General features: G+C 41.6%; 95 protein-coding genes and 1 pseudogene (2 of these 96 running past the window's edge). 60 read left to right on the top strand and 36 right to left on the bottom strand.

All coding sequences use genetic code 11. The features are described from left to right. The 6 genes from H1A14_RS08095 to H1A14_RS08070 all read left to right on the top strand — a co-directional run. Positions 1-827: the 3' portion of an AAA family ATPase gene (locus H1A14_RS08095; RefSeq protein WP_194775732.1), read on the top strand. The gene continues 163 nt to the left of window position 1, outside the view; the window shows 827 of its 990 coding nt (coding positions 164-990); its start codon lies beyond the left edge, outside the window; the stop codon is at positions 825-827. After that, entirely contained in the window at positions 824-1,699 is an 876-nt protein-coding gene (locus tag H1A14_RS08090) for a DUF58 domain-containing protein (protein ID WP_194775731.1), read from the top strand. Before H1A14_RS08095 ends, H1A14_RS08090 begins: the two co-directional genes overlap by 4 nt. Next, entirely contained in the window at positions 1,696-2,868 is a 1,173-nt protein-coding gene (locus tag H1A14_RS08085; RefSeq protein ID WP_194775730.1) for a BatA domain-containing protein, read from the top strand. Before H1A14_RS08090 ends, H1A14_RS08085 begins: the two co-directional genes overlap by 4 nt. After that, on the top strand, positions 2,865-5,036 hold the full coding sequence (locus H1A14_RS08080) for a hypothetical protein (RefSeq protein WP_194775729.1): 2,172 nt from the start codon (positions 2,865-2,867) through the stop codon (positions 5,034-5,036). The genes H1A14_RS08085 and H1A14_RS08080 overlap by 4 nt, the downstream gene beginning before the upstream one ends. After that, entirely contained in the window at positions 5,036-6,646 is a 1,611-nt protein-coding gene (locus H1A14_RS08075) for a hypothetical protein (protein WP_194775728.1), read from the top strand. Before H1A14_RS08080 ends, H1A14_RS08075 begins: the two co-directional genes overlap by 1 nt. A 129-nt stretch (positions 6,647-6,775) precedes the next feature. Next, positions 6,776-8,293 (top strand): DUF4301 family protein, encoded by a 1,518-nt coding sequence (locus tag H1A14_RS08070; RefSeq protein WP_194775727.1) that lies wholly within the window; start codon positions 6,776-6,778, stop codon positions 8,291-8,293. 37 nt (positions 8,294-8,330) lie between these two features. Here the strand turns inward: H1A14_RS08070 and H1A14_RS08065 are convergent, their stop codons facing one another. Beyond that, a complete protein-coding gene (locus H1A14_RS08065; protein WP_194775726.1) occupies positions 8,331-9,239 on the bottom strand; it encodes a helix-turn-helix transcriptional regulator in 909 nt (302 codons plus the stop codon). Positions 9,240-10,150: 911 nt separating this feature from the next. Between H1A14_RS08065 and H1A14_RS08060 the strand changes: the two genes are divergently transcribed. Then, on the top strand, positions 10,151-12,589 hold the full coding sequence (locus H1A14_RS08060) for a TonB-dependent receptor plug domain-containing protein (RefSeq protein ID WP_194775725.1): 2,439 nt from the start codon (positions 10,151-10,153) through the stop codon (positions 12,587-12,589). 116 nt (positions 12,590-12,705) lie between these two features. Here H1A14_RS08060 and H1A14_RS08055 read toward each other — a convergent pair whose 3' ends face one another. Next, positions 12,706-13,038 carry a hypothetical protein gene (locus tag H1A14_RS08055; RefSeq protein WP_194775979.1) on the bottom strand — a complete coding sequence of 111 codons (333 nt, stop codon included), beginning with the start codon at positions 13,036-13,038 and terminating at the stop codon, positions 12,706-12,708. 417 nt (positions 13,039-13,455) lie between these two features. Between H1A14_RS08055 and H1A14_RS08050 the strand changes: the two genes are divergently transcribed. The 11 genes from H1A14_RS08050 (at position 13,456) to H1A14_RS08000 (ending at position 22,570) form a co-directional block, all read left to right on the top strand. Then, complete coding sequence (locus H1A14_RS08050; protein ID WP_194775724.1) at positions 13,456-15,819, top strand: ABC transporter permease; 2,364 nt, start codon at positions 13,456-13,458, stop codon at positions 15,817-15,819. A gap of 374 nt (positions 15,820-16,193) precedes the next feature. Beyond that, positions 16,194-16,949, top strand: coding sequence for a hypothetical protein (locus H1A14_RS08045; RefSeq protein ID WP_194775723.1), 756 nt, complete (start codon positions 16,194-16,196; stop codon positions 16,947-16,949). Further along, positions 16,949-17,416: a hypothetical protein gene (locus H1A14_RS08040; RefSeq protein WP_194775722.1), complete on the top strand. Its 468-nt coding sequence runs from the start codon at positions 16,949-16,951 to the stop codon at positions 17,414-17,416. The genes H1A14_RS08045 and H1A14_RS08040 overlap by 1 nt, the downstream gene beginning before the upstream one ends. A gap of 1 nt (position 17,417) precedes the next feature. Continuing rightward, positions 17,418-18,452: a sensor histidine kinase gene (locus H1A14_RS08035; protein WP_194775721.1), complete on the top strand. Its 1,035-nt coding sequence runs from the start codon at positions 17,418-17,420 to the stop codon at positions 18,450-18,452. Between the two features lie 2 nt (positions 18,453-18,454). After that, positions 18,455-19,144: a LytR/AlgR family response regulator transcription factor gene (locus H1A14_RS08030; RefSeq protein ID WP_228527679.1), complete on the top strand. Its 690-nt coding sequence runs from the start codon at positions 18,455-18,457 to the stop codon at positions 19,142-19,144. Positions 19,145-19,313: 169 nt separating this feature from the next. Further along, positions 19,314-19,550: a hypothetical protein gene (locus H1A14_RS08025; RefSeq protein ID WP_194775720.1), complete on the top strand. Its 237-nt coding sequence runs from the start codon at positions 19,314-19,316 to the stop codon at positions 19,548-19,550. Positions 19,551-19,615: 65 nt separating this feature from the next. Then, positions 19,616-20,065, top strand: coding sequence for a DUF302 domain-containing protein (locus H1A14_RS08020; protein ID WP_194775719.1), 450 nt, complete (start codon positions 19,616-19,618; stop codon positions 20,063-20,065). A gap of 345 nt (positions 20,066-20,410) precedes the next feature. Beyond that, positions 20,411-20,896 (top strand): hypothetical protein, encoded by a 486-nt coding sequence (locus tag H1A14_RS08015; protein ID WP_194775718.1) that lies wholly within the window; start codon positions 20,411-20,413, stop codon positions 20,894-20,896. Between the two features lie 300 nt (positions 20,897-21,196). After that, complete coding sequence (locus H1A14_RS08010) at positions 21,197-21,742, top strand: dihydrofolate reductase family protein (RefSeq protein ID WP_194775717.1); 546 nt, start codon at positions 21,197-21,199, stop codon at positions 21,740-21,742. A 247-nt stretch (positions 21,743-21,989) separates the two neighbouring features. After that, positions 21,990-22,205, top strand: coding sequence for a hypothetical protein (locus tag H1A14_RS08005; protein WP_194775716.1), 216 nt, complete (start codon positions 21,990-21,992; stop codon positions 22,203-22,205). Then, the gene (locus H1A14_RS08000) at positions 22,202-22,570 is read left to right on the top strand and encodes a type II toxin-antitoxin system VapC family toxin (RefSeq protein WP_194775715.1); all 369 of its coding nucleotides are present in this window, start codon (positions 22,202-22,204) and stop codon (positions 22,568-22,570) included. Before H1A14_RS08005 ends, H1A14_RS08000 begins: the two co-directional genes overlap by 4 nt. Positions 22,571-22,611: 41 nt before the next feature. Here the strand turns inward: H1A14_RS08000 and H1A14_RS07995 are convergent, their stop codons facing one another. Together H1A14_RS07995 and H1A14_RS07990 are read right to left on the bottom strand one after the other, a co-directional pair. After that, complete coding sequence (locus H1A14_RS07995; RefSeq protein ID WP_194775714.1) at positions 22,612-23,052, bottom strand: DUF2214 family protein; 441 nt, start codon at positions 23,050-23,052, stop codon at positions 22,612-22,614. A gap of 269 nt (positions 23,053-23,321) precedes the next feature. After that, a complete protein-coding gene (locus H1A14_RS07990; protein WP_194775713.1) occupies positions 23,322-23,570 on the bottom strand; it encodes a PAAR domain-containing protein in 249 nt (82 codons plus the stop codon). A gap of 188 nt (positions 23,571-23,758) precedes the next feature. Here H1A14_RS07990 and H1A14_RS07985 point away from each other — a divergent pair, with 188 nt between their 5' ends. From H1A14_RS07985 to H1A14_RS07975, 3 genes are all read left to right on the top strand, one after another. Continuing rightward, positions 23,759-24,343, top strand: a complete 585-nt coding sequence (locus H1A14_RS07985; protein ID WP_194775712.1) for a hypothetical protein — start codon at positions 23,759-23,761, stop codon at positions 24,341-24,343. Positions 24,344-24,646: 303 nt separating this feature from the next. Continuing rightward, positions 24,647-26,527 (top strand): CocE/NonD family hydrolase, encoded by a 1,881-nt coding sequence (locus tag H1A14_RS07980; protein WP_194775711.1) that lies wholly within the window; start codon positions 24,647-24,649, stop codon positions 26,525-26,527. 20 nt (positions 26,528-26,547) lie between these two features. After that, positions 26,548-27,006: a hypothetical protein gene (locus H1A14_RS07975; protein ID WP_194775710.1), complete on the top strand. Its 459-nt coding sequence runs from the start codon at positions 26,548-26,550 to the stop codon at positions 27,004-27,006. 495 nt (positions 27,007-27,501) lie between these two features. Here H1A14_RS07975 and H1A14_RS07970 read toward each other — a convergent pair whose 3' ends face one another. Together H1A14_RS07970 and H1A14_RS07965 are read right to left on the bottom strand one after the other, a co-directional pair. Beyond that, positions 27,502-28,122: a hypothetical protein gene (locus H1A14_RS07970; protein ID WP_194775709.1), complete on the bottom strand. Its 621-nt coding sequence runs from the start codon at positions 28,120-28,122 to the stop codon at positions 27,502-27,504. Beyond that, entirely contained in the window at positions 28,107-28,433 is a 327-nt protein-coding gene (locus H1A14_RS07965) for a hypothetical protein (protein ID WP_194775708.1), read from the bottom strand. The genes H1A14_RS07970 and H1A14_RS07965 overlap by 16 nt, the downstream gene beginning before the upstream one ends. Before the next feature lie 277 nt (positions 28,434-28,710). Here H1A14_RS07965 and H1A14_RS07960 point away from each other — a divergent pair. Continuing rightward, positions 28,711-29,619: pseudogene (locus H1A14_RS07960) on the top strand (IS1595 family transposase). A 270-nt stretch (positions 29,620-29,889) separates the two neighbouring features. Here the strand turns inward: H1A14_RS07960 and H1A14_RS07955 are convergent. The 3 genes from H1A14_RS07955 to H1A14_RS07945 all read right to left on the bottom strand — a co-directional run bounded on the left by H1A14_RS07955 (position 29,890) and on the right by H1A14_RS07945 (position 33,103). After that, a complete protein-coding gene (locus H1A14_RS07955) occupies positions 29,890-31,368 on the bottom strand; it encodes a PQQ-binding-like beta-propeller repeat protein (protein WP_194775707.1) in 1,479 nt (492 codons plus the stop codon). Positions 31,369-31,811: 443 nt separating this feature from the next. Continuing rightward, complete coding sequence (locus H1A14_RS07950; RefSeq protein WP_194775706.1) at positions 31,812-32,639, bottom strand: hypothetical protein; 828 nt, start codon at positions 32,637-32,639, stop codon at positions 31,812-31,814. 179 nt (positions 32,640-32,818) lie between these two features. Next, positions 32,819-33,103, bottom strand: a complete 285-nt coding sequence (locus H1A14_RS07945; protein ID WP_194775705.1) for a hypothetical protein — start codon at positions 33,101-33,103, stop codon at positions 32,819-32,821. Between the two features lie 212 nt (positions 33,104-33,315). On the opposite strand from H1A14_RS07945, the gene H1A14_RS07940 reads away from it, so the two are divergent. From H1A14_RS07940 to H1A14_RS07930, 3 genes are all read left to right on the top strand, one after another. After that, positions 33,316-35,760: an ABC transporter permease gene (locus H1A14_RS07940; protein WP_194775704.1), complete on the top strand. Its 2,445-nt coding sequence runs from the start codon at positions 33,316-33,318 to the stop codon at positions 35,758-35,760. 70 nt (positions 35,761-35,830) lie between these two features. Beyond that, positions 35,831-37,186 carry a serine hydrolase domain-containing protein gene (locus H1A14_RS07935; RefSeq protein WP_194775703.1) on the top strand — a complete coding sequence of 452 codons (1,356 nt, stop codon included), beginning with the start codon at positions 35,831-35,833 and terminating at the stop codon, positions 37,184-37,186. Between the two features lie 670 nt (positions 37,187-37,856). After that, the gene (locus tag H1A14_RS07930) at positions 37,857-38,486 is read left to right on the top strand and encodes a response regulator (RefSeq protein WP_194775702.1); all 630 of its coding nucleotides are present in this window, start codon (positions 37,857-37,859) and stop codon (positions 38,484-38,486) included. A gap of 2 nt (positions 38,487-38,488) precedes the next feature. On the opposite strand, the gene H1A14_RS07925 is transcribed toward H1A14_RS07930, so the two are convergent. After that, positions 38,489-41,896: a sensor histidine kinase gene (locus H1A14_RS07925; RefSeq protein WP_194775701.1), complete on the bottom strand. Its 3,408-nt coding sequence runs from the start codon at positions 41,894-41,896 to the stop codon at positions 38,489-38,491. A gap of 370 nt (positions 41,897-42,266) precedes the next feature. Between H1A14_RS07925 and H1A14_RS07920 the strand changes: the two genes are divergently transcribed. The 4 genes from H1A14_RS07920 (at position 42,267) to H1A14_RS07905 (ending at position 48,789) form a co-directional block, all read left to right on the top strand. Then, positions 42,267-42,620 (top strand): hypothetical protein, encoded by a 354-nt coding sequence (locus H1A14_RS07920; RefSeq protein WP_194775700.1) that lies wholly within the window; start codon positions 42,267-42,269, stop codon positions 42,618-42,620. A 348-nt stretch (positions 42,621-42,968) separates the two neighbouring features. Further along, on the top strand, positions 42,969-43,562 hold the full coding sequence (locus H1A14_RS07915; protein ID WP_194775699.1) for an ABC transporter permease: 594 nt from the start codon (positions 42,969-42,971) through the stop codon (positions 43,560-43,562). 593 nt (positions 43,563-44,155) lie between these two features. Beyond that, complete coding sequence (locus H1A14_RS07910) at positions 44,156-47,326, top strand: SusC/RagA family TonB-linked outer membrane protein (RefSeq protein WP_194775698.1); 3,171 nt, start codon at positions 44,156-44,158, stop codon at positions 47,324-47,326. Between the two features lie 11 nt (positions 47,327-47,337). Further along, entirely contained in the window at positions 47,338-48,789 is a 1,452-nt protein-coding gene (locus tag H1A14_RS07905; RefSeq protein WP_194775697.1) for a RagB/SusD family nutrient uptake outer membrane protein, read from the top strand. Between the two features lie 190 nt (positions 48,790-48,979). Here the strand turns inward: H1A14_RS07905 and H1A14_RS07900 are convergent, their stop codons facing one another. The 4 genes from H1A14_RS07900 to H1A14_RS07885 all read right to left on the bottom strand — a co-directional run bounded on the left by H1A14_RS07900 (position 48,980) and on the right by H1A14_RS07885 (position 55,624). Then, positions 48,980-50,665 carry a CocE/NonD family hydrolase gene (locus H1A14_RS07900; protein WP_194775696.1) on the bottom strand — a complete coding sequence of 562 codons (1,686 nt, stop codon included), beginning with the start codon at positions 50,663-50,665 and terminating at the stop codon, positions 48,980-48,982. Positions 50,666-50,808: 143 nt separating this feature from the next. Then, positions 50,809-51,732: a LytR/AlgR family response regulator transcription factor gene (locus H1A14_RS07895; RefSeq protein ID WP_194775695.1), complete on the bottom strand. Its 924-nt coding sequence runs from the start codon at positions 51,730-51,732 to the stop codon at positions 50,809-50,811. Between the two features lie 146 nt (positions 51,733-51,878). After that, positions 51,879-53,069: a Kelch repeat-containing protein gene (locus tag H1A14_RS07890; RefSeq protein WP_194775694.1), complete on the bottom strand. Its 1,191-nt coding sequence runs from the start codon at positions 53,067-53,069 to the stop codon at positions 51,879-51,881. Positions 53,070-53,266: 197 nt separating this feature from the next. After that, entirely contained in the window at positions 53,267-55,624 is a 2,358-nt protein-coding gene (locus H1A14_RS07885) for an ABC transporter permease (RefSeq protein ID WP_194775693.1), read from the bottom strand. 390 nt (positions 55,625-56,014) lie between these two features. Here H1A14_RS07885 and H1A14_RS07880 point away from each other — a divergent pair, with 390 nt between their 5' ends. The 8 genes from H1A14_RS07880 to H1A14_RS07845 all read left to right on the top strand — a co-directional run bounded on the left by H1A14_RS07880 (position 56,015) and on the right by H1A14_RS07845 (position 65,952). Then, the gene (locus H1A14_RS07880; protein ID WP_194775692.1) at positions 56,015-56,851 is read left to right on the top strand and encodes a helix-turn-helix domain-containing protein; all 837 of its coding nucleotides are present in this window, start codon (positions 56,015-56,017) and stop codon (positions 56,849-56,851) included. Positions 56,852-57,019: 168 nt separating this feature from the next. Then, positions 57,020-57,481: an SgcJ/EcaC family oxidoreductase gene (locus tag H1A14_RS07875; RefSeq protein WP_194775691.1), complete on the top strand. Its 462-nt coding sequence runs from the start codon at positions 57,020-57,022 to the stop codon at positions 57,479-57,481. Positions 57,482-57,694: 213 nt separating this feature from the next. Then, a complete protein-coding gene (locus H1A14_RS07870; RefSeq protein WP_194775690.1) occupies positions 57,695-58,828 on the top strand; it encodes a BspA family leucine-rich repeat surface protein in 1,134 nt (377 codons plus the stop codon). Positions 58,829-59,051: 223 nt separating this feature from the next. Beyond that, positions 59,052-63,314, top strand: a complete 4,263-nt coding sequence (locus H1A14_RS07865) for a hybrid sensor histidine kinase/response regulator transcription factor (protein WP_194775689.1) — start codon at positions 59,052-59,054, stop codon at positions 63,312-63,314. Positions 63,315-63,635: 321 nt separating this feature from the next. Next, the gene (locus tag H1A14_RS07860; protein ID WP_194775688.1) at positions 63,636-64,571 is read left to right on the top strand and encodes an aspartyl protease family protein; all 936 of its coding nucleotides are present in this window, start codon (positions 63,636-63,638) and stop codon (positions 64,569-64,571) included. A gap of 165 nt (positions 64,572-64,736) precedes the next feature. Then, positions 64,737-64,904, top strand: a complete 168-nt coding sequence (locus H1A14_RS07855) for a hypothetical protein (protein WP_194775687.1) — start codon at positions 64,737-64,739, stop codon at positions 64,902-64,904. Further along, positions 64,901-65,368, top strand: a complete 468-nt coding sequence (locus tag H1A14_RS07850) for a hypothetical protein (protein WP_194775686.1) — start codon at positions 64,901-64,903, stop codon at positions 65,366-65,368. The genes H1A14_RS07855 and H1A14_RS07850 overlap by 4 nt, the downstream gene beginning before the upstream one ends. Positions 65,369-65,490: 122 nt before the next feature. Next, positions 65,491-65,952: a GNAT family N-acetyltransferase gene (locus H1A14_RS07845; RefSeq protein WP_194775685.1), complete on the top strand. Its 462-nt coding sequence runs from the start codon at positions 65,491-65,493 to the stop codon at positions 65,950-65,952. 62 nt (positions 65,953-66,014) lie between these two features. Here H1A14_RS07845 and H1A14_RS07840 read toward each other — a convergent pair whose 3' ends face one another. The 4 genes from H1A14_RS07840 to H1A14_RS07825 all read right to left on the bottom strand — a co-directional run bounded on the left by H1A14_RS07840 (position 66,015) and on the right by H1A14_RS07825 (position 68,974). After that, complete coding sequence (locus H1A14_RS07840) at positions 66,015-66,881, bottom strand: DUF5777 family beta-barrel protein (RefSeq protein ID WP_194775684.1); 867 nt, start codon at positions 66,879-66,881, stop codon at positions 66,015-66,017. A 12-nt stretch (positions 66,882-66,893) separates the two neighbouring features. Next, positions 66,894-67,445, bottom strand: coding sequence for a YceI family protein (locus tag H1A14_RS07835; protein WP_317174861.1), 552 nt, complete (start codon positions 67,443-67,445; stop codon positions 66,894-66,896). 8 nt (positions 67,446-67,453) lie between these two features. Continuing rightward, complete coding sequence (locus H1A14_RS07830; RefSeq protein WP_194775682.1) at positions 67,454-67,960, bottom strand: QcrA and Rieske domain-containing protein; 507 nt, start codon at positions 67,958-67,960, stop codon at positions 67,454-67,456. A gap of 444 nt (positions 67,961-68,404) precedes the next feature. Further along, positions 68,405-68,974 carry a hypothetical protein gene (locus H1A14_RS07825; protein WP_194775681.1) on the bottom strand — a complete coding sequence of 190 codons (570 nt, stop codon included), beginning with the start codon at positions 68,972-68,974 and terminating at the stop codon, positions 68,405-68,407. 93 nt (positions 68,975-69,067) lie between these two features. Between H1A14_RS07825 and H1A14_RS07820 the strand changes: the two genes are divergently transcribed. Next, positions 69,068-69,343 (top strand): sll1863 family stress response protein, encoded by a 276-nt coding sequence (locus tag H1A14_RS07820; RefSeq protein ID WP_194775680.1) that lies wholly within the window; start codon positions 69,068-69,070, stop codon positions 69,341-69,343. A 63-nt stretch (positions 69,344-69,406) separates the two neighbouring features. Then, complete coding sequence (gene smc / locus H1A14_RS07815) at positions 69,407-72,946, top strand: chromosome segregation protein SMC (protein WP_194775679.1); 3,540 nt, start codon at positions 69,407-69,409, stop codon at positions 72,944-72,946. A gap of 451 nt (positions 72,947-73,397) precedes the next feature. Here smc and H1A14_RS07810 read toward each other — a convergent pair whose 3' ends face one another. From H1A14_RS07810 to H1A14_RS07800, 3 genes are all read right to left on the bottom strand, one after another. Further along, positions 73,398-73,913 carry a hypothetical protein gene (locus H1A14_RS07810; protein WP_194775678.1) on the bottom strand — a complete coding sequence of 172 codons (516 nt, stop codon included), beginning with the start codon at positions 73,911-73,913 and terminating at the stop codon, positions 73,398-73,400. Between the two features lie 163 nt (positions 73,914-74,076). Then, entirely contained in the window at positions 74,077-75,732 is a 1,656-nt protein-coding gene (locus H1A14_RS07805) for an RHS repeat domain-containing protein (protein ID WP_194775677.1), read from the bottom strand. 17 nt (positions 75,733-75,749) lie between these two features. Continuing rightward, positions 75,750-76,298, bottom strand: a complete 549-nt coding sequence (locus H1A14_RS07800; RefSeq protein ID WP_194775676.1) for a hypothetical protein — start codon at positions 76,296-76,298, stop codon at positions 75,750-75,752. A gap of 605 nt (positions 76,299-76,903) precedes the next feature. On the opposite strand from H1A14_RS07800, the gene H1A14_RS07795 reads away from it, so the two are divergent. Further along, on the top strand, positions 76,904-77,818 hold the full coding sequence (locus tag H1A14_RS07795) for a bile acid:sodium symporter family protein (RefSeq protein ID WP_194775675.1): 915 nt from the start codon (positions 76,904-76,906) through the stop codon (positions 77,816-77,818). Next, positions 77,802-78,803, top strand: coding sequence for a 1-acyl-sn-glycerol-3-phosphate acyltransferase (locus H1A14_RS07790; RefSeq protein ID WP_194775674.1), 1,002 nt, complete (start codon positions 77,802-77,804; stop codon positions 78,801-78,803). The genes H1A14_RS07795 and H1A14_RS07790 overlap by 17 nt, the downstream gene beginning before the upstream one ends. Positions 78,804-78,864: 61 nt before the next feature. Here H1A14_RS07790 and H1A14_RS07785 read toward each other — a convergent pair whose 3' ends face one another. Continuing rightward, the gene (locus H1A14_RS07785) at positions 78,865-80,025 is read right to left on the bottom strand and encodes a THUMP domain-containing class I SAM-dependent RNA methyltransferase (protein ID WP_194775673.1); all 1,161 of its coding nucleotides are present in this window, start codon (positions 80,023-80,025) and stop codon (positions 78,865-78,867) included. A 148-nt stretch (positions 80,026-80,173) separates the two neighbouring features. Between H1A14_RS07785 and H1A14_RS07780 the strand changes: the two genes are divergently transcribed. Further along, positions 80,174-80,476 carry a hypothetical protein gene (locus tag H1A14_RS07780; RefSeq protein WP_194775672.1) on the top strand — a complete coding sequence of 101 codons (303 nt, stop codon included), beginning with the start codon at positions 80,174-80,176 and terminating at the stop codon, positions 80,474-80,476. A 48-nt stretch (positions 80,477-80,524) separates the two neighbouring features. Here H1A14_RS07780 and H1A14_RS07775 read toward each other — a convergent pair whose 3' ends face one another. Continuing rightward, entirely contained in the window at positions 80,525-80,980 is a 456-nt protein-coding gene (locus H1A14_RS07775; RefSeq protein ID WP_194775671.1) for a DinB family protein, read from the bottom strand. 956 nt (positions 80,981-81,936) lie between these two features. Here H1A14_RS07775 and mnmA point away from each other — a divergent pair. Together mnmA and H1A14_RS07765 are read left to right on the top strand one after the other, a co-directional pair. Further along, positions 81,937-83,148, top strand: coding sequence for a tRNA 2-thiouridine(34) synthase MnmA (gene mnmA, locus H1A14_RS07770; RefSeq protein ID WP_194775670.1), 1,212 nt, complete (start codon positions 81,937-81,939; stop codon positions 83,146-83,148). A gap of 158 nt (positions 83,149-83,306) precedes the next feature. Further along, the gene (locus tag H1A14_RS07765; RefSeq protein ID WP_194775669.1) at positions 83,307-84,014 is read left to right on the top strand and encodes a pseudouridine synthase; all 708 of its coding nucleotides are present in this window, start codon (positions 83,307-83,309) and stop codon (positions 84,012-84,014) included. A 4-nt stretch (positions 84,015-84,018) separates the two neighbouring features. On the opposite strand, the gene H1A14_RS07760 is transcribed toward H1A14_RS07765, so the two are convergent. Together H1A14_RS07760 and H1A14_RS07755 are read right to left on the bottom strand one after the other, a co-directional pair. Continuing rightward, positions 84,019-85,386, bottom strand: coding sequence for a DEAD/DEAH box helicase (locus H1A14_RS07760; protein ID WP_194775668.1), 1,368 nt, complete (start codon positions 85,384-85,386; stop codon positions 84,019-84,021). 11 nt (positions 85,387-85,397) lie between these two features. Continuing rightward, positions 85,398-85,718, bottom strand: coding sequence for a DoxX family protein (locus tag H1A14_RS07755; RefSeq protein WP_317174860.1), 321 nt, complete (start codon positions 85,716-85,718; stop codon positions 85,398-85,400). Between the two features lie 257 nt (positions 85,719-85,975). Here H1A14_RS07755 and H1A14_RS07750 point away from each other — a divergent pair, with 257 nt between their 5' ends. Further along, entirely contained in the window at positions 85,976-87,727 is a 1,752-nt protein-coding gene (locus H1A14_RS07750) for a gamma-glutamyltransferase family protein (protein WP_194775961.1), read from the top strand. 9 nt (positions 87,728-87,736) lie between these two features. On the opposite strand, the gene H1A14_RS07745 is transcribed toward H1A14_RS07750, so the two are convergent. From H1A14_RS07745 to H1A14_RS07730, 4 genes are all read right to left on the bottom strand, one after another. Beyond that, positions 87,737-88,276, bottom strand: coding sequence for a hypothetical protein (locus H1A14_RS07745; protein WP_194775666.1), 540 nt, complete (start codon positions 88,274-88,276; stop codon positions 87,737-87,739). A 53-nt stretch (positions 88,277-88,329) separates the two neighbouring features. Next, the gene (locus H1A14_RS07740; protein ID WP_194775665.1) at positions 88,330-89,619 is read right to left on the bottom strand and encodes a hypothetical protein; all 1,290 of its coding nucleotides are present in this window, start codon (positions 89,617-89,619) and stop codon (positions 88,330-88,332) included. Between the two features lie 12 nt (positions 89,620-89,631). Then, positions 89,632-90,198 carry a YceI family protein gene (locus H1A14_RS07735; RefSeq protein WP_194775664.1) on the bottom strand — a complete coding sequence of 189 codons (567 nt, stop codon included), beginning with the start codon at positions 90,196-90,198 and terminating at the stop codon, positions 89,632-89,634. Positions 90,199-90,876: 678 nt separating this feature from the next. Then, entirely contained in the window at positions 90,877-92,544 is a 1,668-nt protein-coding gene (locus H1A14_RS07730) for a DUF6909 family protein (protein WP_194775663.1), read from the bottom strand. A 494-nt stretch (positions 92,545-93,038) separates the two neighbouring features. Here H1A14_RS07730 and H1A14_RS07725 point away from each other — a divergent pair, with 494 nt between their 5' ends. The 3 genes from H1A14_RS07725 to H1A14_RS07715 are packed head-to-tail and all read left to right on the top strand — an operon-like array spanning position 93,039 to position 94,944. Continuing rightward, positions 93,039-93,467: a hypothetical protein gene (locus tag H1A14_RS07725; RefSeq protein ID WP_194775662.1), complete on the top strand. Its 429-nt coding sequence runs from the start codon at positions 93,039-93,041 to the stop codon at positions 93,465-93,467. Beyond that, positions 93,467-94,222: a YoaK family protein gene (locus tag H1A14_RS07720; protein WP_194775661.1), complete on the top strand. Its 756-nt coding sequence runs from the start codon at positions 93,467-93,469 to the stop codon at positions 94,220-94,222. The genes H1A14_RS07725 and H1A14_RS07720 overlap by 1 nt, the downstream gene beginning before the upstream one ends. 26 nt (positions 94,223-94,248) lie before the next feature. After that, positions 94,249-94,944, top strand: coding sequence for a TetR/AcrR family transcriptional regulator (locus H1A14_RS07715; RefSeq protein WP_194775660.1), 696 nt, complete (start codon positions 94,249-94,251; stop codon positions 94,942-94,944). 1 nt (position 94,945) lies between these two features. On the opposite strand, the gene msrA is transcribed toward H1A14_RS07715, so the two are convergent. The 3 genes from msrA to H1A14_RS07700 form a co-directional block, all read right to left on the bottom strand. After that, positions 94,946-95,521, bottom strand: a complete 576-nt coding sequence (gene msrA / locus H1A14_RS07710) for a peptide-methionine (S)-S-oxide reductase MsrA (protein WP_194775659.1) — start codon at positions 95,519-95,521, stop codon at positions 94,946-94,948. Between the two features lie 141 nt (positions 95,522-95,662). Then, complete coding sequence (locus H1A14_RS07705; RefSeq protein ID WP_317174858.1) at positions 95,663-95,902, bottom strand: DUF3253 domain-containing protein; 240 nt, start codon at positions 95,900-95,902, stop codon at positions 95,663-95,665. Between the two features lie 21 nt (positions 95,903-95,923). After that, complete coding sequence (locus H1A14_RS07700) at positions 95,924-96,475, bottom strand: class I SAM-dependent methyltransferase (RefSeq protein ID WP_194775658.1); 552 nt, start codon at positions 96,473-96,475, stop codon at positions 95,924-95,926. 208 nt (positions 96,476-96,683) lie between these two features. Here H1A14_RS07700 and H1A14_RS07695 point away from each other — a divergent pair, with 208 nt between their 5' ends. The 5 genes from H1A14_RS07695 to H1A14_RS07675 all read left to right on the top strand — a co-directional run bounded on the left by H1A14_RS07695 (position 96,684) and on the right by H1A14_RS07675 (position 104,511). Continuing rightward, positions 96,684-98,381 (top strand): amidohydrolase family protein, encoded by a 1,698-nt coding sequence (locus tag H1A14_RS07695; RefSeq protein WP_194775657.1) that lies wholly within the window; start codon positions 96,684-96,686, stop codon positions 98,379-98,381. Between the two features lie 5 nt (positions 98,382-98,386). Next, positions 98,387-99,772 (top strand): amidohydrolase, encoded by a 1,386-nt coding sequence (locus H1A14_RS07690; RefSeq protein ID WP_194775656.1) that lies wholly within the window; start codon positions 98,387-98,389, stop codon positions 99,770-99,772. A gap of 37 nt (positions 99,773-99,809) precedes the next feature. Then, positions 99,810-101,108: an amidohydrolase family protein gene (locus tag H1A14_RS07685; protein WP_194775655.1), complete on the top strand. Its 1,299-nt coding sequence runs from the start codon at positions 99,810-99,812 to the stop codon at positions 101,106-101,108. A gap of 127 nt (positions 101,109-101,235) precedes the next feature. After that, complete coding sequence (locus H1A14_RS07680) at positions 101,236-102,408, top strand: NlpC/P60 family protein (protein ID WP_194775654.1); 1,173 nt, start codon at positions 101,236-101,238, stop codon at positions 102,406-102,408. A gap of 6 nt (positions 102,409-102,414) precedes the next feature. Beyond that, positions 102,415-104,511, top strand: a complete 2,097-nt coding sequence (locus H1A14_RS07675) for a M28 family peptidase (RefSeq protein WP_194775653.1) — start codon at positions 102,415-102,417, stop codon at positions 104,509-104,511. A gap of 51 nt (positions 104,512-104,562) precedes the next feature. Here the strand turns inward: H1A14_RS07675 and H1A14_RS07670 are convergent, their stop codons facing one another. Beyond that, the gene (locus H1A14_RS07670) at positions 104,563-105,906 is read right to left on the bottom strand and encodes a fasciclin domain-containing protein (protein ID WP_194775652.1); all 1,344 of its coding nucleotides are present in this window, start codon (positions 105,904-105,906) and stop codon (positions 104,563-104,565) included. 377 nt (positions 105,907-106,283) lie between these two features. Between H1A14_RS07670 and H1A14_RS07665 the strand changes: the two genes are divergently transcribed. Genes H1A14_RS07665 through H1A14_RS07655 form a run of 3 tightly spaced genes read left to right on the top strand, consistent with a single transcriptional unit; the run spans position 106,284 to position 109,131 of the window. Then, positions 106,284-107,408 carry an NAD(P) transhydrogenase subunit alpha gene (locus H1A14_RS07665; protein ID WP_194775651.1) on the top strand — a complete coding sequence of 375 codons (1,125 nt, stop codon included), beginning with the start codon at positions 106,284-106,286 and terminating at the stop codon, positions 107,406-107,408. A gap of 2 nt (positions 107,409-107,410) precedes the next feature. Beyond that, positions 107,411-107,728, top strand: coding sequence for an NAD(P) transhydrogenase subunit alpha (locus H1A14_RS07660; RefSeq protein ID WP_194775650.1), 318 nt, complete (start codon positions 107,411-107,413; stop codon positions 107,726-107,728). Then, complete coding sequence (locus H1A14_RS07655) at positions 107,728-109,131, top strand: NAD(P)(+) transhydrogenase (Re/Si-specific) subunit beta (protein WP_194775959.1); 1,404 nt, start codon at positions 107,728-107,730, stop codon at positions 109,129-109,131. The genes H1A14_RS07660 and H1A14_RS07655 overlap by 1 nt, the downstream gene beginning before the upstream one ends. A 101-nt stretch (positions 109,132-109,232) precedes the next feature. Here the strand turns inward: H1A14_RS07655 and H1A14_RS07650 are convergent, their stop codons facing one another. Further along, the gene (locus tag H1A14_RS07650) at positions 109,233-109,982 is read right to left on the bottom strand and encodes a peptidase associated/transthyretin-like domain-containing protein (RefSeq protein WP_194775649.1); all 750 of its coding nucleotides are present in this window, start codon (positions 109,980-109,982) and stop codon (positions 109,233-109,235) included. A gap of 59 nt (positions 109,983-110,041) precedes the next feature. Beyond that, the gene (locus tag H1A14_RS07645; protein WP_194775648.1) at positions 110,042-110,782 is read right to left on the bottom strand and encodes an NYN domain-containing protein; all 741 of its coding nucleotides are present in this window, start codon (positions 110,780-110,782) and stop codon (positions 110,042-110,044) included. 227 nt (positions 110,783-111,009) lie between these two features. Between H1A14_RS07645 and H1A14_RS07640 the strand changes: the two genes are divergently transcribed. Both H1A14_RS07640 and H1A14_RS07635 read left to right on the top strand, forming a co-directional pair. Beyond that, on the top strand, positions 111,010-111,672 hold the full coding sequence (locus tag H1A14_RS07640) for a spheroidene monooxygenase (RefSeq protein WP_194775647.1): 663 nt from the start codon (positions 111,010-111,012) through the stop codon (positions 111,670-111,672). A gap of 37 nt (positions 111,673-111,709) precedes the next feature. Next, the gene (locus tag H1A14_RS07635; protein WP_194775646.1) at positions 111,710-112,612 is read left to right on the top strand and encodes a glutamate--tRNA ligase family protein; all 903 of its coding nucleotides are present in this window, start codon (positions 111,710-111,712) and stop codon (positions 112,610-112,612) included. A 12-nt stretch (positions 112,613-112,624) separates the two neighbouring features. Here H1A14_RS07635 and H1A14_RS07630 read toward each other — a convergent pair whose 3' ends face one another. Continuing rightward, complete coding sequence (locus tag H1A14_RS07630; protein ID WP_194775645.1) at positions 112,625-113,458, bottom strand: 1,4-dihydroxy-2-naphthoyl-CoA synthase; 834 nt, start codon at positions 113,456-113,458, stop codon at positions 112,625-112,627. A 303-nt stretch (positions 113,459-113,761) separates the two neighbouring features. Between H1A14_RS07630 and H1A14_RS07625 the strand changes: the two genes are divergently transcribed. Further along, complete coding sequence (locus tag H1A14_RS07625; protein ID WP_194775644.1) at positions 113,762-115,015, top strand: DEAD/DEAH box helicase; 1,254 nt, start codon at positions 113,762-113,764, stop codon at positions 115,013-115,015. A gap of 58 nt (positions 115,016-115,073) precedes the next feature. After that, positions 115,074-115,343, top strand: partial view of an AMP-binding protein gene (locus H1A14_RS07620; RefSeq protein ID WP_194775643.1) — the beginning only. 822 nt of this gene lie beyond the right edge of the window; only the first 270 of its 1,092 coding nucleotides appear in the window; the start codon lies at positions 115,074-115,076; its stop codon lies beyond the right edge, outside the window.

Raw genomic sequence — 115,343 nt, 5'->3', positions numbered from 1 at the left:
TGGCCAAAACCCTCATGGTCAAAACCATCTCTGATGCCCTGGACATGAAATTCAAAAGGATTCAGTTTACCCCGGACCTGATGCCGGGAGACATCATCGGGACTGAAATCTTGGAAGAAGACCATGAAACTGGCAAAAAGTTCTTCCAGTTCAATAAGGGTCCGATTTTCGCCCACCTTGTATTGGCAGATGAGATCAACCGAACGCCTCCCAAAACCCAGGCTGCCTTGTTGGAAGCCATGCAGGAGAAAGCCGTGACTTATGCCGGTAATGTTCATCTTCTACCCAGGCCATTTATGATCATCGCAACGCAAAACCCCATCGAGCAGTCAGGAACCTATCCCCTTCCGGAAGCCCAACTTGACCGCTTTCTGATGTATGTCAAGCTTGGCTATCCCTCTCTGGAGGAAGAGCTAGAAGTACTGACCAAAACCACAGGGGTCGAACTTCAGGACCGACAGTCCATTCTTTCTGATCTTGACATCATCTCTCTACAGCACCTCACACGGGAAGTCCACATCAGTCCAGAACTCATTGCTTATGTCAATCAGCTGGTGAGGGCATCAAGGCCAACTGATAGTTCCATTGAACTGGTGAAAAAATATGTGGAATGGGGTGCTGGCCCAAGGGCCGGACAAGCCCTGATTTTGACCGCAAAAGGTAGGGCAGTCTTGAAAGGCCGCTATGCTGTGGTTCCTGAAGATATCCATCATTTGGCTTATCCTGTGATGAGGCACCGGTTGGCACTACATTACAAGGCAGAAGCTGAACAGGTCAACTCCGATGATATCATACAGGCGTTGTTGAAAAACTATCCCAAGCCATGACCCATCAAGCCCTTGAATTGATCCGATTGAACAACCTTCAGCTTGTAGCTAAGATTGTATCTGACGCCATGTGGACCGGATTGCATTGGGGGAAACGGATCGGAAGCGGGACGGAATTTGAACAATACAAGCATTACGAACCCGGGGATGATCCCAAAATGATTGACTGGAAGCTCTTTGCGCGGTCAAACAGGTATCAAGTTCGGGAATCCAACATAGAAAGTCACCTCAACATCCGTTTTCTGGTGGATGGCTCGGGATCCATGAATTACAAAGAAGATGGGGTCAGCAGGCTGGATTATGTCAAAATACTGGCGGCATCCCTGGCCTATCTGGGACATCAACAAAATGACAAAATGAGTCTATTTGTGCTTCAAAATGGACAGATGGAAATGAAGGTGCCTGCCAAAGGCCATAGTTTTCAAAGAATCCTTGTGCAGCTGGAAAGCCTGAAAGCCGAGGGAAAATGGGGAAATATGGATCCTGATCTGCCCGAACTGAATTCCAGACAGAAAGAACTTATTTTCTTTTTTTCTGACCTTTTCCAAATCGATGAGGAATGGATCCGACTGATCCAAAGCATGGTATCCAATAAACGAGAAATCATCATCTTTCAAATTCTAGGAGATCATGAGCTGGACTTTAGTCTAAAAAAAGGCATGTACCGATTCGAAGATCTGGAATCAAACAGAACCGTAGAATTGCAAACCAAGCAGGTAGCAACCGCTTACAGAAAATCCATCAGTCATTTTCTGACTGACCTCGATAGGGAGCTCAATCTGCCCCGGGTAAGATTGTTTCGCTGTAGACTGAGTGACCCAGTAGAAAATATCCTGCTCGCCTACCTTACCTCCAAACAGAAAAAGTCATGAGTCTCGCCCATCCCTTATGGCTTTTGGGGACGCTTGCTGTGCTCATCCCTTTACTGATCCATCTTTGGAGTCAGAAGAGAGGGAAACAGGTGGCATGGGCAGCCATGAAATTCTTACCCCAAGTGGACCACCTGCGCAGCAGAGGCTGGCGATTGAACCATATTTTGTTGCTCTTGGTCCGGTGTGCCATGATCATGTTGCTTTCCTTGATTCTGACAGGTTTATTTTTGAAAAACCCACCGTTTTCAACCGATAAAAAAATCATCCACCTGGTAGAGACCGATTCCCAGCTATTGGCCAATTTTGCCTTTGAACTCGAACAAGCCAAAACTGCAGGCGAATGTGTGTATGGTATAGGTCAGAAAGATAATTCCTTTGAAGCGATAGCGGATTTTGATAAAATCATTTCCGCTCCCCATTGGATTTCAGCTTTGCATGAATTGGAAGCTGATGAAGTCCACCTTTACCTGAGCAGCACTTCCTTCCTGTTACCGAAACAACCCATTGACCTCCCCTATCCCATTATCTTCCATGTCTATGACAAGCTGGATCAGGATTTTGTAGTCCAGAAAAAGCTACAGCTTCCCAATAACCAAAGCCTTTTTATATCCCAGTCAGGTGAACTGACCCTAGATGAGAGCAATTCGGTAAATGCGATTAAAAATATTCCAATTTCAAAATTGTACTACGCACATGATTTTACCATTCAGGAAGAAATAAATACAATTCACTCCATGATCCGTTCAATTGAGGAGGTATATGACTTGGAGTTGGAAGAAGCTGGTGAGGGGCTCAATTCAACAAGGATCAAGCTGTTTTTTACCGATCAACAGCCGGAGAAAGTGGAAACAGAAGTGTTGTATTTTGTGTTTGGGCATGTTGGTCATCCATCTCACCCTCAAATCATTCAGCTTGCCGAGCGGCCACATCCCAGTTCAAAATGGGTCAAGGACGGAACGCTTCCCGAACGGATTTTGGATGGCCTTTTGCAGCATTTGGGATTGGAAAAACAATCCTCCCAACTTTCCATGGCTCAAATAAAAGCCCATTTTAACACCCCTTCAGAAACCAAAGCATCAAACAGCTTTCCCTTAAAAACCTTTCTATTCGTTTTGTTGATCATCTTCACAGGCATCGAAAGAAGCATGGCCATACCGAGGCAGTTATGAAACATTTGAACCGGACCATATCGCATACCGTTTTGCAGCTTCAGGTCAATGCCTTGCTGAAAACCCTGCTATCTGCCGCAGTAGTCCTGTTCATAGGTTTGACCCTGGCTTTTCCATTGAAATTGGCCTTTCTATTTTCGCTGCTTTCGCTGATTCTCGGCATGATCCATTTTCAGGTGTGGAAAATCAATGGTCCCATGGCCACCCGAAAGCTTCACCGGGACTTGCCAGGTTTGGAATACAGTTTGGATTTGTTGTACAAAAAAGAAAGGAATCCACTGGAACAGCTTCAACTTCTACGGGTAGACGAGAAAGCCCAAGGATTGAAAGTACCTATCTATTGGCATCAAGGGTTAAAAAGAATCGCTTTGCTGACTTTGTCCATGGCTTTGGTTTGGGCAATTGTTGGCAGTCTTGTTGATTTTTCCGGCAAGCCCATTGATTCCCATCGAGAACGTGCGAAAGGCACAGTTATCTCTGAGGGAAAAGAAGAAGTGTCTATCCAAGACATTCAAGTCAAGGTCAAGCCCCCTGCCTACACTGGCTTAAAAGAAAGTCAAAGCAAAACCCTGGATATCCGTGCCATGCGAGGCAGTGAAATCACATGGGAGCTGGAGTTGCAGGAGTCTGATTCCTTGGAGGTGTTCTTGGTGGACCAAAGCGACAAAGCGTTGGCCTTTACCCCTACTGCATCCGGTTATCAACTGAAAGACCGATTGCTGAATTCCGGCATTTATGCCATTAGGGTGATGAATGGGGAGGAAACCCTGCTGACCACAGACTTCCATCCCATCGAGGCCCAACTGGATCAAAAACCGGTCATTATGCCAGCGACCAAAGAAACGTACCGCACCTTTAGGAAAACCTCTGATCCCAAAATCAAATTGGAAGCCAAGGTATCCGATGATTTTTTGGTCAATGAAGTGTATGTCGTGGCTACCTTGGCTCGGGGTAGCGGAGAGAACGTCAAATTTAGGGAAAACAAAATCCCTTTTTCCAAAAACAGGTTTAAAGAAGCCCATCTTTCCACGACACTGGACTTGGAAGCACTCTCCTTTTCGCCGGGTGATGAGCTGTATTATTATTGGGTTGCGGTAGACAATCAGCAGCCACAACCCAATGTCAGCAGATCAGAAACTTTTTTTATCCAATACCAGGACCTGGAAAACCTAAGTGATGCCGAGCTGACCAAGATGGCCGTGGACATCATGCCCGAATATTTCAGAAGCCAAAGGCAGATCATCATAGATACCAAAAAACTGATTGCCGAAAAGTCCAAACTAGAAACCCAACAATTCAAGTACAATTCGAACGAAATCGGCTTTGACCAAAAGGTACTTCGCCTGCGATATGGACAGTTTCTCGGGGAGGAATTTGAAAGCACAGCCGGTGGGGACAACTTGTCCCCCGAAAGCGAGGGTGGTGATCTGCTGGAAGGATATATCCATGACCACGACCATGAAGAAGAAGGCCATGACCATGATCACGGGCATTCCCACGGAGATCATGATCATTCCGACGAAGAAGATCCCATGGCTGCCTTATTGGAACAATACCTCCATATCCATGATACCGAGGACGAAAACACCTTTTATGATCAATCCACGAGAAGCCTGCTCAAAGCTGCTTTGGAACAGATGTGGCAATCTGAATTGTACCTGAGGCTGTATGAACCCGAAAAAGCCATTCCCTATCAGGAAAAAGCGCTGGAATTGCTCAAAACAGTTCAACAGAAATCAAGGGCCTTTGTCAAGCGGACCGGTTTTGAACCCGCACCGATCAAGATAGCTGAAAAGCGACTGACTGGAGAGCTGAAAGACATTACCCCGCCTTCCAAAGAAGAAAGGGACCTGGAAGCCCAGCAGTTTGACATGCTGCTTGCTAAAAGCTTGGGCCTTCTGGAAAAATCGGGCTTAAACCAAGAAGAAAAGGCACTTGTCCAGGAATTGGGAGATCAGTGGGCAGGCAGGTTGTTATCGGAAGGGTTTGGGGACTGGGAAGCTTTGATTCTTCTGCAAAAATGGCTGGCTGATGGCCAATTGGCAGATAAAGAAGTGGCCTTGTTAAAAACCAGGATGTCGGCAATGCTACCTAAAATGGCCAGTCAAGATCCCAAAAAACCAGCCAATTCCTCCTTGTCCAATGCTTTTTGGAAAAACCTTCGATAATGGTAAAGCCCATACTTTTGTTTTTTTCACTTCAAAATCTGAGTTGGTTCCTGTTGGTGGTCTTGGTTTTTTTGGTGGCTTGGCTGCTGTGGTTGTACTGGCGAAAAACCGATAACCCCAGAAAAATCAAAATTCTGCTCAATGGAATGTTGTTGCTTTGGTTGGCCGCCTATCTTTGGGATCCTACCTGGGAGGTTTCCGAACAGCCACAAAAGCTGCTTCTTTTGGGGAATGAGCTTTCTCAAAGCCAAGGAGATTCTCTTAGATCACATTATAGGCTGCCAGCTTTTACCCAAGCCAAGTACAATAATAAAAATGACAGCCTGATCCTGATGGGCAGAGATTTTGACCCTGCAATGCTGTATGCATCAAGTCCTGTCCATACCCGATGGATTCCCATTCCTCAGGAAGATTCTCTTGATTTTATCACTTGGAAATCCGTATTGGCTCCAGATGAAAAACAGGTGTTGGATTTAAAATTGAACGTAGGTCAAGAAAGTTGGCTTTACCTGACTTGGGAGGATGAAAATTTGGATAGAGTTTCTTTATCAGTTGGTTACCAAGAGGTGCGTTTTGAATTTGCTCCCAAAGCCAAGGGCAGAAACCGTTTTGAAGTGAAGCGAGAAGGAAATACGCTGGCCGATATCCGGTTCTATGTGCAGCCAAGCCAACCTTTTTCCATTCAGTTTCTTTTGCCCTATCCGGATTTTGAGAGCAGGCAATTGGCCACTTGGCTGGTTCAGCAGGGGCTCAAGGTTCAATTTGAAAGTCAGGTTTCGGAAAATGTGGGCATCAGGACCGACATCAATCAGCCTGACAACCCTACGCTGCTCATTACTAATCCCACATTTGCCAATAGCAACTTGGTAAAAGCACTGCTGGAACAGGGTCATTCGGTTTTTTTCTACGGTTTCCAGAATCCCAACCAAGCCATTCAATCGATCAATACCGCTTTGGATCTGCAATGGGAGCTTTCAGTGGTTGATGATGAATCCTCATCGGGCGAATCAGTCAGCACCGGGCCCTTTCGCCTTAAAGACAAACCTTACCAATGGTCCATTCATGGGGATAAAGTGGCTTTTCAAAGAAGTGGCAGTGGGAAAGTTGGCCTGAGCCTATACCAAGAAACTTTTCCCTGGAAAATCGAGGGGGATTCTCTCCGTTATGATGCCTTTTGGTCGGAGGTGTTGATTCAGCTTAGAAAGCCTCCCTCCCATCAGGTGGCACTTCAGGCACCTGTTTTTCCCAAAACCAAAATTGAGCTGGAAATTTATTCTGATAGTTTGGCTGCCGAAGCCTTATCCATAGGAAATGATACGGTGTATTTTAGCCCTGACTGGCTCAATCCCCACAAACAGGCTAGCACCTGGATTCCCGATCAAAGCGGTTGGGTGAAAGTAGCTGAAGAGATGGAAATCTATGTGGAGGAATCCGAAGCTTACGCTTCCCATCAACAATCCAGTATTTTGGCACATACCCTTCAGGAGATTTCCATCCACCAAACAGCCGAAACCAAGACGCTTACCCGACGCCTACCGGATGCCTTTTGGTGGATCAGCTTTTTGGTGGTGCTCAGCCTTTTGTGGCTGGAACCTAAAATTCGTCCATAAATTCCCGCCAAGCCCGGAATATTTACCAATAAATCCTTAAATTAAGGCTTTGGCCTATTTGCCCAAGAAAGGGCAAATTGTCTTCCGGCCAAACCGAAACTGATTTTTACATAAACCAAAATTACCGACATGATCACAGCAACCATCAAAGAAAAAATCGCCCGGCAGGGCATGTCAGAAACCCAAGTGGCCGAACAGATCAAAAATTTCCAGGAAGGGTTTCCATTTCTGAAAATTGAAGCAGCAGCTACCATAGGCAATGGGGTCAAGTCGTTGTCAGAAGAGGAAGTACAAAAGATGGTCACTGATTATCCACTACAGAGTAAAACCCGGAAAATCGTCAAATTTGTCCCTGCAAGCGGAGCGGCAAGCCGGATGTTCAAGGATCTTTTTGGTTTTCTTGAAGGAGACCACGAGGATTTGGGTAAAAATGCTTTCGTCAAAAAATTCATGGACAACATCAAGTCCTTTGCCTTCTATCAGGATCTTGACAACAACATGAAAGCTTCAGGCAGCAGCATTGAAAAGGCTTTGGCGGACAAGCAATACAAACTGATCCTAACCCATCTTTTGGATGACTCCGGGCTCGGATATGGCAATCTGCCCAAAGGGCTTCTCCGCTTTCACCGCTATCCCAATGAAAACCGGACCCCGGCCCATGAGCATTTCGTGGAGGGATTACAATATGGTGTGGGTGAAGGCAATGTGGTCAGGTTACATTTTACGGTTTCTCCAGAACACTTGGACCGGTTCAAGCTGGAAGTGGCGGCCATACAGCCTTCGCTGGAGACAAAATACGGGGTGAAATTTGACGTCAGTTATTCCCAGCAAAAAGCTTCTACCAATACCATTGCGGTCAATATGGACAACACCCCATTTGAAGAGGAAGACGGCGAATTGCTCTTCAGACCCGCCGGACACGGGGCCTTGTTGGAAAACCTCAACGACATCGATGCAGACCTTATTTTTATCAAAAACATCGATAATGTGGTGCCTGACCGACTGAAAGAACCCACCAAAAATTACAAGATGGTCCTCGGCGGACTTTTGATAGATATCCAGGAAAAAATCTTTGCCGCCCTGAAAAAACTGGAAAATGTCAATACTGACGCTGACCTGGCCTTGGCTAAATTTGTGTTTACCAAAGAACTTGGCCTACCATTGCCGGAAGGGTTTGAGCAAAAAACCGAAAAAGACCAGGCCGAATACCTGCTAAACAAGCTCGACAGACCCTTGCGGGTCTGTGGAATGGTAAAAAATACCGGAGAGCCCGGCGGAGGTCCTTTTTGGGTCAAGGAAAGTGACGGAACCAGTTCCTTACAGATAGCAGAAACGGCCCAGATCAATTTGGAAGACAAAAGACAAAAGGAAATTTTTCAGGGTGCGACCCATTTCAATCCGGTCGATTTGGCCTGTGGGACCAAGGATCATAAAGGAAATAAATTTGATCTGCTCAAGTTCAGGGACCCAAAAACAGGATTTATCACTGAAAAATCAAAAAGTGGCAGAGAACTCAAAGCCCTGGAATTACCTGGACTTTGGAACGGGGCCATGGCAGGCTGGAACACCGTTTTTGTGGAAGTCCCCTTGATCACCTTTAACCCTGTGAAAACGGTCAATGACCTACTCCGGGACGAGCACCAATAAAGCACTTGCCTCCTGATTTTTTAATCAGGAGGCTTTTTTATCCTGCTCTTTCCCGTTGGGACTGCAGATACCGGACCAACTCCTCCCCTTCCAGCACCTGTATTTCTCCGGGAAGCCCAAGTACAAAACGGGCGATGCCGGGCAGCTGTGGCACGGCGGTTTCAAAAAAATACTGGTTTCGGTTTGAAATGTAAGTGAAAGGTTTGGCTGCGGGATGTTCCTCGATCAGCAACTGATAGGCCTTTTTGCTCAGCTTCAACTTGACCGGAAACCTGGCCTCCCCCGAGTAGCCAAACAGCCCTTCCTGAGGCAAGCGGTGCAGCTTGCTATGCTGATGGGTTTGGGTGCTTAAGGCCACTTCTCCGATCCGGTCCAGTTTGAATGTTTTCATTTCTCCGCTTTGGACTTCAAATGCAAAGATAGAATCATAATCCTTGGTAAAAGCCACGGGTTCTACCAGTCGGTCACTGACCGAGTCGCTGCTGATGGCATAATAGTCGATCAGGGTGGTCTGCAGGTTGTTTTTGATCGCAAGGGCCAACTTATCCACGAGTATCCCAAGGTGCGCATCAAACAATTGTTCCACCCCACGCTGAAAATCCGATCGGATATGGATTTTCTGCATGATGGTTTCGCGGAGTTTGTTTTTCCTGCTGCCCTTGCCCAGCAGCCGCGCAAGGTACTGGGTTTCCTCTTCGGTAAAGGTGCCGTCAAAAGAATTTGTAGGGATTTCGACCCGGTCTTCAATCTTGAATTTGCCGTGTTCCTTGACCACCTGAAAGCCCAGGGCCTCCAACAGCTTAAAGTACCTGTAAACGGTCCGCTCATCGGTTTCAAGCAGTTCGGATAGCTTCCGCACGGTTTTACCCATATTGCCGCGCAAGAGATTAATCAGCTTAAATACCCGAAGGATTTTTTGTTGTTCGATGGAGGAGTTGGGGGGCATAGTGTTGGATGTTGGATGTTGGATGACGGATGTTGGATGACGGATGTTGGATGTTGGATGTTGGATGTTGGATGTTGGGTGACGGATGTTGGTTGGAATTGGATATTTGTTATTTGAATATGCGGTGAAATCTACCTTAAGATGGCTTCTTTGTTACTTTTTTTAATGGAAGATAAATTAACACATTATATTTAATTTTGAAATTTTTGACTTAAACTGTCTGGGATAATTGCGATTTACGATTTACGATTTGGGAATTTTGAATAAATTGGAATATTTTCAGTTATGGGTGGAGCATACCAGATCAAAGACCAAGAATGCCTTATTTTTTGAAATTCCATAGTGTGAGTTGGGCTGATGTCTTTTTAAGAAATTTTTACCAGAGATTGATAGCGGTAGATAATCGGTGATGGATCTTTAAATAACGCCGCGGAATCCGGTCGAAAGGTGTTGATAGTAGGGTTTAGTTGCAAACCTCACCCATGTGTGGTAGCAAACTACACCCAGAAGCCGGAAGTCTTGTGCCTTATGAATAAATAGTAAAACAAAACTCTCAATGTGGCAGCTGAAACGAAGTTCTATAAGATTAAGTAAAAAGTTTAAATGACTTTAATTTGGCAAAAAAAAATGTTATTTGCTTTTTAGTTATTAAACTAATACATGTTTTTAACGTTATGTTTTTTAAACTAAAAATCTGGCATAGTAAAAATTCCTACTGAATTTGCATTTGAAGTGTTTTTCTACTTTCATAAACAAAAGAAGGAAAATCATTCGATCAGGGGGAATGATCCAACTTGCGACCATCTGTTCATCGCAATAGTTAAAAGCAGACATCTAACATGGGTTGGACATTTTTCTTTCTTACTTCATCAATTTTAGGAATTGTATTCTTTTAAATTTCCAATCTTTTTATGCTCAACAAGAATCCAAAAATAAGTTGCTATTATCTGTTGTTTGCTCCGGTTATTTTTTACCTGTTTTCATTTTCTCTGTTGGAAGATCCATTGGCTAGAATAATTGCCGGTTTTGAAAAATACCTGAAAGAACGTCCTCAAGAGAAAATATACATCCATTTTGACAGGCAGTATTACGCCACTGGTGAAACAATTTGGTTCAAAACCTATCTCACAGCGGGTGCTTTTCACGAGCCTTCGCCATTAAGCCAGGCAATTTATGTAGAGTTGGTAAATGGAAACAAGCAACTTGTTCAGCATATAAAGCTTTTCTCATTAGATGGTTCAGCTGCGGGTTTCATCCATATACCTGATTCTTTGGAATCCGGTAACTACCTTGTTCGTGCTTACACAAATTGGATGAAGAACAGTGGTGAAGATTATTTCTTTCATAGAAATATTAAAATTTGGAATAGTGAATCATCCCACCAAAATAGCATTCCTGAAAACCTTTTAGATATTCAATTTTTTCCGGAAGGAGGTGATCTTGTTTATGGAAATTTTAGCAAAGTGGCAGTCAAAGCTACTGGATCCGATGGCCTGGGAAGACGTATCACCGGTAAAATTCTTGAAGGAGACCATGTGATTGGAAAATTTACTAGTAATGACTTGGGAATGGGTGCATTTTTCATCACTCCTCAAAAAGGAAAACAATACATAGTGATCATTGATGATCATGAACAAGAAGTAACCCTTCCAAGGATAAAAGAATCTGGATTGACCCTTTCAGTCAATAACTCGTCAAAATCAGATAGTGTCTTGGTAAAGATCCTGACTACTGATTATAGAAGTACCAAAACAATTTACATTCTAGCGCAAACTCGAGGAATTGTTTGTTATTCGGGTCGGGCAGACCTCTCTACCAATATGGCAATAGCCAAAATTCCAAAATCAGAATTTCAATCCGGAATTGCACAGATCACAGTGACGGACAGCAATGGAATTCCCCTTGCTGAAAGGTTGATTTATATTGATCAAAAAGATCAATTAACCCTTCAAATCACCACTGATAAGGATACCTATGGGCCAAGAGAACAAGTGACACTGCATATCCAAGCCAATGACATGAATGAAATGCCTGTAGTCGCTAACCTGTCTTTGGCCGTATATGATCAACAACAGATTCCTACTGAAGATAACAGAGAAACAATTTCAAGTTATCTGTTGCTATCATCGGATCTCAGAGGATACATAGAGTCTCCAGGCTATTATTTTAATCCCAAGAACGAAGACCGGGAAGAAGCTTTGGACTATCTGTTGCTTACACAAGGATGGAGAAGGTTTACGATAAAGGACGCATTGAGCCATAATTTGGGTGACACACTTTACAGAGTTGAGAAAGGGTTAACCATTAAAGGAAAAATAGTGGAAGAATTTAACAGTAAGCCTGTTGTTGATGGAAAAGTCTCTTTATTGTCCTTCTATCCCATACCCGAAACCAAAACTGTCAGCAGCAATGCTCAAGGAGAGTTTGAGATAAATAACGTTATCTATTTTGAGCCTTCAGATGTGATGTTACAGGGAGAAACAAAAAAGGGAAAAAAATCAGTTACGATCATAACTGAAAACCCACAAGATTTCCCTATTGTTCAATTTCCCATATTACCGTTTGAAGGTACACAAACGGAAATGGAAAGTACTTTTGTAATTAAGAGTGAGGAACGCAAGGCAATTGACAAAGCGTACGATCCCAATGAAGAGATGATTACATTGGAAGAGGTGGAAGTACGTGGAAAAAGGGAAGACTTCCAAAGTTCGCCTTCTAAGATTTTTGGGAAAGGGTCTGTCAATATGAAAGTTTCAGGAATTACTAGTCTGGAAAACCAACTTCATCCACTTCAACTTGTACAGGGCCGAGTGGCCGGAGTTCAGGTCAGAGGATCTGGAATAGACTGGACAGTACGGATACAGGGGGTAAGCTCTATTAATTACAATACTGAACCGTTAATATTGATAGATGACGTCACTGCTGATATTGGGGAGCTACATTCTTTACCAGTTATGGATATTGAAAGTTTTACTGTCTGGAAAGGGCCTGATGCTGGTATCTTTGGGGCTAGAGGAGCAAATGGCGTTATAGGTTTCTATACCAAAAGAGGTACCGAACAACTTAATCCATCCAAAGGTAATCCGAACGAATTCAATGAAACTGGATTTCAAATTGAACGGGAATTTTACTCCCCCAAATACGACATACAAGAACCGGAACACATTAAACCTGACAAACGGGTAACACTTTTCTGGGCTCCTTATATTCTTACAGACTCATCTGGAGGTGCAACGGTATCTTTCTATAACCATGATGTCGAAACCAGTGTAATTAGCATCATAGAAGGTATGAGTATAACCGGAAGTCCAGGTGCTTCTAGTATGGAATACCAAATCATCAAAGAGTAGTTTAAAAGAGTTATGAAAAAATTGGATGAGCCTATTTTTGTAATACCTTAGACTGAAATTTTAGCTATTTGATTTGGGTTTTCAGAATGTAGATACCATAAAAAATGTTCACTCCCCTACCCCCTTTCAAGATCCTCGTTGTCGTCGCTGCCCAGGCTATAATGGTTGTTTTCTTCGTCTTCGCTGCCTCTTCGCTCCTGCGCATCATCCAATTCACTACCGGGGATATCAAGGTCCTTCCCTGCAAAATCGACCTTTCGTTTCCTTCTCAGTAATTCCTCATCTTCTCCACCATCCATGCTTAGGCCAATAGGTCCCAGTGCCCTTTCGTCTTCGGGCGTAATCTCAAATTCTTTATCTGGATTTTTTTCCTGCAAGCGGTCTATGCTTTCTTTCGCAGCGTCTTTTTGTTCTGGAGTTGGTTTGGTATCCTTGTTTTGATTGCTCATGGTATGTTGATTTTTTGATTGATCAATTGATTATTTTACTCCCTGACTAAGGGGAATCATCCCCTCATCAAATTCTAATTTATTTAAGCTGTTTTTGCAATATTTAGTTCAATTAATTAGTCAAATTAAATTTTAATAACATAAAATATAAAATTATAGCTAATCACCTAAATAAAATGAAACAAGAAGTCAAGCTTCTACTGTGAATGACCTGAATCAATCATGTGTAAAAAATCACTTATTAATGATTGAAAGTCCCAACAGAAATGAGGCGTATTGTTTACCTAATCATTCCACCTACGAACAAAAATTGTCCGCATAAGAACAATATTTTTGACAAGTCTCCTGAAACTTGGCTGAATAGCGGTTTATATTTGGCATAACGCTTGAATTCACTTTGCAAATGAATTTTCTCCTATGATGGTATTCCATACACTAAGGGCAGCTTTTAGAAATCTTCACCGTCACAAAACCAACGCTGTAGTCAATATCCTCAGCCTTACCATTGGCCTGACTTCGGGTATTTTTATCTTTTTGTGGGTGTTGGATGAATATGGTTTTGATAAATTCCATACTGATGACAAGCACCTGTATCAGGTGATGATCAACCACACCTTTCCGGACGGGCAGATCCATACTTATGGAGCCACCCCTACGAAATTGAAGGAAGCCATTCGCACTGAAATCCCGGAAGTCAATCAGATCACCCAAACCAATATGTCCTCCACCCTATTGGTTCAACATGAGGAAGTTTCTTTTCAGGAAGAGGGGATTTATTCAGATAGCGGATTTTTTAAAATCTTTCATTTTCCACTGGTTCATGGTGATCCGTCCAATCCTCTGCCGGATCACAATTCCATCGCCCTATCCCAAAAACTCGCAAATAAATTATTTGGGAATTCAGACCCGATCGGTAAAACCGTTCAGGTGGAACAGACACAGGAATTTATGGTCTCTGCTGTTTTTGCCGATGTTCCGGCAAATTCAAGAATTCAGTTTGAGTTTGTAGCACCTTTTGAAGTCTATTACCAAGAAAACCCATGGATGCAGGGATGGCAGACAGGAGGAACAAATACTTTTTTGAAATTGGACCCCCAGGCTTCTCTGCCCAGCGTCAATCAAAAACTGGAAACCCTGATCAAAAGAAATTGCAGTGAATGTACCACAAGTCCGTTTCTGTATGGCTTCAGCAAACTGTACCTCTATGGCAGGTTTGAAGGCGGCAAAAATGTAGGGGGAAGAATCGAGCAGGTCATTTTGTTCTCCATAGTAGCGGGAATTATCCTGCTGATGGCCTGTATCAATTTTATGAACCTGGCAACGGCAAGTGCCGCAAGCAGAAACAAAGAAGTCAGTGTCAAAAAAATCATCGGAGCAAACAGGCCAGGCTTAGTGCTTCATTTTATGTTGGAATCGTTGATCATTGCATTTTTGGGCTTGTTGTTGGCCATATTTCTGGTGCATTCCTTACTCCCCTTCTTCAATACCATTACCTCCAAATCCATTCAATTGGATATGTTCGATCCATGGTTTTTGGGAGGGGCTGTTGTGATTACCTTGGTTTGCGGTTTGTTGGCTGGAATTTATCCTGCCATTTTTCTTTCTTCTTTCAAACCCCTGGCAATTTTTCATGGAAATGCAGGAAGCCTGCTGACTGGAAATGGTTTGAGAAAAACATTGGTGGTCATCCAGTTTGCCTCTGCAGTGGTATTGGTGGTGGGAAGTATCATCATTTACCAACAAATCAAGTATATCAGCAACAAAGACCTTGGATTTGACAGGAGTCAGGTTTTGGTCATTGACCAGAACAGGGATTTGATTGCCCATACTGCCCCCTTCAAAAACGCCATGAAGCAATTGGCCAATGTGGAAAACATAGGCTTCGGGGGAAACAATATATTTGTCATCCCGATTACCACTACCGAAATTGATTGGCAGGGGAAAGCCAAGGATGCCTCTATCCATTTCAAGCTGTTCAGGTCCGATGAGGGTTTTATACCGACCATGGGCATTGCCATGTTCCAAGGGAGAAATTTTATTGGAGAAAGCCAGGATTCCCTCAGTTACATCATCAACCGCAGCGCGATGGAAGTCATGGGAATTTCAGAGCATGAAGTGATCGGTTCAGAATTGGGTGTTTGGGGTAACAAGGGAAAGATTGTAGGCGTGACAGAAGATTTTCACAACGACAACCTGAAGATGGGAATAGAGCCTTTGGTCTTCCTTTATTCGGAGAATCTTGGTGCACATTATTTTGTGAAAATCAATCCATCTGCATCGGTGGCAGAATCCCTGGCCGGAATTGAAAAAGTCTTCAAAGCGCATAGTCCAGACTATCCCTTTGAATTCACCTTTTTGGACGAACAGTTTGAGCAACAATACAGATCAGATTTGGTCTTAGGTAAGCTCTCCATGAGTTTTATGGTCATTTCAATTTTGATCTCATGTTTGGGGCTGTTTGGTTTGGCAACATTCACTGCGGCAAAGAGGACAAAAGAACTTGGTATCAGAAAAGTAATGGGAGCGACATCGTTTAATTTGGTGCTGATGCTTTGCGGGGATTTTACTAAGTTGGTATTGATCAGCATTCTGATTGGAAGCCCAATAGCATGGTTCCTTGCAAAAGAATACCTATCCGGATTTGCTTTTCATGTGGGCATCAGTGGTAGTACATTTTTACTTGCCGCTTTGGGATTGGTGACCTTGGCACTTATCACCGTAGGGTTCCAGTCTTTAAAAGCAGCGCTGACGAATCCTGCTGATTCGCTGAAAAGTGAGTGAGAATTTTGAATGATGAATTTTGAATTTTTTAAAAATAGGGTTTTTTTATCACAGGCTAGGGATAATTTACTTATAGGTCAGTGGATTTCAAAAGGCCAATATCTAAATTTTAGGGTATTGCAAACTGCGCCATGCGAGGTTTGATGACCTTAGTTTATTCTTTAAAACTTAACCGGTTTTTAGACCCTTGTTCTTGCCAAGTGATTGTTTCAGATGAGACCGTGCCATTGAAGACGAATTCATGGAAAACAATATAGGCCACAAATCAAACCTAAGCACCTATATCACTTCTTTTTGGACCGACATCCCATTTAGTTGAAAATTCCGATTTGTTTTTTTTGATTTGAAGCCTAAACCTTTAACACACTTTAGTCATGAAAACCCCTCTTTTCTTATTTGTACTTTTCTTAACAATGGGATGTTCTTCGGTATTTGGACAAGTGATTGACCTGGATGTGGAACCTGAGGAAGAATTGCTTGAAACCTTCGAAAAAAGCACCATGTTTTATTTAAGCCCTGTCCCCTCTCTTTCCTATAATTTTGGCTACAATAATATGAACCAAAAACTGAACGCAGAATTTGATCTGAATCAAAGAAGGTTTATTGAATTTATTGCGGCGGGAATAGCTTGGAGGAAAAAGGATATGTTTTACTCTATTTTTGGGGCTTTCCCTATTTTTCCTACAACTGCTAGCGTTCAAAATAGGCCTGTTAGAACTTTTGTTGATACCCGTGATGTTTTTTTTGATTTTAAGATAGGGAAAGCTGTCGTAGCCAATGACAGGTATTATTTGATTCTGCATGCCGGAGCTGGATTTCAAGCCCGGTCACTGTACCTTAGACAGGTAGATAGTAGAAGCTTTGATTTAAACGACTTGCCAAACAACCCACCTAATTTTGCTTGGCCAAAGTTGGATCATTTCTCGGGAACTTATGATGTTGCAATAGAATATTTACCAAGGGCATATAGACCGATTTCCGTTATGCAAAGTGTGCAATTGGGCTATAGAGGTGGAATTGGCACACCGATGTGGAGGTCTTCAGAAGTGAACATTCAAAACTCATTTTCAGATAGGGTTTCTGCCCTTTACTTGAGGGTCTTGGTCGTCATATCCAGGGAAAAACAATAATGGCAGTGTTGATTCACATAAGATTCCTCTTGGCATTTTGCTTTTTCTTCTTTTTGAACGAACATTCAAAATCCTATATTCCACAAAAAGAAGAAGAGGCTACTTTGGTTATTTACCGAAAATCAAGCATCATCTTTACAACCGGATTTGAACTGGAATTGAATGAAATCCCAGTTTTAAAAGAGATTCGATCAAATAACTATTATGAGATAAAAGTGAATCCAGGCAAAGTTTGGTTGACAACTCAAGGAAGTGTCCTTAAAAATTTGACTGATAAAAAAGAATATAGCCTTACCTTGGAAGCGGGTAAAACCTATTATTTAGAGGCCTTACAGGAATATCAGATGATGATGACTACTTTACACTTGGTAAGAAGGCAAGAGGGCACTGCTAAACAAGCCATCAAAAAAATGAAGGGAAGCACTATTTATGTGACGGTTTCAGACATTGATGAAAATTACTTTTAGTATGAAAGAAAAAAGAACCCACATCATTTTTTCTGTTCTCATTTTTCTGCTCGTTTTGGGTTATTGGCTATTCCGATTTCAGGAAATAGTGACTTTTGAAATTTTGGAAACCGAGGAGAATTACCTTGGTAGTATAGCAGTTTACCTTTTGAGTTGGTCTTTTGTTTTTCTACTTATCAATTTGGTAGCTTGGTTAAATTTCCGTTATGTTTTTTTAAAATGGAAAGAATCCTTTTTCTCCTCCATTTCATTTATTGCCATAGAATTGATTTTGTTGGCTTTGGTTTTTGAATTATTGCAATGGACCACTCAGGGGGAAGAGGAACTGATGAAAGACAACCTTACTGTTACTTTGATTATTGCATTGTACTTTTTGGCTTTTACATGGGTGTCTGACCTTATCCATGTCAAGCGCAAGCAAGCTAAACTCCTTCAGCAAAAAGAAAGGGCGGAACTGATGTTATTGCAGTCCCAACTCAATCCGCATTTTCTGTTCAATGCCTTGAACACCACTTACAGTACTGCGATGTCTGAAGGAAGTGAACAGACTGCAAGTCAGATTTTACAGCTTTCTGGGCTGATGCGTTTTGCACTGGAAAAATCTAAGTTAGATATGATAAGCATTGAGGATGAATTAGGCTTTCTGGAAAAATACATTCAAGTTCACAAAGATAGATATAGAAAAAAAGGGAAAGATGTCTTGAATGTTCAAGTAGTGTGGGATGGGATTGAAGTCCAAATCAGTCCGATGATGGTACAACCTCTGATAGAAAATACATTTAAGTTTGCCGATTTTGGATCGGAATCCGGCAAAGTCAAACTTGAGATCGATCTAAAAGTGGAAGATGGAGAATTGACTTTGGTGACTCAAAACTACTTTTCCATAAAGCATGTGAATGAGAATAAAGGAACAGGTCAAGGGATTCAACTGGTAAAACAAAGGTTAAAGTCCATTTACCCCAATAGACATGCGCTGAAGATTGAAGACGATGGTGCTGCCTTCAAAGTTTTTTTAAAAATAAATCTAAAAGAATAACAATGTTGATAAATGCCGTAGCCATAGATGATGAAGTTCCTGCATTAGAGCTTATCCAAATGTATGTAGAAAAGTTGCCCTTTATCCATCTGGATAAAAGCTTCACCGATCCTAAGGAAGGGCTTCAATATATTTTTGAAAACCAACCCGATCTTATTTTTCTGGATATCAACATGCCGGGATTGAAGGGTACAGAATTGGCTAAAATAATCCAACCACTGGGTAAATCCTTTATTTTTACTACAGCCTATTCAGAATTTGCGCTTCAGGGCTATGAGTTGCAGGCATTGGATTATCTGCTGAAACCCTTTGGTTTTGAGCGTTTCTTAACCGCATCCAATAGGGCATTTCAAGAAATTGTAAAGAAGAAGGGAGAGGAAAACAGTGTCTTTTTCAAAGACAGCTACGACTGGGTCAGGGTCAATCTGAGTGAACTCAAATATGTCAAGTCAGAAGGCAATCTTTTATTTATCCATACCAAATCAGGGACTCTGAGCACCAGAATGACTATTTCAGATATACTTTCCATATTACCCAATGATACCTTTATGAGAATCCATAAATCTTATGTGGTAAATCTAACCGGTATCGATAAGCTGGAAAAGCATCAGGTCACCATAGCTGGAGAGACCATTCCTTTGGCAAATGCTTACAGAGAAATTTTGGAAAAGAGATTACTCAAAAAACCGTGAATTTTGTTTCAGAACTCCCTGCATGGTCTTGAGCCTCTGCCATGGTGGAACGAGCCATTACAAATAGAAAAAGTATAAAAAAAGTTTAATTTTTTATAAATACTTTATCATCCAACTTTTATAATTTTAACAGATAAAAACTGTAAATGATCTTTAACAAAAAACCAATATGATGTCAGAAGATAAGAACACACCGTCCCAACAAGGAAAATCAAACCCTTCTGATCCGGGTAAAGATAAGGCAAGTATAAAGAAGGGCTCTTCAAAAGAGGAACTGAAAAAAGAGGATGAAGTTATGAAGGAACATCTGGATGAAGATGGTGAGGTGCCATCCCATTTAGAATCCAATCACAACAGAAATCCCGATAAACCAAATATCCATAAGCCCAAATACGGTGGCACATGAAGTAATAAAAATGGAAACCTGGCCATAGGCTGGGTTTTTTTGTGTTACATACAAACTCGCAGATTATGAAACTACTTCAATCAATCCTTTTTTTGTTATTGACTACAAGTTTTTCGATGCTGGCCACTGCCCAGGATTTAATAGTGAAACAAAGTAACAACGACCATGAAACCACACTGAAAAAGCTTAAATTCGGTATTAATGATATGGGCCTTAATCTTGTTCAGCATATTGATCACGCTGAGGCAGCCGGCAAAGCAAATATGGACCTCAATCCGACAGATGTATTGATCTTTGGCAATCCGGAGGTGGGGACGAAACTCATGAAGGAAAATCCTCAAGTGGCCATAGAGCTGCCCTTGAAAATTTTGGTATATAAGGAAGGCAGTATCACCTTCATAGGCTATGAAAATCCCAACCGTCTGATCCAGACCTACCAGCTAGACAATCAAAGAGAGGTGCTTTCCAAAATGAAAGAAGCTCTGGAGAAAATTACCGATGAGGCGATCCACTGATGGGGTAAGGAAAATTGTTTCGGAATAATTTGGTTATTTTTTATTGTTTATCCTTACTTCCCCTCTGTGTGTAGATTGCATCTACACCTTTTTATCTTAGGGATTTGCAATACCGCTTTATATGGAATCTTTTTAGGTATTGGCGAAGCATTTAAGATTAAAGATTAAAAACGCCAAATTTTTTTACCTTTCAAAATGTGGGTTGAGCTGCTGTCCTATCAAAACAAGTTTAAGGGACTCATGAAAGTAACATAGGTCAGCAAAAAAGCTTTACGAATTCCCAAGCATTGGAAAAACTCTCAAAAGGTTAAATTGTGTCAGTAAAGATTTAAGTAACAGAAGTTTATGCTATTCAAACAAGTTCATCTTCAAGGAATCCGATCTGGGGATATCTCATTGGCCTTTCGAAAATGGGATAAAGCATCTGTCAATCAAGGTACTTTACTGAAAACAGCCATCGGTTTAGTTGAAATTTTTAGCATAGCCACAATTGAAGAAGATTTGATAACTGAAGTGGATGTGCTCCGGGCAGGTTTTGAAAACAAAGAACAGTTGCTGAAATCATTACGAGATGATGATAAAGGAAATATTTACAGAATAGAAGTCCGCTATCATTCGGAAGATCCCCGCATTGAGCTGAGAGATCAAAAGTTGACTGACGAAAGGTATGAAACGCTCAAAGAAAAATTGATACGACTGGACAAATACAGTAAACAAGGGAACTGGACGCAGAAAATATTGCTCACCATAAAAGACAATCCCCACTTACATGCTATAGGAATTACCAATTTAACAGGATTTCAAAAAGAGTGGTTGAAAATAAATATCTAGGCTTGACGATCAGTCATACAGTTGGTTATGAGCTTTCGCCATTAGGGAAAAAGTTTGTTGAAAGGCTATCTGATGAAGAATAACAATATGGTAAAATGCTTTCTTTCCAGAAACTCAAAATTCGATTAGAGACAGGTCGGGAATCCGATGATCTATGAAACGGCTATTCTAGCATTCTTTCGGGGATTATTATGTGCTTCCATTTTCTTGGTAGAATGGCATCCTTGCATTATTAATAAAACTACTATTTGATAAAATCCCCAATCCTGTTTATATTTTCTCTCAATTTAGAATTGAAAAATGAGAAAGCTGATCATGTGGAATATCATTTCCCTTGATGGATACTTTGAGGGAAATCACAGTTGGGATTTACCATTTCACCTTACTGTCTGGGGACCGGAGCTTGAAAAACTCAGTATTGAACAACTTCATTCAGCGGACTACCTCATATTTGGTCGGGTGACTTATGAAGGGATGGCAGCACACTGGACCAAAGAGGAAGGAGAAATTGCTGACTTAATGAACGCCATTCCCAAAATTGTATTTTCCAAAACGCTAAATTCCGCAAATTGGCACAACACCACATTGATCAAAGATAATGCCCCTGCCGAAATCAGGAAACTTAAAGAACAAGGCGGTAAGGATTTATATGTTTTTGGCAGTGCCAACCTTTCTGAAACCTTCATTGATAACAATCTTTTTGACGAATACCGCATTGGCATAGCTCCGGTTATTTTAGGTAGCGGAAGGCCACTTTTCAGACATGGTATTGGTTCAAAAAATTTGTCTCTCGTATCGGTCCAGCAATTATTGACAGGCGGAGTGGTTTTGAAATATTCGATATAAAATCACCCCTAAGACCCAATCCCCTTTGCCATCAACCCTGCCAGAAACGGGATAATCAGAAACAACAACTCCATTGGAATCTTCTTTTCAGTTTTTGATTACAAAGATTGGCACGTAATAAAATAGATCATGGTTAAGTAATAAAGAAAACGGCTTGGAGATATAGAAACAAATTCATTTAATGAAAAATAAGACAATGGTTGTATATTTAAATTGTAAATCAAAAAAAGCTTAAAATTTTGAAGATATGAACATTGACACCATAAAAGTTGAACTAATTGATTGGATAGCAGGCCTAAATGATCAAAAGGCTCTTAATAATATCCTTGAAATGAAGAAAAAATTGAGCTTAAAAATGGGAAAATCTGATACTAAAATATTTGGTTCAGGTAAGCATTTGGTGGAATATATTTCTGATGACTTCAATGAACCTCTGGATGCTTTTAATGAATACAAAAAATGAAATACCTAATTGATACACATATTCTTCTATGGTATATTGTTGGAGATAAAAGAATAAACAATGAAACTAAAAGCAAAATAGAAAATAAAGCAAATCAAATATTTTTGAGCAACGCCAGCATATGGGAAATTGCTATAAAACTCAGTATTGGTAGATTAAAATTAAATGGAAGTTTAGACGACTTAAAAGAATATCTGGATAGAAAGGGTTTTAAACTTTTAGAATATGATTTTGATGATTTGGAGTTACTTTTGAGACTGCCTTTCTATCACCAAGACCCATTTGACAGGTTAATTATTGCCCAAGCGAAGTCAAAATCTTTGGAAATAATTACCAATGATGGTCAGATTCTGAAATATTTTTAATGACGAAAAGTCATGGAAATTGTTGGTTAATAAATTCACCCCTAAAACCCAATCCCCTTTGCCATCAACCCTGCCAGAAACGGGATAATTAGCAATAACAGTAACTCAAATCTCAACATCCAGAAGATCGATTTTGGGACGGAAAGGTTTTCATTGGGATCTCCTTTTCGATTTTTGATAAAATAAACAGTGGGATAAATGGACAAAATCCCAAGGATTACAAACAAGGCCAACTTGGTGTGGAAAACCAGATTACTGCTGTAAAAAGCTGTTGGCTTACCATAGCCGCCAAGCCAAAGCGTCAAGCCTGCTGCCAAAAGTACCAGAACCGCCAAACCATATACCCCATCAACTTTTGACAATCGATCAATTTCAGACCTGGTCAAGGTCTTCTTTAACAGCAGATGCTCAGCTACAAGCGAACCCACTATGGCAAAAATGCTGATAAAGTGGACATAACGGAGGAGGATTTCGAGGGACATGGAGCTTTTTTTTGTTGTGTTGAAAGGAACTTGTTGAATGTCTGATGACCGATGACCGATGTTTAGAAAGAAGACTGAAGTTGGCATGAATCTAAGATTCTTCGCTTCCTACTAACTTTCATTTATACCCCGAATCAGGTTCGCTCTTGCTGATTTACTGGGGCAATAAATTTCCAACTATTTCTACTGTATTTCAATCACCATATATTAAGGTTTTCTGTCATGCTAAATTAAAAAAATGAATGAATATTCAGCAAAATACTGATTAATCAACCGCCTATCAACACGTTCATTGCCACAGCGACATTTACCCCTCCGTGGGAGGTGGTGTCTCCCATTCTTGCAGCTGGCCTACCGCCAATGAACACCGTGCCAGACCCGACGACAATGCTGTCAGGTGGCCCGGTACAGAAGGCCATATCCCCTACACGTGCGGCAGGCAAGCCTCCAATAAGCACCGTTGGTGCTCCTGCAGGTAATATTGGTCCCCCAACATGAGGTGCTGTGCCAGTTACCAAAGTCCATTAAAGTGGTTAAACAAGACCGAAGTCATTCAACTTTACAAGAGAAAAAATTGTTTGTGCTTCCCCATTTCAAAATAGGAAAGAAAATGCGGAATTTTTAAAATATTAAATTTTGCAACCTTAAGAAAAATTAGACCTGATTGTTTAATTTTAATCAACCCAAAACTTAAAAAAAATAGTGTATGAAAAAACTGATGACCATTGTATTTGTAGCCTGTTATTCTTTGGTTAATGCGCAGGATTACAAAAAAGAAATAGAAGCAGACTTCACGGCATATATCAATTCTATTGTAAATTTTGATTTTGAGCAATCTGTGGAATACATAGTTCCAGAGGTATTTGAAATTGTCCCTAAGGCTCAAATGATTTCTGTCATGGAACAAAGCTTCAATAATCCCTCTTTGGAAATAAAAATTAAAAACCCTGAAATTTTAAAAATCGAGGATCATCTAAAAATTCAAGAGAAGTATTATGCTCTTTTGACTTATTCCAATCAAATGGATATGAAAGTGAAAAGTGAACAAAGCCAGACAGAAGATGAAACAATAAACATGGTCAGTATTATAAAATTATCTTTGGATAATACTTTTGGTGCCGCCAATGTAAAATATAATGATGATACTGGTTTTTTTGAAATTCAATCTGAAAAAGATGTTTATTGCATTTCTGATAATGGAATAACAAATTGGAAATTTTTAGTTGTTGAGAAAAACCAAAAAGCAATTTTAGAGAAAATATTGCCACAGGAATTAATTGGTAATCTATAATTTATTTAAATCTCTCTTTGTATCTGAGCCGAAAATCGGCCGGCAGGAAATTCTCCCTCATGTATACATTTGCTTTCATCACAATTCCATGGGATAGAACCATTGTTTGAAGATCAGGCACTCCTTGATGTCTTAACCTGAATCCACTCGGGAATCTTTGTATTTCACAATTTATCCAAGTCAAAAGGTTTCTTTCATGTACACCAAATGTATCATCAGAGAAAATTCTTCCTCATTGGATTAATATTCCAAGCTTTTTAAAAGAATAATACCTAAAATAGGGAATATAAAATGCTACCCTACATGAAATCATTTCAAAATCTTGCACTCCTGCTGTTACTGACCCTCTCTGTCCAAGGTTGGGCTCAGGAAAAGAATATCCTCGAACAGCTTCAGGAAATAGCCATTGTAGATCAAAAGGTCATGATGCCCATGAGAGATGGGGTCAGGTTGGCCACCGATATTTACCGACCAAAAACTGACCAACCGGTCCCGATCATTTTTTCAAGAACCCCTTACAACTTCAATTCTTACCGGGATGGAGAATTGGTCACCAGAACCCTTCAAAGTGCCTTGGAAGCTGTCCAAAAAGGGTATGCCTATGTAGTACAAAATGAACGTGGAAGGTTCTTTTCGGAAGGAGAATGGGGCATTCTCGGAACGCCTTTGACCGACGGTTATGATGCCTTTACCTGGATGGCCGATCAGACTTGGAGCAATGGAAAGATCGGTACCATAGGTTGTTCATCCACCGCTGAATGGCAAATGGCAGTGGCAGCCCTCAACCATCCGGCACATGCGGCTTTGGTTCCGCAGGGATATGGTGCCGGAGTAGGCAGAATCGGGAATTATTATGAACAGGGCAACTGGTACCGGGGTGGTGCCGGTCAGATGCTTTTTACTGCTTGGCTTTATGGTACCCAGCATGACCCCATGGCTCCAAAGCTTCCCGAAGGCATCGAACAGGAAGATTTACTGAGATTACAGAAGTTTTATGATATGGCTCCCAGATATCCAGGGGTGGACTGGAAAGAGGGTTTGGCCCATTTACCATTGCAGGATATCATCCGAAATGTGGATGGCCCACAGGGAATTTATGAAGAAATGATTACTAGAAAACCCAATTCACCTGAATGGTATGAAGGAGGACTTTTCCATGATGACATGGAATTTGAGAAACCTTCCTTCTGGTTTGTGTCTTGGTATGATGTGGCTTCCAGTCCCAATTTGGCGATGTACAACCACATCAGAGAAAATGCCAAAGATCCCAAAATCAGAGACAATCAGTTTTTGGTCATTGCACCTACCCTACACTGCGCCTATACCCGAGCGACTGAAAATACCATCGTGGGTGAAAGAAGCATGGGGGATGCAAGGTTGCCTTACAATGACATGACTTATGCTTGGTTTGACTATTGGCTAAAGGGTGAGGCCAACAAGGTCACAGAGGAAATGCCAAAGGTCACCTATTTTACCATGGGAGCCAATAAGTGGCAATATTCAGATACCTGGCCACCAAAGGATGCCGAGATGCACACCTATTTTCTGAACAGTAAGGGCAATGCCAATTCCAGATTGGGTGATGGCAAACTGTCCACATCAAGACCCGGCAAAGACAATCCGGATACTTTTCAGTACGATCCCATGGATCCGGTGACTTCCTATGGTGGCAATGTCTGCTGTACCGGCAATGCCATTCAGGGAGGTGCATTTGACCAGCAGGAAATGGAATTGAGGGAGGATATCCTGGTCTATACATCCGAAGCATTGACAGAAGGAGTTGAAGTAAGTGGATTTATTGAGGCCAAGCTGTTTCTTTCTTCGGATGTCAAAGACACCGACCTGACCATCAAACTCATTGATGTGTATCCGGATGGCACTGCCTATAACCTGGATGAAACCATCCAAAGAGTTAGGTACAGAGAAGGATACGAGAATGAGGTATTGATGGAAAAGGGAAAAGTCTATGAAGTCAATATGACGCCCATGTCCACCTCCAATTACTTCGAAAAAGGCCACAAAATCAGGATTGAAGTATCCTCTTCCAATTTTCCCCGATTTGATAGAAACCTGAATACCGGCGGCAACAACTATGACGAATCAGAAGGGGTGGTGGCAACCAATTCCATCCATCATTCCAGAAAGTATCCGAGTAGTGTCAGTTTGCCTGTTGTTAAAAAATAACCATTCCTTAACGTCATGGCATGACTGAAAACCAACCTAACAGATACCTTTATTGGGCAGGAATTCTGACAGCCTTTATTTCGGTCATGCATATTGGGATCGTACTGGGGGGCCCTGATTGGTACAGGTATTTTGGTGCTGGAGAAGGCATGGCCCAGCAGGCTGAAGCAGGCTTGGCCCTGCCGGCCATAACCACCTTAGGCATTGCTTTAATTTTGGGAATATGGTCGTTGTATGCTTTTTCCGGTGCTGGTCTGATTGGTAAACTTCCTTTGCTGAAGCCTGTTCTAAACATTGTATCGGGTATATTTTTGCTTAGAGGCCTGTTGGGAATTCCATTTGTACTGTTTATGGATCATCCTTACCTAAATGAACTGCAGGAAAAAATGACCTTTATGGTGGTGAGTTCTTTGATATGTTTGGGTTTTGGGGTTTTGTATTTTTTAGGTACGGTGGTTAAGTTCAAAGTGAAAAGTTGAAAGTAAAGAAGATTTGAGAACGGGTAAACAGAAAACAGGATATCAGGGAATCGGGTTGTTAAAGGGCAGTAACAAGAATAGGGATCAGATTCAATGAATACTTGGATTTTAGCCAAAACCAAACGGATCTTTTTAGATCCTAACAAGCTAATTGACCCTGCTGATTTTGATAAATTTTTGGGAATATAAGCTGCTTAAAGAAACCACATTTCTAATGATGTCCATTTTTTGATTAAAAATCAAATATTCAGAATTGTGAAATTTTAAGAAAATTTCTTTTTTACTTTTAAGGAAATGATTTAAAAATATGGTTAACAAATTGTAGAATTATAGGCAGTTTTAAAAAATAATGAACGATAAAAAATGAAAAGAAGAAACAGCAGCATATGGGTTTCTTATCCATCAAAATAGCAGTGTTTTTAATGATTCAAATATGATGAGGGTTACCTTATTTTAGTAACCTTCATCATATTTATAAAACTTTAAGGATATTAATTAAATTGGAATACATGTGCCGTCAGATGATCTACATAAATGATCTGGAGGACAGGGAACATTAGGGCATCCATCAAAATCCGGTAAAGGAACACAACTTCCATTTTGATCACAATAGTGAGAAAGCACACAACTTATTCCACAGCAGGGATTATTGCTGTTCTCACAAGGATCAACAAACCCGCCGGAATTAATTATTTTATTAAAATAATATCTAGCTTTATCACAAGCATAAGCGGCTGCTGCTCCTGCTCCTACGATAATTAATAAGCCTCCTGATTTAACTATTGTGGCACCTGCTTTAATACACTTTCCGGAATAATAGACGAACCAACCAAAGTTTATAAAATTTTGACCTCCTACAATAATTAATCTTCCATTTGTTGTTTCTTGATATGCATGACCTAATTGCTTTACTAAATCAAAATTTTTTCTGCCTGTATCAGATAAATATAAAGCCTTGGTTGCCTCAATATGTAATAATAAAAAACTTCTTTCTTCATTATTTAAACTAAATTCATTGTTTATTCTTGAGGAGTAATCATTTAATACAACTAGAGCTTCAGCAGGGTCTTTGCTGGTTAAAATTATATTATCTATAAAATCTATTTCCTGATCCAAAATGAATTTTCTTCAATTTTAGGTTCGCTTAAATTAAAATCTCTGAAATTGTATGGCATATTGTTTAATTCCAAAATCTGCAGATACAATTCATATTTTTTTTGTAAATCAAAATCTTGACCATCAGAATCATCAATCAAATAATTGAAAATTTGAAGGAAATCATCATCTAAAGAAAAATTTGAAACCATCTCTTGTTTGGCTAAATCATCTTCTGTCAAATTCGGCAAATCTTGATCTTCGGATTGGCAACTAACAAAAAAAATGATCCAAAGAAAAGTCATTAATGAAGCAATCTCTCTTTTTTTCATAACATTAGTTTTTTTAGTTTGAATTTTAGATTAACATAATTGAAATATTTTTATATTGAACATTAATTATCTAAAAGATATAAAAATTATAAATAATCTTTATACTTAATACAAACTTATTTTTAAAAAAAAAGGTCTTTTAATTCTATGGGAACGTTAAAAATAATATGATTATACATGTATCTGTATGGTTGCACCTAACAAATTCTGACAACAAGTATCATTAAGTTGCAGGTGCATTTTGCAGGTTATTTCTTGTTTAAAAATAAGAAACATTATTGCCATATTACAATTCATGCAGTATTTCCAAGATGAGTCCAATTGTAAGACCTATATCAAAGAGAGCAGGGAAAAAGCCGGAATATGCTGTAAATCAGGTAATTCCATCACGAGGCATTTCTAGTTCAGTGCTGGGAAATTCTTTGAATGCAGCCATTGCAGAAGGAGAAGCTCCCTGAAAAGCGAAACTGCAATAGAGCATAGCAAGATTTCGCTCCATACCTGGGTCCTGGCGTTTATCTTCATGTCAGCGACCAGAAATGGCTTTTCCTGCCTTAAATTGAAAAGACAGATAGGCCTGTCCAGGTACGAACCGCTTTCAGGGTGATGCATAAATTACGTGTAATGAAGGGCAAAAGGGATTCTCTGTACACATTGAATGACATGATCGAATTTGAGGACTGTTTTGTAGAGGTTGCAACCAAAAGACAAGTGAAGAACAACCTAAAAAGGGTAAAAGGGACCCATAGGCAGGCAAATGTTGCCGTGGCCGTTGAATCTACTCCTATTGAAGACCCAAAAACAGGAGAGAGAGTGACAGGGTTTCTGGGTATTATAAAATGGAAGTCCTCGACAAAATCGATTCGGAACATGTCATTAAATTCATCAAAAAGAATGCAGTGGGAAATATTGTTCTGTTTACCTATAAAAACACGTTTTATGTAGATATTGTAGACACCCATTATTTGGTTATTTCTGATAAAGTAAGTGTCAATGAAACTCTGAAATGGGTAAATAAAGAAATCAGCAACCTTAAAAGAAACTCTTGGGAATCCAGCACATGATCACATACAAATATTTGCAGAACTACCTCAATGAATTTGTATATAAGTTAAACCGAAGATACTTTGCTGAAAGGCTTTTTGACCGATTGGTTGTTGCATCTGTTCATCCATACGTGCAGTGAAGCGGATACACGTATTTTTTATTCTGTTTATTTAAAATAAATGTATTATATATTATGATTTTTGAATAAATTTTTATAAAAAAATATCCCCATTCCACCATTCTTTTATGATGAAAAGATATTACCTAACCCAGTCTGGGGGTCCTGTCCGGATTAATATCCGGGTTTCTTGTTAAGTAGGTAATACAGACCGTACTTTAATTGTTGTAGGTGATTGACGTAACTCCTTATCTAAAGTATTAAAGAATATTTTGATCCAGTTTTTAACATTTACTCCCTCCCCATATACCTGCTCCCCATGTAGGCTCCCCAAGTGATGGGTTGGGTAATTGGGATTTTTGTTTTCAACAGATTGACCTGCATGTCGTCGAAGGCATAGGTCCTTGCTGAGTTTGTACTGTGGCAAAACACGATGTCGAGCATTCTGTCTCCGTCAAGATCACCGATCCATGGGGTTGAGGAATTGTTGTGACCGGGTAAAAAAGGGATCAACGCGGTGTTTTGATTCTCGGTAAAATCTATCAGGAAAACTGAATTGGAAAAAAACTTTTTTCCTGCCTCGTCTGCCTCTTCTTTGTTGACGCTCAGTAAAATTTCCTCGGTGCCATCTCCGTCCGCATCAACAATCAAAGGTGAAGAAGTCTGAAAATTTCCCAATGGTTCATTGAATTTGATCTCTCCTGTCTGACCATCAATCAGCACATTTTTGTTTTCAAAAAATGAAGGCCATACGCCCGAATTGCCCACCACAAAAACATCCAACTTGCCCTCTTCCAAAAAATGTCCCACTGCCGGCATGGTATATATTTCAGCCCCATAGATATTGGTTTGCCAGAGTTCCTTTTTGGATTGGCCATCAAAAGCAAAGACATTTCCGTCTACTGAGTTGGCTACGATATCCGCTATACCGTCACCATTTAAATCCACCCATACTGAAGGGGCAATAAAGCCCTTTGCCCTCCTACTTACAAGCTGTGTGGAATTGCTCAGATCACCATCTAAAACATCCTGCAGCCTGCAAACATAAAGACTTCCGCTGACCGTCTCCCCTCCTGTTCCGAAAGTTAGCTCTATGTCTTTGGTATTTTCTCCGGAGGATAAAGTCACCGAATAATAGGTTTCCTTTCCGTCAGGCATTTCAGCTTCCTGAATGATTTTTCCATTGGAGCCATCCAAGATGATCAATCTTCCCACGGGCCGATCCTCATCATAAGGTGCTTTGCGCACATCGCCTCCATTCGAAACGAGGATTTCAGGAATGCCATCATTGTTTTGGTCTGGAATGGACTGGGGATTATAGAAATTAAAATATTTGACCTGAATGAGGCTTTTATCAATATGTTGTGAAAACTCCCAGATCAATGCCCCGGTGGCACCATCCATTGCCTGCAAGGTGGCTGACCTTCCGCCAATGATGATGTCCTCGATATCATCTCCAGTAATGTCCATGAGCAAAGCTGATCCAAAAATCTGGTCAATAGCAGGTCGGTTCCAAAGCACATCCCCTGTTTTTCCGTCCAGCGCCACGATAGCGGTATCGATGGGTTGGAATTCCAACCTTCCCATCCCTACGATGATATCCAAGACTCCGTCTTGGTTGAGGTCGGCTGTCCTTGGGGAAGAGTGGGTTCCAAGGTTTGGAAATGCTGAGGCCCATGTTAAATTACTGTTGGAATCAGGCTCATCCAATGTATTTGCCCTACGATGCTCACAGGAAGACATCAAAATCAACACAAAGACCAAAATCAAGTTTAAAAACTTAGTATGGCACTTTTCTGTATATATTTTAATCATTTCCACTTAACCCTCTCAAGACAATATTGTCTTTTGAAAGTATGGTATATTCAACGGTTAAGGATATGATTTTTGATAAGTGGTTATTTGAAATCCTATTTTTACTTTTCTCAGTGAAACATTTGCGAGTTAGACCCAAACTGATTCCCTCATATTTCCAAGATTTGGATTAAGTTACCTTTTATAGTAAAAATTATGGGAGTATCTATAAAAAGGATACATTATTGGATCTTTCTGTATTGAAAACAACCATTAACTGCTGCATCATGACATGAATTTTGACTCTATGAAAGTGTTTTTGGGCTTGCAGGTGGTTATATATTCATCTTGAAAGGAAATGCACTGAAAAATTTTCATGGAATTACATATTGCCTTTAGACGGATCACACAAGCCCTGTTTACCAATTGTCTGAATAACCTGTATTGTTTCTTTCCCTATTTCCCAACACGATAAACAGTCCCGCATTAATGGTGACAAGCTGCAACTTTGTCCGATATGAGGTGCCTGCATGGTACTCATGAACCACATTTGGCTGGGCCTCACTTGCAAAATCAAAAGTGACATTTTCACCCCGGTAAGTAAATGTGGTGCTGGGCTGGTTCAAATTCGTATAACTGACCATTCCACCATTTAAGTAGTTGATGCGTAGGTCCAATAAGGCTTTTCTTTTAGGGATGGATTTGATGGGATGGCTCAAGTCAAACCTCACCCCCCCTCCCATGATGAGATTTGATGTCCGGTCTCTCAACAAAGTAGTTGTCTCCAAAGGTTTTGGACAATCCGAGGTGAGCTCTTCCCTGGGATCTATGATGGACAGGTCCGTGGATAACCTACTGATTCCTCCCCCAAAAAGCACATATGGCTGAATAAAACCCTCATCAAAAATATCATACCTCAGATAGAGGTTGTTGTTTCCAAGGTAGTTGTATACCTCAACGTTGACATTACCTTCATAACCATTATCAAAGCGGTACATTTCTTCTTTTTTCTGATAACCATATTGTGATTCTGCAAACTGAAGACCAATGCTGAAATTTGTGCTCGGCAACCGGTAGGCGATGTCCATAGAAAATCCATGTGCCGGACGATTGATAAAATTACCCATCATTCCGGTGGGTGTAGAGTTGAGATATCCTATTCCTACCTCAAATTGCGCAAAGGAGAAAGTCGGCAACAAAAGCAAAGCCATCATCAAAGAAGAGAGGTAAATGGTGAGGTTTTTCATAGCTTTTTTGGTTAAAAGAAAGATGTTTTGACAAGGAACAATTCCAGAAGTAGGAATAATTATTTGTACGGAAAAAATAAAAAAAGGCTGGGAAATTTTTAAAAATAATTTTTAGTAATAGCGATTGGTAAAAATAAAAAAGGCATAAATACGGTAAGAGCAGTTGAAAATTTCATATTTTAGAGTAAAGCAAAAAACAATTGAAGCCTGCCAATCATCGAAAATTTCATTGAATGTTCCAAGAAAGTAAAACCGTTTAATTGTGGCACTTCAAAATTGGGGAAAACATGCGGCAGCCATAGGCGGATGGCTTTTTGCCCTTCCAGGCTTTTGGTGTATTGAGCAACAAGTTTAACCTGAATATGCCTCCAATTGTAATCATCTGGAAAGGCATCCTTTCTGGACCACCAATGGGTGGCAATCCATAGCTGGCTGGTTGACTGGTTTGAGGTGGTTTTTAACATCTAGTCTCCGCCAAGGAGTAAGGTAATACTAGCCATTACTTTCAATAATCCATTTTGCTCTATAAATCTTTTAACATTGCCCGTACCCGAACGAAAATGTCCGAATTTTGCTCCTGTATTTTGAAGGGAGAGCCAAAAGGACCTTTAGAGGTAGATTAAATCTGGCATTGATCTAGAAGGTGGAATATTAGCTTTCAACAGAAATAAACGCCATGATCAAACATTATCTCTACATTGCCATCAGAAACATCAGGAAGAATCTGGGATTTTCATTGATCAACTTTTTGGGATTGTCGATTGGCCTATCCATATCCATTATAGTTTTGTTATTCGTCCAATTTGAATGGAGTTTTGACAACTTTCACGAAAAGGGAGACCGCATCTTCAAATTGAAAAGGTTTGAGATGTTTGATGATGGGATGGCACAATCTTTTTCCACTCCTTTTTTGCTGAAGGAGGTGATGCAGGAGGAGTTTCCTCAGGTTCAGAAAGCTACCCGTTTGATGCAGTCCAACAGGGCCATCAAACTTCCTGATAATACCGAAAACAGGCAGGCCATTACCTTTGTAAGTTCTGAATTTTTGGAAATATTCGATTTTAGACTAAAAGAAGGGATGAGGGTACCACTCTTCTCCGATAAATATGACATCATCTTATCTGAAACAGCGGCTGAACGCTATTTTGGAAATGAAACAGCCATGGGAAAGGTGGTCGAAATGCAATTGATGGATGATTTTATTCCCTTTACGGTAACAGGAATTATGGAAGATGTCCCTAACAATTCCAGTCTTGTGGTTGAAGTGTTGATATCGGACGATTTGGTGAGAGACTTACAATCCGATGCATCACTTAACAATTGGTTCAATGTAAATACAGAAACCTATGTGATGACCAATTCTCCCGAGGACAAAGATGCGATATTATCAGGTATAGAGCCCATGATGCAACGTGCTTTGGGAAACAACTATAAGCCCGGTAATTATTATTTCGAGCCGTATGCATTGAATAATATCCATTTCCATACCGGAGAAAATCCAGGAAATACAAGCGTTACTAACCCGCAGATGCTTATTGTGCTGCTTGCCCTGGGCTTGATCATATTGGTTCTGGGTTCCATCAATTTTACCACCATGGCTATTGGTAAAGCTGTGGTAAGAGCTAAGGAAGTGGGAGTGAGAAAATCCCTTGGCGCTGAAAGAAAGCAACTGGCCATACAGTTTCTTTTCGAATCCATGGTGATTACCCTGCTTTCTTTCTTAATGGCAATTCTCCTTTCCCTCCTGCTTCTCCCCCAATTCAATGTCCTTTTCAATACCAACCTCACCATCGGCTTTTCCTGGGCGCAGATGGGATTAATGGTCACCTTGCTGGTATTGCTTACAGCCATGGCAGGAGGCTTCCCGGCATTTTTCATGTCTGGCATGAGGACCATCAATGTGCTGAAAGGGAATTATTCCATCAGTTTTGGAAAACAGGGTTTGCGAAAAGGCCTGGTTGGTTTCCAGTTTTTCCTTTCCTTCCTGATGATCTCCTGCACCTTGGTGATGTACCATCAAATGGATGTTTTGAAAAACCATGATTTAGGCTTTAAAGCAGATCAGGTTTATGTAGTGCCGGTAATAGCGGAATACTCCGGGAATTTGGTCGGAGGGATGAAAACCACTTTTGAGAAAGCCAACATCTACAGGGAAAGACTGCTGGAAAGGACTGAAGTGGCGGATGCTGCCTTATCTGTTTCCATTTTTGGCAACGGGGACTGGTGGCGGGCCGGTTTTACCAATTCGGATGGCAAACAGTTTTTCTTCCAACTGAATTTCGTGGTGGGAGATTACCTCAATACCATGGGGATGGAAATTGCCGAAGGCAGGAATTTTTATGAAAACATCAACCTGGATTCCAGCGCCATCATGGTCAACCAAAAATTTGCAGAACAGATGGGCTGGAGCAGCTTAGAGGAAGCAAGTCTGCCCCCCAGCGCAAACTTTGATTCCCATGAGGTGATTGCCCTTCTTGAGGACTTTCACCATGCATCCCTTTATGAAGAAATCGCACCGGTTTTGATCTCCAAAAATCCCCGCTTGATTTTGGAGGGGATCAATGACATAGAAATCAGCAGGACCAATGGGATGGTCCTGATAAAAAGCAATCAGTCAGACTCCAAACGGTTTCTTGCGATGCTGAAGGAGGAATACAACAAAATTTATCCAGGTGAAAACTTTGAATATTACCCATTCAATGAGTTTGTTTTTGAAGCCTATCAAAATGAGGAAAGGCTGGGCAAAATGGTTACTTATTCAGCACTTTTGGCAGTGATAATAGCTGTGATGGGTTTGCTGGCCTTCACTGCTATGACCATAGCCGGGAGATTAAAAGAAATAGGTATTCGAAAAGTATTGGGCGCTTCCTCCGGTTCCATTACCTGGATGTTCAACAAGGAATTTTTGAGTATCACACTGCTGGGTATCATTTTGGCCATACCTACCGGAATGTGGCTGATGCAGGATTGGTTGCAGCAATTTGCAGTAAGGGAATGGCCGAGTATATTTACCATCGGCATAACCATTCTGATAGGAATGGCGATCACAGCCTTATTGGTTAGTTTTCAATCCCTTTCAGCCTCATGGATTGATCCAGTCAAGTCGATTAAAAGTGAGTGATGTTTTTCTTTAAGAATGATAGAAATGCTACATCAAATCAATAGTGGTTCTGCGAACCCCGTTTAAAAACATGAAAACAATAATAGTTATAATTTTAGGTTTTTTATTCGGAAAACCAGCTTACTCCCAAGAAAAGAAAGAGCTTGTATTCAAAATTGATAGTATAGTAACCCCCCTAGTAAATACGAATAACTTCAGTGGTTCAATTCTAGTCACCCAAAATGGAAATGAGCTTTTTTCAAAAGCTTATGGGAAGATGAGTCAGGAGTTTGAATTGGATAACAACCTAAATACCAAATATTTCATAGCTTCAGTTTCTATGATATTTACATCAGCTGCTGTAATGAAACTAAATGAAAGCGGGCTGATAAAACTGGATGACAAAGTTTCGAAATTCCTTCCACACTACCAACACGGTAATAAGCTGACTATAGGCGACTTACTTTCTCAACGGTCAGGCATCCCGGCAATCGGAACTAATGGAAACGTTAATTATGACAGTATAACTAAGTTTGAACACAACAGTGAAGAATTATATGCCTATTTCAAAGACTATGAATTGCTATTTGAACCTGGTTCAAAATACAATCATGGGAGGTCGGATTACATTATCCTGGCATACATCATAGAGCTAATTACAGGAAAATCTTTTGGCGAATATTTGCAGGATGAGATTTTTACCCCTCTGGGTATGGCCAACACCGGTCATTTTTCCACTGAGAAAGAAATTATTAAAAATCTGGCGAAAGGATATGCCCCTAAAAATCTGTATGATTTAGAAACAGCCTTTCAGATTGACTGGTCATCAAAAACCGGGCATGGATCCATATACTCCACTGTTTACGATTTGCGAAAATTTGCCCAAGCAGCTCTTGACAATGATTTTCTGACAAAGGATTCTTGGAATAAGATTTTCCAAAATCATGGAGACAATGTCGGTTATGGTTGGTTTATAAGAAAACATCTTCATCGGGATTTATTTCAGATGAATGGAAGGTCACCTGGCTTTTCATCTTATTTGGGAATTTATCCGGAAGAAAATTTAATTGTCATCGTCCTCTCTAACAATTACATCTCTTTACCCGCATCGCTAGGCGGTTCAATTGCCGCAATGACTATGAACGAACCATTTGAGGGCCTGAACCTCACCGACAAAACCCTTACTCATAACTTTGCTGAAAAGCTAATAGGTTCATACAAATTTGATGGTGATTTTTACAGTCCCAATATTGAACTAGAAATTACATTTGAAGAGGGTTATCTAATCTCAGATTGGGGAGGATTGGTTCCTATCGATAAAGGAAACGAAAATTTTTTGGAGTATATTTTAAGGACTTATTGGTCTTCAATTGAATTTGTTGAAGGTGAAAATGGTGAAATTACCCAAATGAAATACGATGATCATATCGGATTAAAAGTAAAATAATTAACAATGGTTTCCACAACTATCTCTCGCTAATGGTTGGGAATTGCTTTTAGAAATGTCTGCTCATTTTAGTGGTTTTTTAGTATAATAGCACTTTGCATTTAAATATTTTAATCAGATTCGACTGGTCTAAGTACTATGGATGGTTTTTGATCAGAATTTTTTTACTTCAATACCGTCGGCCTTAAGCTAACCTATCATTTGGTCAGTGTGGAAGATTGCCAAAAAATCATGTGTGAATTTTTTACTAATACAATTTACTTGACAACAGGATCAAAATTATACCCCAAAATGGGGGTGTGATCACCAATAATTTTGTAATAAGTTTGATTATCTGTTGTATGCCCCATGTAACAGATAAGTTCTTAGAAGCAAAAAACTTTCTTCATACGGGGCTTAAGTTTAACAGTATTAATAAATTTAAAGAAACCCATTTTATGGGTTTCTTTTTTTGTTATTTACAACTGACCTGTTCGGTTGTAAATATCTGTTAAACTAAATCAAATTTTTGTCAATATTTTTGATCTTCTTACGAAAATTATCGTACTATTATATAACCCATAAAAAAGCTTACTTGATTTCTCAACATTTATAGGCTTGATAGAAAAAACAAAGGTTTTTATTACGGAATTTTAAAATATTAAACAGCGGAATTTATCATTAAAAGAAAATGGATTTTATAAAAAGAATAGTTTTGATTGAAGATGATTCCGAGCTCAAGGAACTGTATAAACTCATTCTGAAAAGTGTGGATAGATATCAATTCGTCAATGCATATGAAAGTTGTGAAGAAGCCTTTTCAAACCTACCCAAAGATAAGCCCAACATCATTCTGATGGATATTAATTTATCAGCAGGAATCAACGGAATCGAAGGGACAAAATATGTTAAGTCAAAATTTCCCCATATAGAAGTTGTGATAGTTACGGTCTACGATGATTCAGAATTGGTTTTCGAAGCCTTAAGGGCCGGTGCATCAGGTTATATTACCAAAAGCTCTAATTACCTGGAATTAATATCCTCGTTGGATGAGTTGTCCAAAGGAGGTGCACCTATGAGTTCCAAAATTGCGAGGTTAGTCATCAACAACTTCCATAGTAATCCTCACTCACCCTTATCTGAAAGAGAAAAAGATGTTTTGAAATTAATTGCTGAAGGAAAATCCTATTCCCAGATAGCGGATATTCTTTTCATATCAAAAGAAACCTCTAAAACACATATCAAAAATATTTATTCCAAGCTTGAAGTAAACTCCAAATCTGAAGCCATAGAACATGCAAAAGCTAAAAAATACATCTAATTTTAGGCTTTGATCCGGATTCCGATAAGACTTCCATTTCTGCTTTTTAATATCAGTTCGCCCTTACAGCGACTGGTCCTAAATTGAATGTTTTTCATGCCATTTCCGTTGTTTGTAAAGTTTTTATCTATCCCGATACCATTATCCTTAACTAGAAACAACAGATGAGGTCCACGTTGTTTTATCTTTAGATGGGCTTCAGTAGCGTTTGCATGTTTTAATACATTGGTCATTATTTCTTTCATTATAAGAAGAAGGTCCCTCACTAAGTTCGGCTTTAAAAGTATGTTTTCATGAATATCCAAGTTGCACTTAAACTCGATAGCGGAACCATCAAACAGCATTGCGCCAAAATCCCTTAATTGTATACTAAATTCCTCCACTCTGTTATTTTCCTGATCTAGTGTCCATATGAAATCCCTGGTATCATGGTATAGGTTTTTAGCTGTATTCTCAATTTTCCCCATTGTTTCCGCCCCTGTTGGAAAATCGTTTAATTCTATTTTAAGGACAGAAATCAGCGCTATGATTTTGGCAAGTTTATTCCCTACCTCATCATGAAAATCCCTATGGATATTTTTATACACCGTTTTGAGTTCATCTTTTAGAAACTCCCTTTCGGAAACATTTCTTATGTTTAGGACATATCCTTGAATTATTTGTGAATTCTTGTAGAATACCTGTTTTCCCAATATTTCAACCTTTACTTCTTTCTTTGTTGTTCTATGTGATAGAGAAAGAATAATTGGAGGGGAATGGTCTTCAACCTGGGTTAGGTAATCCGTTAGATCTTGTGAAAATTGTTCATCTGGAAGCAGATGGGTTATTTGTGAATTGGTGAGCTCTAGAGATGAAAAACCCAACATTTGTTCAACACTGTCTGATATTAACTTGATCGCAAAGTCCGGTGAGAGTAGGCAAACTATATCTTGCGTATTGGAAGAAATTAACCTTACTTGGGACTGAAATATTTTTTTTAACTCTATGGTTTTTGTGAGCTCTTTATTTTTATTGTGTAGGTCTAAGGTCCTATGTTGTATTTGTTGTTCTAGGTTTTTATTGATTTGATGGATCTCTTTGGTGCGGGAATCCACTAAATTCTGAAGTTTGGTGTTATCACGAAGTGTCTTTCTTTGAAACCATACATACCCCAGATAGACAATACCGACAATTAATAAAAATAGGGCGATAATGAATATTGGATGAAGCCAAAAAGGCTTTAGGATCTTAATTTCTATGGGAAGTGTGTAAATACCCTGATCCCCTTGGCTATATAGAATGTTAGCCAAAATACGGTACTCTCCTGGGGGGAGATTGGTATATTGTACATTCCCAAGATTCATAAAGGATCCCCATTCTTTTTCATATCCAAGTAACTTGTACCTTATGAGGGTATGTTGAGGCTCTTGGAAATTAACAAGATTTACCTGAAAGCTCAGGTTGTTTTGGCTATGTGAAAGTAAAAGTGGCTTCAGTGCATTTTGGTGATTTCTTATCGGGATTTTTTGATTGTTGACAAAAAAGTTCTCCAGCCAAAGAGGGCTTTTTGTCCTAAAGCTGTAATCACCTGAAATTTTAAACAGTCCCCCTACTGTCCCTATCAATAAATCACCGTTTGAAAGGTGGGAAAGGGAGTTGTAGTTGACTTCGTGTTGTCGAATTCTTTCATCATAAAGTAAAAAACTACCGTCTTGATAATGCCTTTCTATTCCCATTTCAGTACCTATGACTAAGCTGTGGTCCAATGCGATGGATACAGAATAGATATTTTTACCATTCCTACTGTAAATTTCCCTGATAATGGAATCCTCCTTAAAATCGTAAAGGTAAAGTGTACCGGATGAGGTACCAAGCCAAAAAATTTGATCTCCAGCTGATGTAAAGCTGATAACCTTTCCTTTAAGACCTTTTAGCTGAAATTCTCGAATGCTCGTTAAATCAGTTTCATATAAGTTGAAATAATCTCCATAAACTACATGGTTGTCATTTATCACGTGAATTTGGAAAATATTTCTAATCTTAATTTCAGAACCTTCATTATAGTCTTTTATCAGATTGAAATCACTATCAAAAAGATACATTCCTCTCTGACTACCGACATATATTTGTTCTTTCCATGTAACTATACTGGTGATAACATTTTTGTCAAAAACCTCGTGGAAGTAGGCATTAAAATTTTCCTTTCCAAATTCCTTTTTTAGAATGAATCCATCTCCTCCAATATACAGCGTCCCTGAATCCTCATCTACTCCGGAAAATAAAGTGCCTCCATTTAAATTTCCCGGAATCTGAATCGGGATGATCTGATCGTTTTCAAAATAATAAAGTCCTCTATTTGAGGTGATTAGAAATTTATCCAAAGACTTTTTTAATCTGAACACAGAGTATATCTGGCCAATTCCAGAGTCACCGAAAGCATATTGGATAACCTGTTCATCATATAACTTGTATAGTCCATTGCCATAAGTCCCAATCCATAAAATACCGTCTTTTGTCTTTGTGATTACGGAAATGTCCATATCAGTGAGTTGAGGTGAGGTATTTACCTTTTTCAGCCCCTCTTTGCTTAGGATAAATAAACCTTTGTTAGAGCCCATCCAGATACTTTGATCATCTTGATAAAACACAGTAAATAGACCATCTGGCAGAGATGGGATTTTTTTTAGAAGCTTGTATTCTTCTTTATCCAAATATGAAATAAAGCCCTCTTCAATAAGCACCAATGATTCATCCAGTTCAAAAATCTTTGCAATTCCTCCCTTAGATGTTCGAAATACAGATACAGGATTATTGCCAAATGGATCTGAAATTATTTGGCCATCTCCCAATATTGCTAGCGTTATTTTGTTTTTAAGATGGACAACCTGAGTGATAGGTGAAGTATCAGGAAGCTCGGAGACAATGAATTGGCCCATTGAATTTTCAGCTATAAAATTGCCTCTATAATTGCTCACCATCATCTTATTGGGGGAAATTTGATAAAAGTTTATAATTGGAGAGTCGTCCTTAAATATTAATTCCAATGAGTCTAACCTACTGTCCCATCTGAATAACTCTCCAGAGGTAATGAAATAGTGCTTATTATCTATTAATTTAAGTTTTCGAATGACTGGGAATTTGTCCAGGTTTTCTGATACCATTGGTGAAAATTCATGGCCTTCATATGAAATGATTCCGGCCCCAAAGGTGGCAAGCTGTAGCCGCCCCAATGAATCCACCGCCAGGTCATTTACATAGTTAGGAATTAACCCTTCTTTTTGACCAAGATGGATCAAAGGCAATTGTTGGAATGTATAAGGGGTCTCAACCTGAGCAATTGCTATGTTGAATAGGCATAAAAAACACCCTACTATACATTTCATTAAATTTTTAAGCATCCCGGGTTTTTTCATATTGTTCTTTACAAACAAATGAATTTACTTCATTTTTATTTCACCCAAATTGGGGGATTTTGGCATTACGATCAACAATTTATCTTAATGTTTTTTTTGACAGGCTGAGTAACTTCCAGGAGCACAAATACAGGAGTAATCCAATTAGATAATCACAGTAAACTTTTCAGTGAATTGTAAAGCCCCGCTTCTATCCCATTCCTATGGGAGGAAATCAAAAAACCAAGTTGTTTAAATTTGATTAACATTCTTTATCCCCAAATTAGGGGTACCACTTTGGATTAAATCCCCCTCAATTAGCGTGTTTTTTAACCTTAATCCTCCTACTATATTCACTTATAATTATTTATAGAAAGTAACTGACCTAATAACTTAAATAAAACAGGCTATGAAATTATCAATCAACATTTTAGCAATTTGTATTCTCCTTGTTTTCAGCAGTGCAACAGAAAATAATGAAGTTACAGGTGAAGCTTTGTCTCAGGTGAAAAGCAGATTTGAGAAAGTAAAAGTATACGGCCAAGCCAGTACCTCCACGGAGATCATAGCTACACTTGAAAAAGATGAAACCATTGATTACCTCCGTAAGACTAAAATGAATGGAGGCGTATGGTCGATCGTAAAGGTAAATGGAAGACCAGGATATGTGCTTACTTCTGAAATATATGATGAACCAAAACTTGTTGTTAGAAATAAAAAGAAGAAAGCAAAGGGCCAGGTGTTATCCCTAACAGGTCAATAACTTTATCGTTACGGCTAAAAATTATCAAATTAAATTTTCAACCTTTATTCACTTAAGGGCACCGATATAAATTTTGCCATCCAGGTAAATGTCATTCACATTTATAATTGCTGCAATTGAATTAAATACTTAATTATTGCTTCATTTCCCCCATTTTTTGAAGCATTTTTAAAAATCAACAAATATTTAAAATACAATTTGTCCGTTAACGGATAATCCAAGTTCACTTTTGGACATAAGGGTTTTCAATTTGTGCCTCTCAACTTCAGAAAAAGGTCTTCAAGGATGGCATGAATCGTGTTTATTATTTTGGTGTATGAATTTTTTGTAACTAAAATAATAGGATACATGAAAGCTATAGATAAAATAATTTGGGTGAAAGCTGTTTTGATGTTTGTTTGTATTGGCTCTTTTTCAGATGTTCTTCTTGCACAAAATTCTAATTTGACAATGATTACTTCAGAACAATCTGTTGAATTTGTGGATTTAAAAAAATTTGGCGTGAAGGAAAATTATGATAAGATTGATTCTTATGAAAACAAAGAGCATAAACCGCATTCCACAGAAACCAATGCATCTTCGGTCAAGTATGAATTTGTCTTTTTTAATTTGGAAACCGGATCAATATCTGATTTAAGAACCATAGAGGGAGGATTGATATTTTTAGATAAAGAGCAGTTTAAAAACATGGGATTAACTTTATTGAAGGGAGATCCCAATGTGGTGTTTACCAGCGATTTCAATATTTTTATTTCAGACAGAATAGCCCGCAAATACTATGGTGATGAATATCCGATTGATAAAAGGTTAATTCTCGATGGAAAATATTTGGTTTTGATCAAAGGCGTGTTTAAAACCAAAAAAAACAGTCTTCCAGTGGAATTTGATTTCATTGCAGGCCCTATTACTCATCAAAAGATTAACAAGGTGAGGCAGATGTAAGCGGATCAAATTATCTATTCATCGTTTTGAATCATTGACATTTGATTTTTTGTCCTTTAACATGGATGTAATATTCAATTATACTATTCAAAGCCCATCTTTTCACAAATTCTGAAATCATTTAAATTCATCCATTATTTACAATTCATCGATTGGATTTGTCCTTAATTTAAATGTATTTCTTACTCATCTTAATTGAGATTGACATATAACCAAACCGACATAATCAAACGCATTTTAATTAATTCGGACCTAATACATGGGATATGCAAATGCTATATTAAGCTTCATGTAGGTATGCCATGATGCCAGTAAAATGGTAATTCAATTAATTCCTGCCAGCAAACTGAAATGTCCGGTACATATTTGACCGACGACAAGCGGGGGACTTCGGACTTCCGACCCGTTTGAAGAAGAATATTGGGTTACTGGCAAAGAAGCGGATTTTCAAATTTAGCTTTCTTTTAACCTCAATTAAGTGATTTTTTAACATTTTTTATACCCCTTTTTGGGTGTTTTTAAAAGATAAGTCACCGTCTATTTTTAGACTTTTCAATGAAGGTCATTGACACAAACAATTTAAAAAAAAGTTTATGAAGAAAGTTTTACTGCTGTTTCTAATGGCAATAACCGTCCATTGTGGACTGTTTGCCCAAAGCAGGCCTCTAAGTGGAAAGGTGATTTCCTCAGAAGATGGGGAAGGCCTCCCGGGAGTCAATGTATTCGTTAGGGGTACCAATACCGGTACTGTATCGGATATAGATGGGAATTTCAGCTTATTGGTGCCTGAAGGTTCATCAGAGATTAGTTTTAGTTTTATTGGATTTATTTCCAAAACCGTGCGTTTGGATAATAGCAACACCTTGGAAGTAACCATGGATGTGGACACCAAAACACTAGGCGAGGTCATTGTAGTAGGTTATGGTGCCCAATCAAAACGAACTGTCACTGGAGCGATTTCCTCAGTTGATGGAGAAACGATTCGAAATGTACCTATACAGAGTTTTGATCAAGCTTTGCAAGGTAGAGTAGCCGGAGTAAATATCACTACTCCAAACGGAGTCCTTAACAATCCACCTGTAATCCGTGTCAGAGGTGTCAATTCGCTGAGTTTAAGTTCTTATCCTTTGATTGTAATCGATGGCGTTCCGACTTTTTCTGACAATGATCGGGATGCTACAGGAGCAGGACTTTCATTCAACAGTGCAGCCAACAATCCTTTAGGCAATATCAATCCAAATGATATTCTTTCTGTAGAAATATTGAAAGACGCGGCAGCAGCTGCCATTTATGGCTCACGTGCTTCCAATGGTGTAATTCTTATCACAACCAAAAGAGGAGATCAGGGTGTGTCTAAAGTGACATTCGACTCTTGGGTGGGCAGGACGGATCCTGTTAGACTTTTCGATCTCCTGAATGCTGAAGAGTATATGATGATTAAAAATGAGGCCAGGGCCAACGCTGGGCAGGAAGCAGCATTTTTTCCTTTTACTGATGCAGACAATAGAGTTGTTGACACCAACTGGTATGATGAGGTCATGAGGAGTGGTATATCACATGCGCACAACTTAGGCATCTCAGGTGGTAATGCCCAAACAAATTATTACTTCTCAACAGGGTATACTTATCAGGAAGGGATGATAAAAAGAAATGATTTTGAGAGAATCACCGGAAGATTGAATATTGATCATAAGGTATTTGACAGGTTTACTATTGGTGCCACCATGAATTATACGAATGCGGTAAATAGGGCACCGAATACAGGATCCCTTCCTGGACAGACTTTCAATACCTCCGGTTTAGGCAGACTTCCTTTGATAAGTGCACCCAATGTACCTGTATTTTTAAATGATGGCAGTTATAACATTACCCCGAATAATCAGCTAGGACCAGGAAATAATCTAGTTCAATCTGGTTTTACCAATCCAGCACCCATTTTGGACCTCAACAGAATGTCATCCGTCAATAACCACCTTATGGCATCTATATATGGAGACATTCAGATCATCAACGGTTTAAATTTCAGAACGACATACGGTATAGATAGGCTTAGTATTGAAGATCAAACCTTTTATTCCAGTCTTCATGGAGACGGTTTCGGTAACGGAGGACTGGCTGACAACCTTTATCGCTCGATGAACAGATGGAATTTACAAAACACCCTGAATTACAATACAGGTATAGGGGATTTAGTAGATGTCAATTTGCTTCTTGGAAATGAGCAGCAATATACGCAGGATGAAAGATGGGGTGCAAGAAGAACTGTCGTTGCAGATGATTTTTTTGATTCCTTTCAGGGAAATTTCACCACAATAATTCCAATTGGAAGTATCCAAACTGAAAATTACCTCGCATCCTTCTTTACCAGGGCCAATTTTACTATTGCCAGTAAATACCTGCTTTCTCTCAATGCAAGAAGAGATGGTTTTTCAGCTTTTGCAGCAGGGAATAAATTTGGAAATTTTTGGGGTGCTTCCGCAGGCTATATCATTTCTGAGGAGAGTTTCTGGAAAAATTCCAATATCGGGAGACAAATAAATTATTTTAGATTCAGAGCTAGCCACGGATTGGTTGGAAATAACGGAGTCAATAATTTTGCATCACTGGGCCTGTATGGAACAGGACTGTATGGTCCTCTTCCTACCATCCTATATACTCAACCAAGTAATCCAAACCTGACGTGGGAAACAAGTAAGAAAACTGATTTGGGAATCAACTTCTCCTTGCTCAAAAACAGGATTGAAGGTGAATTTACATGGTACAATAACCTGGTTGATGGATTAATATTACCTGTTCCCCAGGCACCTTCAAAAGGCGTACCTGATAACGCTGGTACCATGCTTGGAAGTGGTTCCATTGATACCAACATTGGTTCTATGCTCAACCGTGGGATTGAGATGGCGGTAAATTTCAAGGCAATTGAAAAACAAAATTTCAGTTGGGATATCAACCTTAATTTCTCCACACTGAGGAATGAAGTATTGTCTTTGGAAGCGGAAGGTTCTCAGATTTTAACCCCTACTTCTTTGGAAACTGTTAACATTACCAAAGTCGGACAATCTGTCGGAAGTTTGTTTGTAGTCGAAACAAGGGGAGTCAATCCTGAGAACGGTAGAAGGATTTTTGTGAAAAGGGGGCCCAATGGAGAAGAGACTCTGGTCCAATATGAACACCTGGGAACAGGCTGGACTACCTTGGACGGTCAACCCACCCCCCAACCCACCCAAAATGCCGATGGAATAATCATGGGTCCCGTACTCCCTACATGGTTTGGTGGAATTGACAACACATTCAGATATGGTAATTTTGACCTGGGCATTTTTGTTCAATTTTCAGGTGGAAATTACATATACAACGGTACACAGGCGGGTTTGAGGGATATGCGTTTTTGGAACAACCACAAAGATGTTTTGGACCGATGGACTCCTCAAAACACCAACGGAACTATTCCAAGGGCAGTTTATACCGATAACGTATCCAATGGAAGTGCCTTTCCGATCTCAGAAAATGTCGAAAAAGGAGATTTTGTCAGAGTTCGAAATCTAAGTTTAGGTTACTCGATCCCTTCCCAAGTTGCCCAAAGATTAAAAATTTCAAATGCAAGGATTTATGGACAGGTTCAGAATGCCTTCCTATTTACAAATTATTCCGGATCTGACCCTGAAATTTCAACCAACGGAAATAACCCCACTGCCTCGGGCGTTGACAGGAACTCATTTGGTCAGGCAGTAACCTTTACCCTTGGCATAAACATAGGAATCTAAAAGAAACAAACATGAAAAAAATATATTATAGCAGCTTGCTGGCTTTGCTGATTCTGATTTCAGCATGTAACGATGAATTACTCAACCCGATTCCGAGAATCACGTTTTCTGATGCTGTAGTTTTTGATACGCCTGATAAGGCAGACCAATTGCTCAATGGCTTGTATGCAACGCTGGGTTCCGGACAATTTTATGGTAGTAGATACTTAGTATACAATGATATCAGGGGCGAGGAGTTTATAAATCGTACGACCAACGTTGTAACCGGACTATCTACCTGGCAGCATACTTTGGTATCCACAAATAATGAGGTGCAGAATCTTTGGTCTGTTGCTTATTTGCTAATCAACAGGGCAAATATTTTTATGGACGGGGTATCCCAAAATGCCGATAAAGTGGGAGGCCAAGAAAAAGTGATTCTATATCAAGCCCACGCAAGATTCTTAAGAGGTTTGACCTATTTCTCTTTGTTGCAGTTATATGCAAGACCTTACGCGGACAACAATGGTCAGCAACCCGGTTTACCCCTAAGGCTACAGCCCGAATTAGACAATGCAAACAATGCATTGGCAAGAAGTTCGGTTGCAGAAGTTTATGCACAAATTATTGAGGACCTAAATTTTGCAGAACAGAATCTTGAAGATTCGAATGGATCCCCGCTGGACAATACCATTAAGGCGCATAAAAACACAGCCATCGCCTTGAAAACAAGGGTATACTTGGCCATGCAGCAATACCAGAATGTAATAGTGGAAGCAAATAAAATTGTGAGCCAAACCGCTCCTTTTGTGGCCTCAAGTGGGGTTAATCATGCTTTACAGCCCAATATTAATGATGTATTTGCAACTCCATATACCACTACGGAAAGTATCTTTTCAGCACCATTTACTGAATTGGCACTACCTGGTGTACAAAACGGTCTGGGAAGTTATTACAATCCAGGTCCCAGAGGTGTCGGAGATTACTCTATCAATGAGGAAGATGGGATATTTTCGACGACAGTTTTTGATAGACAGAACGATGCCAGGTCTTCATGGATATTTGATAATCCCAGCAATGATCTTCCTTACCTGAATAAATTCCCGCGTGGTCCACAACACCTGGATTATGCCCCCATCATCAGGTATGCGGAAGTATTGTTAAACCTTTCTGAGGCCTTGTCAAGATCGGATTCAGATCTTCCGCGTGCGCTTTCTTTACTTAATGCTGTTAGAACAAGGTCAAATCCGACCTCGCCTTATCCAGCTTTTGGATCATCAGAAGATTTAGTAGAAGCAATCATGTTGGAAAGAAGGCTTGAACTAATAGGTGAAGGATTTAGGTCAATTGATTTGCTTAGGACTTTGAGCCCTATTCCAGGGAAGGAAAATATTCAGGCAGTGCCACCTAGTTCACCTAATTATATTTGGCCGATATCAGCCGATGAATTGCTCACAAATAGTTTGATGACCCCAAACAATTGATGATCATTTTTGTGAAAAAATTGAGAGGAGGTTGCATTTTGCAGCCTCCTTTTTTTATGCTTCAGTTTAGATTTTAAAGGGAGAAGATAAAGGTGTAATCCCCCTGACTTTATTTCGAGTCCTTCTTGCTTGTTACTTTTTGTTTTTTTTCCTTACCTCAGACATTGTAAATCAGTCATCCGGCCTATTGTTACTTTATTACTGGTAAGATTAGAATAGACTGATTTTCGGGTTGATGGAATATTTTCTGTTGTACCACTTTCATTTCATCAGCTGTGTAAGGGTCTGCAGCTACGTTAAAATTTCGGTTATATTTTGGAAAATTGCTGCTGGAAATTTCTACCCGAATCCGCTGACCGGCTTTTATGGCAAAAGCTGTATGTCCCAGATCTATTTCATATTCGTAAATTTTATTAGGGACTAAGAGTTCCTCACTATCCAAGCCCTTTTGGAATCTTGCTCTGATGATACCATCGCAGACATTTTTTGCAAGCCCATCTTCCTCTACTAAAACCAGTTTTGCGGTGAAATCTGTATCCACTCCTTCCGTGGCTGCAAACAGTTTCACTATCACCTTGCCCACTACCAAAAGTTCTTCAACCAAGGGTACTGAGGTATAAACAAGAATGTCTTCCCGCTCCTCCACATTTCTTTGATCTTTAATCCCTACTGTCTCAGGGAAAAAGTGAAAATTGGCACCGCCTGTAGTCGGCACAGGATCTAAGGGGTCATACATAAAGCTGCTATATTTCCCCCCTTTCTTAACCTCCGTACTAAGCAGACCATCACCAAAGCGGCTATTTGCTTTGATTTCCGATGAAAAGTAAAAATTCAAGTGAGTGTTTTTAGGAGGAAATTCATCAAAATCCAACCACTGATTGGCAAACATGACAAAAACCCGTGCCTCTGGCTGTTCCATGATACTGTTTTCCTCTCCTTTGAGCCAATAACTGAACCACTGATTGGCAAGCTGCAGTATTTCCCCATCTCCAAGCTTGGATTCCTCTCCGAAATCCTCATCTCCAACCTTTGTAATGGGAGTATGCTCCTGATTATGGAACCAAGGGCCAAAGATCAGCTTTTGAGGCACATCCTGGACTTTTAAAAAGGCTTCCAGAGAGGCTTCTTTGACAAAATCAAATCCTCCAGCAATATGGAATGTAGGGATCTTTATCTTATCGAATGCAAAATCATCATTGAGCCTGTAGTTTTTTTCTTCGTTTTCTAGTGACTTGCTGGATACCCCTATGTTTTGGAGTGCCTCCTTTAGTGGTACAGACCAATATAAAGCGTTGAGGTCAAATTCAGCTAGATTTCTGTTTCTTTGGGTTTCTTCATGTAGCAACCAGGGAAAAGCAAGGCTCAGGTGCATGGCACCACCCGGAGCTATCATTTTTTCCGGTTTTATCCATCCAGAGTTTGAGAATATAGCCTTGAAAGCTGGATGTTCCGAATCTCCTAAAGTAAGGGAAGTAAATCCTAGATAAGAAGCCCCAAACCCTCCAATGTTGCCGTCGCACCAAGGTTGGGCTGTGATCCAATCCAAAACTTCCAGCCCGTCCCTTTTTTCATTGAGAAAAGGGACAAACTCACCTTCTGAACCAAATTTCCCCCTTACATCCTGAATCAAAACGCCTAAACCCCGTCTGGAGAAAAACTCTCCCCAGCCTTTAAATTGCTGCTTTCCGTAGGGGGTCCTGATCATAATGATCGGAAATTTGTTTATGCTGTCAGGTAGGTAAATATCATTATCCAGTGAAACACCATCTGATAAGATGGTTTTGGTGTTTTTGACATGCAGGTCTTTTTGTTGGCTATAAATTCTTGGGATAAATAGCAGAAAAAAAATGGCTAGGCAGATACTTGATTTTTTCATGATCTTAACAAGTTTTTCACAAGTATACTGGTTGATTTCTAATAAAATATGCCTTTGGAGGAGTATGGGACAGGTTGTTCTGTATTAGGGATGGATGGGAATTTGAGATTGTTTAATTCTTGGTCCAAGAAGATCTCATCTCATCATTGAAATACCGATTCCGGTTTCTTAAGTTTCATTCGGTACTGGAATTCTGTGATTCGTGTCCGTGAAACGGAGATTTCCATATGCAGCCCAGATAGGAATAATACCATGCTTTTTCTATTCCCTTCTACATCGCATACTTTTTCCAAATTCACAAGAAAAGAGCGGTGGCACCGGAAAAGGGATGTCGCAATTAATTGTTCTTCCAAAGCTGAAATGGTGTTTCTGATAAGCCTTTTTCTAATCTTCCTATCATCAGTTTTATAATGGATTTCTACATAGTTATCGGACGATTTGATAAAGAGAATACTTTCCTGATCAATTTTAAACCAATCCCTTCCATCTGCTGAAGTTAGCTGAATGGCGTCCTTCCTAGAACTGAGTTCTTTAATTTGATGGGCTTTCATATTGATAAAAATACCCCTGATTGACAAAGGGATCAAGCCAACGGCAAATGCCTTGAAAACTGCATCAGGAAATGAGAAGGCAGGAAAGTGGAATTCGGGTGCTGTTACATGCAGAAAATGACTGTACTTCCAGACTATCGCCGAGATCACTGACAAAGTAATCACTGCACCAGCTGAAAAGGAAATGGTTTTACAACTGGGATAGATTTTAGGATAATACCTTTCCAACAAAGCAATTGGGAAAAAGCTCAATAATCCATAACCTGCTAACAGACTAAAGTAATAGATATCAAAGTGGTCGTAATATATTCCAAAAGGCTTCAGAAAAATTAGGATAAAGATCACCAAAATTGCAGAAAGAAATGCAGGAAGTAAGACAGAGTGTGAATTGGGCAGAAATGGTATCCTCATAACAGGGGCATTATAAAAAAAAATAAGATTGGCTGTTTTTTTATAAAGCTTTCTGATAATACCAATAAAATCCTCACCTGAGAGCATGGTTTTATAATACTTCATAATCTATCTTAGTTGGAGCAATATGCCTCTAGCAAATAATCCCTCCTTTTATGGCACTCCTATTCATTTCTCAAAATATCCGAAGGTAATATGACAATTGTAGGATGAAGTTTAATTTCCCGTATTTTGATTTGAATAATCTGCCTTTATGGTTTGTGCTTCGCAAACAACCAAGACTCACTCCTTGCTATGATCCTGTCATCATAACTCCCGGTAATCAATACCTCCCCATTGTCCAGTTGTGTAGCACGGGAAAATAACCGAGTGGTCCCCAAATTGCCTTGAATCGGGGTGAATTTGGCTGTTTTGTAATTGAAAACCTCAGCCCTGTCCGAACCTCCACCTATCAAAACAGTATTGTCCGGTAATAGAATACTGGTCTCTTGGTGTTTGTACCGGGGATAGTTCATGTCTGATATTGAAGTGAATTGGGCAGTGATGGGGTCGTAGATTTCAGCAGATGCATACGGAGAATCCCTTTTGTCAGCACCGCCATTGACCAATACTTTTCCATCAGATAGCAAAACTGCATCATGTTTATGACGGGGGATATTCATACTTCCTGTAGGAGAGAATTGATTGGATTTACTATCATAAATTTCGGCAGACGCGTACACCTTTAAATTTTCTCTCCTGTCTCTGTGACCGCCTGTGATCAATACATTTCCATTTTTCAAAAGCGTGGCGGTGTGCGATTCACGGGCCAGGGCCATGTCCTTGACTGGTATAAATTCATTTGTCTGGAAGTCGTAAATTTCAACGGAGGACAAAAAAGTCCAGCCCGGTCCTACCCCACCTGCAATCAGTATTTTTCCGTCAGGAAGAAGCGTGGCAGTATGCCCATACCGGGGCGTGTTTAAGTCCGGCCCCTTGGAAAAAGTTTTAGACTCAGGATCGTAAATCTCAGTCGTGGAAAGTGCATTGCCATCGTATCCGCCGGCAATGAGCACTTTCCCACCAGACATTAGCGAAGATGAATGGGCTATGCGGGGGGTGGTTAAACGAGCTGTTTTGGTAAATGATTTTGAAGCAGGATCGTAGATTTCGGCGCTAGACAACCTTTTGGTATTACTCCCCTCAAAACCTCCACAAATCAAAACAGACCCGTCATTAAGCCGTGTTGCAGTATGGGCAGCACGTGGGGTTTGCATATCAGCAACTGGTATTAAGGTTCCAACTTGATTGTTTTTGGTTGAAAAAGCAGCCCGAGAGCCAGAATTCAACTTTGAAGCCAAAAGATTTGATTCCTCTGAAGCATTTAAAAGACTTAAATCTTTCTGGCCACAGGAAGTTATTATCAATCCGAATACAAGGCTGAACAAGATTGGATTTTTCATATCGAGTATTTTAGGTTTTCTTCCAATGCTGCTATCGAATGTCACACTTTTACCATCACATCATCATTAAGGATTTTCAAATCATAAATCCGTTTTTTGAATGGTTTTCTTTCAGCTCTTTGCGTTTATCTGAGAAAAACATACAACATGCTATTTTTTGCTTTCAGATACCACTTGGCAAACCTTTCCTCAACCCCTCACTCACTTTTCAATGAATGGATCGGATCGCGGAAAGTGGCTTTGATGGTTTGGAAACTAATGGTCATTACTGTAATCAAGAGCGCAATAAATCCAGTGATCAGAAAGACCCATGGTTTGATATTGATCTGGTATTCAAAATCCTGCAGCCATTGATGCATGGCAAAATAGGAAAGGATAGTGCCTAAGATAAAAGCAATACCAACCAAGGAAATAAACTCCATGGAAAGTTTCATCATAATATGGCTTGGAGAGGCCCCCAACACTTTTCTGATGCTGATTTCTTTTTGCCTTTGCTCTGCGGTATAGGCAGACAATCCAAATAAACCCAAACAGGCAATCAGGATGGCTAGAACAGCAAAGTGCAGAAACATAGCGGCAAAGGCTTGGTCATTTCGGTAGAGGTTGGCAAATTCCGCATCCAGAAAATTAAATTCAAATGGAATTTCAGGATTGACCGTTTTCCAAGTGGCTTCAATATCTGCCAAGGTTAGGTTAAGGTTTTGGACATCCACTTTCAGTGCCATCTGGCTGTTTTGAGGATTGAAAAACATCATCAATGGCTCAACTTTATGGCGAATGGTGGCAAAATGGAAATCCTTTACCACCCCAATCACCTCTACAGTGACATCACCTAATTCCACTTTCATGCCTATAGGATCCTCCCATTCAAATAATTTTACCATTTCCTCATTGATGATAATGGATAAGGAATCTGAGGCGGCAAAGGAGAAATTTCTTCCCTCTAGGATGGTCATGCCCATGGTAGGGATAAAAGCTTCATCAATGCTCATTTCGCTGACAATGTAAGTCGTTTCTTCTGTGGCACCTTGCGGCAACACCCCGCCCCTGGGGAGCTGTTGTCCGATTTGTGCAGATGAAGTGCCTATGGCATGGATATTAGGATTTTGAAACAGCTCGTTTTTCAGAAACACGCTGTTGTTGGTATTTTGGGAAAGTGTGATGATCTGATCCCTGTCATAACCCAGGTCTGTATTGAAGATAAAATCCATCTGCTGGTACACAATAAGTGTACCTACGATTAACCCGATACTGATTGTAAATTGAAAAACCACGAGAGATTTACGAAGGGATTTTCCGCTTTCCGAATTTTTAAAGGCCCCTTTCATGACTGAAAGCGGGTTGAAGGAAGAAAGCACAAATGCCGGATACAAACCCGACAATATACCAACGGTGAGGATCAACCCAACAATGATCAACAGATTCCGGAAATCAAACAAGGCTTGAACCTCCGCTCCCCTTTGGTATAGGTCATTCAATATAGGTAGGAATCCCATAACCAACACATAGGCAATTGCTCCAGATAAAAATACCACTAGTATGGATTCTGAAAGATGCTGTCCTATCAGATGTGAACGGTAGGCCCCCACCACTTTTCGGACGCCAACTTCTTTTGCCCGGTTGGTGGATTTTGCGGTTACAAGGTTCGCAAAATTGATGATGGCCAGAAACAAGATCAATACCGCGACTATGGATAAGGTGACCACATGCTGCCTGTCAGACTTATTGAAATTGCTCTCAAAAAGAATCTCCTTGGATCCCAGGTGGACATCGTGCAGCGCCTGCAAGGTGGGGACAAAGACATCTACGGCTTCATTTTTTCTGGCTATAGCCTGAATCTTGGCATCGACCTCAGCCTTGTTTATTTCCCTATCAAACTTCAGGTAAGTGAAAGTATTCAGGCCTCCCCATTGTAGCAGGCTTTGTCGGTAGTTCTCCTCATCCTGTCCTGGCACCAAGGACCTGAGCAGGTCAAATTGAATATGGGAGTTTGCCGGTAAATCGGCCAATAGGGCCACCACATGAAGTTCAAGTGTTTGGTTAACCTTAATGGTTTTCCCGATTGGACTTTCCTCCCCAAATATCCTTTTGGACAATGTTTCGGTAATGGCAATGGTATTCGGTTCATCCAGAATTCCTTCCTTTTTTCCCTCAAGCACAGGGAAGTTAAATATCTCAAAAAAAGATGATTCGGTACGGAAGCAGCCTTCACACCTTAGTAGCTTGTCTTCATAGCTGATGTTCAGTCTCCCCTGTTGTCTTAATCTAACTGCGTTGGTCACCTCAGGAAGTTCCTCCACCATCGCTGGCCCTAAGGCTGCAGGGGTTACGCCCACCAGTTTGCTGCTGACCCCCTCAGCCATATCAAGCGTCAGTACCCGATAGATGCGCGAGGAATCGGTATGGAACCTATCAAAAGAAAGGTCTTCCTGAATATATAAACCTAGGATAAAAGCAGCTGCCAGCCCCAATGCCAGCCCAAGGATTTTGATCAAGGAAAACCATTTTTCTCTGGTAAGGTTGCGGATTCCGATTAAGAAGTAACTTTTGAGCATAGGGAAATCAGGCTTATGTCAAGAACTGTGATTGCTTGACATTGCCAAATAATATACCATTTTAAAATGCCTCAGGTAAAGGAAATAGGGCATTTATATCCTCTTAGGAAAATTAATCCGAACACTTTTGTGCGTTTACGGGCAAATAAAATAGATAGATAAAGATTTAGAAGCATTTCTGATTAGGCACTGGATTCATAGAAATTGGCCTTAGGCAACCTTTTGGCAGTGAAATTTTTCCCTCTCGAAAAAGTCCGGTTTTTACCACCTGTTCTTTCAGCAAAGTGCCTAATTTCAGGTGAAATAAATACGGAACCATGAAATTCTTTCTTAGTTAGATTGTATATCGATTTTCCGAATTTATCTCTAACTTATACCAAACAAAAACCAATGATCTGCAAAGCCTTTTTGCCCACCCCCGCTTTGCGGGAATATGTGGAATGCTTTCAAATCAGGCATTTCCAGTTTGCTGACAATACGCAGCTTCCCTACAAACCCTATGCCCCTCGCCCAGAACAAACCCTTGCCTTTTACCCCAGGGGTCACGAAATCGTTGAGTATGTGCAAGGAGGTTCATTTTTAGCTCGCAGCCGGTCTCAGCTTATTGGTCAGGCCGTCGAACGTACCAACCGCCATTTGGGAAGCAGCGATTTTATGATTATCCTGGTTAATTTTTTACCGGGTGTACTTTATCGCATTACTGGAATTCCATGCTATGAACTTACCAATACAAGTACAGATGCCGAGTCCATTTTCCCTGAGATCAATTATGTAAATGACAGATTGAACAGCACAAACGACTATCGGGAAATGATTGATATCGTGGAAAAATTCTTATTGGAATTGGTAAAATCAATTAAAAGAGATGCGCACCCACTTGATACAGTGACCATGGGACTGATCGCGCATCCTGAAAATACCTCTGTCATACAGCTCGCCCAATCCAGTTTTTTAGGTCAAAGACAATTTGATCGAAAGTTTAAAGAGCGGATGGGTATCTCTCCCAAGTTTTTTACTCGAATTGCCAGAGTAACCAAAGCCTTTCGGATCAAATACCATCATCCGGAAATGGATTGGCTGACTATTGCCATGTGGTGTGGTTACGAAGACTATCAACATTTAGCAAAAGATTTTCAGTATTTCTCAGGCGTAAATCCTACAACCTATTTTTTTGAAGATGATAAAGCTCCAGAAAAACTTTTTGGACTTAAGGATTCATCCCTATAGAAAAGTCCTGTTTTTACCACCTGTTCTCTACGCATTGCACCTAATTTTAGGTAATCAGAAACAGTATTAAACCAATTCCTACCCCTGTGTAAAAAACATGGAGGTGAAGTGGTCACTGCTGATTTTCTTAAAAAAGATCATTTCACATCATCAATTAAAAAAAAAACTATGAAAATGCTTCTTCTTTTCAGCGTGTTGAACTTGATTTTCAATTTTGCTGGGGCCCAAAGCCTATCAGACAAAGAGGAAGTAAAAAATGTGATTGTGGCATTTCAGGATGATTTCAATGAAGGGGCATTTCGAAATGCCCACAGCTACTCCACTGTGGATTGGGTGCATATCAACCCCGGGGGTGGCATCACCAAAGGGCGTGAAGAGGTACTGATGGAAGTCCAAGAAGTTCATCAAAGGATTCTAAAAGGGGTAACCATGACCATTGACAGGATGGACATCCGTTTTGTTGCACCTACCGTAGCAGTTGCTGTAGTAATCCATTTAATCAGTCCGTTCGAGTTGCCGATTGGGGTACTGAATGAGAATCAGCGAAATACAAAAACATACATCATTGTCAAGCAAAATGACAAATGGTTATTGGCGCATGACCACAATACGGTGGTTCAGGACAACTGATGCACTCTCCGTCCGAATTGTGCAATACCTGTCCAAGCCTATCCATCTAAACCTTATCAAATTTCGGTTCCATTTCAACTGATGTTCTGGATGTTGATTGATTCTCGGAGATAGAGTTCAATAATTAGAAGAGGGCTCTCTCCATTCAGTAATAACTCGAATCAATGTTCCTGACAATTATATAATATTTTCCACTTTAAAATTTTACCGATTATGAAAGCTTTATGGTTACATTTTCTTTTACTGGCTGTTTTACTGGGGCTGATTTTTGGTTGTGAACCTGACCCTGAACCAGTTCTGCCTAATTTATTTCAACCCTCCGAAAACGGAATTACCTGCAAATGTGAAACGGCAAATCCTGGGGAGAAAGGTCTGTTTAATGGGGTTGAATTTGAAGCTGTAGACAATGTCTTATTGAGACAAAGAAGGGACGAGAATGCCGACATGTCCAAACTGTGTACCTCTTTGGTAAGGGATATGTCTCAGTTATTTTATAATAAGAATTTCAACGAGGAATTAGGTACCTGGGACGTGAGCAATGTTACTAATATGTCGTGGATGTTCGCAAGTGGGTGGCCAAATGTCAATCCCTTTAACCAAAACATCGGGAATTGGGATGTCAGTAGCGTAACAGACATGCATTACATGTTTAATAACAGCAATTTCAACCAACCCATCGGGGAATGGGATGTAAGTAAGGTGACGGATATGTCGGGAATGTTTTCTACAAATAATGCAAATCATAAAGCTCCTTTTAATCAGGACATTGGGGATTGGGATGTGGGAAGTGTGATCAATATGAATGGAATGTTTTATGGATCATCCTCATTTAACCAACCTATTGGAAAATGGAATGTCAGCAAAGTTACCAATATGGAATCTATGTTTGCAGGATATTATTTAAATAACCACCCCTTTAACCAACCTATTGGGAACTGGGACGTCAGCAATGTCACGGATATGTCGTTTATGTTTGCTGAATCTGATTTCAATCAACCTATTGGTGATTGGAAGGTCAGCAACGTAACTTATATGATTGGGATGTTTTTTGGATCTATTTTTGACCAACCTATTGGGAATTGGGATGTGAGCCATGTAATAGAAATGTGGGCCATGTTTGGAGCATGGGACGATGCTATTCCGGAAACCCAGTTTAACCAACCGATTGGTGAATGGGATATAAGCCACGTCACGGATATGAATAGCATGTTTTGGCATAATGAAAAATTTAACCAAGATCTGTCAAGATGGTGCGTAGAAAAGTTTCTGATTGAGCCGGATCAATTTAGTTTGGGTGCTACTGCATGGGTATTGCCCAAACCAGTCTGGGGGACATGCCCGGATTAATGGGTGGATTTCAAGCTAAGAAGGGCACGATTATACATCAAAATAACAAGCTTATCTCAACTTCATACTATCAGGATTTTGAAATTTGATTAGTAAAGGGCCATCCCCTGTCAAACGAAAACCAAAGCTGTTTGAGCAAACTGGCATTTTATAATTAAATTCACTTACTGTAAACCAAGCACTTACCTTGGTTAGATCAGACGGACAACTTAAATGCAGGACCATGAAACCATTGACTGCGTATTTCGGCATTTTTTTGTTCAGTACCTGTATGGTAATGAATACAGTCCAAATCTGTGTTGCCCAGAAAGCGTCCTTCTGGTTCGAACAGCTTCAGTTGCCGGATGGAGTTGCAGGTTCCTTAGAAATCGCGGAGGATTCAGTCGGTTTTATTTGGATAGGTACAGGGAACGGCCTTTACCGTTACGATGGATATTCTTTTACGAATTATAGCCACGATCCTTCATACCCCTATTCTCTTTCGTCAAATTGGGTTGAGACCTTGTATGTTGACGGTGAGAGCACACTTTGGGCCGGAACCTTCGGTGGGGGGTTGAACCGCTTTGACCCTCAAAATGGGACATTTACCCACTTTCGGCATGACCCTGAAAATCCGGCAAGCATAAGCAATGATTCCGTCACAGTGATCATGGAAGATCACCAAGGACATCTTTGGGTGGGTACGCAGCATGGTCTCAATCGTATGGACCGAAAAACGGGTTCATTTACACGATTCATGTATGATCCTGATGATCCGACCTCTCTTAGCAATGATCAGGCACGCGCTATTTTTGAAGACAGTAAGGGAACGCTTTGGATAGGAACCAACGAACCCTGGAGCAGAGGTGGGGACAATCCAGGACCCGGCGGCCTGAACCGATTTGACCGTGAATCGGAAACCTTCATACGCTATTTACACGATCCCAACGATCCCAATACTTTAGGCTCCAATCATGTCATGTGCATCTTTGAGGACTCGGGTGGCACGTTTTGGGTCGGTACATGGGACAACGGATTGCATACCATGGACCGTGAATCAGGGGTTTTTATCCGACATGAATATGATCCGGAAGATCCCGGTAAACTTGGCCCACCCTTTTGGGATTTTCAGACTGAAGTAGGCGGTGTCCGGTTTATCTATGAAGACAATCAAGGAGCCATCTGGATGGGGGGGATTGGCCATGGGATGGTTCGCTATGATCCTTTGACAGCAGAACTCCTGCGCTTTAAACCGGATCCTGACACTCCCGGATCCCTGGCTTCAGTCACAGTGTGGAGTATGTATGAATCAAGGGACGGCATGCGCTGGACCACTGGACTTGGTGGTCTTAATAAAATCCATCCAAGTCAAAAACCATTTGAACATGTAACACTTACACCAAAGCATTCCCATAACATCATCAATGTACTTGGTGTGGGCAATTCCGGGATGTTACATGTGAATGCACTCTTCCCTGTAAATACCCTGGTCAGGTTCCGGCATCATAAAAATGAAAATCCATCATACCTGGCTCTATCTAAAATTACTTCTAAAGAAATCGCAATTAGGGCCATTGCGCAAACAAAAGACGGCACGCTTTGGGTCGGTGAAGGAGATAGAACAAGACGAAAAGGCGGTATCTACCAATTGGATGAGAAGACTGATGAATTCATTCCTGTATGGGTCGGCACTACAAATACCGGGATTGAAATCGGGAACGTCGTTTACATATTTGAAGACAGCGGAGGATTGTTATGGTTTGGAACCAAATGGACAGGCCTGATTTACATGAATAGGGAAACAGGCCAAATGGGTCAATATACACATAACCCGGAAAATCCGGGAAGCCTGAGCCATTCGGACGTAACCACCATTTATGAGGCGCCCTCCCAGCCCGGAGTAATTTGGATCGGTACCGAAGGTGGAGGCCTGAACCGTTTTGATAAAAAGACGGAAACATTTACCCGTTTTCAGAACGTCCCAGGTAACCCGAACAGCCTGATTGGGGAATACATCACGAGCATTTATGAAGAGTCACCGGGCCGCCTGCTTATTGGAACACATAAATCCGGACTCAATCTGTTGGATGTTAAAAACAATACCTTTACGCATTTCACTTCCTATAACAGCGGTCTTTCTGATAATAATGTTTCCTGCATACTCGGGGATAAAAACGGACAAATCTGGATAGGAACTGCAAAGGGACTGAGCCGTTTTGAACCTGAATCCCGTTCATTCTATACTTTTGGGGCACGGCACGGTGTACGTGCATTTCCTTACGTGTCATCCTGTGTTTGTGATCGGGCAGGTAATTTGATTTTTGGGGGAATCAATGGGATTACCGTTTTTAATCCGGATAAGATTAATCCTGCTGGCTCCCCATCTCCTGTGGTTTTCACGAATTTCATTGTTGAAGGTCAATCTGTACTTCCTGGACCTGAAGAACCTTTACAGACTCCCATTTGGAAATCCCGGGAAATCCGGCTTCCTTACCATAAAACCACTTTTTCTTTTGAGTTTGCGACTCTTGACTTCCGTGATCCTAAGTCCAATCAATATGCCTATATACTGGAAGGATTTGATACGGATTGGCGTGATGCCGGTTCACTGAACAGGGCGGATTATAGTCAAGTCCCCTATGGAGAATACACTTTTAGGTTGCGCGCTGCAAATAGTGAAGGAATCTGGAACATGGAGGGGGCCTCGATACAGGTCTCTATTCTTCCCCCATGGTGGCACACCTGGTGGGCCTATTCAGGTTATTTGATTCTAATAGGTGGAAGTATTTATTTGGTTTACAAATACCATCTCAACCACCGGCTTCAAGAAGCGGAAGCACACCGGCTCAGGGAATTGGATGCCGTCAAAACCAAACTCTACACCAATATCACCCACGAATTCCGTACGCCATTGACGGTGATCCTCGGGATGGCCCATCAGGTAGTCCACAATCCGGATGAGCATTTGGAAAAAGGAATGAAAATGATTGTAAGAAACGGCCAGAATTTATTGACATTGGTCAATCATATGCTCGACCTCAGCAAACTGGAAAGCGGGAAATTATCCTTGCAATTTCATCATGCAGATGTTGTTTCTTTCCTGGGATATATTGTGGACAGCTTCCATGCCTTGGCAGAAAGCAAAGGCGTTCGGGTTCACTTCATCTCTGCTGCAGAACCAATAAACATGGATTTTGATGAAGTGAGATTGCAGCAGGTAGTTGCCAATATCATCTATAATGCCATCAAGTTCACCCCAAAAGGAGGCCATGTGTATGTCTCAACAGACACTAAAAACGAAAGTTTTGTATTAAAAATCAAAGATACGGGAATAGGCATTGCCGAAGCTGACTTACCGTATATTTTTGACCGTTTTTACCAGGCAGATGATTCCCATACACGGCATGGAGAGGGTACGGGAATTGGTTTGGCACTGACCCATGAATTGGTAAAATTGATGAAAGGAACCATTGCTGTCAAAAGTAAGATAGGCTACGGAGCCGAATTTGAAGTGGTGCTACCTCTCCGGTTTTTTTCAGATCCGGAAACATCAATCAAGGTTCCTCTGGTGTCGATGGATAAGGAGACCAACCATGAATACGCTATACCAACTGATATGGCTCAACTACCGGATCTGATCACGCCGTCTTACAATGAATATGGCAGCGCCCATGTATTGATAGCCGATGACAATGAGGATGTTTTGGGATTTGTTGCATCCTGCCTGAAAAATGAATTTGCTGTGGACATTGCCAAAAACGGGCAGGAGTGTGAAGATTTGGCCTTTAACAAGACCCCCGACCTTATTGTGATGGATGTCATGATGCCCTTCAAAGATGGATTTGGGGTTTGCAAAACTTTAAAAACCGACGAACGCACTAGCCATATACCGATCATTATGCTCACTGCCAAGGCCGATCTGGAAAGCAGGCTGGAAGGCCTGGAACAAGGCGCCGATGCCTACCTGACCAAACCCTTTGAAAAGAAAGAACTTTTGCTTCGTGCCAGAAAGCTGCTCGAACTGCGACGGCAATTGCAACAGCATTACCGCTTGTCCCTGGAGGACAGTTTGTCCGGAAATCCTCCTCAGGATCAGGAAAGTCCAAACACCACTACCAATTCCAATATTTTGCAGAATGCAGACAAGGAAACCCAAAGCCTTCCGCTTACCAACAGCTTAGATCATGCCTTTGTCATCAAAGTCAGAAATACAATTGAATCACATCTTGAAGATCCTGATTTTGATGTGGAAAAACTCTGCCGTTTTTTGGCTTTGAGCCATTCCCAGGTACACCGCAAACTTTCAGCACTGACCGGACTTTCTGCTACCCACTTTATCCGTTACCTCCGGTTGGTGAAAGCCAAAGAAATGATCATCAATTCGGGTTACAGTATTTCGGCAATAGCCTATGACTGCGGATTCAATGACCCCTCCTATTTCAGTCGGGTTTTCAAACAGGAATTTGGCGTATCTCCGCAGGTATGGCGAGAGCAAAAGGCGGTCTAAATCAGCACATTATTGATATTTTTTACTAACTGCATTCACATTTTCAGTGAAAAAGCGGCTTTTTTCTGGACTTATCCAAAATAATCCTTCCCAAAATGCAATGTCTCTCCAACTGATGCACGCTCTGTCCTAAGGGTGTTCTATTCGTCCTATTTGTGCATTCTAAGTCCACGAACCTTCATTTCAGATTTTTCAATTTTAAGGCTGCTACCAATTCATATGGTTGGGTAATAAGAATTCATACCTGTTGAAATCCCCTTGGGGACCAACAAAATGAACCTGGATTTAAACTGAATTTTCCATAATCTAAATTCCGAAAAGATGAAAACGATCCTAATAGCCATTGCCTTTGATCTCCTATTGGCTTTTTACGGTTGGTCAAACCCTGCGGTCACAAGCGTTCCCTTTGAACTCAGAAATAATCTGGTCATCATCCATGCTTCAGTGAATGGGAAAAACGGCCTGTTTATCATGGATACGGGAGTACCAGAGATCATCTTGAATAATCGATATTTCTATGGAAAACCGACCGGAGACAGATTCTATGGTATCAGCGGGAGTGAGATGGTAAAAGATGTGGATTTCATAAGATTTAACCTCGGGGGATTCGAAAAGCAGGGATTCGCAACTATCACTGATTTTTCTGCTTTGGAAAGAACTTCCGGTCTGAAAATATTGGGGGTAGTTGGAAACAGTATTTTTAAGAATTGCGAATTGGTTTTGGATTATACCTTTAAGGAGTTGACCATTTACCGACTCGATAAAAAAGGAAACCGGTTAGCTTCAAAAAATATTCATCAGACTCCTTTAGATACCCTACCCTTTACACTGGGAAATGGTGTTCCTTTCATAGAAGTTCTTGCCAATGGAAAGCGATTGAAAATGAGTGTGGATTCCGGGGCCTCTGCCAACGTGATGGATATACAGGAGATGGACCGGAATGATTCCGGTACTTCACGTGCAGCGGAACAATCACTTGCAAGTTTCGGTCCCAAAGAAGTTTCCGTAAAATCCCAAATAAACGAAAATTTGACGGTAGGAGACCTTTTATGTCCACCTATGAAAACTTTATATGTCAGTTTGGATCACTTCAATAAAAGCCAAAGTGGAATTAAAGTCAGCGGAATCCTGGGGTTTGAATTTCTGAGCAACTTCCGGGTGGCGATCAACTTTAGAAAAAAGGAAATTTATCTATGGAACCGGGAAACTGTGGAATTGCAATGGGCCATTGCTTCCAGACAAGAGGAGAAGCACTGATGTTCTTTTAAGGACCCTTATGAATGGATATAGAGTAAGTTTAACTTTTTATTTATTTTTTGTAACCGACTTTTCGGTTTGAAATCTATTATCCATCTGGAAAAATGAACATATTTGTTTTAAAGGGTGAATAGACATTTGGAAGGATTTGGCTATTTTTGATAGATGAAACAGAGAAAAGGCAGATTGGAATTTGCATCTCCTGAGGTCAAGGAAGCACGCAGGATCGAAGAAATTAAATCCCTTGGATATGCGGAAAGGTTAGACAGGTTATTTGCCCTATTGGAGGCTTCCCGGCTGCTCAGAGAAGGCAAAATAGTCAATAAATCATGAGAGAGGAAATCGTTCGAATCTGGAGAAGCCTTTTCAATGCCGATGTAAAATTTATTGTGGTGGGCGGGTTTGCCGTTAATTTTTACGGGTACAACAGAAATACCGGAGACTTGGATTTACTCCTTGAAGACACTCCGGAAAACAGGAAGAAATTAAGAAATGCTTTTAAGGAATTGGGCTTAGGGGATTTCAAAGAATTGGAAAGTATCCCTTTTTTGGCTGGATGGACCGATATCAGCCTCGACTTTGGTTTGCGATTGGATTTGATGTCTGGGTTAAAGGGCTTGGAAGAATATAATTTTGAAGAATTAAAAACCAAAGCCACAACCGTAATATTGGATGGTGTTTTGATTGATTTTTTGGATTATCAAAGTTTGATCAAAACCAAAAGGGTTTGTGGAAGACCGAAGGATATCTTAGATATTGAGGAATTGGAAAAGATAAATAAATCGGAAAATAGGTAGCATACCCCGATATAATGATCCTAGATTCGGAAAGTAAGTATAAACAAAAGTGCATTACTAATTAACGCTCAAAATGAACCTTTTGATTAACTTGACAAAAACACTCCGAATCGAAGTATCCCATGAACCTCCTACCCATAGAAATAGATGAAAGCCTAAACAAAAGATTCTGGAATGAACCGGAGTGTATCGAAGTACTTAAAGCTTTTGAGAAATTCTACCAGAAAGTAGGTTTTGAAAAGCCTTGGATCGGTTATTTTGTAACCGATCAGGACAACAACATCTTGGGATGCTGCGGGTACAAAGGAAGGCCCAAAAATGGTATGATTGAGCTTTCTTACGGGACTTTTAAAAAGTATGAAGGAAAAGGGATCGGGATCCAAATCTGCAGACTGATGGTGGAATTATCCCTGAAGACTGACCCTGCCATCCGGATCACAGCCCGCACCATGCCTGATAACCTGGGATCCATTGGCATCTTGAAAAGAAATGGATTTGAATTTTTGGGCACAGTAGAGAATGAAGAGGATGGTGAGGTCTTGGAATGGGAGTTTAAGGGAAATGAAGCGGGTCGGAAGATATAATGTTCCTCCTTCGATGAAACCCAAAACGCAGCCATAGGTCAGTGTTAAAATAAGTGCAACAATCACCTCCCCCTCCTACCCGTCGCAAAAATCCGGTTGACATTGAAGCCCAATCGAAACTGTTCGCCGGGTACCCCGTTGCCTCCAGCCAATAAATAAGGTTCATTGAGGGCCTGACTGGTGACAAAATACATCTGAAACACATGCCCGCCCGCCTCAATATCAATCCCAACACCCAGGTTGTTGCGCAGGTCATTGTTCAGGTTGGGGATATATTGCAAGGTAAGGGAAGATTTTCCAGTGATTTTGTATTTGCCACTAAAGCCCAGTGCCAAGTACAGGTTGTCCTCCCCTTCGATCTGAAAAATGGGCTGTGGGTTGAGAAAGTAAGCAAACATAGGGCTTACCTGAAGACTTATTTTATCTGAAAACCTGCGGGCCAACATAACTTGCCCGCTGTAACTTAACCTGTCTGAAAAACCAATAGCAGGTTCAGGCAGAAAACTGTAATCTGAACTGTTCACCGCTACTCCACCTGAAACAGAAAGGGAAAATGGTTTGGCATCGTCTATGGTCTGTTTGAAAAAATGATACCGACCATACATATTGTACACTTTGTCACGGCTTGCCCGGGCGATGGCAAGAGAGAACTTATCGGTAATGCCATACTCAAAGCTAAACTGGATATTGGCCCCATTGTCCAGGCCAAACAAATCCCTGACCCCTCCATCCAAGGTCCCAAATGTATGCATGATGGCAAAATGGAGGGATTTTTTCTCCAGGGGCTCTACGGTCAAAAGGTTGATGTGCCTTGGTGCATGAAAGATCAAGTCCACCTCTCTGGAACTTTCCTCCAATTGTCTCTCCAATTGGGCATGGGCGGTTAAGGCCATCAAACATAACAGGATGGTATGGATAAGCATTTTCATAAGACAGGTGGATTAGGGTTTTAGGGTAGCTTTGATGCTTACTTTTTGTTCTTCAGCCAATTCGTAAAAAACCACCTTGGGGATATCGATGTCAAAATCAGACAACATGATCAAGAAACTGGCTTCCAACACCATAGACTGCTTATCCTCAGATAAAGTCAATGTACCGGGTACATCAAGTGATTTTTCCTGACCGTGGATTTTAAATTTCCCGGTGGCATCCACAGATTGACCGGCATGAAGTTTTTCGATCAGATCTTCATTCAGCCCATTTACTTTTCCGGTAAATTCGGCAAAAGGATATTTACTGGTTTCCAGGTAATTCTCCCGCATGTGTCTGTCTCTCAATCCTATCCCCGTTTTTAGGGTATTGAGATCGATGAAAAAATCGATGATGTTTTTGTCCAAATCTATCATGCCGTTCAATTTTTCTGATTTTCCGGTAAATTCATTCAAAGGGGCCTTGGACAGAAACTCCACATAACCTTTATCGGTTTTGAAGACCTGTCCGAAGGCCACCCCTGAACAAACCATCACCACAACAATCAACACTAAAATTTTCACAGGCCACTTCATTTGGTGACCGTTAATATATCTTCTTCGACCCGCGTAGAAAATGACTGCAGAGGCTGATTGGCGGGACCATTGATTAACCCACCTTCTGTGTCGAATCTGGAACCGTGGCAGCTACAGGTAAAAACATTGTTCTGAAAGGTCCAGTTACGGTCACAGCCACTGTGGGTACATACAGAGGTAAGGGCGTTGAAATTGTTGTTCCCCACATTGACCACAAGGGTTTGAGCCTGAATGATCAAGAGCCATGCTCCTGCGGTTTTCAAGGCGCTTTGCACATCGAGGTCTATGGTGATGACATTGTTGGCGATGCTAACCCCATTGGTATTGCCAGGTGGTGGCATGTTGGGGTTGTTGGCATCCGGAACCATATCATCACTGTCAGCACAGGAGGTGAAAAATGCCGCTCCGAACATGGACATTACCGCCAATGCGCCTGATTTTTTGAGGAAGGCCCGCCTTTCTACTGTAAGTTGACCTGATTTTGTTGTAATGATCTTTTGCATATCAGCATTTACGAAATAAAATACAAATTTGGATTTCATTCAATAAAGCCTTCAATACAAAATTTGTTTTTGAAAAAAAATGAAAGTGGATTAATAGTATTTCTTCGGCAGAATTTCTGAAACCACTACAATATCGCTCAAAGTGGAAGGATGCCTCAATTATGTCGCAATTTGGTGGCCAAGTGGATTCTTATCAGGGGATTTCTCTAATATGTGGAGTATATACTACACCTTTCTGTCCTTATCTTTTTTGAGAAAACCGGTTTATACCGACCTGAAGGAAAAGAATAAGACAATAATCTCAAAAGCAACAAAAGTCCCCCCATATGGGGGGATTTAGGGGGGGAATTGCTAGCCCAGGCTATTATACTTGACCACATACTTTGTAAGCATACAGAAAAGAAAAAACATAGCCGTTTCCTAAAAAAAAGCTTGATGATCTGATTAAAAGTACTTTTTCTGCAGAATTTCGGAAACCACTATGGCATCTTTGAGCGTCTGAGGCTGCCTCAATAAGGCCGCATATCTATTCCCTGCAGGCTTTACTTCGGCCAAAGGCTCCACATCTCCCAGGATGATACCTGTGTTATCTATGTCCACTTGTTCGTCTAGGGTTTTGAGTTTGCCTCTTTCGGATGCCCTTGCTCCGGTATAATTTTGGTAAGCTTTTGGGATGTTGGGTTCAGGAATTACTATGGGCTTTTCCTTCCTTCTTTCATTTTCCTGCCTATCCGCATAGGTACTTGGTCTTTGGGGTGTCTGATGGGGTTGATTGGTTTCTTTTTGGCCAGACCGCTCAAAATCTTTGCTTCTCCCTTGTTGTTCTCTTCTGATCTCTTTCAGCATCTCTTCAAAAGACCTTGCAGGTGGTGCAGGTTCCGCCTCCCTTTCAGACTTAGGCCTTTCGCTTTCACCGGGCAGTCCTTCTTCCGTGCCTTTTTTATTTTTTTTCAGTGCAGTGTAGATAAAATAAATGATGACAGCAACGAGATATATGAGGGTTCCTGAATCCAAAGCTTCTAATTTTAATTTGTTTAGGTAAGTTAATACATTATTTCTATTTCGTCTAAAATATTGCTAAATTGAGTCCAATCAAACACGAAAACCATGGGCGTTCAATTGAAAGATGTACAACATCTCATCAAAGATCTGGAGATCAAAATAGATGAGCTGCAGCTTCAGTCCAAAAAAGCTTCACACGAGGTACAGCAGGAACTGGACAAAAAAATCAAGACCCTGAGGACGCAGGCAAGCCACCTCAAAAATGATTTAGAAAGTTTCAAAGATGGTGCCGACAACAAATGGGTGAATTCCAAAGTCCATTTTTCCAAGGCCATTGACGAAATGAAAGTAGGCTTCAGTTCACTTTTTGGAAAATCCTGAATTCCTTGTTAATTATCCTTAATCGACTAATTTTGTCCGGTTGGAAAAAATAAAAATCAGAGCATGCAGCTGACCAAGCTTGAGATTAAAGGTTTTAAGAGTTTTGGAGATCGGGTAGTCATTCATTTTGACAAGGGAATAACCGGGATAGTAGGTCCAAATGGCTGTGGCAAGTCCAACGTGGTGGATGCCATCAGGTGGGTATTGGGGGAGCAAAAAACCCGAATGCTGCGCTCAGACAAAATGGAAAATGTGATTTTCAACGGGACAAAAAACCGGAAGCCCACCAACCTTGCCGAGGTTTCACTCACCTTTGAAAACACCAAAAACCTATTGCCCACGGAATACACTCAGGTCACCATCACCAGAAGATATTACCGCTCGGGTGAAAGTGAGTACCTGCTCAACGGGATTGCCTGCCGACTGAAGGACATCACCAACCTGTTTATGGACACAGGCATCAATTCCAACAGTTATGCCATCATCGAACTGAAAATGATCGATGAGTTGCTCAACGACAAGAACAATTCCAGAAGAGACCTTTTTGAGGAGGCCGCGGGCATATCCAAGTTTAAAATCCGCAAGAAAGAAACCCTCAGGAAACTGGAGGATACCGATGCGGATCTGGACCGGGTAGATGACATCCTTTTTGAAATAGAGAAAAACCTCAAAACACTGGAAAAGCAGGCCAGACAGACTGCCCGTTATTTCGAAATCAAGCAGGAATACAAAACAGCTAGCCTTGCCCTGGCCAAGAAAAGCGTACGCAAACACAGCGATGCGCTGTTACAGACCAACCGGAAAATCCAGGAAGAATCAGATCAAAAAGGCCAATTGAATTCAAAGATCGCGGAAAAGGAAGCCTTTTTGGAAAAGAGTAAGACCGAGCTTATTCTGAAAGAAAAACTACTTTCCTCCCGCCAAAAGTCCCTCAATGAACAGGTCAATAAAATCAGGCAGTTTGAAAGTGACAAGAAAATCAAAAATGAACGGCTGAGATTCTTGGAGGACCGGGCCCAAAACCTTAGGGAGCAAATTGATGCAGACCGGAAATCCAATGACCGCGCAGGTTTCAGCCTCAGGTCATTGGACCAGGAAAAAGAAAGTGCAGCAAAACAACTTGCGGAAAAAGAAGCGGTGGTCCAACAGCTGAAAGCGGACTATGACCATCAGAAAACAGCTTTTTCGAGTCTGCAGGAGAAACAGAAGTTGCTCAACCGACATTTTTCCGAAAAGAAAGACCGGATCTACCAACTATCCAAAGACCTGGAAATCAAACAGATTCAGCTTTCCACCCTCAAGCAGGAACTGGAGAAAACCGCTTCCGATGATGGAAATCAGGAAGCCAACCTTGTGGATTTTGAAGACAAACTCATCCTCTTACGGGAGGAACTGGACCTGAAAAACAACCAATTGGATAAACTCAAGGCAAAGGAAGAGGATCAGTTGCAGAAAATAGAACAGGCCAACCATAACATCGAACTCATCAGGGAAGAAGTGACGCAACTCAGCCGTAAGCTGGATGCCAAACAAAACGAATTCAACCTTACCAAATCACTGGTCGAAAATCTGGAGGGTTTCCCCGAGGCCATCAAGTTCCTGAAGAAACACGGGTCATGGGGCAAAAATATCCCTCTCCTCTCCGATATCCTCACTACCGAGGAAAAATACCGGGTAACCATAGAAAATTACCTGGAAGGATACATGAATTATTATGTGGTGGAAACGGTGGAGGAAGCCATCAAAGCGGTCAACCTGTTGAGCGATGCCGCCAAAGGAAAGGCCAATTTCTTTGTCACAGAACTGTTCGAAAGCTTTCATCCTACTCAAAGCAGATTGTACCCCAATGCCCTTGCCGCCACAGAAATCATAGAGTATGACCTGAAATATGCCAAGCTGATCAGCTTTATTTTGGACAAGGTCTATATCGTACAGGGGGATTACCAGGATCTTCCTGTAGACAAGGACAGTATTTTCATCACAGAAAGTGGCAAATTCACCAAAAGACGTTTCAGCATTTCCGGAGGTTCTGTGGGCTTGTTTGAAGGCAAAAGAATAGGCCGGGCCAAAAATCTGGAAAAGCTGGAAAAAGACATCAAAGAATTTCAAAAAAAGGTAAGCCATGCCCGGTCAAATCTGGATGAAAAAATCAGCGACCTGCTGAAACTGAAAGAGACCAGCTACAAAACGGAAATTGAAAGCCTGAGGCAGGACATCAATGAAGTCAATCAGAATTTCATTTCCATCAGCACCAAAAAAGAACAGCTGAGTGAAATCCTGAATTCCAACGCAACCAAAAAAGAAGACATCCTGGAAAGAATCGGGGATCTGCAGGCTGCTGTGGCTGAATTGGGGCCCCTGCTCGAGGAAGAAGAGAAAGCTTTCCAGGAACTTGAGGAGGAATTGACCCTAGACAATGAAAAGGTTCAGTCGGAAGGAGAGAGCCTTTCCCAAAAGTCCAATGCCTACAACCAGGAAAACATCCTTTACCACCAATACCTCAACAAGGTCAACAGCCTGGAACAGGAAATAGCCTTCAAACAAAGTGCTTTTGAAACCAGCAAGGAGAGAATCGGCAAATCCCAATCGGAATTGGCGCAGATAGATTCCGAAGTAAAAAATCTGCTGGACAGCAAAGAGATCAAAGATGATGAACTGATTGAACTCTATTCAGAAAAAGAAGGCATAGAATCGGGTGTCAATGAAGCTGAGAAGGATTACTATGCCGCCCGGGGAGAGATAGATCTGGTGGAAAAACAAATCAGGGAAATCCAAAGGTCGAAAGAAAATCTCGACAGCATCATCATGGAGCTGCAACAGGTGCTCAACGAGATCAAATTGAAAATGGCCTCCCTCAAAGAAAGACTGAGTGTGGAATTTGAGATCGACCTGGATCAGATGATGGAGGAAGAACCTGAAGTCCCAACCGATTTCGTTGAAAAATCTGAAGAAAGCATCCGGGCAGAAGTCCAAAAAGCCCGTGAAAAGCTGGAAAAAATCGGCCCTATCAACCCGATGGCCATGGAAGCTTATGATGAAATCAAAGAAAGACATACCTTTATTTCCACCCAAAAAGAGGATTTGGTCAAGGCCAAAAACTCGCTGATGGAAACCATACAGGAAATTGACGAGGTAGCCAAAAAGACCTTTTTGGAAGCCTTTGACAAGATCAAAGAAAACTTCATCAAGGTGTTTCGATCTCTATTTACCGCAGAGGATGACTGTGACCTGAAGCTGGTGGATCCCGATAATCCCCTGGAAAGCAGCATCGAAATCATGGCCAAGCCCAAAGGCAAAAGACCCCTCAGCATCAATCAGCTATCGGGTGGGGAAAAAACGCTGACAGCCACTTCCCTGCTCTTCGCCATTTATCTGCTAAAGCCTGCCCCCTTCTGTATTTTTGATGAGGTGGATGCGCCCTTGGATGATGCCAACATCGATAAATTCAATCAGATCATACATACCTTCTCCACGGAAAGTCAATTTATCATTGTGACCCACAACAAGCGCACCATGGCAAGCACTGACATCATCTATGGCATCACCATGATCGAAGCCGGGGTATCCAGGGTAGTACCGGTGGATTTGAGGGAGTTGGCGTAAATGGGGTGATTTGGAGTTGGATCACATCTTCAGAACTACTCATTGAAATGGTTCAAGTCTTCAGAACTACCTAAGGCAGTCAGGCTTGGACCTCCAACTGATCATGTGTTCAGACTTCCACCAAAACAGCCTCAGGAGCTACCTCATTTTCTTTACGCTCCTCATACCCTACCAAAAACCAGCTGCTTTAAGCCGGGGTTTTTGCCTTCAAATTCTACTTTCTGATGCCTTTGGCTTGGATATGACTGCTTTGAGCTTTCAGCTTCTGGCTTCTTGCCATTCCCTGATATCCTGTTTAACTGTTCTCTGTTCTCCCTACTTTCACCTTTGAGCTTCCAGCTAAATTTCTGTTTCTCTGTTTAACTATTCACTGTTTAACTATTCTCAGTTTCTTCCCTAATTTCAGCTTTGAGCTTGGAGCTTCCAGCTTTTTCCCAATATACATTCCCCCCTACTTCAACCGTTTGATATACCGCTTCATCGCCCTTCGCACCAATTCTTCAATATGCTCCTCTCTGACCTGATAGGCCGGTGGAATTGCCCTGACTTCTTCAAGGGAATTGGCAAAGGTTCTTTTGGAGGCATATCTATGTTTTGTTGCATAAATAATTTTATCATTTTCAATTATAAAAACCAATAGACTTAAAGAAGTATATCTCATAAAACCCTCATCGCCTGCAACAAAATTCGAAGTCATATACCCAGTAAACCTATAAATATCTGCAATATTAATCAAAGGAACTAAATACCTACTTTCTGTGTCATTTATATTTAATTTATCCAATAATTCCTTTCTAACTTTGTTCAAACTGATTACTTCCCGGTTGCATAACCTTGGAATTGCATTGTTTTCTCCTGGCTTTAGTATCAAATTAATACCTTGATTAGATATACCTTGGTAAAAAAATCTAAGTATACTATCAGTTTCAATGATTAATGGATCAAAGACATTATCTACCAAAACCATTTGACGTTGATGGGAACAAAAATAATAATCTGAAATTATTAAGTCCTTATCGGAGTAATTCCTTTTGGAAACACTAAAAAGATGATCATGCTTTTTATACGCATCAAAACCCTTACAAGAAAACAGCGAAAGAAAAAAAACTGATATTATTAAATTCCTCATTTTACCAATACATAAAAGTGTAAAACATCGATTTAATTACCAATGAAGATTGCTTGTACCTGTAATAACTCCTGTAGCTTGGATACCTATTACCGGAATTCCAAAGATTATTGGCTGAATACTCACCTAAGTATGCAAATGTGCTTTTTGAAAAGAGTTTAGCAAAAGTCATGAGTCCTGCCTCTGATTCTCCTCCCTTCATAATCCCAGACTGTCCCATTCCCCCAAAAGCCCCGACAAGAAAACTCCCGCCTATTTTCAGGCCTGCTCCACTACTAAAGTAGGATTGGCTTCCGTCAAAGGCGAAGTTGGAAGCTACATTTTGGAGGCCGTAGCTGACGGCTTTGTCCACCAGTGCATCTCCAAAAAAGTAATTAGAGGTTTTTTTCAACCCCATCGCTTTTCCTGCAGAGCTGTAGAAGTTTTTACCTGCCACAGATGCTAACCCTCCTCCCACAAAGTGCTGTGCCATGCCGTAAGAATTGTTAATATCTCCTGCTGCAAAACCTGCAAAATTGTTCATCACTCCTCCAGCAAAAAATCCTGCTGCTACATTATCGTTCAGGCCAACTGATGTCCCCAAATATCCCGCAGTAAAATAACCCAAACTGTGCAGGCCTATTCCCTTATCAGGGTCATGATAATTTGCTGCATTTACTCCACCCCCAACGAAGTTAGCCATTCTCTTGATTTTTGTAAGTTTTTCAAGATCAGTTAGACTGGCCGCCGAACCTATTCCCTTTAAACCACCTGAAATAGCTCCTGAAATAGCCCCTATACCAACTGCCTTTCCAAATTGGGAGAAATTCCAGTTTTCCTTGAATTTACCTTCACTAATTGCAGCTGATGCAGTATATGCCGCTCCTGTAATAGCTCCACCAATTAAAGCTCCTTTAAGCATAAATAATCCCAAGCCAAGAATAGCAAATTCCCCATCCGGATCCACCATCATCACCGGATTGTTTCCCATCGCCAGGAACGGCGAGGCAAACTGATCCTGCGGATCCACCCCAAACCACCTGCCCAAGGCCGCATCATACTGTCTGGCATGAAAATCATACCATTGGGTCAGTTCCTGGTAAGTCTTTCCTTGGAAAAGGTCATTTGTAGCCTTATCGCCAAGCCTTCTGAATTCCCGGGCGACCATCCCATACGGATAATAGTCAATCTGCTGGACGATGTAAGACTCGGAGGTCTGAATGGTGAAGTCATCAAAGAACGCTTCCGAACCGGTATTGCTGTCGTTCGAAAGACCTGTCCGCCGTGGTGGATAAATATAGAAATATCCCGGTTCTTCTGCCACGACCTCCTCCGATAATTTTTCGTGGGGTACATTCGTACCGTCTTCCCTGGCTGCATTTGACATCTGTACAAAACCACCGTATTTATAATTCATCTCTCTGTCGAAGAAGAGATAATTCAGATAGGCTGGAGGCGCATCGCCCATATCTTTCTTGGTCGTTAGCAGGCCTGCAAGTCCTGCCTGGCCATCAGCCTGGCTGCGCATACCGGAAGCCAGGTTTCCATCGATGGACATGGCCAAAGGGTCAGATGCCGTAATGGCCATCAGTACCGCCATGATGGCCGGATCCCTCTCGGCTTCCCCTATATCTATGTACTTGCCATAGACCTCGAAACGGACCGTGTCCCCAGGCATTACTGAGACCGTTTTGGCTATACCCTCCCCGCATGCTGGCCCCTCGCTAAAACAGTCCACCGGACTGTTTCTTCACGCTCGGTCCCCCTATAGCCCCCACTGAGTCTCATGGCATACATGGACTCCTCACCCGGGGTGTGGTTGAGCATATCCGCCGATATCCGGACTGCTTCTTCATAGCCGATAAACTGCCCTGACTCCTCTTCCATGGACTCGGTCTCGAATCCTGCAGACGTGGTAAACACATCCGGATCTTCCTGTAGTACCACACGGGTACTGCCCAGATGGTCGGTAAGATAATACTGGTATTTGAAACCGTTATTGGCCAACACCCTGCCAAGTTCGTGGTTGATGTCGGTCAACACCCCATTTGCGAATACCAGCTCTCCCACATATTCAACACTTTTGTTACCCGTGGGAAAGCCCTGAATGGTCTGGGTCATGAGAGCCCCGTCTGCACTGTAAGTATTGATGATTTTTTCCCCTTTGCCAAATTGAATCTCCTGTGGGCGGTCAAGGATATTGTAGATGACATTAGTGATCCCCTTGTTTTTATCTGCGGTCACATAATGTCTAGAGACAACTTCATGATTTTTTTAATGTCTCGGTTTTGGTGGCTACCATAATTTAGATTGACTTAGCCTGTTCTCTTTGTTCTTTTGGCTTGATCCAAAAGAACCAAAAGATCAAGGCTGTAAATCAGCTTTTAAATTGGTTACTATTCCACCTAACATCAGAAATGCATCCCAATTTAATTTTTGTCCGGGGATGCGGAGCTAAAAATGAGTGGATCTCCTTGAGGAGCTAACTCATTTTCTTAACGCTCCCCATCCCCTACCAAAAACCAGCTGCTTTAAGGCCAGGGTTTTTTGCTTTCAAATTCTACTTTCTAATGCCTTTGGCTTGGATATGACTGCTTTGAGCTTTCAGCTTCTGGCTTCTTGCCATTCCCTGATATCCTGTTTATCTGTTTAACTGTTCTCTGTTCTCCCTACTTTCAGCTTTGAGCTTTGAGCTTCGAGCTAAATTTCTGTTTCTCTGATTACCTGTTTATCTGTTCTCTTTACTTCCAGCTTCGAGCCTGTTCCCCGTTTATCTAGTATTTTTGAATCAGAAAATTGTCAATGATACGGACCCTCTTTATATTACAAGGTCTTTCAAAATCGGTTAAATGGTAGAAAATCTGGATTCCAGTGTGTTGAACCTCAATCAGGATGGTCTGTTGATGCTGAACATTTCCCTGGCCATCATCATGTTTGGGGTGGCACTGGATCTAAAAGTGGCTGATTTCAGAGCCATCGCGGAAAATCCAAAATCCTTTTTGATTGGGCTTTTTTCCCAGTTTTTGTTTTTGCCTTTGCTGACCTTCGGACTTGTGTGGTGGTTGGCACCACCCCCTTCTGTGGCACTTGGAATGTTCCTGGTGGCCGCCTGTCCGGGAGGAAACGTCTCCAATTTTCTCAGCCATCTTGCCAAAGGGAATGCGGCATTATCCGTCAGCCTAACAGCTTTTTCCACCCTCTTTTCGGTATTTCTTACCCCTTTCAATTTTGCCCTATGGGCAGGAATGTATTCGCCTGCTGCCGGTATGTTGAAGGACATCAGCCTGAATTACTTTGATGTGTTCAATACTGTTGCCTTAATTTTAGGCGTTCCCCTGATCATTGGCATTTACATCAACAGTCAATACCCGGAATTCAGCCTAAAAGCAACTAGAATCCTCAAACCAATCAGCATCTTGATTTTTGCTTCCTTTGTGAGCATTGCCTTTTTTCATAACTATGACCTTTTTCTGAAATACATCCTGTTGATCTTCTTCTGGGTTTTGGCCCACAACCTGACCGCCCTGTTTTCAGGATTTTCGTTGGCTAAAATTTTCGACCTCAATCTGCCTGATACCAAAACCCTTACCATAGAAACGGGCATACAAAACTCCGGATTGGCCCTGGTCTTGATCTTCACCTATTTTGATGGCTTGGGAGGAATGGCTATTATTGCAGCTTGGTGGGGCATTTGGCACATCGTTTCGGGCATGGGCGTCGCTTGGGTCTGGAGCAAATACCAGGTATATGAAAAATACGTTTAACCATGTTCTAAGATTGCTCACCAGGATAGCCCTGCATGGTTATTTTTCGAAAATTTCAGTCAAGGGACTGCACAATATCCCGAAAAACCGACCCATCTTATTTGTGGTCAACCACCAGAATGCCCTGATTGACCCCATCCTGATTGCTACCGAAACGGATACCAAACCGCATTTTCTGACCCGGGCCAGTGTCTTCCAGAAATACTGGGCGGCCAGAATGTTGGACTATATCCGCATGTTCCCGGTATACCGGGTAAGGGATGGCATTCAGACCATCAAAAAAAATGAAGAGACCTTTGAGAAAAGCTTTAATGTACTCGCCCAGGGCGGCACCCTCTTGATTTTTCCGGAAGGCACCCACCACTTGAACCGAACACTGAAGCCGCTCAGCAAAGGCTTTACCCGCATCGCTTTGGGAATCAAAGAAAAGTATCCTGACCAAGGCCTCATCATTGTTCCGGTGGGAATCAACTATTCGGCGCATCAGTTTTCCGGAAGCAAAGTAGGCATTCAGTTTGGAAAGGGTTTTGAAAGCAATGAAGATTCCCGGGAATTGAGGGAAAAGACTTTTGAGGCGATGAAAGCACTGATCGTTTTTCCGGATGAAGGTGAATATGCAAATCAAATGGCTTTTCTAAAAAGCAGTCAGGTGGATTTAAGCCAACCTGAATTGGTAAAAAAGGCATTGAAAACAGCCTATGAACCCGCCAAATCCTATCATTTCAAACCAAAGGTGTACCTCAGCAATATCCTGATGAAGCTGATCCATTTCCCGCTTTGGCTGGTTTGGAAATACATCCAAGCCAAAATCAAAGATCCCGTTTTTTATGCGACTTTCAAATTTCTGGTTGGGTTTGTGGGCATTCCCCTGTTGTATTTTGCAGGGTTTCTTCTGGCGTTTTTTACTGGAAAATGGACTTGGTTTTTAACGTATGTCTTGGTTTCGCAGCTCAGCATCTACTTGAACAGAAATGACCCAAGATGACTTAAATTATTCATTATTAGTGTTTTATGAAAAATATAAATGGTCCATCGAGGTGCATTTATCAGGCTTTGCTTCCTTTATACAGTTCGTATTTCAATAAGCGGCAATCAATGGTTCCGTTGTAAAATTCAATCCTTCTGCTTGCCTTCAAACCTATTTTTTTGGCAAGCTCCAGATTGCCGGTGAAGATGTAACCCGTGTAGCCACCGCATTTCTGTTTCAGGAAATCACCGATGCGCTTGTAGGTAGCTTCCAGCGCTTCCAGCTCCCCTAGCCTTTCTCCGTATTCCGGATTAAAGATGACCACCCCCGAATCAGTATCCGGCACTGCGGCCTCCTCAAAATCACAGGTTTCAAACTGTATGAGATGTTCCACTCCAGCCGCAGCTGCATTTTCCTTGCTGATGGCAATGGCCTGTTGGCTGATATCTGACGCGATGATGGTCATCGGTGGAGAGGGTTTTATTTTTGACTCTAAGTCAGTTTTGAGGTTTTTATAGACAGTTTCCTCATATCCGATAAAATGCATGAAGGCATAATGGTCTCTGTACAATCCAGGATATCGGTCTGTGGCCAACATAGCAGCCTCAATGGCAAGGGTTCCCGCCCCGCACATGGGATTCAGAAAAGGGCTTTCCCGGTCCCAATTGGTAGCCAGAATGGTGGCCGAAGCCAAGGATTCCAACATGGGCGCATGTCCCGGGATTTTTCTGTAGCCATGTTTGGCAATGGTATCCCCGGTCGTATTGAGATACAAGCTGGCCTGATGTTCTTTCCAATACAGCTGAAAAACTGCCCCTTCATATTCAGAACCTGAATCAGGTCGGCTGCCAGTATTTTCCCTGAAACGGTCCACAATGGCATCTTTGATCCGGACATTGACAAAAAGCGGATTGTCCACACTGTCATTTTCCACGTGTGAAGTGACTGAAAAATAGGTCTGGTTGGTGATGTAAGTTTCCCAGGGAAGGGCTTTGATCCGCCTGTAAATGTCATCTGCATGCCTGAGATAAAAAGACTTCATCTCATAAAGCACATGGCTTGCGGTGCGAAGATGCAGATTCATGACAATGCAGTCATTCAAGGTGGCATACAGTTCTACACCCGTTCGGAAGGTTTTTTTGGGCTTGAAGCCCAGTGCCACCAATTCCTGTTCCAAATATGGGGCAAAACGGTCCTTGCAGGTCACCACGACCTTGCCTGTCTGATCAAATCTGTTCATATCGCCCAAAAATAGCCAATTTTTTCTGCCCTTTCTCCCAATATCTTCTTCAAAAAGGATTTAATCTCCCTGTTTCCTTTAAAATGCAGTCGGCTATCCTTAAATTGAAAGTTGATTGTATATATTCACTTAACAAACTTTTAAACCCATGGCCTACAACCGATCCCATGCCCGACAGATCTGCAATGCCGCAGAGCTTGAAATGTTCAATGCCAGTCTTACTGAAAATGTCAGGAAACTTGATGAGAAAACACTCAAAAGCAATATCAAAAGGACCAGGGAAATGCGGAACAAAAACCAGGACCTTTTAAGAAGACAATCCCTCCAAATCGCGGCGGATACCGGAAACAAAAGAGGCAACTCCCTCAATGCCAACAACCGTACCGAACAAAAAGTAAAACTGCTGCAGGAGGTTTTGGACCGGTTTGAAAAGCAACTGGATAAGGCTTAGTCAGCTGGTTTGATACGATTATACTGAGCTCCTTCATCTCACTGTTTTTCAGTTTATCTGTTTTTCCAATAACCTCCTATGGTAATTGATCTGCCCGAGGTGATAGGAAAAGTGTGACAGGATATGGGTCAGGAAATAGGCATTGGTCATAGGATAACCCAACACTTCAATGGGAAAAGGTTTTTCCAGGTCTGCCTCTGAAAGCTTTTTCAGAATGGTTGAAACCATTTCCTTTGTTTGGTCAATTTCCAATAGCAGCAAGGATCTGGGCACATTTTTTTTCGAAAATTCTCCATCTCTGTTTCTGACATAGCCTGTTTTACCGATTTCAGCTCCGATGTAGGCATTCAGGTTGCCGAGCAGATGCAGGCAAAGATTGCCACCCGGGTTTTTGATGTCGCCAGAAACGGTCCATAGCCCTTCTTCGGATGGATAGGCAGCTATTTCAGTTTTTAACTTTTCAAGTTCCCTTTCAAAAAGGGAGGTCAATATTGCTGTAAGCATAGTTTCATGGTTTAAATGCTGATTTATTTTGCCACGGAGACACTAAGATATTTCATTTGGGCTTTAGTTGCATGTATTTTTTGCCCCGGCACAAATGGGTACTTATTTTTTTGCCACGAAGGCACGAAGACACCAAGGTTTTTTTTATAAATTCTTTGTGCCTTTGCGTCTTTGTGGCTGATTTTTTTGACCCGGCACAAATGGGTACTTATTTTTTTGCCACGAAGGCACGAAGACACCAAGTTTTTTTTTATACAATTCTTTGTGCCTTTGCGTCTTTGTGGCTGATTTTTTTGCCCCGGCACAAAGGGGTACTTATTTTTTTGCCACGAAGGCACGAAGACACCAAGGTTTTTTTTATACAATTCTTTGTGCCTTTGCGTCTTTGTGGCTGATTTTTTTGCCCCGGCACAAATGGGTATTTATTTTTTTGCCACGAAGGCACGAAGACACCAAGTTTTTTTTTATACAATTCTTTGTGCCTTTGCGTCTTTGTGGCTGATTTTTTTGACCCGGCACAAATGGGTACTTATTTTTTTGCCACGAAGGCACGAAGACACCAAGGTTTTTTTATACAATTCTTTGTGCCTTTGCGTCTTTGTGGCTGATTTTTGCCCCGGCACAAAGGGGTACTTATTTTTTTGCCACGAAGGCACGAAGACACCAAGGTTTTTTTTATACAATTCTTTGTGCCTTTGCGTCTTTGTGGCTGATTTTTTTGCCCCGGCACAAATGGGTATTTATTTTTTTGCCACGAAGGCACCAAGACACCAAGGTTTTTTTTATACAATTCTTTGTGCCTTTGCGTCTTTGTGGCTGATTTTTTTGGGTTTGCTTCTAACTGAAAGGGGATGTGCTTAGGGAATTCCCTACTTTTACGAACCAATTGGTTCCTGCTTTTTGTTGGAACTTTACAGAAAACTCACGGGCCTTGAACCCATGATCATTTCGAATTTATGAACACAAAAAAAAGAGTTGTAGTAGGACTATCAGGCGGAGTGGACAGTTCGGTCACCGCCTACCTCCTGAAGGAACAGGGCTATGAGGTCATCGGCATGTTTATGAAAAACTGGCATGATGAGTCTGTCACCATTTCCAATGAATGCCCCTGGATGGAAGACAGCACGGATGCCATGTTGGTGGCCGAAAAACTGAGCATCCCCTTTCAGGCCATAGACCTGAGTGCGGATTACCAAAAACGCATCGTGGATTATATGTTTGCCGAATACAAGGCTGGGCGTACCCCCAATCCGGACATTCTGTGCAACAGGGAAATCAAATTCGATATTTTTCTGAAAGCTGCCCAGAAACTCAAAGCCGATTATGTGGCTACCGGGCATTATTGCCAAAGGGGCGAATTGGAAGTGGATGGAAAGACCGTTTACCGACTCTTGGCTGGTGCGGATGCCAATAAGGACCAAAGCTATTTTCTGTGCCAGTTGAATCAGGAACAACTTTCAAAGGCTCTTTTCCCCATAGGGCACCTCCAAAAATCAGAAGTCAGGAAGATCGCCAAAGAACAGGATTTGGTTACCGCTGACAAAAAAGACAGTCAGGGCCTCTGCTTTATCGGCAAGGTCAGACTCCCTGATTTTTTACAGCAACAGCTGAAGCCCAAAAAAGGCAAGATCATCGTGATTCCTGAGGACCTTCCCCTGTATGCAGAGAAAACGGTTCCCGCTGGGGTTTCCCCCCAAGACTTTGATCAGGAAACACTGGATGCCATTTGCATGCCCCTGCATTATCATGCAGATCAGGGAAAGCAGATTGGGGAACACAACGGCGCCCATTATTTTACGGTAGGCCAAAGAAAAGGCCTTCAGGTGGGTGGCACCGGCAAGCCTTTGTTTGTGATCGGAACAGATACTGTGGTAAACAACATCTATACCGGACTGGGTGAAACCCATCCAGGACTGTTGCGCTACGGGCTGTTTGTGCCCAAATCGGATGTACATTGGATCCGGGAGGATTTGCGGCTTGAGCCTGGTACTACGGCTACTTATTCAGGTAGGATCCGGTACAGACAAGCCCTGAGTCCCGTCACGCTGATCATGAAGGAAAATGGCCTCTATGTGCTTTTCGAACAAGCCCAAAAAGGCATCGCCTCGGGTCAGTTCGTAGCCTGGTACGATGGAGCAGAAGCAATTGGTTCAGGCACCATCTTCTAAATTCAGTTCCTATTTTTTTCAGCAAAAAAAGTTTCACACAACGGCCTTGGCCACAATAACAATAAACCTTTGCGTCTCTGCGTCTTTGCGTGAAACCAATAAAATGAAATGACCTACCATCAATAAAATGATTTAAATCGGCCCGAACTGTGGAACAAATGTTGGAAATACTCTACGAGGATGAAGATTTGGTGTTGGTAAACAAACCTGCGGGTATGCTGGTCCATAGAAGCAAGCTGGCCGGTGATATCAAAGCGGGTTTTGCAGTTCAGGTTTTGCGTGAACAAATCAACCAAAAGGTGTACTTGCTTCACCGCATTGACCGGCCCACTTCCGGTATCCTGATGTTTGCCAAATCTTCAGAAGTTGCAGGACTGATGCGCACCTATTTTGACGAAAAGCACATCGAAAAGTATTACCTAACCTTGGTGCGGGGATACATGAAAAAAGCATCTGGCACCATCGACTACCCTTTGAAAAAAAACTTGACCGGATCCTTACAGGAAGCCCAAACCAGTTTTTGGCAACTGAATCAGGTAGAGATCCCGCTTTCATCCACCCCTAGGTACGACACAAGCCGGTATAGTTTGGTAAAGGCATTTCCGCATACAGGACGCATGCATCAGATCAGACGCCACTTTGCGCATGAAAGGAATTATATCATCGGAGATTCAACCCACGGAGAAACCAGGCAGAACCGCTTCTTCAGGATAAATTATGGACTGGATAATTTGTTGTTGCATGCCTGGCAGGTGCAATTTAATCATCCCTTAAGTGGCATTGAAATTTCCATCCAAGCCCCCCTACCTGAGTATTTTCTCCACATGATCAAGACTTTCGGTTGGGAGGCAACTGACTTAAGCTAAGCAGCTATTCATTGATGTTTTTTCTGCTCCTAAATTTAGAGCCTGAATGCTGTGATTTAGGTTGAGTTGCAGGTTTTGGGCTATCCCCATGAGAGGATTTTGAAGGCTGAATGTCTTGTGGCCTCGACTGTGAATGAGCTCCTGCTTTTTTGTTTCCTCCAAAACGCTTTTTACCCTTCTTGAAGTTATTGCCTGACGGACGTTTCTCTCCAGAACTCTTACCATTACTCTGATAGGACGGACCTTCCATAAATCCTTCCGGAAGGGGCAATTTGGTCACCTCCATACCAATCAGACTTTCTATGCGGTTAAATTTATATCGGTCCTTGTCATTGATAAACGTGATGGCTTCCCCGGTTTTATCCGCTCTAGCGGTTCTTCCTACCCGATGCACATAGTCCTCAGGATCGTTGGGTGTATCATAATTGACTATCAATTCTATCCCCACCACATCTATTCCTCTCGAGATGATATCGGTTCCTACCAAGATCTTGAGCGATTTATTCTTAAAGTCAGACATAATCTGCTCTCTTTCAACTTGCTCTAAATCAGAGTGAAATGCTTCCACTTGGAATTTCTTTCTCAGGACTTTGTGTAGGCTCTTTACTTTTTCTTTGGTAGAGGCAAAAATAATGACGGCCTCATATTCTTTTTGAGATAAGATATGAGTGACCAGTTCCTCTTTTTGGGAATCATAGGCCAAATACGCAGATTGGGTTACCCCTTCTGCTGTTTTTCCTAAGGCAATGTTGATTTCTACAGGCTCATTTCTTAAAATCTGTTTGGCAAAATGCCTGATTTTGGGAGGCATGGTAGCTGAAAAAAGGATGGTTTGCCTGTCTTTTGGCAGGTAATTCACAATCTTTAGAATATCCTCAGAGAAACCCATGTCCATCATGCGGTCGGCTTCATCCAAGATCAAATGTTGAAGAGAACTGAGGTCCATTTTTCCACCGGCCAGCAGTGCAATCAACCTACCTGGGGTCGCCACCACTATTTCGGACCCCAATTCCAAGGCCTTGCGTTGTTGTTCCCATACAATTCCGTCTCCTCCTCCATACACCGGGATGGAGCTGATGCCACAGAAATAGGCAAAACCCTGAATCTGTTGGTCGATTTGTATGGCCAATTCGCGTGTCGGCGCCAGGATAAGGGTGTTTAATTTAGTGGAACCGCTTTGTGCAATTTTATGCAGGATAGGCAAGATAAAAGCTGCGGTTTTTCCTGTTCCTGTCTGTGCACAGGCAATCAGGTCTTTACCATCCATTAAGGCCGGTATGGCCTCTTCTTGGATTGGGGTGGGTTTTTCAAAACCCATGGCATCCAGGCCTTCCTGGAGTGATGTTTCAAAATTAAAACGGTCGAAATTCAATGTGTTTTTTTTTATGTGTATAAATAAGCCCAGAAAATCAATACCAATTGTAATGGCAGACGGATCAATAATGCCCATTCCGGGATTCCTTTTGATTTTTTCTGGTACATGTACAAGTTTGCCGGGAAAACAGCAACCAATAAAAGGATGATACCCCAGGCCGCCAGGCTCCTCGTAGACTCATGTAACAAACCTAATCCCAAAATAATCTCCGCCAAACCAGCAATTTTATTGAGGAGTTTGGGATTGGGAAGATATGGAGGCATTATTCTGAGATATACTTTTGGCTTTACAAAGTGCATGATGCCTGCCATCACGTATAGTGTAGCCATTATGTATAAGAAAAAATCTTTCATTAAGTTTTGATGTAAAGATGAAATTATATATTTAAATTAAAAATTCCATCCTGAAATAAATTGGATTTTTCTTTTAATTAAGTAAAAATGCAATACCACTAAAGTTTAAAATAATGAAAGCGCCTCTTATCCAAACGATAAAATCCTTTTTGAGCAGTTTGCCCTTTTTTTTGATTTTTTTAGGGGCTACCGCCCAAACCACCCAAAAGCCTGTGCTCCATGGTAAACACTGGATGGCCATAACCGGAAAGCCGCTGGCTGCCACGGCAGGAGCAGTAACCTTTGCCAAAGGTGGTAATGCGGTAGATGCCGCCTGTGCCATGCTGGCTGCCACTTGCACCATGTGGGATGTGTTGAGCTGGGGAGGGGAAACCCAAGCCTTGATTTACAACCCGAATACCAAACAAGTAGTGGCCATCAATGCCCTGGGAGTCGCTCCCACTGGTGCTACACCCGAATTTTTTCAGGAAAAAGGCATGCCTTATCCTCCAGAATTTGGGCCCTTGGCCGCTACCACCCCCGGTACAGTAGGTGGCCTCATTACCATGCTTTCAGAGTTCGGCACCTTATCACTCGCTGAGGTCTTGGCCCCGGCTATGGAAATGGCCCTAGGATATCCCATTGATGCTCAAACTGCTGATGCCATAGAAAAAAACAAAGATAAAATCAAAGCATGGAGTTACTCTAAAAAAGTCTTTCTGCCGCATTTGGGGGAAGAAAGGGAGGCGCCACATGCCGGTGAAGTATTTGTTCAGGAGGACCTGTACCAAACTTTATCCCAATTGGTGGAGGCTGAGAAAAAGGCCTTAGACGAGGGAAAGAGTAGAACAGAAGCCTTACAAGCAGCCTATGATCGCTTTTACACAGGTGATATAGCAGAAGAAATAGTAAGATCGGTTCAGGAACAGGATGGCCTGTTTACCCTAGAGGACCTGGCCAAATGGAATGTGAAAATTGAAGAGCCACTTAGCATCGAATACAAAGGAATTGAAGTATATAAACTGAAGGAATGGACACAGGGGCCAGCTTTGCTGCAATCCCTGAATATCCTTGAGAATTTTGATCTGAAGAACATGGGTTACAATTCGTCCCAATACATCAACACGGTGTATCAGGCCATGAGTCTTGCTTTCGCAGACCGTGATTTCTACTATGGAGATCCTGATTTTTCACCCAGGAGCCCCATGAAGGGTTTACTCTCCAAAGAATATGCGAAAGACCGGGCAAAATTGATTTTGAAGGACAAAAACAATGAAAAAATTGGCCCGGGAGACCCTTACCCCTTCCAGAATGAAGTCAATCCTTTCAGAGATCTATTGGAAGTTCAAAATGAAAGCCGGGCATTCAATCGGTCTAATGAACCCATTTCAGGTCTGGATGATGCGTTCTTGGAGGCTTTTTGGCGTGGAACGACCACGGTACAAGCTGCGGACAAGGAAGGTTGGGTGGTTTCCATCACACCGAGTGGAGGCTGGATTCCTGCGGTGATTGCCGGAAATACAGGTGTTGGGCTTTCGCAGCGGATGCAAAGCTTTGTATTGGACCAAAGTCTCAACCCATTCAATGTGGTCAATCCAGGAAAAAGACCAAGAGTAACCCTCACCCCAAGCCTGGCGCTTAAAGACGGAAAACCCTTTCTTTCTTTTGCTGTTCAGGGAGGTGACACCCAAGACCAAAATTTACTTCAATTTTTTCTGAACATAGTGGAATTTGATATGAGTGTCCAAGAGGCTGCAGAAGCCGCCAACATCAATTCCTACCAAATGCAAAGTTCTTTTGGCGAGCATGAAGTCAGACCGGGAGCCATCACACTACAAAGTGAAACTCCCTCCTGGGTCAGAAGGGAGTTAAAGGGCATGGGTTATAAAATGGATTTTCAGAACCGTACCTCAGGACCCATCAATGCCATCTGGTTTGATTGGCAACATGGCACTTTTTGGGGAGGATCGAGCAATCATGGTGATGATTATGGCATAGGTTGGTGACCTAGATCATTAGTGGGTTGAAAAACCCAGGATCAATTCCAGATGAAGCTCCTCCTCTACTTTGATCAATCCACCCATTTTTTTGGGGGTTTCCAAACCGAGATCGGAGAATCCCAGCACTAAGTGGGTTTTTACCCCTTCAGATACCCTTTCCAACTCGAGGTCTTCGAAATCCAACCGCTTACCCACCATATTGACACTCAGATCACAGTAATATTTCCCCTTCTTGGTCATCAGGTTTCGAACCCTTACCCTGGCTTTGGGAAATTCCTTTGATTTGATCGTCTTTTTGAAATCCCTATTCAAAATAAAATTGCCACATCCAAAATCATCCACCAAAATATCAAATATCAGATCGGGAACTTTCTGGTTTTCAAAATCCACAAACAGCGTGTCATATCCTTTTTCCACATATTTGCAGTTAAAGCCTCCAATGGAGGTTTGGCCCTCGACCGCAATCATTTTTTCTTCAATGACAATCTTGCTTTCTACCACTGCTTCAGTGGAGACCCCCACAATCAACCAAACTAGGATCAGAATCAAATTCATAGGAAAAGAGACATTTAAGTGGATAATCGCAGTTGGACAATTTAATAGAGGCCTTAGAAGCCTACTACTCCCTCAATCATCAGTCCATGGAACCTTCCTCCATTTCTGATATCTGTGGAGGCAAATCCGCTATAATTTTGGTTTACATACTCGATTTTGGCCAGGATATTTTTGGTGACAAACCAGCCTCCACCTACTTGGATACGGTCTATACTAACCTCAAGATTGGATCCTGAAAGCGGCCCATTGACCTCATTGTATCGACCAGCAACATAAAACTTCTCTTGGTTACCAAACCGGTACATTAGATCCAATCCCAATTGATTCCAAGTTCTGTTTTCTGTTTCGGCGGCAGTGGAACCCGTGGATTGCTCAAAGTTACCAAAGAATTCCAAACCTTTGTATTTGATGAATGGGTTGATCACCCAAGCAGTGATATTGTCCGTTTGGTTGGGATTGAATCTTCCTGAGGTGAAATTCCCCGAAACGGAAGCCAAGGTATTCTCCATGACCCAATAATACCTGGAACCTGTCCTGTCTCCACCCCAAAGCGTATTCCTGTTGGAACCCGGAGTGGTGTAAATAGAACCCGTTAATCTTACCCGAAGATCTTCGGCAACTACATTATCATACCCAAATTTACCAATAAAATTGTTTCGGCGGGCCTGTGGGTTGGTAATTCCTCCTTGGATTTCTCCTCCTGTCACGGCTGCCATGGCCAACCAGCCATTGCTTTGGAAAAACAGTTCAGCCCCAACTTCTGTGGTAAAGGCATCCATGATGTAGTTTCCAACAAAAGGGTTCCACATCGCATTTCCGTTGTCAGTTCTTCTGAAGTGGGCATCACCATAGTTGATTTCCATGTGCCCGACCCGTAAGGTAAGGTATTTGCTAAACCACTCCGGATTACCGAAAAATGGCAACTTATCGACTTGAATATATCCACCTTTGACCCAAGCCTCAGGGTGGTGTCTGGAAGATAGGTAAGTGATCAGGTTTAACCTGATACCATCTGCCAAGATCACGTCGATATTGAGATTGGCGGTGGCTAGATTTGTTCCGGAACCAATTTCCATCAGTTGATTGGTATTGACACCGTTGGCATTCAATACCGCCTCGGAGGTGTTGGAATGGCTGATGTTCTGGTATTGTTGTGTAAAGTGGCCCCCGATTCTTACCCGCATGCCCTCATAGGCAACAGAGTCTGCTTTTCCGGTTTCAAAAACATTGACACCCCTTTGATCATAAGGTCTCCAGAACTGCATGTCCCTTTGAAGCCCCTGGCTGAATCCAGCAACGGTGATGCTGAAAAACACAATACTAAATAAAAGTCCTTTGTTCATGGTGTTAAATATTTATAATGGTTTAAATAAAACTTCAAAATGGATGGTTACATCGTTGCCTGTCTTGACGGTTCCCAAGAGGGCAGTTGGCGGATCAATATCAAAATCTGTCAATTTGCAATCGTGGCTGCCTTTAATTAGGATGTTTTCACCACTGAACTCGGTGTCGACAGGGAAGGTCACCGATCTCGTCTTTCCGGCTATGGTGAAGTCTCCTGTCGCTTGATACTGCCCCCCATTGGATTTCCAATCTGTCAATTTGAAAGTGACAGTTTTATGGTTCTTGGTTTTGAGTGCCGCATAAGCATTTTTGTCCATGCCATTTTTACCGCTTTTGATACTTTCAGCTGGCATTTCAATGCTTAAGTCCCTCACCTGATGGATCTTGTTGTCTTCTAATGTAAATTTCCCTTTTCCCTTTGCCTGATTGGAGACCATGTCCCAGTCATGAAGGGTTGAGGTTCCGGAAATTTTGAGTTTGGGCTCACCACTCAATTCAAAAGATTGTTGTGCCAGCACTTGGCCAATCGCAAAACAGACCAATATTATTAGGCTAAACTGTCGGAGATAATGTATCATATTTGTTTGAATGTAGATTTGATTGAGTAAAGATAGGTCGATAAACCGCTCATTTTCATGACATAAGTCATATTTAAAAATGATTAAATACTATTTTTGAAAATTTAAATGGAGGAATGGATTAAACCCTTAAGAATTTAGGAATTAAATCATTTTAAGACAGTTCAGTGTTTTGTTGAAGGATTTCAGGTTAATTTTCTTAACCACGCAGTTGCCTAGTCCACATAGAATTTCGCTATCAATATTAAAGAAGAAGCTTCCCGTATTAGTCTGCGGTATGAAAGAACCATTAACAATTGAGATCTGGAAAAATTGGAGACGTATTGTGAAGTCAGAATTCAAATCTTTGTGATTTCCTATGCGGTAAACCATTTTAGAAAAATTCCGGTAAAAGGCACGAAGGAGAAAGCGCAAAGATAAAAATAGGTGAATCAGAAAATCAGAAAAGATATATAGGTGAAAGCATTAAAGCTTTCCTTCATCATTCTAGACTTGGACGAAATGTTCATGGTGACGGAGATTATAGCAAGGGACTTAAATCAAGAGTAACCAAAAGTATATCTTTTAAAAAGTGTTTTTAAAAGTTGAAAGGCAAAATCCATTTCCTTTTACCCTTTTTAAAAAGAAAAACCACCTGATTGCTGCTCTTAAATTGAGGCAGCTTAAAATCAACCTTGCTCAATCGAATATTTTTTTCAGAATCTTGTAGGTAATCAGGTAAGTAGGTCTAACTCCTTCCATCCCCAAAGCACCTGAAGCGAGGGTGCCGCCGGTTTCGAGCGGATTGTCGGAAGCATAGTAGGCATACAGGACCTTGACTGTTTTTCGTATGCTGTTTCTGATTTTACTGGCCGATTGGATGGCTTTCTGGTAATGAGCTCCCTCCATTTCGAGTCCTACAGCCTTCCAGGAAGATTCCATAAAGTAACTCAATACATCTTTGTTTTGCAGGGAGGTACCCAGAACAGTAATCATTGGTCCTTCATAAACGCCTAAACCATATCCTTCAAAATCACTGGATTTCAATTCGTTTTTGAATGGATAATTGTCGGCAGTACCTTCAAAAACATGGCTATTCGGTATCATGATATCACCCTTACTTCCAGTCAAAATCCCTGCTTTGCCCATGATAGAAGCCGACACCACATCCAATGCGATGGACTTTCCTTCCGTTTCAAAAGGTTTTAAAAGCTCGTCAAAACACTCATATGCCTGTTCGCCAAAAGCATAATCCATCACAATGATTACAGGTTTTTTAGCAGCCTCCTCAGGAATTTTACATCCAGGCAATACAGTTTCCTTGGACATGCGGGCAGTATCAAAGATTTGTACACCTATATTCGTTCCAGATAAATCGGGCAAGTCGATGAAGCCGTTTTTATGGGCATAAGTAAAAATTTCCTTTGATTTGTTTTTCTTTGCGCCAACACTGATTTCTGAAGCCACTTTTTCAATGGCCTCAAATGAATCCAAACCCAATAACTGATGGCCGTAAATGGTATTCAGGATGCTGTGGAGATTGGCACTGATGATGTGGATGGGTCGGTGGATCAAATCCTCTTCTTCCAACACCTGCTTGATCCGGTTGGCCCAAAGCTCTCCGTAGACATGATGTCCCACCCGTTCCCGTAGGGTGGCGGAAAAATAAATCTCCCTGTCCGCCTCAAATGTGACTTCATCCATGGCCAACTTACCTAAATGATAAACTATGGAAAACAGGCTGTTGGGATTATGGGATGCTTCGAATTTTTTGACAGCCTGATGGGTTTCATCAAAGGTACGGCCTGTGATGTGGCTCAGGTAAGAACAGGCCGCTTCTTCGTCAAACTCCTCCCCCTGATTTTCCTTTTCCACTATTTTGGCCAACATTTCCCAATTCAAGTTAATCCTACCCTTGTGGTCGGTGCTGTTTGTCCTGATTTTTTCTGATTCGATGTACAAAAAAGTAAGGTGTGTCAAGATATCATAGATGTCAGATTTGCCCCTCGTCATTTCCACATACATCTGATCCTTATCCACCCTGTAGCAGTTTCGCTTTCTTTTGGCAGGGATCAACGTTTCAAAATCTGAATTTTCATATCCCTCGCGGCTGATTAACCTCACAAAACGACATTCTTCTATGCCCCTGGGCAAACGCTCCATCACATACAATAAGCCATCCAATTCCACCTTTTCATCATCGATGACTAAACCGTATATTTCCGGACTCAATACCAATAGGGAACTAACCAAAGATTCTCCCGAAACACCCATGGGTTTGTAGGATCCTCTCATAAAAAGGTGTCTCATGGTAATGTAGAGTTTTTCTATTGCTGACCTTGATTCCTGTGCCCTGGTTCTTTTCATCGATACGAAATATTTGTTGGTAAAAGTCAGTCAAATTTACAAAAAATTCTTGGCTACTTGTTTACCTACCTTTGCAAATTGCCGTTTTTGTGTCTTCGCTCTTATTCGATTGATCATTGGGTATGGATAAATACTTGAAGGCTATACCTGTTTACTACCAATCATTTGCTCAGTTTATTGTGTTAAAAAGAAATCTGAGGTTGTTTTATTAATCATGAAAGGAAGAAAAAGAGATAAATACCTCAAAGTGGGGATAAAAATGAATCATGTTTGAACTCGCACTTGTATCAATAGTTCGTGATTATGAAATTAAATTCTGATTTTAAAAATTTATTCTGAAAAATCAAAATAAAAGAGAAATTTCTGCGAATATGATAAAATTTACCACCGTATTAAAAATAAATACCAAAAAAAGAAACCTTTGAGGCATGGTTTTGGTTAACTTTAAATTGGTAAGTGAAAGTAATACTACCATTTTAAAAAGTAAAATTGTTATGCTCTTAAAAGGTCTTATATATTCTATCCCTGTATTTTTGGTGACTGCTGTGATATTTTTGTCATTGAGTTCAGACAATCCTGAGAAGTTAATTTTAGGTGATTGGCAGGAATTGGAGTGGTCGTATGAAAAAGCAGACGACCTTCCCTTATTTTATTACGACCTTTCCAAAATCATCAAGCATGAGGCAGAAAAATGGGTGTTTAAAGATGGTAGAAAAATTGAATTTCATAAGGACAATGAATTGGTAACTGTGGCGGATTATGTAATCAAGGGACGGGGCCATATTTTAAAATTGACTTACCCCAATGGTAAGGAAGAAAGATATGATATCAAGGAACTCAACCACAATGAAATGATTTTGAATTTCGATATCGGTATGGAAACCAGAGGAATAGCCAAGCTTACTTTCAAGAGGAAATCTTAATGCTCAGCAAAGGAAGAGAAAAAAGAACAACAGGAGATAACTTACTGTTGGCCGGTACCACAGCTACTGCAGCAGGAATGACCAATGTAATCAGTGTAATTGCATTTTTTGCTTTCACATCGAATGTAACAGGACATGTGGCCATTTTTGCTGAAGAAATAGTGAAAGGTCATTGGCACCAGGTTTTCGTGGTATTCATTTGGCTGTTTTTATTTTTGTTTGGCGCTTTCTTATCTAATTACTTGATCACTTCAGTTGCCAAAAAAGGCACTTATTTTTCCCATTCGGTTCCTGTACTGCTGGAAATTATCGTTTTGCTTGCCATAGCCATCTATGGACATCAATACTACCAGGAAACCTTAAGGGAAACGGAATTTATGATTGCTGGTTTGCTCTTTTGCATGGGACTTCAAAACGGTATGGTGTCCACCATATCAGGCGGAATAGTCAAAACCACGCACGTAACTGGTCTTTTTACTGACTTAGGAGCAGAAATTTCCCAATGGCTTCATCCAAGTACTACCAACACCAAAGTGTTGAAAGACAGACTTTATCTTCGATTTGCCATCCTGGGTTTTTATATTTTCGGAGGATTGATTGGTGGTAAGGCTTTTTTGAGCTTTGACTTCCAAGCGTTGTATCTGGTCTGTGTGATTTTGCTTTTTGTGGCTTATTATGATTTGACCATGGTCATTACAAGAAAAACGATCCGAAAAATCAAAAGACCATCGTATGAAATGCAGGAACAAAATTGAATAGTAAAAGCAGATAATCCCCCACAATGGAACTCAACATACATTACCCCAATAACCCGAATCTATTTATTAAAAACCCGGAGACCTCTTCTTTGGGTCTCAAGATTATTGAACAGAGTATATTACTCATCCAGGACCTTGGGTTGGAAGATTTTAATTTCAAAAAACTCGCCTGCGCACTAGAGACCAATGAATCTTCCATTTATCGCTATTTTGAAAACAAACACAACCTCCTGATTTACCTTACCTCCTGCTATTGGGACATCCTTGCCTTAAAGATTGAATTCTCAACCAATCACATAAAAAATCCCGAAGAAAAACTTGATAGGCTACTGGATGTTGTAACCGACATAAAAAAAGCTTCCCCAAAAATTTCCAATATCAATGTAGAAGACTTACATGATATAGTAATTTCAGAGTCTTCCAAAGCCTACTTAACCAAAAAGGCGATGAAGGAAAGTCAGGACGGCTTCTTTGAAAGTTACAGCAGGTTGATCAAATCCATCGCGGATATTTTCATAGAAGTCAACGATGAATATCCTTTCCCCAAGGCCTTGGCAATTAATTTGTTGGAAACCACCTATGAACAATATTTTTTCTCTAAATACTTTAAGCCCTTTACTGAAATCAATAACGAGAAAGAAAGTAGTGTTAGGGCTTTTCTGGAGACGCTGATTTACAATACATTGAAAGTGGATAAAACCAAAATACTGGAAAAATAGCTCAGTCAGCCTTCAGCTTTTCTTCAAATACTTTTTTGAATTTATCATACTTTGGTTTAATTACAAATTGGCAATAAGGCGCGGAACTATTGTTCTGATAATAGTTCTGATGATAATTTTCTGCCTCATAAAAATTGGAGAAAGGGGTGATTTCTGTCACTATGGCTTTATCAAAAGCACCTGATTTTTGAAGTTTATCTTTTAAATAAATGGCGTCTTTTTCTTGGCTTTCATGGTGAAAAAATATGGCAGACCTGTATTGAGGTCCCACATCAGCCCCTTGTCTGTTCAAAGTCGTGGGATCATGGGTGGCCCAGAAGATTTCCAAAATCTCCTGAAAAGAAATGATCTTGGGATCATAAAAAAACTGAATTACCTCAGCATGTCCGGTAGTCCCTGTCGTAATATCTCTGTAAGTGGGGTTTTCTACAAATCCCCCGCTATAACCTGACTTCACTCCCATGACACCAACCAATCGCTGATAGATGGCCTCGATGCACCAAAAGCACCCCGAACCAAGCGTGGCTACTTCCATACCATCCGGTATGTTGACTTCTGTTAGGGGTAAGGTCTCCATGTTTTGTATATTTATAGGTGGACTGTATATTTTAGGAAAACTAGAATTCACAAATCTTCAATAAAAACCCAACCTAAAAATAGACCAATTGGTTTAACTGTCTTACAGTTCCTGATGAATTTCTTACAGCAGACTATCACGTTATGGTGCAAGTTTGATCCTAACCGGACCTTTTGGCAAAGAGTTAGTTTTGATGGGTTGTCCATTCTGACTTACCAAAATGAGCCCTTCTTGGTAAAGGAGCATCATTTCTGTTTTTACATCATCCATAAAAAGCTCCCAATCTTGCGGATACAACCACCTCACAACCTCCGAAGGACAGAAAGTGGATGCACCTCTCCTCCTTCCCATTTCCAATATGGCTGTTCTAAGGACATTCACTCTTTTTACCTTAACTCTTGTTTAAGGGGTAGGCTGGCAAACCATGATAAATGTAGGCGGGAAGTTTTTAAGTGTAAATGCAGTTTTCACGTCATAGAAATGTTTCGAAAATTGGTATTTCAATAGATATGAATAACATATCTGGATGAAAAGACCTTTTTTCTGGAGAAAAGAACTGCTCTTTCTATAAATCTCGTTTCTGGCCTCTTTGGGAATCAGGCTGAAAGGTAAAGAAGAAAGGATAAGATCGGCTTGGTTATCACCCAAGTACAGGTCTATATGTTCTGCGGAATCACAAATGACGATGACGTTTTTGTTTGCAAACTCGACCTTTAGGTTTTCACAAAATGCCTCACTAATTTCGAAAACATATAATGTCGCATCAGCATCCATTCTGTCCACAATTCCTCTTGTGATGCTCCCATCACCCCCTCCTAATTCAACGATGGTCCGTGCGCCTTGAAAGTCCGCAAAAGATAACATTTTGTTGACCAAAGATCTTGAGCTAAAGGTAACTGCACCGGTTTTATTGATGTTGGTAAACAACTCTTTTAATAGGATATTTTTGTTCATTGTGGTTAAATGCGAATTTAAAAAGACTCAAATTTAGTCAGAATTTTTGGATTTAGAATCTTTTCTTTTTCGGTAAGACAAATACAGGAAAATTACGAGGGGTTAACTACCACTCTTCCTTATATAAAGTCATTTTGAAAAAATAAAGTTTAAGCATCACAAATCTTTTCTTAGATTACAGCCAGTTTTTAATCAACTAATCCGATTTATGATCATTACCACTAAAAATTACAAGCAGTTTCTGCTGTTGTTTTGGTGTAGTTTAACCTTTACTTTTTCTTCCGTCGCACAAAGTGACCATACGGGAAAAAGAAGAGTTTCTTCCGCCTATGCCATTACCAATACCAATTTGTTTTCCTCCCCGGAAAAATCTCAGACCAAAGTCACCATCATCATTAAAGATGGCCTTATCCATGAAATCGGCCCTAATCCCACTATCCCTTCAGAAGCGCAATTAATTCAGGGAGATTCCCTTTTTGTTTATGCGGGTTTTATTGATCCTGCAGGTGACATGGGGGTTAGCAAGCCTGACGAGCCCAATAGGCCAAGTGATTTTGATTCTTCTAATCCTGCTGATGAATTTGCAGGCATTACCCCTTACAGAAATGTAATGGACCAGTTTGATGCAAAAAACAGTAAAATAGAGGAATGGAGAAAACTTGGATTTACAGTTACGCAATTGATCCCAGATGGAGGTATGTTACCCGGTAAAACCTCCGTCATAGTCCTGGGTGATCCCAATAACCCGAACCTTTTGGCCCAAAATACTGCTTTATCGGCTAAATTCACCGGAGCAAGAGGCATGTATCCTGCAACTACATTGGGGGTGATGTCAAAATTTCGTGAAATTTATCAAAATGCAACCTTGTCCTCCAGGCATGAAAATCTTTTTGCTTCCAATGCCGGCTTGAAGAGACCGGCAAAGAACAAAACCTACGAAGCCTTCTACCCTACCCTAGACAAAAGCATTCCCATCATTTTTGAAGTATCGAATGAGTTAGAAATGAGGAGAGCCATCAAACTTCAAAAAGAGTTAGGTTTTGACCTTGTACTTGCCGGTGTGCAAGATGGAGAAGAAGTGATTCCTAGCCTCATTGACGCCAATGCGAAAGTGCTCTTTTCGCTTCAGCTCCCTGAAGACAAAGCCTCAAAATCGGAGCCTAAGGAGGATGCTGAAGAACAAGCCAAAAGAATTGACAGGGTGAAAGAATCATATGAAAAATCTCTGAAACAGGCTGGTATTTTTGAGGATGCGGGTATTCCTTTTGCCTTCCATACCAAAGGTGCCAAAAGCGGAGACATGATCAAAAACATCAGGTTGATGATTGAGAACGGATTATCTGAGTCAGCTGCTTTAGCTGCCCTCACTGTCAACGGTGCCAAAATTCTGGGAATAGAAAAAATGGCCGGCACGATAGAAAAAGGCAAACTGGCCAATCTTGTGCTCCTTACTGACACCCTTTTCAAAGAAGAAGCCCAAATCAAACATGTCTTGGCCGATGGTTATTTATTTGATTATGATATCAAGCCCAAGAAGAATGGGAAAAAAGAAAACGGTGATGGGGATGTATCCATCGAAGGGAAGTGGAGGTACACTTCCAGTACACCCGCCGGAAGCTCAGAGGGCGAAATGAATTTCAGCAAAGTAGCGGATGACTATACCGGGACCATCACTTTGGATAACCCTACAGGTTCTGGCACCCTCAAGCCTGAAATGAAAGAAATCAGTCTGTCAGGTAACAAATTATCCTTCAGTTTCGAAGTGAATGTTCAAGGAAACAACTTATCCATACAAGTTTCCGGAGAAGTAGATGGGGAAGAATTCTCAGGAAGTATGTCTGTGGCAGAATTTGGCAGTTTTCCTTTGGATGCCACTAAAGTACCAGAAAACGCCATTAAACTATGATGATCATGAATAAAAACATATACCTATTGTTGGCAGGCTTGATTTTACTTGTCAATGCAGGATTTGCCCAAACCAAAAAAGGAAGCGTATTAATCAAAAATGCAACCGTGTTGACCATTACACAAGGGGTATTGGAAAACACCGATGTGTTGGTGGAAAACGGTGTGATCCGCAGGATCGGACAGGGAATTAATGCTCCTGCCAATACCATCACCATAAATGCGGCTGGCAAATACCTGATGCCGGGGATCATTGATGCCCACTCTCACATCGCACTCGATGCAGTCAACGAAGCCACCTCCCCTATCACCGCCGAGGTAAAAATGGAAGATGTGGTCAATCCTTTTGAGGTGTCGATCTATCGTGCTTTAGCTGGGGGTGTTACCATATCTCACGCCATGCACGGCTCAGCCAATGCTATTGGCGGACAAAACATCACCTTGAAACATCGCTACGGTACTTTCGATCCTGATGACCTGTTGATGAAAGAAGCACCGCGAACCATTAAGTTTGCTTTGGGAGAAAACCCCACCAGAGTCCATGGCCGAGGAAAAAGTATACAGCCAAGGACAAGAATGGGTGTGGAAGCGGTGATCAGAAATGGGTTTAAAGAAGCTCAACAGTACCAGAAAGCATGGAAAGACTACGAAAATGCCTCCAAGCAAAGAAACAGTACCGCGGTACCGCCGAAATATGACCCGCGATTGCAGACACTGGCAGATATATTGGATGGACAGATCATCATTCACTGCCATTCTTACAGGGCAGATGAAATATACATGTTGATCAATGTTTGTAGAGAATTTGATATAAAGAATATCGTTTTCTCCCACGTCAACGAGGGCTTTAAAGTCGCTCCTGAATTGGCAGCATATACCATGGGGGCTTCCGTTTTTGCTGACTGGTGGGCTTACAAGTTTGAAGTTTACTACAGCACGGCCTTCAATGCAGCCATCCTGACCAGAAATGGGGTGGTCACCTCCATCAATTCAGATTCGGGTGAACTCATCCGACACCTGTACCATGAGGCGGCCAAGACCCAGCGGTATGGAGAACTGAGTGATGAAGAAGCCTTGGCTTTGATCACCATCAATCCTGCCAAACAACTTGGAATCGAACAATTTGTAGGTTCGATTGAAGTTGGTAAACAGGCAGATTTGGTCGTTTTTGACGAACATCCGCTTTCGGTGTATGCGGTACCTCAGATGACTTTTGTGGATGGAGTGAAATACTTTGACATCAATGAAGATCAAGATGACCAAAGGTTAAAGGTGAGTGCCACAGAAATGGTGGAGCCCATTTACCTGAAAGAACATGACCACAAATGCATGCAGGATGTGGACTTTTTCTTTACCAATTTCGGTAGAACCCTTTTTGGTCACACCCATTGATCTTAAGTGCTGTCAAATACAGTTAACGAATTAAAACATGAAAAAAATAAGCTTAATCATAATCAGTTGTTTTTTGGCATTCCTGGCTCAAGCCCAGATTGACGGTGAAGTCCTTAAACCCCAAAGCGGCAAGTTCCTGCTTCAAAACGCCACAGTGGTTACCGTGACACAAGGCATTCTGGAAGGAAGCAGTGTGCTGATCAATGATGGAAAAATTGAAGCGGTAGGTCAAAACCTCAGCAGTGATGGCGCGACGGTCATAGACTGTTCTGGCCATTACATTTATCCTGGGATGTTCGATGGTGGTACCCGCCTCGGCTTGGTGGAAGTCAATTCTGTACCAGAAACCCAGGATTTTGCAGAAATCGGTGATGTCACGCCGAACATGCAGGCTTTAACTGCCGTCAATCCTAATGCTGTGGCTATACCGGTGACCCGGGTTAGCGGCGTCACCACTACCTTGGCGGTACCTTCAGGGGGTATCTTTCCCGGCACAGCTGCATTGATCAATCTCAATGGCTATACTCCGGATCAAATGTATGCGGGCTTTAAAGGCCTTGTAATGAATTTTCCCTCTTCTGCACGAAGAAGCACTTATGATCGAAGAAGCGAAGAGGACATCAAAAAAGATGCGGAAAAATCGATGAAGAATATTGCTGAGATTTGGGGAAATGCCAAAAAATACCATGCTCTTAAAGAAAAAGGCGGACAGCTTCAATATTATCCTGAAATGGAGCATCTTTCAAAAGCGGTTTCCGGCGAAATGACCATGCTTATCGAGGTCAATGCTGCAAGTGATATAGAACAAGCCATCAAATGGATTAAAGAAAATGAAGTCAAAGCTATCCTTACCGGAGTTGCAGAGGGCTGGAGAGTGGCCGATAAAATCGCAGAGGCAAATCTTCCCGTAATCACAGGACCTATGCTTTCCATTCCCACCAGAGAATCCGATCGCTTCGATGCATCCTATGCCAATGCCGGAAAAATGGCCAAAGCGGGTGTCAAGGTAGCCATCAGAACCAATGATGCAGAAAACGTAAGAAACCTTCCCTTTAATGCCGGCTTCGCTGCTGCCTATGGTTTGGGCAAAGAGGAAGCACTGAAGGCGGTCACCATCAATCCTGCCGAGATATTTGGCGTAGCCGACCAATTGGGTTCCATTGAGGTAGGAAAAAATGCCACCTTGTTGGTAGCTGATGGAGACCCATTTGAAACCAAGACCCAAATCAAACACGTCTTTATTGATGGATATAAGATCCCAATGACCAGTAGGCATATTCAGCTTTATCAGGAGTTTATTGAAAGGAACCCAGGTCTTGAAAAAAATGTCAAATAATGCATCGCTGTTACTTTGATGATTTTTCAGATAGGGTCCATCTAAACGATTATAAAATATTGACACATTCAACTTAACCCATTAAATCTACATTTGATTTTGTATTTTAAACACTCCATCTAAGTTTATGCTGAAATACAATACGCTATCTGCCGTTTTAATTTTTGGATCAATTGGCTTGGGATTGTTGGCTTGTGATGAAATTAAATCTGAAGTGGCCAGTGAAATCATTTCCAATACAGAAGCTGAATTTGTACCTGATAAACGGGTTGCGATTTTTGAAGTAAAAACGGACAAAGGAAAATTGGTCGGTCAAACCAATTTGCCTGAAGCCCATGACCTTTTATTGTCAAGGTTGGATGAAGCGGGTATTGATTTTGAAGACCACATTGAAATTCTTCCTCATGCTGACCTAAAAGACAAAACACGGGCTTTGGTCACCATTTCAGTAGCCAACCTCCGAAGTTCACCCAGGCACAGTGCAGAATTAGCCACCCAAGCCATCATGGGCACACCCCTGAAGGTCCTTAAAGAAGATGACAATTGGTTCCAGGTGCAAACCCCAGATGATTACATTGCTTGGGTGGATGCCGCAGGGATCAGCTTAAAGTCCGAGCATGAGTTGGGAAAATGGCTAACTTCCGATTTGCTTGTATTTGAGGCCATGACAGGCCAAGTTTACAGCAAGGAAGATGAAACTGAAATGGTCAGTGATCTGACAGCCGGAAACCTTTTCCTCAATATGGGAACCTCCAACAAGCATTGGGCCATCCAATTGCCAGATGGTCGTGAAGGTTGGGTCAGGAAAAATGAGACAAAAGATCTAAAAGTATGGTTGAGTGAAAGAAACACAGAGGCAGACAACCTGATCAAGACAGCCAAAAGCATGATGGGCTTGCCCTATCTCTGGGGAGGCACTTCTATCAAAGGGGTTGATTGCAGTGGTTTTACCAAAACCATCTTTTTTTTAAATGGACAAATCATTCCTAGGGATGCCTCTCAACAAGTGCATGAAGGTGAATTGGTAGATGATCAAAAAAACTGGGACAACTTGCAGGTGGGGGATTTGTTGTTTTTTGGTGTTCCGGGCAATGATGAAGAAAGTGAAAAGGTGATTCATGTTGGGATGTGGATCGGAGATCGATCTTTCATCCATTCCAGGGGAAGGGTACGGATCAGTAGTTTTGATCCGGAAAGCCCCGATTTCGATGAATATGAATTGAATCGTTACCTGCGAACCAAAAGGATTGTCGGACAAGACAGTGAAAAGGTATTTCCCATCTCAGCTTTATTAAAATAAATCTACATGAAAAAACAATTGCTTTCTATCCTTTTGGTTGGGCTTTCCCTGCATGCCGGCAATTGCCAAAGTTTGGATGGGTTTTTCCAAACCCAAACCTCCCAACAGCTGGCCCTAGAGAAAGATTTTTTGGAGGCAGTCAATTTCGAAAGTTTCAAAAAGCACTTGCAGATCATCACCGCTGAACCGCATGTGGCCGGTAGTCCTGCCAATGATAGGGTAAAAGACTATCTGGTAAAAACCATGAAGTCCGCAGGTTGGGATACCCAGACCTATCTCTATGATGTCTATCTCTCCAAAGAACCGGGCGAGTCATCCGTATCGCTGGTGACTCCCGTTCGGATGCCCCTCAATCAGCAGGAATACATTTTGGAAGAAGATCCTTTTTCTGCTCATCCTGACCTATGGAAGGGATGGAATGCCTATTCCGGTTCCGGTGAGGTAATCGCTGAGGTTGTCTACGCCAACTATGGGACCAAAGCAGATTTTGAAAAACTGCTTGAGATGGGGGTAGACCTCAAAGGCAAAATTGTACTGGCGCGTTACGGTGGGAACTTCAGGGGGTACAAAGCCAAGTTTGCCGAAGCTGCAGGGGCAGCCGGTTTGCTGATTTTCACTGATCCGGGTGACAGTGGTTATGCCAGGGGTTTGGTTTATCCGGAAGGAGTCTATTACAACGAAAGTGGCATTCAGCGCGGATCTCTTCTGACTGAGGATTTTACCGGAGACCCATTGACACCATTTGAACCTGCATTACCACTTGACGGCAAGAAGAAAATCAAACGGATCGATCCCAAAGATGCTAACCTCCATACCATTCCCGTAATTCCTCTCTCCTATGGGTCCATCAAACCCATCATGGAACTCATGACAGGGCAAGCTGTGCCTGCAGGTTGGCAAGGAGGCTTGCCTTTCACTTACAGATTGGAAGGAGGTCCGGAATTGAAAGTTCACTTAAAGGTGGAGCAAAAAAGGGATTTTGTACGGGTTCACAATGTGGTAGGCACACTTCAAGGAAGCGAATATCCAGATGAATGGGTCATTTTGGGCTGCCATTTTGATGCCTGGGCTTTTGGTGCGACAGACCCAAATTCCGGAACAGCCATGTTACTGGCTTTGAGTGAAACTTTAGGGGAAATGGCTAAAGCAGGAAAAAAGCCGAAAAGAAGCATATTGATAGCACACTGGGATGCAGAAGAACACGGCGTAATTGGATCCTCAGAATGGGTCGAGCAACTCAAAGAGGAATTGCAGGCCAAAGCAGTTGCCTACCTGAATTTTGATGCAGGGGTTTCTGGAAAAACCTTTGGTGCCTCTGCTTCCCCTACCCTCAAAACCCTCATTACTGAAGCCACCAAAGAGGTGAAAATGCCGGGCACCGAGCAGTCTGTATATGAGAAATGGACTGGTGAAAAGGAGGCACCTACCATAGGAAATTTGGGTGGAGGTTCTGACCATATCGCATTCTACATGCATGCTGGTATTCCTTCCTTAAGCGGTGGGTCAGGGGGTCCTACCCTCTACCATACCAATTATGACAGTTTTTCTTTTTATGAAAGATTTGTCGATCCGGATTTTACGATGGGTGGTGCCATTGAACAAGTGGTAGGTATTATGACCCTTCGGCTTGCTAATGCAGCCTTGATCCCTTATGATTTATTAAGGTATGCAACGGACCTACAAAACCATTTCGAAAACGCAGAAAAAGGAGTTAAGGCATTTGATGATCAATTTGGAGGTTTTGAAAAAGTGAAATCCGCTTTGGCAGACCTGGAAACAGAAAGCCAAAAAACCCACAACCTTATCCATGAAGCCCTGCAAAACAATACTTTGAGTAAGGCCAAAATTAATGGCATCAACAAACAATTGATCAGTTTGGAAAAAAGTTTTTTGGATGAGAAAGGCATGTATTTTGGATCCTGGTACCAGTCGCTTTACGCTGCCACAGATCCCTTCAGTGGCTATGCCAGTTGGATGCTACCCGGTATTCAATATGAAATTGAGAATAAGTCTTCAGATCGATTGGGAGAATGGGATGAGCGATATGCGACGGCAATTCAAAATCTTCGTAAAAAAATTGGACAGCTTCAGGAAATGCTTTAAAAAAAATGGCTGGAAGCATGTGCCACCAGCCATATCCTAATAAAAATCAACCTATTCAACCACAATAATATTTCCGTTCATCGCACCGTGAACTGTGCATCGATAAACTGCGATTTCATCAGCAAGTGTTTCAGTCAGGGTAAATGTCACTTCATTTCCATCTACCACAAAATTAACAGCCTCATCTGATTCAAAACTTCCCGTTTGCTCCCCTTGAGCTAACAGGATATTGCCATCACCGTCTCTGAAATCCAAAGGATGGTTGGAACCCCCATTATTGATAAAAGTGTACCTTCCACCGAGGGTCAATTGTATGTCAGGATTATTTTCTTCCAGCTCTGCCTCTATACCCTCTCCTTCTATATCCGTGGCTAAGTAAGCACTGGCTCCAGAGTTATTCAAGGTTATCCTCCCATCCACTGGTGCCTCTCCTTCCATTGGAGGCAATAGGACTTGGTCAATGGCGTGTATAACACCGTTGGTTGCGTGCAGGTTAAGAACCTCCGGAATGAGGCCGGAATCATTGATTTGAAGATTGGCCAAATCAACTGTCAATTCCTGACCATCCAAAAGAGTAGGCAATGATGCACCCTCTCTAAGGTCCTGAGAAAAAGCCCTGGCTGGAACCACATGGTATTGTAAGACAGCTGTCAAAGTTTCTATTGGTATATCATCTATACCTTGAACATTCAATGCTTCATATAATGCCTCAAAAGCTGCATCTGTGGGTGCGAAAACCGTCAAGTTATCCTCAAAACCTTCTTGAAAGGCTCCAACCAGATCAGCTCTCGAAAGTGCCGCTACCAACTGGGTGAATTCAGGTGTGCCAGCTTGCGTGGCATCAATCGCAATTTCAGCGATATTCTGCGTAGGAGGCGTGATTACATAATTGACCACATGTATAAGACCATTGGAGGCTGCGACATCTGTTTGTGTGACACGGGTATCTCCATTGATCCAAAAATCCCCATCCGGGTCAACACTTACAAAGAATGGAATATCAGCAGCGGTACTTACAGGTCCAGCGACCACTGATGATCCTGGAACTGAACCAGGGACTGTATGGTATAAAAGTATGGTTTCTAACATCTCGTTAGAAATCAAGTCATTGGCTGAAAGCCCATTGTCCTGAAGAAAATCGTTAAAAGCATCATTGGTTGGGGCAAATACCGTAAATGGCCCCGGCCCTGATAAGGTTCCAACCAATCCCGCTGATTCCACTGCGGTCACTAAAATAGAAAAATTAGGATCGGCTGAAGCAACTTCAACTATATTGGGCTGAGGGATGATGGGTAATGGATCATCAGAACTACAAGAATACATTCCAAAGGCGGTCAAAATACCCAAGGAAAACTTCAAACATTTATCCAAACGTGACTTCAAGTTTTTCATCATTACAAATGGTTTAGTTTTATACATACAGTTTGAACCATCGATTAGGCCATTTGTTTTGGTCCCTATGGAACCTAATTCATTGGATATAACTGGTTTGTATACAAGCGGATTAAATTTGTAAATGTAATTTTTAAATAATTGAGAAGAATTGAAGTTCATCAACATATAATTTCACCTAAGCATAGACTATTTTTAGTGAAAGAATTGGAATTGCCTTCAAATGAGTTCAAGAAATGATTTTCTTTCCATCAAATACCAAATATTTTTTCATTTCCCGTTTTTTTTCATAATCTTCACAGGCAAAATAAAACCCTTAACCTTTCTTTAATCTTTGGCTTAATGCAACGCCCTTTTAAAGCTTACCTTATTAAATTCAAATGATCATAGGAATATTAAAAGAACCTTTGGGAGAGGCAAGAGTGGCCATGCTCCCTGAGGCTGTTAAAACTTTACTCAGCTGGCAGGTAGAGATTTGGGTAGAACCAGGAGCAGGTTTTGCAGCCTATGCTTCGGATCAACAGTATATCGATTCGGGCGCCAAGATCCATCCAAGAGAAAAAATCCTCAAAGACTCGGACCTTTTGCTCGGAATCCAAGCGCTAACGCAAGCAGAAATTTCAACTTCAAAGTCCGATGCGGTGATCATGGGCCAATTCAATGCTTTGTATAATCCCGACTTGACTCAATACCTGATTGATCAAAAACGAACTGCTTTCAGCATGGAACTGGTACCTCGGACTACCAGAGCGCAATCTATGGATGTGCTTTCCTCAATGGCAACAGTGCAGGGTTACAAAGCCGTCTTGATGGCCGCAGACCTTCTTCCCAGATTTTTCCCCATGTTTATGACTGCTGCAGGCAGCATTACTCCATCAAGAGTCTTGGTATTAGGTGCAGGGGTAGCCGGGTTACAAGCGATCGCGACAGCCAAGCGGCTTGGCGCCTCAGTATTTGCTTTTGACGTCAGGCAGGCCGCAAAAGAAGAAGTCCTGTCCATAGGAGCCAAATTTGTGGATGTGGAAGGGGCAAAAGAAGACAAAGGTGCAGGAGGATATGCGGTGGAACAAAGCGAAGAATACCTTCAGAAACAAAAATACACCATTCACGAACATGCCTCAAAAGCTGATGTGATCATCACCACTGCACAGATTCCGGGAAGGAAGGCACCCATTTTGGTGGAGGAGAGAACCGTCCATGCCATGAAGGCAGGTTCTGTCATCATTGACCTTGCCGCATCTTCAGGGGGCAATTGTGCACTCACCCAACCGGATCAAACAGTCATAGTAAATGGGGTCAGGGTTGTTGGGGTAGGAAACCTAGCGGCTCAATTACCTCAAGACGCAAGTAAAATGTACGGGAAAAACTACCTGAACTTTCTTAAATTGATCATCAAGGAAGGAAAGTTGGACCTGAACTTTGAGGATGATATCGTAACAGGTACTTGTGTGTGTCATGATGGCAAGCCGGTAAATTCCAGAATCACCCAAATGATTAACGCTTAAATATGGAACAGTTACTCAATTATATCGGTCAGAATATGGAGATGATTTATTTCCTGATACTGGCCATTTTGTTAGGTGTGGAAGTCATTTCCAATGTACCAGCCATTCTACATACGCCACTCATGTCCGGAGCCAACGCCATTCATGGTGTGGTGGTAGTTGGTGCCATCATCGTCATGCTTCAGGCCTCCCCTGACAATTATGCGGCTCTTTCCATCGGTTTTTTGGCCGTGGTCATGGGTACGCTTAATGTGGTTGGTGGATTTGTGGTGACAGACAGGATGTTGGAAATGTTTAAGAAAAAACCTAAGAAACAATGATCAGTTTAAATATTTTGGAGATCAGTTATTTGATCGCCTCCCTGACTTTTGTGGTCGGTTTGAAAATGCTTAGCCACCCGGACACCGCTCGTAAAGGAAACTTGATTGCCGCTGCTGGCATGCTTATCGCCATTTTGGCTACTTTGGTCTTGTACCAATCCTATGATGCCAACAAGCTCTTCAATTACGGACTGATCTTTTTTGGTCTTTTGGTAGGGTCGATCATTGGAACCATCATGGCCCAGAAAGTGAAAATGACCGCCATGCCACAGATGGTCTCCTTTTTCAACGGAATGGGGGGAGCCTGTGCGGCCTTGATCGCCATCATCGAATTCCAGAATCACCAACATGTCACCGTTACTTCAGCTTTTGACGGGGCTTTATTGGTCATGTTGCTGGGCTTGGTTATCGGTAGTGTTTCCTTTGCAGGATCCATGATAGCCTACGGAAAATTGGAAGGTAAAATCAAAGACAAGGTTTTGCCTTTTAATCAGGCGGTGAACATGATTTTACTGTTTGGAATGATTGCTTTGATTTTGATCCAATTTTTCGGTGAGATCAATCCCATGCTCTTTTATGTGTTGCTTGGAGTGGCTTTGATCTATGGAATTCTCTTTGTAATGCCTATCGGTGGAGCAGATATGCCTGTGGTGATTTCGCTATTAAATTCCTTTACAGGTATTGCAGCGGCTTTAGGAGGTTTCCTTTATAGCAACAAAGCCATGTTGACGGGTGGTATTCTGGTGGGTTCTGCTGGAACTATCCTTACCATTCTCATGTGTAAAGCCATGAACCGGTCCCTGACCAATGTGCTCTTGGGTGCTTTTGGAGCAGCAGGGGCAGCAGGAGGAAAAAGTGCCTCTGGTGACCAAACCGTCAGAGAAATATCCATCAATGATACAGCGGTCCTACTGTCTTACTCACAAAAAGTGGTCATAGTACCCGGTTATGGACTTGCTGTGGCTCAGGCACAGCACATCTGCCATGAATTGGAACAACTGCTGGAAGAAAAAGGCGTGGAAGTCAATTATGCCATTCACCCCGTGGCAGGAAGGATGCCCGGACACATGAACGTGCTCTTGGCTGAAGCCGATGTGCCTTATGAAAGGCTACAGGAAATGGAAGAAATCAATCCGAAACTGGCTTCTACGGATGTGGTGGTGGTTATCGGGGCCAATGACGTGGTAAACCCGGCAGCCAAAAATGATCCCTCTTCCCCTATTTTTGGGATGCCGATCCTTGAAGTGGATCAAGCCAAAAATGTGATCATCCTCAAAAGAGGCATGAGTGCGGGTTATGCAGGAATTGAAAATGAGCTGTTTTTCTATCCCAAAACCCGGATGCTTTTTGGAGATGCCAAGGATTCTTTGCAGAAATTGGCCACAGAAGTCAAGGAGGTCTAATGGAGAGTAATAATCATATTTGACCATGTACAACAGAATTAAAGCCTCCCTTAATCAAAAGGAGGCTTTTTTCATTGTTTGAGTTTTTTCATTGCAAGAAATTACCAAATACCTTCCCTTCGGATAAACACATTGTTGTTCAGAAATTCCACCAACAATCGACTGACCGTTTCGGTATCCATGTCAAGAAACTCATGTTCGATATGGTAAAGGTTAAATTCCACAATCAGGCTATCCAGGTCCTGTTTATTCAGGCCATACCTGTAACGCAAAGCAAACCGAACAGAATCCGAGTTGATCAAATCCAAATAAGGTTGCTGCCTTGCCGCTTTTTCCAGCCTTCTTTGGTATTGCCTTTTTTGTCTCTCTCTTCGGGTAAAATAAGAAATGGGTCCGTCCAATGTCATTCCAGGTGTTAGGGCGGTATTGGATTCGCTGTGGCCAAGATACATTTTCCCGGGTCCAGCGGGGCGGCTGGAAAGAGATTGGTATTGAGAAAGGTTTGGGATTACAAACCTAATCACTTCTTGTTCTCCAAAGACATACGCTGTAGGCAACAGAAAAGAATCGAAATTTAGGGTGACCATGATGTGGTCAGGACTTTCTACCTTTCGGGTATGGGAAAGAAAACCATCTTTGGTAAACCTTAGCGAATCACCTGAACTGGCTTTGACCCTAAAGTAGCCCCGAAAATTGGACATGGCACTGTCGTTGGTCGTGAGGTTGGTCACCATGACAGTTTCCAAATACCTTCTATCCTGAGCATCAACGATGTTCCCTGTCACTACCTGACCTTGCAGAGGGAGGTATAACAAAAACATACAAATTGCCGAAATCCAAAACTTATTCATTTCAGAATACAAGTTACTGAAGCTGCTTGAGGATAGAAAAAATGAACCGTTAAAACTTATTAACTGGTTTTGTTCCTTACATAAATCAACTTATACCTGCCTTTTTGGTTCTCTCTCTGTTCAATCTCAAATTTGCTGATCGAGCTGATCAAAGGAGTGAGTTTCTGGAAACCATAGTTCCGCGAATCGAAGTTGGGTTGCTTTTTCTGCAACAGATTGCCTACATCTCCCATAAAAGCCCATCCGTCCTCATCCGCCAAATCTGAAATGGTGCTGGAAATCAAACGGATGATTTTGGGATTGATTTTATCTACATTGGGTTTGGGCTGGCTTTTGTCCTTGTGATCTTCCTGATCGTCTATCGTCTGCTGTAGAATTTCCACATAAATAAACTTATCACAAGCCACAATAAAGGGCTCCGGAGTCTTCTTCTCCCCCATTCCCAAAACCAGCATGCCGGCTTCCCTTAACCGAGTGGCCAGTTTGGTGAAATCGGAATCACTGGAAACAATACAGAAACCGTTGACTCTCTCAGAATACAAAATATCCATGGCATCAATGATCATCGCGGAATCTGTGGCATTCTTACCGGAAGTATAACTGTATTGCTGCATGGGATTGATGGCATTTTCCAACAACACGTTTTTCCATTTTACCAATTGGGGTTTGGTCCAGTCACCGTAGATTCTTTTGATGGTGGGATTGCCGTATTTGGCAATTTCTTCCATCATCTCTTTGACCTGTCCAGAAGGAACATTATCAGCGTCTATCAAGACCGCAATTTTGATATCGGTTTGCATAAAATAAAAATAATTTTTTACAAGATCGTTTGTTCCGGATAAAGGTAAGTATAATTTGTCGAAGGGCTTCTTTTGGGTGTTCCATATAAGAATTTTTAAAATCTGCGAAATTCCATTTAAACCATGGGCCTTTCTCTTCGATTATCATTAAAATAAATTTTATTTTTACCGTCTTTAGACCAAACTTTCTGCATGAACAAGGATCTGTTTCTTAATGTTAATACCCCATGGATCAACCCAAATCAATTACCTCTATCACTTTTTTTGAATTCCCGACCAAAAAACGCTGGTGGGCTTTTAATCAGATGCAGCAAGCCTTGGACTTGCTCAACAATTTGGAGGGAACCGCCTTGGTTAAACTATTGGGTTCAGGTAGTGGAACTGGATTTTCCTTGAAACCAGATTTTTCAACCTATGCCCTATTGACTGTCTGGGAAAATAGGGATCATGCCAAAAATTATGAAGCCTCTGAGGCCTTCCTGCATTTCAGTGAGAAAAGCAGCTCCTATAAAACATTTTGGTTGGCCTGCGTACAATCACACGGAACCTGGGGTGGGCAAAATCCTTTTAACGGTACAGCCCAGTATTTAGGAGGGCCTATCATGGTGTTGACCCGCGCGCGAATCAGGATGATCAAACTGCTTCGGTTTTGGAAACATGTCCCTCAGGCCAGCCAGTCTATCGCCGAAGCAAAGGGCTTGATTTATACCAAAGGCATCGGACAATGGCCGGCCATAGAACAAGCCACTTTCAGCCATTGGGAATCGGAAGAGGCGATGAAAACCTACGCTTATTCCTCTGTCCACAAAGCCATCATACAGAAAGTAAAAAAAGAAAAGTGGTACAAAGAAGAGCTCTTCGCAAGGTTTATTCCCATACAGTCCCCTTGACATTAGCAATCCTTACCGTTTTTTATTTTCTTGGCAAATGCAAACTTTCAAACTAACCCGCCTGGCCCCTACACCCAGTGGGTACCTCCATCTAGGCAACATCTATTCCTTCCTGATTACCTCATGCCTTGCCAAAAAACATGGTGCGAAAATCCTGCTACGGATCGATGATTTGGACCAAGACAGGGTAAAGAAATCCTATCTGAATGATATTTTTGACACCTTGGATTTTCTTGAAATCAATTTCGATTTGGGGCCAAAAAACCTTCAGGAATTCAAAAATGAATATTCCCAATCCCATCGAGCAAATCTCTACCAAGAGGCTTTAGAGAAGTTGAAAGAAAAAAAATCTTTGTATGCCTGCAATTGTTCTAGAAGAAAAATTGCAAAATCTCATCCCAAGGGCTATTACACTGGCTTCTGCAGGGATAAAAACCTGGACTTCAACCAGCCGGAAACGGCTTGGAGGATCAAAACCCCAACTAACCAGCCCATTTGGATCAAGGATTTGATTCAAGGGAAGATAAAGGGGCTTTTATCAGGTGAACTATTTGATTTCGTTGTCCGAAAAAAAGATGGTAAGGCTGCCTATCAATTGGCCTCAGTGATCGATGATGATTATTACGGCGTGGATTTGGTAGTAAGGGGCAAAGACCTGTATGGTTCCAGTCTGGCCCAGGTACACCTTTCCCCAATGCTAAACGGATCAAAATTTGCACAAGCCACCTTTTACCACCACCCATTACTCGTAGACCAAAAGAGGAAGAAAATGTCCAAATCGGCAGGTGCCACCTCCATACAGTATTTGAGAAAATCAGGAAAGACATCGAAAGCCATCTATCAGCTTATTGGAGAATATGCCCAATTGCCCGAACCTATCTACGACCTCAAATCATTTCAAAATGCTTTTGTATTGAAGGGGTTATCCTTTAGTCCATAAGCAAAAAGTTACTCATGGAATCCACTTGATGTCCTTAAAGTCAGGTTTTCTTTTTTCCAAAAACGCATTTCTTCCCTCTTTGGCCTCCTCGGTCATGTAAGCCAATCGGGTGGCCTCACCGGCAAAAACCTGTTGGCCGACCATACCATCGTCAGTAAGGTTGAAGGCAAATTTCAACATCTTGATGGAAGTGGGAGACTTTTCCAAAATTTCCTGTGCCCACTCATAAGCGGTACTTTCCAGCTTTTCATGGGGCACTACCGCATTGACCATGCCCATGTCATAGGCCTCCTGTGCAGAATAATTTCTTCCCAAAAAGAATATTTCCCTGGCCCGCTTTTGCCCCACCATTTTGGCCAGATATGCGGATCCATAACCTCCGTCAAAACTGGTCACATCGGCGTCGGTTTGCTTAAAAATGGCATGTTCCTTACTTGCTAGTGTCAGGTCGCAAACCACATGAAGGCTATGCCCTCCTCCTACCGCCCATCCGGGAACTACCGCAATGACCACCTTTGGCATAAACCGAATCAGCCGTTGGACCTCAAGAATGTTCAGACGATGCATCCCATCCTCTCCCACATAACCCTGATGGCCCCGGGCCTTTTGGTCTCCACCGCTGCAAAAAGCATATACCCCGTCTTTGGGAGATGGACCTTCTGCCGACAACAGCACAACCCCAATGGAGGTATCCTCTCTGGCGTCCAAAAAGGCATCATACAATTCGCTGGTCGTCCGTGGCCGGAAGGCATTTCTTACCTCGGGACGGTTAAAGGCAATTCTGGCCACGCCAGCTGATTTCTTATAGGTAATGTCCTGATATTCTTTGACGGTTTTCCAGTTCATGACTTGCTTTGGTTTGGAAATAAAATTTCATGCAAGATAACAGGCCTAAATTAAAAAAGTTGACTGATCGAAGGTGAAAAGTGGGGAATCGAAGAAAAATTCCGTTAACTCAAAAGCCATCCCGTCAAAAAAACATAAAGGGATAGTTTGTTGCCACCACAAAAGTTGGATGAAAATGCAGTTTTGAAGAATTCAGTTGGGTTAAAGAATTGGATTAGCAACCAAAAGCCATGATTATGTGTTAACTTGCAGCACGTATATCCAAGCCATATGGTTGGCTTAAGCCATTTATCTATTTATTCAATGACTTTTGAAAATTTAAACCTTAGCCCTGCACTTCTGAAAGCAGTTACGTCAGAGGGCTACACCAACCCCACCCCTATACAGCAACAAGCCATTCCTATTGTCATGAAAGGAAGGGACCTTTTGGGTTGCGCCCAAACAGGAACAGGAAAAACAGCGGCCTTTGCGATTCCCATTCTTCAAATATTGGAAAAAAGCTCACAACCCAACCAAAGAAACAAGGCAATCAGAGCACTGATTGTAACGCCAACCCGGGAATTGGCCATTCAGATTGCTGACAGCTTTTCAGCTTATGGCAAATTTACAGGCTTGACCAATACCGTGATTTTTGGTGGGGTAAAACAGCACCAACAAACCATTGCTCTCAGAAAAGGGGTGGATGTTTTGATAGCCACACCAGGTCGCTTATTGGATTTGGCCAATCAGGGCTATATCAACATGAAAACTCTGGAAGTGTTTGTCCTGGATGAAGCCGATCGGATGTTGGATATGGGCTTTATCCATGATGTAAAAAAAATCATCTCTCTATTGCCAGCCAAAAGGCAAACACTGTTGTTTTCTGCTACCATGCCACCTGATATTGTGGATCTGGCGAATTCCCTGCTTAAAGAGCCCCAAAGGGTAGACATCACCCCTCCATCTTCCACCGCAGTGACCGTACAGCAATCCGTCTATTTTACAGAAAAGAAAGACAAAAACGACCTATTGGTCTATCTGCTGGAAAAAGAAGCCAAAGATTCTACGTTGGTTTTTACCCGTACCAAGCATGGCGCGGACAAAGTGGTGAAAATCCTTGCCCGAAATAACATACAGGCCCAGGCCATCCACGGCAACAAGTCACAAAATGCCCGTCAAAATGCCCTGAGCAATTTTAAGTCCGGAAAAACAAGGGTATTGATTGCCACTGACATCGCTGCAAGAGGCATCGATGTGGATGGTTTGAGTCATGTGATCAATTTTGAGATACCCAATATCTCTGAAACTTATGTCCACAGGATTGGTCGTACAGGCCGGGCCGGTGCTGCCGGTAAAGCCTTATCCATCTGTACCTCGGAAGAATACAAGGATTGGAAAAACATAGAGAAACTGATTGGACAGAGTGTTCCGGTGATAAAAGACCATCCTTATCCGACCTCTCATCCATCTAGCTTTCCTGCTCCATCCAAACCGGCCTCAACACACGCGCAGAAAAAGCCTGTACATAGAAACAAATCCCGTCGCAACTATCCAAGAAATCCAAATCCTAAAGCATAGTTGGATATAATAATTGCCAAGTAATTCCAATCATCAGTTTGCCAAATTGCCTCAGCACATGGGAAGCATTCAAATAGATCGGGCTCTTGTTTCTTTTGATCAAATCAAAAAGGGGTATTGGCCCTCTGTTTCACCCTATGCTGATCTATCCCTGGATTTTTGTTCCGCATGGCTTAGCGGTCAAGACCAATTTGAACTCAAAACTTCCGGATCCACAGGGGACCCAAAAACCATAAAGATCTCCAGAAGTCAAATGGAGTTTAGCGCTGCCGCTACCCGTGACTTTTTTCTTCCGGAAAAACTTGCCACCCTGCTATGTTGCCTGAAT

Origin of the sequence: Pararhodonellum marinum, assembly GCF_015354735.1 — a bacterium.
GTDB lineage: Bacteria > Bacteroidota > Bacteroidia > Cytophagales > Cyclobacteriaceae > Pararhodonellum > Pararhodonellum marinum.
The sequence above is the reverse complement of the archived record's forward strand: the minus strand, read 5'-3'. Positions and strand labels throughout refer to the sequence as shown.

Bases quoted from the DNA above. Each gene is read 5' to 3' on its own strand.
- H1A14_RS07940 (WP_194775704.1), top strand. From the start codon at position 33,316: ATGATCAAACATTATCTCTACATTGCCATCAGAAACATCAGGAAGAAT.
- H1A14_RS07625 (WP_194775644.1), top strand. From the start codon at position 113,762: ATGACTTTTGAAAATTTAAACCTTAGCCCTGCACTTCTGAAAGCAGTT.
- H1A14_RS07995 (WP_194775714.1), bottom strand. From the start codon at position 23,052: ATGTCCCTCGAAATCCTCCTCCGTTATGTCCACTTTATCAGCATTTTT.
- H1A14_RS07775 (WP_194775671.1), bottom strand. From the start codon at position 80,980: ATGCTTACAGCAATATTGACCTCCCTTTTTGAAAGGGAACTTGAAAAG.
- H1A14_RS08040 (WP_194775722.1), top strand. From the start codon at position 16,949: ATGGCAGTGTTGATTCACATAAGATTCCTCTTGGCATTTTGCTTTTTC.
- H1A14_RS07895 (WP_194775695.1), bottom strand. From the start codon at position 51,732: ATGAAGTATTATAAAACCATGCTCTCAGGTGAGGATTTTATTGGTATT.
- msrA (WP_194775659.1), bottom strand. From the start codon at position 95,521: ATGGAGACCTTACCCCTAACAGAAGTCAACATACCGGATGGTATGGAA.
- H1A14_RS07695 (WP_194775657.1), top strand. From the start codon at position 96,684: ATGATCATTACCACTAAAAATTACAAGCAGTTTCTGCTGTTGTTTTGG.
- H1A14_RS07745 (WP_194775666.1), bottom strand. From the start codon at position 88,276: ATGAATTTGATTCTGATCCTAGTTTGGTTGATTGTGGGGGTCTCCACT.
- H1A14_RS08000 (WP_194775715.1), top strand. From the start codon at position 22,202: ATGAAATACCTAATTGATACACATATTCTTCTATGGTATATTGTTGGA.
- H1A14_RS07805 (WP_194775677.1), bottom strand. From the start codon at position 75,732: ATGCCTGGGGACACGGTCCGTTTCGAGGTCTATGGCAAGTACATAGAT.
- H1A14_RS07720 (WP_194775661.1), top strand. From the start codon at position 93,467: ATGCTCAGCAAAGGAAGAGAAAAAAGAACAACAGGAGATAACTTACTG.
- H1A14_RS08045 (WP_194775723.1), top strand. From the start codon at position 16,194: ATGAAAACCCCTCTTTTCTTATTTGTACTTTTCTTAACAATGGGATGT.
- H1A14_RS07980 (WP_194775711.1), top strand. From the start codon at position 24,647: ATGAAATCATTTCAAAATCTTGCACTCCTGCTGTTACTGACCCTCTCT.
- H1A14_RS07865 (WP_194775689.1), top strand. From the start codon at position 59,052: ATGAAACCATTGACTGCGTATTTCGGCATTTTTTTGTTCAGTACCTGT.
- H1A14_RS08035 (WP_194775721.1), top strand. From the start codon at position 17,418: ATGAAAGAAAAAAGAACCCACATCATTTTTTCTGTTCTCATTTTTCTG.
- H1A14_RS07950 (WP_194775706.1), bottom strand. From the start codon at position 32,639: ATGAAAAACCTCACCATTTACCTCTCTTCTTTGATGATGGCTTTGCTT.
- H1A14_RS08075 (WP_194775728.1), top strand. From the start codon at position 5,036: ATGGTAAAGCCCATACTTTTGTTTTTTTCACTTCAAAATCTGAGTTGG.
- H1A14_RS08025 (WP_194775720.1), top strand. From the start codon at position 19,314: ATGATGTCAGAAGATAAGAACACACCGTCCCAACAAGGAAAATCAAAC.
- H1A14_RS07810 (WP_194775678.1), bottom strand. From the start codon at position 73,913: ATGGTTTTGGTAGATAATGTCTTTGATCCATTAATCATTGAAACTGAT.
- H1A14_RS07665 (WP_194775651.1), top strand. From the start codon at position 106,284: ATGATCATAGGAATATTAAAAGAACCTTTGGGAGAGGCAAGAGTGGCC.
- H1A14_RS07730 (WP_194775663.1), bottom strand. From the start codon at position 92,544: ATGAAAAGAACCAGGGCACAGGAATCAAGGTCAGCAATAGAAAAACTC.
- H1A14_RS07645 (WP_194775648.1), bottom strand. From the start codon at position 110,782: ATGCAAACCGATATCAAAATTGCGGTCTTGATAGACGCTGATAATGTT.
- H1A14_RS08055 (WP_194775979.1), bottom strand. From the start codon at position 13,038: ATGAGCAATCAAAACAAGGATACCAAACCAACTCCAGAACAAAAAGAC.
- H1A14_RS07750 (WP_194775961.1), top strand. From the start codon at position 85,976: ATGGCCATAACCGGAAAGCCGCTGGCTGCCACGGCAGGAGCAGTAACC.
- H1A14_RS07755 (WP_317174860.1), bottom strand. From the start codon at position 85,718: ATGGCTACACTATACGTGATGGCAGGCATCATGCACTTTGTAAAGCCA.
- mnmA (WP_194775670.1), top strand. From the start codon at position 81,937: ATGAACACAAAAAAAAGAGTTGTAGTAGGACTATCAGGCGGAGTGGAC.
- H1A14_RS07830 (WP_194775682.1), bottom strand. From the start codon at position 67,960: ATGCAAAAGATCATTACAACAAAATCAGGTCAACTTACAGTAGAAAGG.
- H1A14_RS07635 (WP_194775646.1), top strand. From the start codon at position 111,710: ATGCAAACTTTCAAACTAACCCGCCTGGCCCCTACACCCAGTGGGTAC.
- H1A14_RS07850 (WP_194775686.1), top strand. From the start codon at position 64,901: ATGAGAGAGGAAATCGTTCGAATCTGGAGAAGCCTTTTCAATGCCGAT.
- H1A14_RS07965 (WP_194775708.1), bottom strand. From the start codon at position 28,433: ATGAAAAAAAGAGAGATTGCTTCATTAATGACTTTTCTTTGGATCATT.
- H1A14_RS07740 (WP_194775665.1), bottom strand. From the start codon at position 89,619: ATGAACAAAGGACTTTTATTTAGTATTGTGTTTTTCAGCATCACCGTT.
- H1A14_RS07700 (WP_194775658.1), bottom strand. From the start codon at position 96,475: ATGAACAAAAATATCCTATTAAAAGAGTTGTTTACCAACATCAATAAA.
- H1A14_RS07975 (WP_194775710.1), top strand. From the start codon at position 26,548: ATGACTGAAAACCAACCTAACAGATACCTTTATTGGGCAGGAATTCTG.
- H1A14_RS07715 (WP_194775660.1), top strand. From the start codon at position 94,249: ATGGAACTCAACATACATTACCCCAATAACCCGAATCTATTTATTAAA.
- H1A14_RS07660 (WP_194775650.1), top strand. From the start codon at position 107,411: ATGGAACAGTTACTCAATTATATCGGTCAGAATATGGAGATGATTTAT.
- H1A14_RS07675 (WP_194775653.1), top strand. From the start codon at position 102,415: ATGAAAAAACAATTGCTTTCTATCCTTTTGGTTGGGCTTTCCCTGCAT.
- H1A14_RS07935 (WP_194775703.1), top strand. From the start codon at position 35,831: ATGAAAACAATAATAGTTATAATTTTAGGTTTTTTATTCGGAAAACCA.
- H1A14_RS08080 (WP_194775729.1), top strand. From the start codon at position 2,865: ATGAAACATTTGAACCGGACCATATCGCATACCGTTTTGCAGCTTCAG.
- H1A14_RS08050 (WP_194775724.1), top strand. From the start codon at position 13,456: ATGATGGTATTCCATACACTAAGGGCAGCTTTTAGAAATCTTCACCGT.
- H1A14_RS08085 (WP_194775730.1), top strand. From the start codon at position 1,696: ATGAGTCTCGCCCATCCCTTATGGCTTTTGGGGACGCTTGCTGTGCTC.
- H1A14_RS08020 (WP_194775719.1), top strand. From the start codon at position 19,616: ATGAAACTACTTCAATCAATCCTTTTTTTGTTATTGACTACAAGTTTT.
- H1A14_RS07875 (WP_194775691.1), top strand. From the start codon at position 57,020: ATGAAAATGCTTCTTCTTTTCAGCGTGTTGAACTTGATTTTCAATTTT.
- H1A14_RS07860 (WP_194775688.1), top strand. From the start codon at position 63,636: ATGAAAACGATCCTAATAGCCATTGCCTTTGATCTCCTATTGGCTTTT.
- H1A14_RS07670 (WP_194775652.1), bottom strand. From the start codon at position 105,906: ATGATGAAAAACTTGAAGTCACGTTTGGATAAATGTTTGAAGTTTTCC.
- H1A14_RS07650 (WP_194775649.1), bottom strand. From the start codon at position 109,982: ATGAATAAGTTTTGGATTTCGGCAATTTGTATGTTTTTGTTATACCTC.
- H1A14_RS07890 (WP_194775694.1), bottom strand. From the start codon at position 53,069: ATGAAAAATCCAATCTTGTTCAGCCTTGTATTCGGATTGATAATAACT.
- H1A14_RS08010 (WP_194775717.1), top strand. From the start codon at position 21,197: ATGAGAAAGCTGATCATGTGGAATATCATTTCCCTTGATGGATACTTT.
- H1A14_RS07735 (WP_194775664.1), bottom strand. From the start codon at position 90,198: ATGATACATTATCTCCGACAGTTTAGCCTAATAATATTGGTCTGTTTT.
- H1A14_RS07630 (WP_194775645.1), bottom strand. From the start codon at position 113,458: ATGAACTGGAAAACCGTCAAAGAATATCAGGACATTACCTATAAGAAA.
- H1A14_RS07915 (WP_194775699.1), top strand. From the start codon at position 42,969: ATGAAAGCTATAGATAAAATAATTTGGGTGAAAGCTGTTTTGATGTTT.
- H1A14_RS07685 (WP_194775655.1), top strand. From the start codon at position 99,810: ATGAAAAAAATAAGCTTAATCATAATCAGTTGTTTTTTGGCATTCCTG.
- H1A14_RS08070 (WP_194775727.1), top strand. From the start codon at position 6,776: ATGATCACAGCAACCATCAAAGAAAAAATCGCCCGGCAGGGCATGTCA.
- H1A14_RS07855 (WP_194775687.1), top strand. From the start codon at position 64,737: ATGAAACAGAGAAAAGGCAGATTGGAATTTGCATCTCCTGAGGTCAAG.
- H1A14_RS07795 (WP_194775675.1), top strand. From the start codon at position 76,904: ATGGTAGAAAATCTGGATTCCAGTGTGTTGAACCTCAATCAGGATGGT.
- H1A14_RS07885 (WP_194775693.1), bottom strand. From the start codon at position 55,624: ATGCTCAAAAGTTACTTCTTAATCGGAATCCGCAACCTTACCAGAGAA.
- H1A14_RS07680 (WP_194775654.1), top strand. From the start codon at position 101,236: ATGCTGAAATACAATACGCTATCTGCCGTTTTAATTTTTGGATCAATT.
- H1A14_RS07640 (WP_194775647.1), top strand. From the start codon at position 111,010: ATGGATCAACCCAAATCAATTACCTCTATCACTTTTTTTGAATTCCCG.
- H1A14_RS08030 (WP_228527679.1), top strand. From the start codon at position 18,455: ATGTTGATAAATGCCGTAGCCATAGATGATGAAGTTCCTGCATTAGAG.
- H1A14_RS07910 (WP_194775698.1), top strand. From the start codon at position 44,156: ATGAAGAAAGTTTTACTGCTGTTTCTAATGGCAATAACCGTCCATTGT.
- H1A14_RS07725 (WP_194775662.1), top strand. From the start codon at position 93,039: ATGCTCTTAAAAGGTCTTATATATTCTATCCCTGTATTTTTGGTGACT.
- H1A14_RS07945 (WP_194775705.1), bottom strand. From the start codon at position 33,103: ATGTTAAAAACCACCTCAAACCAGTCAACCAGCCAGCTATGGATTGCC.
- H1A14_RS07930 (WP_194775702.1), top strand. From the start codon at position 37,857: ATGGATTTTATAAAAAGAATAGTTTTGATTGAAGATGATTCCGAGCTC.
- H1A14_RS07780 (WP_194775672.1), top strand. From the start codon at position 80,174: ATGGCCTACAACCGATCCCATGCCCGACAGATCTGCAATGCCGCAGAG.
- H1A14_RS08060 (WP_194775725.1), top strand. From the start codon at position 10,151: ATGCTCAACAAGAATCCAAAAATAAGTTGCTATTATCTGTTGTTTGCT.
- H1A14_RS07900 (WP_194775696.1), bottom strand. From the start codon at position 50,665: ATGAAAAAATCAAGTATCTGCCTAGCCATTTTTTTTCTGCTATTTATC.
- H1A14_RS08065 (WP_194775726.1), bottom strand. From the start codon at position 9,239: ATGCCCCCCAACTCCTCCATCGAACAACAAAAAATCCTTCGGGTATTT.
- H1A14_RS07845 (WP_194775685.1), top strand. From the start codon at position 65,491: ATGAACCTCCTACCCATAGAAATAGATGAAAGCCTAAACAAAAGATTC.
- H1A14_RS07790 (WP_194775674.1), top strand. From the start codon at position 77,802: ATGAAAAATACGTTTAACCATGTTCTAAGATTGCTCACCAGGATAGCC.
- H1A14_RS07820 (WP_194775680.1), top strand. From the start codon at position 69,068: ATGGGCGTTCAATTGAAAGATGTACAACATCTCATCAAAGATCTGGAG.
- H1A14_RS08015 (WP_194775718.1), top strand. From the start codon at position 20,411: ATGCTATTCAAACAAGTTCATCTTCAAGGAATCCGATCTGGGGATATC.
- H1A14_RS07985 (WP_194775712.1), top strand. From the start codon at position 23,759: ATGAAAAAACTGATGACCATTGTATTTGTAGCCTGTTATTCTTTGGTT.
- H1A14_RS07870 (WP_194775690.1), top strand. From the start codon at position 57,695: ATGAAAGCTTTATGGTTACATTTTCTTTTACTGGCTGTTTTACTGGGG.
- smc (WP_194775679.1), top strand. From the start codon at position 69,407: ATGCAGCTGACCAAGCTTGAGATTAAAGGTTTTAAGAGTTTTGGAGAT.
- H1A14_RS07920 (WP_194775700.1), top strand. From the start codon at position 42,267: ATGAAATTATCAATCAACATTTTAGCAATTTGTATTCTCCTTGTTTTC.
- H1A14_RS07905 (WP_194775697.1), top strand. From the start codon at position 47,338: ATGAAAAAAATATATTATAGCAGCTTGCTGGCTTTGCTGATTCTGATT.
- H1A14_RS08090 (WP_194775731.1), top strand. From the start codon at position 824: ATGACCCATCAAGCCCTTGAATTGATCCGATTGAACAACCTTCAGCTT.
- H1A14_RS07785 (WP_194775673.1), bottom strand. From the start codon at position 80,025: ATGAACAGATTTGATCAGACAGGCAAGGTCGTGGTGACCTGCAAGGAC.
- H1A14_RS07840 (WP_194775684.1), bottom strand. From the start codon at position 66,881: ATGAAAATGCTTATCCATACCATCCTGTTATGTTTGATGGCCTTAACC.
- H1A14_RS07880 (WP_194775692.1), top strand. From the start codon at position 56,015: ATGATCTGCAAAGCCTTTTTGCCCACCCCCGCTTTGCGGGAATATGTG.
- H1A14_RS08005 (WP_194775716.1), top strand. From the start codon at position 21,990: ATGAACATTGACACCATAAAAGTTGAACTAATTGATTGGATAGCAGGC.
- H1A14_RS07765 (WP_194775669.1), top strand. From the start codon at position 83,307: ATGTTGGAAATACTCTACGAGGATGAAGATTTGGTGTTGGTAAACAAA.
- H1A14_RS07690 (WP_194775656.1), top strand. From the start codon at position 98,387: ATGAATAAAAACATATACCTATTGTTGGCAGGCTTGATTTTACTTGTC.